General features: G+C 68.2%; 108 protein-coding genes and 1 other RNA gene (2 of these 109 cut by a window edge). 66 read left to right on the top strand and 43 right to left on the bottom strand.

Translation table 11 applies throughout. The features are described 5' to 3' along the window. Positions 1–64 carry the final stretch of a DUF4118 domain-containing protein gene (locus HNP48_RS26510; protein ID WP_184862821.1) on the top strand. The gene continues 2,657 nt to the left of window position 1, outside the view, so the window shows 64 of its 2,721 coding nt (coding positions 2,658–2,721); its start codon lies beyond the left edge, outside the window; it ends in the stop codon at positions 62–64. Further along, complete coding sequence (gene kdpE / locus HNP48_RS26505; protein WP_184862819.1) at positions 52–750, top strand: two-component system response regulator KdpE; 699 nt, start codon at positions 52–54, stop codon at positions 748–750. The genes HNP48_RS26510 and kdpE overlap by 13 nt, the downstream gene beginning before the upstream one ends. A gap of 38 nt (positions 751–788) precedes the next feature. Here the strand turns inward: kdpE and HNP48_RS26500 are convergent, their stop codons facing one another. Both HNP48_RS26500 and HNP48_RS26495 read right to left on the bottom strand, forming a co-directional pair. After that, a complete protein-coding gene (locus tag HNP48_RS26500) occupies positions 789–1,238 on the bottom strand; it encodes a type II 3-dehydroquinate dehydratase (protein ID WP_184862817.1) in 450 nt (149 codons plus the stop codon). A 19-nt stretch (positions 1,239–1,257) separates the two neighbouring features. Next, the gene (locus HNP48_RS26495) at positions 1,258–2,214 is read right to left on the bottom strand and encodes a TRAP transporter substrate-binding protein (RefSeq protein ID WP_184862886.1); all 957 of its coding nucleotides are present in this window, start codon (positions 2,212–2,214) and stop codon (positions 1,258–1,260) included. Between the two features lie 205 nt (positions 2,215–2,419). On the opposite strand from HNP48_RS26495, the gene HNP48_RS26490 reads away from it, so the two are divergent. After that, positions 2,420–3,202: an IclR family transcriptional regulator gene (locus tag HNP48_RS26490; protein WP_184862815.1), complete on the top strand. Its 783-nt coding sequence runs from the start codon at positions 2,420–2,422 to the stop codon at positions 3,200–3,202. On the opposite strand, the gene HNP48_RS26485 is transcribed toward HNP48_RS26490, so the two are convergent. The 19 genes from HNP48_RS26485 to HNP48_RS26395 form a co-directional block, all read right to left on the bottom strand. Further along, positions 3,199–3,777 carry a methylated-DNA--[protein]-cysteine S-methyltransferase gene (locus HNP48_RS26485; RefSeq protein ID WP_184862813.1) on the bottom strand — a complete coding sequence of 193 codons (579 nt, stop codon included), beginning with the start codon at positions 3,775–3,777 and terminating at the stop codon, positions 3,199–3,201. The genes HNP48_RS26490 and HNP48_RS26485 overlap by 4 nt on opposite strands. Then, entirely contained in the window at positions 3,767–4,672 is a 906-nt protein-coding gene (locus HNP48_RS26480; protein ID WP_184862811.1) for an SDR family oxidoreductase, read from the bottom strand. The genes HNP48_RS26485 and HNP48_RS26480 overlap by 11 nt, the downstream gene beginning before the upstream one ends. Beyond that, on the bottom strand, positions 4,669–5,613 hold the full coding sequence (locus HNP48_RS26475; RefSeq protein WP_184862809.1) for a glutathione S-transferase family protein: 945 nt from the start codon (positions 5,611–5,613) through the stop codon (positions 4,669–4,671). The genes HNP48_RS26480 and HNP48_RS26475 overlap by 4 nt, the downstream gene beginning before the upstream one ends. Before the next feature lie 34 nt (positions 5,614–5,647). After that, positions 5,648–7,333: an isovaleryl-CoA dehydrogenase gene (locus HNP48_RS26470; RefSeq protein ID WP_184862807.1), complete on the bottom strand. Its 1,686-nt coding sequence runs from the start codon at positions 7,331–7,333 to the stop codon at positions 5,648–5,650. Further along, complete coding sequence (locus tag HNP48_RS26465) at positions 7,330–7,791, bottom strand: GNAT family N-acetyltransferase (RefSeq protein WP_184862805.1); 462 nt, start codon at positions 7,789–7,791, stop codon at positions 7,330–7,332. The genes HNP48_RS26470 and HNP48_RS26465 overlap by 4 nt, the downstream gene beginning before the upstream one ends. A 16-nt stretch (positions 7,792–7,807) precedes the next feature. Next, entirely contained in the window at positions 7,808–8,824 is a 1,017-nt protein-coding gene (locus HNP48_RS26460) for an NADP-dependent oxidoreductase (protein ID WP_184862803.1), read from the bottom strand. 61 nt (positions 8,825–8,885) lie between these two features. Then, on the bottom strand, positions 8,886–9,314 hold the full coding sequence (locus HNP48_RS26455; protein WP_184862801.1) for a PaaI family thioesterase: 429 nt from the start codon (positions 9,312–9,314) through the stop codon (positions 8,886–8,888). Positions 9,315–9,416: 102 nt separating this feature from the next. Continuing rightward, entirely contained in the window at positions 9,417–10,211 is a 795-nt protein-coding gene (locus HNP48_RS26450; protein ID WP_184862799.1) for an SDR family oxidoreductase, read from the bottom strand. 124 nt (positions 10,212–10,335) lie between these two features. After that, positions 10,336–10,539 carry a hypothetical protein gene (locus HNP48_RS26445; protein ID WP_184862797.1) on the bottom strand — a complete coding sequence of 68 codons (204 nt, stop codon included), beginning with the start codon at positions 10,537–10,539 and terminating at the stop codon, positions 10,336–10,338. Further along, positions 10,539–12,401, bottom strand: a complete 1,863-nt coding sequence (locus HNP48_RS26440) for an acyl-CoA dehydrogenase (RefSeq protein ID WP_184862795.1) — start codon at positions 12,399–12,401, stop codon at positions 10,539–10,541. Before HNP48_RS26440 ends, HNP48_RS26445 begins: the two co-directional genes overlap by 1 nt. 97 nt (positions 12,402–12,498) lie before the next feature. Continuing rightward, positions 12,499–12,975: a hypothetical protein gene (locus HNP48_RS26435; RefSeq protein WP_184862793.1), complete on the bottom strand. Its 477-nt coding sequence runs from the start codon at positions 12,973–12,975 to the stop codon at positions 12,499–12,501. A 180-nt stretch (positions 12,976–13,155) separates the two neighbouring features. Then, entirely contained in the window at positions 13,156–14,331 is a 1,176-nt protein-coding gene (locus tag HNP48_RS26430; RefSeq protein ID WP_184862791.1) for an acetyl-CoA C-acyltransferase, read from the bottom strand. Between the two features lie 97 nt (positions 14,332–14,428). Continuing rightward, positions 14,429–16,528: a 3-hydroxyacyl-CoA dehydrogenase NAD-binding domain-containing protein gene (locus tag HNP48_RS26425; protein WP_184862789.1), complete on the bottom strand. Its 2,100-nt coding sequence runs from the start codon at positions 16,526–16,528 to the stop codon at positions 14,429–14,431. A gap of 186 nt (positions 16,529–16,714) precedes the next feature. Beyond that, positions 16,715–17,410, bottom strand: a complete 696-nt coding sequence (locus HNP48_RS26420) for an ABC transporter ATP-binding protein (protein ID WP_184862787.1) — start codon at positions 17,408–17,410, stop codon at positions 16,715–16,717. A 3-nt stretch (positions 17,411–17,413) separates the two neighbouring features. Further along, entirely contained in the window at positions 17,414–18,199 is a 786-nt protein-coding gene (locus HNP48_RS26415; protein ID WP_184862884.1) for an ABC transporter ATP-binding protein, read from the bottom strand. Positions 18,200–18,210: 11 nt separating this feature from the next. Continuing rightward, positions 18,211–19,533, bottom strand: a complete 1,323-nt coding sequence (locus HNP48_RS26410) for a branched-chain amino acid ABC transporter permease (protein ID WP_184862882.1) — start codon at positions 19,531–19,533, stop codon at positions 18,211–18,213. 40 nt (positions 19,534–19,573) lie between these two features. After that, positions 19,574–20,527, bottom strand: a complete 954-nt coding sequence (locus HNP48_RS26405; protein WP_184862785.1) for a branched-chain amino acid ABC transporter permease — start codon at positions 20,525–20,527, stop codon at positions 19,574–19,576. A 72-nt stretch (positions 20,528–20,599) separates the two neighbouring features. Then, on the bottom strand, positions 20,600–21,832 hold the full coding sequence (locus HNP48_RS26400; protein ID WP_184862783.1) for a branched-chain amino acid ABC transporter substrate-binding protein: 1,233 nt from the start codon (positions 21,830–21,832) through the stop codon (positions 20,600–20,602). 131 nt (positions 21,833–21,963) lie between these two features. Continuing rightward, the gene (locus tag HNP48_RS26395; RefSeq protein WP_184862781.1) at positions 21,964–23,607 is read right to left on the bottom strand and encodes a 3-(methylthio)propionyl-CoA ligase; all 1,644 of its coding nucleotides are present in this window, start codon (positions 23,605–23,607) and stop codon (positions 21,964–21,966) included. Between the two features lie 239 nt (positions 23,608–23,846). On the opposite strand from HNP48_RS26395, the gene HNP48_RS26390 reads away from it, so the two are divergent. Further along, positions 23,847–24,533: a Crp/Fnr family transcriptional regulator gene (locus tag HNP48_RS26390; RefSeq protein ID WP_184862778.1), complete on the top strand. Its 687-nt coding sequence runs from the start codon at positions 23,847–23,849 to the stop codon at positions 24,531–24,533. A gap of 34 nt (positions 24,534–24,567) precedes the next feature. Here the strand turns inward: HNP48_RS26390 and HNP48_RS26385 are convergent, their stop codons facing one another. Continuing rightward, positions 24,568–26,277 (bottom strand): carboxylesterase/lipase family protein, encoded by a 1,710-nt coding sequence (locus tag HNP48_RS26385; protein WP_184862776.1) that lies wholly within the window; start codon positions 26,275–26,277, stop codon positions 24,568–24,570. Between the two features lie 176 nt (positions 26,278–26,453). Here HNP48_RS26385 and HNP48_RS26380 point away from each other — a divergent pair, with 176 nt between their 5' ends. Further along, positions 26,454–27,488: an AraC family transcriptional regulator gene (locus HNP48_RS26380; RefSeq protein WP_184862774.1), complete on the top strand. Its 1,035-nt coding sequence runs from the start codon at positions 26,454–26,456 to the stop codon at positions 27,486–27,488. On the opposite strand, the gene HNP48_RS26375 is transcribed toward HNP48_RS26380, so the two are convergent. The 6 genes from HNP48_RS26375 to HNP48_RS26350 all read right to left on the bottom strand — a co-directional run bounded on the left by HNP48_RS26375 (position 27,485) and on the right by HNP48_RS26350 (position 33,004). After that, the gene (locus tag HNP48_RS26375) at positions 27,485–27,778 is read right to left on the bottom strand and encodes a hypothetical protein (protein ID WP_184862772.1); all 294 of its coding nucleotides are present in this window, start codon (positions 27,776–27,778) and stop codon (positions 27,485–27,487) included. The two genes, HNP48_RS26380 and HNP48_RS26375, sit on opposite strands and share 4 nt — an antisense overlap. 11 nt (positions 27,779–27,789) lie before the next feature. Next, on the bottom strand, positions 27,790–28,098 hold the full coding sequence (locus tag HNP48_RS26370) for a hypothetical protein (RefSeq protein ID WP_184862770.1): 309 nt from the start codon (positions 28,096–28,098) through the stop codon (positions 27,790–27,792). A gap of 99 nt (positions 28,099–28,197) precedes the next feature. Further along, positions 28,198–28,920: a GGDEF domain-containing protein gene (locus HNP48_RS26365; RefSeq protein ID WP_184862768.1), complete on the bottom strand. Its 723-nt coding sequence runs from the start codon at positions 28,918–28,920 to the stop codon at positions 28,198–28,200. Between the two features lie 9 nt (positions 28,921–28,929). After that, positions 28,930–29,319 carry a DUF1987 domain-containing protein gene (locus HNP48_RS26360; RefSeq protein WP_184862766.1) on the bottom strand — a complete coding sequence of 130 codons (390 nt, stop codon included), beginning with the start codon at positions 29,317–29,319 and terminating at the stop codon, positions 28,930–28,932. Between the two features lie 38 nt (positions 29,320–29,357). Beyond that, positions 29,358–30,590: a SpoIIE family protein phosphatase gene (locus HNP48_RS26355; protein WP_184862764.1), complete on the bottom strand. Its 1,233-nt coding sequence runs from the start codon at positions 30,588–30,590 to the stop codon at positions 29,358–29,360. Between the two features lie 92 nt (positions 30,591–30,682). Beyond that, a complete protein-coding gene (locus HNP48_RS26350) occupies positions 30,683–33,004 on the bottom strand; it encodes an EAL domain-containing protein (RefSeq protein ID WP_184862762.1) in 2,322 nt (773 codons plus the stop codon). 153 nt (positions 33,005–33,157) lie between these two features. On the opposite strand from HNP48_RS26350, the gene HNP48_RS26345 reads away from it, so the two are divergent. The 8 genes from HNP48_RS26345 (at position 33,158) to HNP48_RS26310 (ending at position 46,136) form a co-directional block, all read left to right on the top strand. After that, positions 33,158–35,284, top strand: a complete 2,127-nt coding sequence (locus tag HNP48_RS26345; RefSeq protein ID WP_184862759.1) for a TonB-dependent receptor — start codon at positions 33,158–33,160, stop codon at positions 35,282–35,284. Positions 35,285–35,507: 223 nt separating this feature from the next. Next, complete coding sequence (locus HNP48_RS26340) at positions 35,508–36,299, top strand: DUF3348 family protein (RefSeq protein WP_184862757.1); 792 nt, start codon at positions 35,508–35,510, stop codon at positions 36,297–36,299. Further along, positions 36,296–39,469, top strand: coding sequence for a DUF802 domain-containing protein (locus tag HNP48_RS26335; protein WP_184862755.1), 3,174 nt, complete (start codon positions 36,296–36,298; stop codon positions 39,467–39,469). The genes HNP48_RS26340 and HNP48_RS26335 overlap by 4 nt, the downstream gene beginning before the upstream one ends. Beyond that, positions 39,466–40,125, top strand: coding sequence for an OmpA family protein (locus tag HNP48_RS26330; protein WP_184862753.1), 660 nt, complete (start codon positions 39,466–39,468; stop codon positions 40,123–40,125). Before HNP48_RS26335 ends, HNP48_RS26330 begins: the two co-directional genes overlap by 4 nt. Further along, complete coding sequence (locus tag HNP48_RS26325; protein ID WP_184862751.1) at positions 40,122–40,730, top strand: DUF2894 domain-containing protein; 609 nt, start codon at positions 40,122–40,124, stop codon at positions 40,728–40,730. Before HNP48_RS26330 ends, HNP48_RS26325 begins: the two co-directional genes overlap by 4 nt. A 30-nt stretch (positions 40,731–40,760) precedes the next feature. After that, entirely contained in the window at positions 40,761–41,243 is a 483-nt protein-coding gene (locus HNP48_RS26320) for a DUF2127 domain-containing protein (RefSeq protein ID WP_184862749.1), read from the top strand. A 172-nt stretch (positions 41,244–41,415) separates the two neighbouring features. Continuing rightward, on the top strand, positions 41,416–44,574 hold the full coding sequence (locus tag HNP48_RS26315) for a PAS domain-containing methyl-accepting chemotaxis protein (RefSeq protein WP_311773862.1): 3,159 nt from the start codon (positions 41,416–41,418) through the stop codon (positions 44,572–44,574). Continuing rightward, entirely contained in the window at positions 44,574–46,136 is a 1,563-nt protein-coding gene (locus tag HNP48_RS26310) for a chemotaxis protein CheW (RefSeq protein WP_184862747.1), read from the top strand. The genes HNP48_RS26315 and HNP48_RS26310 overlap by 1 nt, the downstream gene beginning before the upstream one ends. A gap of 96 nt (positions 46,137–46,232) precedes the next feature. Here HNP48_RS26310 and ssrA read toward each other — a convergent pair. From ssrA to ompA, 4 genes are all read right to left on the bottom strand, one after another. Beyond that, positions 46,233–46,619: a transfer-messenger RNA gene (ssrA, locus tag HNP48_RS26305) on the bottom strand. A gap of 13 nt (positions 46,620–46,632) precedes the next feature. Then, positions 46,633–47,313, bottom strand: coding sequence for a phosphoglycolate phosphatase (gene gph / locus HNP48_RS26300; RefSeq protein WP_184862745.1), 681 nt, complete (start codon positions 47,311–47,313; stop codon positions 46,633–46,635). Positions 47,314–47,337: 24 nt separating this feature from the next. Then, positions 47,338–48,063 (bottom strand): bifunctional 2-polyprenyl-6-hydroxyphenol methylase/3-demethylubiquinol 3-O-methyltransferase UbiG, encoded by a 726-nt coding sequence (gene ubiG, locus HNP48_RS26295; RefSeq protein WP_184862743.1) that lies wholly within the window; start codon positions 48,061–48,063, stop codon positions 47,338–47,340. 203 nt (positions 48,064–48,266) lie between these two features. Next, on the bottom strand, positions 48,267–48,914 hold the full coding sequence (gene ompA, locus HNP48_RS35695) for an outer membrane protein OmpA (RefSeq protein WP_184862740.1): 648 nt from the start codon (positions 48,912–48,914) through the stop codon (positions 48,267–48,269). A 221-nt stretch (positions 48,915–49,135) separates the two neighbouring features. Between ompA and gyrA the strand changes: the two genes are divergently transcribed. From gyrA to mnhG, 16 genes are all read left to right on the top strand, one after another. Then, the gene (gene gyrA / locus HNP48_RS26285) at positions 49,136–51,802 is read left to right on the top strand and encodes a DNA gyrase subunit A (protein WP_184862738.1); all 2,667 of its coding nucleotides are present in this window, start codon (positions 49,136–49,138) and stop codon (positions 51,800–51,802) included. 136 nt (positions 51,803–51,938) lie between these two features. Next, positions 51,939–53,048: a 3-phosphoserine/phosphohydroxythreonine transaminase gene (gene serC, locus HNP48_RS26280; RefSeq protein ID WP_184862736.1), complete on the top strand. Its 1,110-nt coding sequence runs from the start codon at positions 51,939–51,941 to the stop codon at positions 53,046–53,048. A gap of 55 nt (positions 53,049–53,103) precedes the next feature. Continuing rightward, positions 53,104–54,201 carry a prephenate dehydratase gene (pheA, locus tag HNP48_RS26275; protein WP_184862734.1) on the top strand — a complete coding sequence of 366 codons (1,098 nt, stop codon included), beginning with the start codon at positions 53,104–53,106 and terminating at the stop codon, positions 54,199–54,201. Between the two features lie 72 nt (positions 54,202–54,273). After that, a complete protein-coding gene (locus HNP48_RS26270) occupies positions 54,274–55,158 on the top strand; it encodes a prephenate dehydrogenase/arogenate dehydrogenase family protein (RefSeq protein WP_184862732.1) in 885 nt (294 codons plus the stop codon). Then, positions 55,158–57,212 carry a bifunctional 3-phosphoshikimate 1-carboxyvinyltransferase/cytidylate kinase gene (locus HNP48_RS26265; protein ID WP_184862730.1) on the top strand — a complete coding sequence of 685 codons (2,055 nt, stop codon included), beginning with the start codon at positions 55,158–55,160 and terminating at the stop codon, positions 57,210–57,212. Before HNP48_RS26270 ends, HNP48_RS26265 begins: the two co-directional genes overlap by 1 nt. A gap of 171 nt (positions 57,213–57,383) precedes the next feature. Beyond that, on the top strand, positions 57,384–59,069 hold the full coding sequence (gene rpsA, locus HNP48_RS26260; protein WP_007852596.1) for a 30S ribosomal protein S1: 1,686 nt from the start codon (positions 57,384–57,386) through the stop codon (positions 59,067–59,069). A gap of 81 nt (positions 59,070–59,150) precedes the next feature. Further along, positions 59,151–59,504, top strand: coding sequence for an integration host factor subunit beta (locus tag HNP48_RS26255; protein ID WP_184862728.1), 354 nt, complete (start codon positions 59,151–59,153; stop codon positions 59,502–59,504). Between the two features lie 46 nt (positions 59,505–59,550). Beyond that, positions 59,551–59,874 carry a lipopolysaccharide assembly LapA domain-containing protein gene (locus tag HNP48_RS26250; protein WP_184862726.1) on the top strand — a complete coding sequence of 108 codons (324 nt, stop codon included), beginning with the start codon at positions 59,551–59,553 and terminating at the stop codon, positions 59,872–59,874. Beyond that, complete coding sequence (gene lapB / locus HNP48_RS26245) at positions 59,864–61,018, top strand: lipopolysaccharide assembly protein LapB (RefSeq protein ID WP_184862724.1); 1,155 nt, start codon at positions 59,864–59,866, stop codon at positions 61,016–61,018. Before HNP48_RS26250 ends, lapB begins: the two co-directional genes overlap by 11 nt. Before the next feature lie 297 nt (positions 61,019–61,315). Next, a complete protein-coding gene (locus HNP48_RS26240; RefSeq protein WP_184862722.1) occupies positions 61,316–61,750 on the top strand; it encodes a helix-hairpin-helix domain-containing protein in 435 nt (144 codons plus the stop codon). Between the two features lie 127 nt (positions 61,751–61,877). Then, positions 61,878–64,856 (top strand): monovalent cation/H+ antiporter subunit A, encoded by a 2,979-nt coding sequence (locus HNP48_RS26235; RefSeq protein WP_184862720.1) that lies wholly within the window; start codon positions 61,878–61,880, stop codon positions 64,854–64,856. Then, positions 64,856–65,221: a Na+/H+ antiporter subunit C gene (locus HNP48_RS26230; RefSeq protein WP_184862718.1), complete on the top strand. Its 366-nt coding sequence runs from the start codon at positions 64,856–64,858 to the stop codon at positions 65,219–65,221. Before HNP48_RS26235 ends, HNP48_RS26230 begins: the two co-directional genes overlap by 1 nt. Next, positions 65,218–66,939 (top strand): monovalent cation/H+ antiporter subunit D, encoded by a 1,722-nt coding sequence (locus HNP48_RS26225; RefSeq protein ID WP_260420392.1) that lies wholly within the window; start codon positions 65,218–65,220, stop codon positions 66,937–66,939. The genes HNP48_RS26230 and HNP48_RS26225 overlap by 4 nt, the downstream gene beginning before the upstream one ends. After that, complete coding sequence (locus tag HNP48_RS26220) at positions 66,939–67,433, top strand: Na+/H+ antiporter subunit E (protein WP_184862715.1); 495 nt, start codon at positions 66,939–66,941, stop codon at positions 67,431–67,433. Before HNP48_RS26225 ends, HNP48_RS26220 begins: the two co-directional genes overlap by 1 nt. After that, entirely contained in the window at positions 67,430–67,708 is a 279-nt protein-coding gene (locus HNP48_RS26215) for a K+/H+ antiporter subunit F (protein WP_184862713.1), read from the top strand. Before HNP48_RS26220 ends, HNP48_RS26215 begins: the two co-directional genes overlap by 4 nt. After that, a complete protein-coding gene (mnhG, locus tag HNP48_RS26210) occupies positions 67,705–68,085 on the top strand; it encodes a monovalent cation/H(+) antiporter subunit G (protein ID WP_184862711.1) in 381 nt (126 codons plus the stop codon). Before HNP48_RS26215 ends, mnhG begins: the two co-directional genes overlap by 4 nt. A 36-nt stretch (positions 68,086–68,121) precedes the next feature. Here the strand turns inward: mnhG and HNP48_RS26205 are convergent, their stop codons facing one another. Together HNP48_RS26205 and HNP48_RS26200 are read right to left on the bottom strand one after the other, a co-directional pair. After that, entirely contained in the window at positions 68,122–71,766 is a 3,645-nt protein-coding gene (locus tag HNP48_RS26205; protein ID WP_184862876.1) for a hydantoinase B/oxoprolinase family protein, read from the bottom strand. 55 nt (positions 71,767–71,821) lie between these two features. After that, the gene (locus HNP48_RS26200; RefSeq protein ID WP_184862709.1) at positions 71,822–72,352 is read right to left on the bottom strand and encodes a winged helix DNA-binding protein; all 531 of its coding nucleotides are present in this window, start codon (positions 72,350–72,352) and stop codon (positions 71,822–71,824) included. 184 nt (positions 72,353–72,536) lie between these two features. Here HNP48_RS26200 and HNP48_RS26195 point away from each other — a divergent pair, with 184 nt between their 5' ends. The 6 genes from HNP48_RS26195 (at position 72,537) to HNP48_RS26170 (ending at position 78,123) form a co-directional block, all read left to right on the top strand. Next, a complete protein-coding gene (locus HNP48_RS26195) occupies positions 72,537–73,547 on the top strand; it encodes a TRAP transporter substrate-binding protein (RefSeq protein WP_184862707.1) in 1,011 nt (336 codons plus the stop codon). A gap of 2 nt (positions 73,548–73,549) precedes the next feature. Then, positions 73,550–74,086, top strand: coding sequence for a TRAP transporter small permease (locus HNP48_RS26190; protein WP_184862706.1), 537 nt, complete (start codon positions 73,550–73,552; stop codon positions 74,084–74,086). Positions 74,087–74,147: 61 nt separating this feature from the next. Beyond that, a complete protein-coding gene (locus HNP48_RS26185) occupies positions 74,148–75,458 on the top strand; it encodes a TRAP transporter large permease (protein ID WP_184862704.1) in 1,311 nt (436 codons plus the stop codon). 127 nt (positions 75,459–75,585) lie between these two features. Beyond that, positions 75,586–75,975: a fluoride efflux transporter CrcB gene (gene crcB, locus HNP48_RS26180; RefSeq protein ID WP_184862702.1), complete on the top strand. Its 390-nt coding sequence runs from the start codon at positions 75,586–75,588 to the stop codon at positions 75,973–75,975. A 163-nt stretch (positions 75,976–76,138) separates the two neighbouring features. After that, positions 76,139–76,966 carry a flagellin gene (locus HNP48_RS26175; RefSeq protein ID WP_184862699.1) on the top strand — a complete coding sequence of 276 codons (828 nt, stop codon included), beginning with the start codon at positions 76,139–76,141 and terminating at the stop codon, positions 76,964–76,966. Positions 76,967–77,073: 107 nt separating this feature from the next. Continuing rightward, positions 77,074–78,123 (top strand): hypothetical protein, encoded by a 1,050-nt coding sequence (locus HNP48_RS26170; protein WP_184862696.1) that lies wholly within the window; start codon positions 77,074–77,076, stop codon positions 78,121–78,123. Here HNP48_RS26170 and HNP48_RS26165 read toward each other — a convergent pair. The 7 genes from HNP48_RS26165 to HNP48_RS26135 all read right to left on the bottom strand — a co-directional run bounded on the left by HNP48_RS26165 (position 78,104) and on the right by HNP48_RS26135 (position 84,631). Next, a complete protein-coding gene (locus HNP48_RS26165) occupies positions 78,104–80,203 on the bottom strand; it encodes a flagellar biosynthesis protein FlhA (RefSeq protein ID WP_184862695.1) in 2,100 nt (699 codons plus the stop codon). The two genes, HNP48_RS26170 and HNP48_RS26165, sit on opposite strands and share 20 nt — an antisense overlap. After that, entirely contained in the window at positions 80,200–81,339 is a 1,140-nt protein-coding gene (locus HNP48_RS26160; protein ID WP_184862693.1) for a flagellar biosynthesis protein FlhB, read from the bottom strand. Before HNP48_RS26160 ends, HNP48_RS26165 begins: the two co-directional genes overlap by 4 nt. Next, positions 81,339–82,115 carry a flagellar biosynthetic protein FliR gene (gene fliR, locus HNP48_RS26155; protein ID WP_184862691.1) on the bottom strand — a complete coding sequence of 259 codons (777 nt, stop codon included), beginning with the start codon at positions 82,113–82,115 and terminating at the stop codon, positions 81,339–81,341. The genes HNP48_RS26160 and fliR overlap by 1 nt, the downstream gene beginning before the upstream one ends. Positions 82,116–82,130: 15 nt before the next feature. Continuing rightward, complete coding sequence (fliQ, locus tag HNP48_RS26150) at positions 82,131–82,403, bottom strand: flagellar biosynthesis protein FliQ (RefSeq protein WP_311773861.1); 273 nt, start codon at positions 82,401–82,403, stop codon at positions 82,131–82,133. Between the two features lie 181 nt (positions 82,404–82,584). Continuing rightward, a complete protein-coding gene (fliP, locus tag HNP48_RS26145) occupies positions 82,585–83,346 on the bottom strand; it encodes a flagellar type III secretion system pore protein FliP (protein ID WP_184862689.1) in 762 nt (253 codons plus the stop codon). A 16-nt stretch (positions 83,347–83,362) separates the two neighbouring features. After that, a complete protein-coding gene (locus tag HNP48_RS26140) occupies positions 83,363–83,737 on the bottom strand; it encodes a FliM/FliN family flagellar motor switch protein (RefSeq protein WP_184862687.1) in 375 nt (124 codons plus the stop codon). Positions 83,738–83,755: 18 nt separating this feature from the next. Next, positions 83,756–84,631: a FliM/FliN family flagellar motor switch protein gene (locus tag HNP48_RS26135; RefSeq protein ID WP_184862685.1), complete on the bottom strand. Its 876-nt coding sequence runs from the start codon at positions 84,629–84,631 to the stop codon at positions 83,756–83,758. Positions 84,632–84,893: 262 nt separating this feature from the next. Between HNP48_RS26135 and HNP48_RS26130 the strand changes: the two genes are divergently transcribed. Beyond that, entirely contained in the window at positions 84,894–85,787 is an 894-nt protein-coding gene (locus tag HNP48_RS26130) for a helix-turn-helix domain-containing protein (protein ID WP_184862683.1), read from the top strand. A gap of 18 nt (positions 85,788–85,805) precedes the next feature. On the opposite strand, the gene HNP48_RS26125 is transcribed toward HNP48_RS26130, so the two are convergent. After that, positions 85,806–86,990 carry a hybrid sensor histidine kinase/response regulator gene (locus tag HNP48_RS26125; RefSeq protein WP_184862682.1) on the bottom strand — a complete coding sequence of 395 codons (1,185 nt, stop codon included), beginning with the start codon at positions 86,988–86,990 and terminating at the stop codon, positions 85,806–85,808. A gap of 354 nt (positions 86,991–87,344) precedes the next feature. Between HNP48_RS26125 and HNP48_RS26120 the strand changes: the two genes are divergently transcribed. The 17 genes from HNP48_RS26120 (at position 87,345) to flgJ (ending at position 100,736) form a co-directional block, all read left to right on the top strand. Next, a complete protein-coding gene (locus HNP48_RS26120; protein ID WP_184862680.1) occupies positions 87,345–87,689 on the top strand; it encodes a flagellar hook-basal body complex protein FliE in 345 nt (114 codons plus the stop codon). A 21-nt stretch (positions 87,690–87,710) separates the two neighbouring features. After that, a complete protein-coding gene (fliF, locus tag HNP48_RS26115; RefSeq protein ID WP_311773860.1) occupies positions 87,711–89,402 on the top strand; it encodes a flagellar basal-body MS-ring/collar protein FliF in 1,692 nt (563 codons plus the stop codon). Next, positions 89,386–90,417 carry a flagellar motor switch protein FliG gene (locus HNP48_RS26110; protein WP_184862678.1) on the top strand — a complete coding sequence of 344 codons (1,032 nt, stop codon included), beginning with the start codon at positions 89,386–89,388 and terminating at the stop codon, positions 90,415–90,417. The genes fliF and HNP48_RS26110 overlap by 17 nt, the downstream gene beginning before the upstream one ends. Next, entirely contained in the window at positions 90,414–91,106 is a 693-nt protein-coding gene (gene fliH / locus HNP48_RS26105) for a flagellar assembly protein FliH (RefSeq protein WP_184862676.1), read from the top strand. Before HNP48_RS26110 ends, fliH begins: the two co-directional genes overlap by 4 nt. Then, positions 91,103–92,413 carry a flagellar protein export ATPase FliI gene (gene fliI / locus HNP48_RS26100; RefSeq protein ID WP_184862674.1) on the top strand — a complete coding sequence of 437 codons (1,311 nt, stop codon included), beginning with the start codon at positions 91,103–91,105 and terminating at the stop codon, positions 92,411–92,413. The genes fliH and fliI overlap by 4 nt, the downstream gene beginning before the upstream one ends. Further along, positions 92,410–92,847 carry a flagellar FliJ family protein gene (locus tag HNP48_RS26095; RefSeq protein WP_184862672.1) on the top strand — a complete coding sequence of 146 codons (438 nt, stop codon included), beginning with the start codon at positions 92,410–92,412 and terminating at the stop codon, positions 92,845–92,847. Before fliI ends, HNP48_RS26095 begins: the two co-directional genes overlap by 4 nt. Positions 92,848–92,943: 96 nt before the next feature. Further along, positions 92,944–94,308 carry a flagellar filament capping protein FliD gene (gene fliD / locus HNP48_RS26090; protein ID WP_184862670.1) on the top strand — a complete coding sequence of 455 codons (1,365 nt, stop codon included), beginning with the start codon at positions 92,944–92,946 and terminating at the stop codon, positions 94,306–94,308. 18 nt (positions 94,309–94,326) lie between these two features. Then, positions 94,327–94,713, top strand: coding sequence for a flagellar export chaperone FliS (gene fliS, locus HNP48_RS26085; RefSeq protein WP_184862668.1), 387 nt, complete (start codon positions 94,327–94,329; stop codon positions 94,711–94,713). Then, positions 94,706–95,017: a hypothetical protein gene (locus HNP48_RS26080; RefSeq protein WP_184862666.1), complete on the top strand. Its 312-nt coding sequence runs from the start codon at positions 94,706–94,708 to the stop codon at positions 95,015–95,017. The genes fliS and HNP48_RS26080 overlap by 8 nt, the downstream gene beginning before the upstream one ends. Further along, on the top strand, positions 95,014–96,198 hold the full coding sequence (locus HNP48_RS26075; protein ID WP_184862664.1) for a flagellar hook-length control protein FliK: 1,185 nt from the start codon (positions 95,014–95,016) through the stop codon (positions 96,196–96,198). The genes HNP48_RS26080 and HNP48_RS26075 overlap by 4 nt, the downstream gene beginning before the upstream one ends. A 4-nt stretch (positions 96,199–96,202) precedes the next feature. Then, positions 96,203–96,670 (top strand): flagellar basal body-associated FliL family protein, encoded by a 468-nt coding sequence (locus HNP48_RS26070; protein ID WP_184862662.1) that lies wholly within the window; start codon positions 96,203–96,205, stop codon positions 96,668–96,670. A gap of 9 nt (positions 96,671–96,679) precedes the next feature. Beyond that, entirely contained in the window at positions 96,680–97,399 is a 720-nt protein-coding gene (gene fliA, locus HNP48_RS26065; RefSeq protein ID WP_184862660.1) for an RNA polymerase sigma factor FliA, read from the top strand. Positions 97,400–97,421: 22 nt separating this feature from the next. Next, the gene (gene motA / locus HNP48_RS26060; protein ID WP_184862658.1) at positions 97,422–98,324 is read left to right on the top strand and encodes a flagellar motor stator protein MotA; all 903 of its coding nucleotides are present in this window, start codon (positions 97,422–97,424) and stop codon (positions 98,322–98,324) included. Then, positions 98,314–99,303: a flagellar motor protein MotB gene (locus HNP48_RS35690; RefSeq protein WP_184862657.1), complete on the top strand. Its 990-nt coding sequence runs from the start codon at positions 98,314–98,316 to the stop codon at positions 99,301–99,303. Before motA ends, HNP48_RS35690 begins: the two co-directional genes overlap by 11 nt. 32 nt (positions 99,304–99,335) lie before the next feature. Then, on the top strand, positions 99,336–99,611 hold the full coding sequence (gene flgM / locus HNP48_RS26050) for a flagellar biosynthesis anti-sigma factor FlgM (protein WP_184862655.1): 276 nt from the start codon (positions 99,336–99,338) through the stop codon (positions 99,609–99,611). Continuing rightward, the gene (locus tag HNP48_RS26045) at positions 99,608–100,036 is read left to right on the top strand and encodes a flagellar protein FlgN (protein ID WP_184862653.1); all 429 of its coding nucleotides are present in this window, start codon (positions 99,608–99,610) and stop codon (positions 100,034–100,036) included. The genes flgM and HNP48_RS26045 overlap by 4 nt, the downstream gene beginning before the upstream one ends. Then, complete coding sequence (gene flgJ / locus HNP48_RS26040; protein ID WP_184862651.1) at positions 100,023–100,736, top strand: flagellar assembly peptidoglycan hydrolase FlgJ; 714 nt, start codon at positions 100,023–100,025, stop codon at positions 100,734–100,736. Before HNP48_RS26045 ends, flgJ begins: the two co-directional genes overlap by 14 nt. Here flgJ and flgA read toward each other — a convergent pair. Then, positions 100,721–101,482: a flagellar basal body P-ring formation chaperone FlgA gene (gene flgA / locus HNP48_RS26035; RefSeq protein ID WP_260420391.1), complete on the bottom strand. Its 762-nt coding sequence runs from the start codon at positions 101,480–101,482 to the stop codon at positions 100,721–100,723. The genes flgJ and flgA overlap by 16 nt on opposite strands. Positions 101,483–101,500: 18 nt before the next feature. Here flgA and flgB point away from each other — a divergent pair, with 18 nt between their 5' ends. The 13 genes in view from flgB to HNP48_RS25970 are tightly spaced (at most 53 nt apart) and all read left to right on the top strand, a layout consistent with a single transcriptional unit that may run on beyond the window. Further along, on the top strand, positions 101,501–101,863 hold the full coding sequence (gene flgB, locus HNP48_RS26030; protein ID WP_184862649.1) for a flagellar basal body rod protein FlgB: 363 nt from the start codon (positions 101,501–101,503) through the stop codon (positions 101,861–101,863). Positions 101,864–101,866: 3 nt separating this feature from the next. Continuing rightward, positions 101,867–102,286, top strand: a complete 420-nt coding sequence (gene flgC / locus HNP48_RS26025; protein WP_184862646.1) for a flagellar basal body rod protein FlgC — start codon at positions 101,867–101,869, stop codon at positions 102,284–102,286. 3 nt (positions 102,287–102,289) lie between these two features. Continuing rightward, on the top strand, positions 102,290–102,967 hold the full coding sequence (locus HNP48_RS26020; protein WP_184862644.1) for a flagellar hook capping FlgD N-terminal domain-containing protein: 678 nt from the start codon (positions 102,290–102,292) through the stop codon (positions 102,965–102,967). A gap of 16 nt (positions 102,968–102,983) precedes the next feature. Continuing rightward, positions 102,984–104,174 carry a flagellar hook protein FlgE gene (locus tag HNP48_RS26015; protein WP_184862642.1) on the top strand — a complete coding sequence of 397 codons (1,191 nt, stop codon included), beginning with the start codon at positions 102,984–102,986 and terminating at the stop codon, positions 104,172–104,174. A 12-nt stretch (positions 104,175–104,186) separates the two neighbouring features. After that, positions 104,187–104,912: a flagellar basal body rod protein FlgF gene (locus HNP48_RS26010; RefSeq protein WP_184862640.1), complete on the top strand. Its 726-nt coding sequence runs from the start codon at positions 104,187–104,189 to the stop codon at positions 104,910–104,912. 35 nt (positions 104,913–104,947) lie between these two features. Continuing rightward, positions 104,948–105,736, top strand: a complete 789-nt coding sequence (gene flgG / locus HNP48_RS26005) for a flagellar basal-body rod protein FlgG (RefSeq protein WP_184862638.1) — start codon at positions 104,948–104,950, stop codon at positions 105,734–105,736. Next, the gene (flgH, locus tag HNP48_RS26000) at positions 105,736–106,401 is read left to right on the top strand and encodes a flagellar basal body L-ring protein FlgH (RefSeq protein ID WP_221480354.1); all 666 of its coding nucleotides are present in this window, start codon (positions 105,736–105,738) and stop codon (positions 106,399–106,401) included. The genes flgG and flgH overlap by 1 nt, the downstream gene beginning before the upstream one ends. A gap of 23 nt (positions 106,402–106,424) precedes the next feature. Further along, a complete protein-coding gene (locus tag HNP48_RS25995) occupies positions 106,425–107,531 on the top strand; it encodes a flagellar basal body P-ring protein FlgI (RefSeq protein ID WP_184862866.1) in 1,107 nt (368 codons plus the stop codon). Position 107,532: 1 nt separating this feature from the next. Then, positions 107,533–107,916 carry a flagellar biosynthesis protein FlgJ gene (locus HNP48_RS25990; RefSeq protein WP_184862636.1) on the top strand — a complete coding sequence of 128 codons (384 nt, stop codon included), beginning with the start codon at positions 107,533–107,535 and terminating at the stop codon, positions 107,914–107,916. A 21-nt stretch (positions 107,917–107,937) separates the two neighbouring features. Continuing rightward, positions 107,938–109,329, top strand: coding sequence for a flagellar hook-associated protein FlgK (gene flgK / locus HNP48_RS25985; protein ID WP_184862634.1), 1,392 nt, complete (start codon positions 107,938–107,940; stop codon positions 109,327–109,329). A 19-nt stretch (positions 109,330–109,348) separates the two neighbouring features. Beyond that, positions 109,349–110,257, top strand: coding sequence for a flagellar hook-associated protein FlgL (gene flgL, locus HNP48_RS25980; protein WP_184862632.1), 909 nt, complete (start codon positions 109,349–109,351; stop codon positions 110,255–110,257). Then, positions 110,257–111,303 (top strand): hypothetical protein, encoded by a 1,047-nt coding sequence (locus HNP48_RS25975; RefSeq protein ID WP_184862630.1) that lies wholly within the window; start codon positions 110,257–110,259, stop codon positions 111,301–111,303. The genes flgL and HNP48_RS25975 overlap by 1 nt, the downstream gene beginning before the upstream one ends. A 53-nt stretch (positions 111,304–111,356) precedes the next feature. Beyond that, positions 111,357–112,173, top strand: the 5' portion of a protein-coding gene (locus tag HNP48_RS25970; RefSeq protein ID WP_184862628.1) for a TIGR00730 family Rossman fold protein. 47 nt of this gene lie beyond the right edge of the window; 817 of the gene's 864 nt are visible here — the first part of the coding sequence; its start codon is at positions 111,357–111,359; its stop codon lies beyond the right edge, outside the window.

The raw sequence follows: 112,173 nt of genomic DNA, 5'->3' as shown, positions 1-112,173 counted from the left end.
GCTGCGCCTGCCGCGCAGACCTTCTCCCCCTGCATTGAACGAGCCTCCCCCATGGCCAGCCTGAATCCCATCGCCGTCGTGATCGAAGACGAGCCCCAGATCCGCCGCTTCGTGCGCGGCGCGCTGGAGGCCGAGGGCTGGCAGGTGCACGAGGCGGAGACCTTGCAGCGCGGCCTGACGGAAGCCGGCACGCGCAAGCCCGACCTGCTGGTGCTGGACCTGGGCCTGCCCGACGGCGATGGCCTCAGCCTGATCCGCGACGTGCGCCAGTGGTCCAGCGTGGCCATCATCGTGCTGTCGGCGCGCATCGACGAGGCCGACAAGATCGCCGCGCTGGACGCGGGCGCCGACGACTACCTGACCAAGCCCTTCGGCGTGGGCGAGCTCATGGCGCGCGTGCGCGCCAACCTGCGCCGCCCGCGTGCCACGGGTGCCTCGCAGGAGGAGGACACCTCTTTCAGCTTCGGCGAAGTCAGCGTGGACCGCCAGGCCCGCCTCGTGCACCGCGCCGGGCAGGAGGTGCATCTCACGCCCATCGAGTACCGGCTGCTGTCGGTGCTCATCGCCAACGCCGGCCGCGTGCTCACCCACCGCCAGCTGCTGCGCGAGGTGTGGGGCCCCTCGCACAGCGAGCAGAACCACTACCTGCGCATCTACATGGGCCACCTGCGCCAGAAGCTGGAGACCGACCCGGCCCAGCCGCGCCATCTGCTGACGGAGACGGCCGTAGGCTATCGCCTCATGCCTTGACGGAAAGTGCCGCCGGAACGCGGTGAGGTGAGGAACAATCAGGCCGCCTGCGCGGCTTCGCGCAGGCTCTCGACCAGCGCGCGCAGCGCCGCCAGGTAGGAGTGCGGGCCGAAGCCCTGCACCGTCGCCTTGACGGCTGGCGAGATGATGGAATGCGCACGCCAGGCCTCGCGCGCGGCGATGTTGGACATGTGCACCTCGATCACCGGGAATGGCATGGCCTTGATCGCGTCGTGCAGCGGCACGCCGTGCTGCGTGAGGCCCGCGGGGTTCACCAGCGCGCCCTGCGCTGCATCGATGTTCGCGTGCAGGAAGTCGATCAGCGCGCCTTCGTGGTTGGACTGCACGATGTCGAGTTCGACACCGAGCTCGCCGGCCAGCTTCTGCAGCCGCTCGTTGATCTGCGCCAGCGTGGTCGTGCCGTAGATATGGGGTTCGCGGCGCCCGAACAGGTTCAGGTTGGGGCCGTGGAGGACAAGAATTTTCATGGGATGCAGGCCGGACGGCTCACTTGCGGATGCGGACGAGTTCGCTGTCGTAGAGCTTGACGATGGCCGGGTCATAGGTGGCGGCGAACTTGTCGATCACGGGCTTGGCGATCTGCTGCATGCGTGCCAGCTCGGCCGGCGCGATCTCGTTGTAGGCCATGCCCTTGGCCTGCAGGTCGCCCACGGCCTTTTGCGCCGCAGCGCGGCTGACCTGGCGCTGGTAGCCGCGCGTCTCGTCGGCGGCCTCGTGCATCATCTTCTGCTCGGCGGGCGACAGCTGGTCCCAGAACTTCTTGCTCACGAGCACGATGTTGGCGGCATACACATGGTTGGTGGCGCTCACGTGCTTCTGCACCTCGAACATCTTGTTCGACAGGATCACCGCATAGGGGTTCTCCTGGCCGTCCACGGCCTTGGACTCCAGCGCCCCATACAGCTCGGCGAACGGCATGGGCACGGGGTTGGCCTTGAAGGCCTTGAAGGTATCGAGGAACACCGGGTTGGGGATCACGCGCAGCTTGAGACCGTCGAAGTCGTCGGCCCGGGTGATGGCGCGCTTGCTGTTGGTCACATTGCGAAAGCCCAGATCCCAGTAGCCCAGGGCCACCAGGCCCTTCTCGGGCAGTTTGGCAATCAGCGCCTGGCCCAGCGGGCCGTCGAGCAGGGCATCGGCCTGCGCGAAGTTGGCCACGGCGAAGGGAAAGTCCACCAGGCCGAACTCCTTGACGATGCCCGCCAGCGAGGTGGTGGCCGGGGCCGACATCTGTTGCACCCCACCCTGCAGGGCCGACTGCTGCTGCAATTCGTTGCCCAGCTGCGAGGCCGGGAACTCCTGCACCTTGAGCTTGCCGCCGCTCTTGGCCGCCAGCAGCTCGCCGAAGCGCTTGACCCCGAAGCTCACCGGGTGGTCGGCATTGTTCAGGTGGCCGAAGCGGATCACGCGCTCCTGCTGGGCGGCGGCCGGCAGCGAAGCCATCAGCAAGGACAGGCCGGCGGCGGCCAGCAGGCAGGCAGTTTTTCTCACGGGTCTATCTCCATCAAAAGTCGGACCAGGGACATGCATCCGGAACACCGGTTGCGCCATGGGAAGGGATCGTATTAAAAAAGTGGAAACACTTTCCATAGTAGAAACCCTTTAACAGTTTTTGGTACATTGCCGGGAAAGACAGAAAGAACCCGCCATGAGCAGCATCCTCGAACGCAGCTTCAAAGTGCTGGAGCACCTGGCCCCGCACCCCGAGGGCAAGGCCTTGTCGAGCCTGGCGTCCGAGCTGGACATGCCGCTGAGCGCGACGCACCGCCTGCTGGCCGAGCTGGTGCGCTGCGGCTATGTGCGCCAGGACCACAGCCAGGGCAACTACATGCTCACCATCAAGCTGGTGTCGCTGGGCCTGTCGCACCTGAGCGCCACGGGCGTGGTGGACATTGCCCAGCCCCTGCTGGACCGGCTCGCCGTCGAGTCGGGTGAACTGGTGCGGCTGGCCGTGGTGGACGGGGACGAGCTGACCTTCGTGGCCAAGGCCCAGGGCGCCGTGCGCGGCCTGCGCTACGACCCGGACATGGGCCTCTCGGTCAACCTCTCATGCAGCTCGGCCGGCCATGCCTGGCTGTCCACCATGAGCGACGAGGAGGCCCTGGCCCTGGTGTCACGCCAGGGCTTCGGCCAGCCCGAGGACTACGGCCCGAACGCCCCCACCACGGTCAAGGAGCTGCTGGCCTACCTGCGCACGGCGCGCCAGCAGGGCTTCAGCACCATCGTGGAAGTGTTCGCTCCGGCCATGGCGGCCATGGCCGCGCCCATCCGCCGGGGCAACGGCACGGTGCTGGGGGTGGTGACGATCGCCGGCCCGCTGGTGCGCCTGACGCCCGAGCGCATGCAGGCGCTGGGCCCCGCCCTGCTCGACACCACGCACGACCTGGCAATGGCCAGCGGTGGATCGGCGCTGCTCAGGAAGCGCGGCTAGTCTCTGGGCGCAAACAGCGCCAGCGTGTCATGGGCGAACGCGCCCTCGATCTCGAGCATGCGCATCTTGGTGGCCGCGCCGCCGCCGGCCGAAAAGCCGCCCGTCTTGCCGCCTGCGGCCAGGATGCGGTGGCAAGGCACCACGGGCGCAAACGGGTTGTGGCCCAGTGCCTGGCCCACGGCGCGTGCAGCGCCGGGCTCGCCCAAGGCGGCGGCCATCTCGCCATAGGTCATGGTCTTGCCGGGCGGTATGCGCCGGGCCAGTTCGTAGACGCGGGCGTTGAAAGGCGGCACACCCTCGGTGGCCAGCGGCACATCGAGCAGGTCGTCGTGCGCGCCCGCGAGCAGGGCCACCACGCGGTCGGCCCAGGCGGCCACCTGGGGCGGCATGGGCGATTCGGGTGCCCCTGGAAACCGGCGCTGCATGCGCGCGCGGGTGTGCGCCTCGCCTTCGTCTTCGGGCAGTTGCACGCCCGTGAGCACGGGGCCGTCCCAGGCGATGCCGCAATGCCCCACCGCCGTGGCGAACAACGCAAAGCCCTGGGCGGCCGATGGCCCGCGCTTTTCAGTCTGCACGCAGCGCGGCCTTGAGCTGGGCGCCGATCTCGGGCTTGCCCGCAAACGGATCGGTGGGGTTGCGCATGAGCATGATGTCCTCCATGCGCGTCTGCACCGAGGCAATCGCCTTGGGGTGGCTGTAGATATAGAACTGACGCTCGGCGGCCGCGTCGAACACCTTCTGCGCCACCTCGGCCGCGGTCACCTTGCCGCTGCCCACGGCCTTGTCGGTCATGGCCTGGCCGATGAGCTGGCTGCGCGTGGGCTTGCCGGCCGAAAGTTCGCCCGGGCGGTTGCGGTGGCTCTGGTTGATGCCCGTGGGCACAAAGAAGGGACACAGCACGCTGGCGCTGACCTGGTCGGTCACCAGCGCCAGGTCCTGGTACAGGGTTTCGGACAGGCTCACCACCGCGTGCTTGCTCACGTTGTAGACGCCCATGTTGGGCGCATCGAGCAGGCCTGCCATGCTGGCCGTGTTGACGATGTGGCCGCGCCAGGCCGGGTCCTTCTTGGCGGCGGCCAGCATCATGGGCGTGAACAGGCGCACGCCGTGGATCACGCCCCAGAGGTTCACGCCCAACACCCACTCCCAGTCCTTGACGGTGTTCTCCCAGACCAGGCCGCCCGCGCCCACGCCGGCGTTGTTGAACACCAGGTGCGGTGCGCCAAAGCGCTGCTCCACGTCCGCGGCGAGCTGCTCCATCTGCGCGGCGTTCGACACGTCCACCTTGCGCGCCAGCACCTGTGCGCCCGCGGCCTGCGCCTCGGCGGCGGCCGCATCCAGTGCGTTCTGCTGCACATCGGCCAGCACGAGGTTCATGCCCAGCCGGGCGCCGATGCGCGCGCATTCGAGGCCGAAGCCCGAGCCCGCACCGGTGAGAACCGCCGTCTTGCCCTTGAAATCGTCGATCATTTGGTGGCCTCGGCCTTTCGCAGTATGTAGCCAATGCGGGGGAAGTGCACATGCACCGTGCCCGCACGCGGGTCGGTGCGGCGCAGGGTGTAGCGCGTGCGCGTGGCGGCGATGAGTTCGCCTTCCGTGGGTTCGGTGCCGAAGCTCTCGGCAGCAATGGTCACCTGGCTGCCCAGGGGAATGCCATGCTCGTCCTGGAACACGTCGTCGGCCAGAGGCAGCGGGTCCAGCCCCGCTGCCACGGTGATCGCATCTTCGGCGCCCAGCTTTTCCATGCGGCCATGGCCGAGCGCGGCCACGCGGTCCATCCACTCCAGCACGGCCGGCGTGGCGTTGAAGATGTCGGCCATCACGGGCACGCACTGGCGCGTGAACCACAGCGGGTGGTAGGCCGCAAAGTCGGCCAGGCAGGGCTCGGCGCCGAACAGAAAGTCATGCTCTTCGGCCATGTGCGCGATGCGGCGCAGGTAGGAGCGGTAGGCCGCCGCCGCGTCGGCCGGGCGCAGGCGCTGCATGCCGGCACTCATCTCGCGGCGGTCTTCGCCAAAGGCCTGGGCCGCTGCAGGCGGCAGGTGGGCGAACAGGGCCGATGCGCCCTTGGGCTGCAGGTTGTAGGCCATGGCGGCCCAGAACAGCGTGGTATCGGCCCACTGCGCGAACACGCGCGCCACGCCCTTCAAGTGCGGCGGGTAGAGCACGGGCTCGGGCTGCACATGCTCGAGCACATCGGCGATCAGGGCCGAGTCGCAGTAGATGTCGGCCCCCACCTGCAGGAACGGCGTCTTGCGGTAGCCGCCCGTGAGCGCCACCACATCGGGCTTGGGCGCGATGCTGGGGATGATCACGGACTTCCAGGCCAGTTGCTTGTACCCCAGGGCCAGCCGGATCTTTTCCGAGAACGGGGACGAGGGGTAATGGTGCAGGATCAGGGGGGTGGTCATCGGGGATCTCCGGTTTCTTGTGGGGTCGCGTGGCTCAGGCAGGCAGCGCGCGGTCCAGCAGCGCGTCGAAGTCCACACCGGCACCCAGCGTGCCGAAACTGTAGCCCCAGTCGCCGCCCAGGCGCGCATCGCAGAAGGCACCGAACACGCTGGCCGGCGCACTGCGGTAGAGCAGCGCGGCCTGCACGGCCAGGGCCACGTCCTGCGCCAGGCGCCGGGCCTCGGTCTCGGTGGTCATGGCGTCCACGCGCAGCGGCAGGGCGCTGGCCAGGCGGTCCAGCGCCGGGTGCGCGCCGCGTGCCGGGGCCAGTTCGTCGGCCAGGGCCGCCGCCGTGTCGGCGCGGCGCACGGCGCGCAGCAGGTCCAGCGCCATGATGTTGCCCGCGCCTTCCCAGATGGAGTTGAGCGGCATCTCACGGTAGATGCGGGCCATGGTGCCTTCTCCGCCTTCTTCCACATAGCCGTTACCGCCCAGGCATTCCATGGCCTCCTGCGCGAACACGCTGCCGCGCTTGCAGACCCAGAACTTGGCCACGGGCGTGAGCAGGCGCGCCATCACGGCCTCGTGCGGGCTGGCATCCTTCCTGTCGAAGGCGCTGGCCAAGCGAATCGCCAGGGCCGTGGCGGCCTCGCTCTCCAGCGCCAGGTCGGCCAGCACATTGCGCATCAGCGGCTGGTCGATGAGCTTCTTGCCAAAAGCCATGCGCTGGCGCGTGTGCTGCAGCGCCAGCGACAGCGCCTGGCGCATGAGGCCGCTGGTGCCCAGGGCGCAATCGAGCCGCGTCATGGTGCCCATCTCGAGGATCTGGGCCACACCGCGGCCCTCTTCGCCCACGCGCCAGGCCAGGGCGTCGGTGAATTCGACCTCGGAGCTCGCATTGGCATGGTTGCCCAGCTTGTCCTTGAGGCGCTGGATGCGAATCGCGTTCAGCGTACCGCCCTCGCCTTCTCCCGGCAGCACGCGCGGCAGGAAGAAACAGGTGAGCCCGCCGGGCGCCTGGGCCAGCACCAGGAAGGCATCGCACATGGGGGCTGAGAAGAACCACTTGTGGCCCGTAAGCCGGTAGCGCGCGCCCCAGGCATCGCTGCCGTCGGCGACCGCCTGGGTGGTGTTGGCGCGCACGTCGGAGCCGCCCTGCTTCTCGGTCATGCCCATGCCCATGGTGAGCGCCGACTTCTCGGAGAACAGCGCCAGGCGCGGGTCGTAGCGGGTGCTGGCCAGGCCCGCGCTCCAGTCGGTCCACAGCGCCGCATTGCCGCGCAGCGCCGGGGTCACGGCATAGCTCATGGAGACGGGGCACAGCACCGAGGGCTCGGTCTCGGTGAACAGCATGAAGCCGGCCGCCCGCTCCAGGTGCGCGTGCGCAGCACCGGCATCCGTGCGCGACCAGGGCGTGGCATGCAGGCCATGGCGCAGCGCGGCACCGATGAGCGCGTGGTAGCTCGGGTGGAACTCCACCGCATCGGTGCGGCGGCCCACGCGGTCGTGCGTGTGCAGCACCGGTTTGTGGATGTTGGCCAGGCGCGCGTGCTCCAGCATCTGTGCCGAGCCCATCTCGGCGCCCAGGGCCGTGAGGCCGCTTTTGTCCAGACCGGGTGCATGCAAGGCCACGGCATCCTGCAAGGGCCGGTTGCTGGAAAACAGGTTCAGATCCGCCAGTGGCGCGCTCTGGTTGAAGACCGTGTGGGTGGCTGAGACCGTCGAAGACAGAGAGGTCATGGGGAACTCCACAGCATTTCGATATGGGGGATGTCGTCCTCGAGGTACTCGTCCGACACCGCCACGAAACCCAGGCTGCCATAGAAGCGCTGCAGGTGCGCCTGGGCACTGATGCGCACACCGCGGCCCGGCCACACCTGGCGGCAGCGCGCCAGGCCCTCCTGCATCAAGAGGCGCCCCGTGCCGCCGCCGCGCGCCTCCTTGGCGGTGACCACGCGGCCGATGGAGGGCTCGGGGTAATTCACGCCCGGGTCCACCACGCGCAGGCAGGCCTGCAGCGCCCCGGCACCATCGTAGCCCAGCAGGTGCCAGGATTGCTTGTCGGCCCCGTCCGGGTCCTGGTAGGGCCCCTGCTCCAGGATGAAGACCTTGCAGCGCAAGGCCAGGGCGTCGTGCAGGGCGTGCACGCCAAGGTCATCGAAGCGGGCCCAGGTCCAGTGCAGGTTGGTCAACGCCATGTGCGCTTGCGCTCCTTCAGATCAGTTTCACGAGTTGCTTGCCAAAGTTGCGCCCCTTGAGCAGGCCCAGGAAGGCCTCGGGCGCGGCGGCGATGCCCTCTGCGATGGTCTCGCGCGGGCGCAGCTTGCCGGTGCCCACCAGGGTGCCCAGCTCCTTCAGGGCATCGGGCCAGACTTCCATGTGCTCGCTGACGATGAAGCCTTCGATCTTCATGCGGTTGATGAGCATCAGCGCGGGGTTGGCCATGGGCAGGGGCTGGCCATCGTAGCCGGCGATCATGCCGCACAGGGCCACACGGCTGAAGGCGTTCATGCGCAGCATCACGGCATCCATGATCCAGCCGCCCACGTTCTCGAAGTAGCCGTCGATGCCGTTCGGGCAGGCTTCCTTCAGGGCCTTGGACATGGCCTTCACGTCGCTGTGTTCCTTGTAGTCGATGCAGGCGTCAAAACCCAGTTCCTCGACCGCATAGCGGCACTTGTCGGCACCGCCGGCAATGCCCACGGCGCGGCAGCCGCGCGCCTTGGCCAGGGCCGCGAAGGCGCTGCCCACGGCACCCGTGGCGGCGCTCACCACCACGGTGTCGCCCTCCTTGGGGGCGATGATCTTGACCAGGCCGTACCAGGCCGTCACGCCGGGCATGCCCACGGCTCCCAGGTAGTGCGAGAGCGGCACATGGGTGGTGTCCACCTTGCGCAGCGCGCCGGGGGCGTTGGCATCGACCACGCTGTATTCCTGCCAGCCGCCCATGCCCACGACCTTGTCGCCCACGGCGTACTTGGGATTTTGGCTCTCGGCGACCTCGCCCACGGTGCCGCCGATCATGACCTCACCCAGGGCCTGCGATGCCGCGTAGCTCTTGCTCTCGTTCATGCGGCCGCGCATGTAGGGGTCCAGGCTCAGGTAGTGGTGGCGCACCAGCACCTGGCCGTCCTGCAGCGCAGGCGTGTCGCTGGCCACCAGCTTGAAGTTGCCGGCCACGGCCTCGCCCTGCGGGCGGTTGTCGAGCACGATCTGTTGGTTGCGGGCCATGGGGAACTCCTTGGAAAACAATGGGTGGTGGTGGAGAGGCGCACGGCCTCTCGGAAAAAACTCAGTCGCTGGAGATCGACTTCAGCGGCTGGCCGGTGGCCGGGTCCAGCGCGCGGCGCACGTACTTGAAGGTGCCCGTGGCATGGCTGCAAAGGCGGCCCTGGGCGTCATAGACCGAGGCCTCGGTGAAGGCCATGGAGGCCGTGCGGTGCAGCAGGCGGCCCTTGGCCACCAGCGGGCCGCGCGCGGCCTGCATGAAGCTGGTCTTCATCTCGATGGTGACCACGCCGTGGTCCGGCGTCTCGCTGCGCGCGGCCGTGGCCATGGTCACGTCCAGCAAGGTCATGGTGGCGCCGCCGTGCGTGACCTCGAAGGAGTTGAGGTGCTCGGGCGCCGCCTCGTAGTGCAGCTCCGACTCGCCCTGCGCCATGCGGTGCAGGGTGAAGCCCAGGTGGCTGACGAAAGGAATGGGAACACCGAAATTCAGCACAGGCAACTCCAGAATGCAAAGGGGAAAGCTGCAAGCATAGCCCCTGCCGCTCCCCCTGAATGGCAGGCCCGCGCGCCGTGGGCGCGCAGGCCTTGAGCGGCCTCAGCCGCCCGTGACGATGCTCACGCCGCCATCGACGGCCAGCCACTGGCCGGTGATGTGCTTGCCGGCATCCGACGCATACAGCGCGCACAGGCCCTTCAGGTCCTCGTCGTCGCCCAGGCGGCCCAATGGGGCATGGGCGGCCAGCGCTTCCTCGCCCATGGCCTTCAGGGTGCCCACCGTCATCTTGCTCGGGAAGAAGCCCGGGCAGATGGCGTTCACGCGGATGCCATATTGGCCCCATTCGGCGGCCAGCGCACGCGTGAAGTTGATCACCGCACCCTTGGAGGTGTTGTAAGCAATGGTGTTCATGCCCTTGGGGTTGCCGCCCAGGCCGGCGATGGACGCCACGTTGATGATGCTGCCGCTGCGCCGGCCGATCATGCTGTGCTTGGCGATGTGCTGCGACAGGATGAAGTAGCCGCGCACATTGAGGTTCATGACCTTGTCCCAGGCTTCCACGGGGTGGTCTTCGGCCGGGGCGCCCCAGGCGGCGCCCGCGTTGTTGAGCAGGATGTCCACATGGCCCAGGCGCGCCAGGGTCTCGTCGGCCAGGCGGCGGATATCGGCTTCGTTGGAGCAGTCGGCCGCGATCCACTGGGCGTCGATGCCGGCGGCCTTCAATTCAGCGGCGGCCTCTTCCAGGTCGGACGCCTTGCGCGAGCTCAGCAGCACCTTGGCGCCGGCTTCGCCCAGGGCCTGCGCCAGCTGCAGGCCCAGGCCGCGCGAGCCCCCGGTCACGAGGGCCGTCTTGCCGGTCAGATCGAACAGTTGTTGGATGGTGCGGGTGGTCATGTCGTCGTCTCCTTGGTTTGTCGTCGTTGGTGGTGCAAGACCTGCGGGCCCTGCACGCAGAAAGGGAAGGATGGCACAGGTATTGTGCGGCGCAACCAAGGTGCGCCATGTCGCCTGTGCGATTTCAGGGGGTCGTCTTCAGGCGCGAGCGCACGCCAATCAGCACCACGCCCACAGCCACCAGCACGCCCCCGGCGGCGCCCATCGCCCAGCCCAGCTCCTCGTCGGCACCTGCCGTGGCCAGGCCCAGCACCAGCGTGAGCAGGCCCCCGTAGACCAGCGCCCAGATGAGCTGGTGCATGCGCTCCAGGGTCTGCGCTGCGGGCATCAGAACGCCTCTTCGGGGAAGGTGGCGCAGGTCGGGTCGCGGCTGCTCACGACCTGCAGCCAGGCGCCGATCTTGGGCAGTTCGTAGTGGAAGAAGAAGCGCATGGCCCCCATTCTGCCCACGCTGGCCGTCTGGGCCTGCGCGGGATCGGCCTGCAGCGTGGCCAGGGCCACGTCCAGCCAGACCCAGGCCAGCACCGTGTGGCCGAAGGCCTGCATGTAGGGCACGGCATTGGCCAGTGCGTCGGTGGGCTGGCCGGTGGCCCAGGCGGCCTTGGTGGCGGCACCCACCTGCTGCAGCGCACTGCCCAGGGCGTTGGCGTGCGCTGCGAGTGCCGGCACCTGGATGGCCCGCTCGATGGTGCCGTTGATGCGTGCGGCCAGCAGTTGCAGGCCACGACCGTTTTCCATCAGCACCTTGCGGCCCAAGAGGTCCATCGCCTGGATGCCGTGCGTGCCCTCGTGGATCATGTTCAGGCGGTTGTCGCGCCAGTACTGCTCCACCGGGAAGTCGCGCGTGTAGCCGTAGCCGCCATGGATCTGGATGGCCAGGCTGTTGGCCTCCAGGCACCATTCGCTGGGCCAGCTCTTGGCGATGGGAGTGAGCACTTCCAGCAGCAGGCGGGCCTCGTCGGCCGCGGCGGAGTCACCGGTGGCCTGCTCGTCCACCAGGCGCGCGCAGAACAGGTTGAGTGCCAGTGCACCCTCGCCGTAGGACTTCTGCGCCAGCAACATGCGCTTGACATCGGCGTGCTCGATGATGCGCACCTGCGGCTGGGCCACGTCCTTGACCACCGCGGCGGCCGCAGCGTCCTTGTCCTTGGGGTTCTGCACCGGGCGGCCCTGGGGGCGGTTCTTGGCGTAGTCCAGGCTCGCGTAGTAGCCCGCCAGGCCCAGCATGGTGGCCGCCATGCCGATGCCGATGCGCGCCTCGTTCATCATGTGGAACATGCAGTGCAGGCCCTTGCCCGCCTGCCCCACGAGGTAGCCCACGGCGCCGGCCTCGCCATCGACCGGGTACTTGCCCTCACCGAAATTGAGCAGCGTGTTGGTCGTGCCGCGCCAGCCCAGCTTGTGGTTCAGGCCCGCCAGCGCCACGTCGTTGCGCACGCCGGTCAGGTTGCCTTCGGTGTCCACCAGCTTCTTGGGCACGATGAACAGCGAAATGCCGCGCGTGCCGGGCACCAGCTTGCCGTCGGGCCCGGGGATCTTGGCCAGCACCAGGTGGATGATGTTCTCGGTGAGCTCGTGCTCGCCGGCCGAAATCCACATCTTGTTGCCCTTGAGCCGGTAACGCGGGCCCAGCGGGTCGCTCTCGAAGCCTGCGCCATCGGGCACGGCGCGCGTGGCCACGTCGCTCAGGCTGGAGCCGGCCTGCGGCTCCGACAGGCACATGGTGCCCGAGAAGCGGCCCGAGAATTCATTGAGCGCAAACACCTTCTGCTGCGCCTCGGTGCCATGCACCATGAGCAGGTTGGCATTGCCCACCGTGAGCAGACCCGAGCCCATGCTGATGGACGCGAGGCCGAAGAAGCTGTTGGCCGCCGCTTCCACCGTGTAGGGCAGCTGCATGCCGCCGATGTCGTAGTCCTGCGCGGCGCTGAGCATGCCCGAGGCCGCATAGGCCTTCTGCGCATCGTAGGTGCACTGGGGCAGGATGACCTTCTCGCCGTCGAACTGCGGCTCCTGGGTATCCACGGTGCGGTTGAAGGGGGCGTACTTCTCGCGCGCAATGCGCTCGCAGGTGTCGAGCACCGCGTCGAAGGTGTCGCGCGAATGGTCGGCAAAGCGCTCGCGCCCGGGCAGCTTCTGGGCATCGAGCCACTGGTAGAGGAGGAATTCGACGGTGGGGCGGTAGCTCATGTGTGAAAACCCTGGAGAAATCGCGCACAAGGCGCCGGGGGGATGCACCACCGGACCGCACAGCCGCCGCACGGGGCGGCGGCCGCAGGCCTGGCGGCTACTTCTTCTGGTTCAGGACGACTTCGGAAAAGCACCAGTAGTCCATGTCGTCATCGGGCTTTTGCTGGCAGTTGTTCTCGCCGATCTGCAGCCGGCGCGCAGTGGCAGGCAGGCTGGGGAACTGGACCTTCAAGGTCTTGCGCTTGCCGGGCCGGATCTCGTCCATGCCGTTCTCGCACGACACCAGGCCCGTGCTGCCCTCCTGCTTCCATACCTTGCCGCTGTCCAGATCCTTGAGCATGAAAGCCTCGGGCTTGTGGCTGGGGTGGGCGCAGGCCTCGATGGTGTCGCGCTTGCTGCTGTTGCGCAGCACGATGGTCACCGTGGTGCGCTCGGGCGTGATGGCCACTTCCTGCAGGATGGTATCGGGATCGTCGGCCAGCGGCTGGTTGAGCCGGTAGCTCTGTGCATGGGCAACCGTGCCTGCCGTGGAAACGACCAGAACGGCCAGGGCTGCGCAAACCTTCGTGAACATGGGTGGATCTCTCTTGATGGAATGGTGATTGTTGTAGGCCCGGGGGCGGCGCGCAGCCATGGGCGCGCGCCGCGTGCAGGCCGGCTGTTGAAGAAACAGCCGGCTTGCATTGTCCCCAAACCCGGTGTGAGCAAACGTAAGCGCCGTAACGCCTGCGCGCCCACCCTCACCAGGCATCCATCAGAGCACTTCGAAAATGCCCGCTGCGCCCATGCCACCGCCGATGCACATGGTCACTGCCACGCGCTTGGCGCCGCGGCGCTTGCCTTCGATCAGGGCATGGCCCGTCAGGCGCTGGCCCGACACGCCGTAAGGGTGGCCCACGGCGATGGCGCCGCCATTGACGTTCAGGCGGTCGGCGGGAATGCCCAGCTTGTCGCGGCAGTAGATCACCTGCACGGCGAAGGCTTCGTTCAGCTCCCACAGGTCGATGTCGTTGACCGTGAGGCCCAGCTTCTTGAGCACCTTGGGCACGGCGAACACCGGGCCGATGCCCATCTCATCGGGCTCGCAGCCGGCCACGGCGAAGCCGAGGAAACGGCCCAGGGGTTTCAGGCCCTTCTTGCTCGCGTACTCTTCGCTCACCACCACGCAGGCGCCAGCGCCATCGGAGAACTGGCTGGCATTGCCGGCCGAGATCAGGCCGCCGGGCAGCGCCGAGCGCAGGCCGCTGATGGACTCGACCGTCGTGCCTTCGCGCGTGCCTTCGTCCTTGGACAGGGTGACCTGCTTGGTGATCAGGCCCAGGGTCTTGTCGGCCACGCCGGCCGTCACGGTGATGGGGGCGATCTCGGCGTCGAACAGGCCCGCGGCCTGGGCGGCGCAGGCCTTCTGCTGGCTGGCGGCGCCGTACTCGTCCATGGCTTCGCGGCCGATGTTGTAGCGCTTGGCCACCTGCTCGGCGGTCTGCAGCATGCTCCAGTAGATCTCGGGCTTGACCTTGTCCAGGGCCAGGTCGCGCAGCATGTGGATGTTCATTTCCTGCTGCACGCAGGAGATGCTTTCCACGCCGCCAGCCACGTACACGTCGGCTTCGCCGGCGATGATGCGCTGGGCCGCCATGGCGATGGTCTGCAGGCCCGAGGAGCAGAAACGGTTGACCGTGACGCCCGATGCCGTGATCGGCAGGCCGGCGGCCAGCGCGATCTGGCGCGCAATGTTGGCGCCGGTGGCGCCTTCGGGGTTGGCACAGCCCATGATGACGTCTTCGACGTCGGCACCGTCGATGCCGGCGCGCTCGATGGCGTGCTTGACGGCATGGCCGCCCAGCGTGGCGCCGTGGGTCATGTTGAGGGCACCCTTCCAGCTCTTGGCGAGCGGGGTACGGGCGGTGGATACGATCACTGCGGAGGTCATTGGGAAATCCTTTCAGGGGTGGAACGCACCGGTGGTGGCCGCCAGGGGCGTGCGCAAGGTCCGGTGCGGCTTCACTGCATCAATCTGTTCGGTTCGCTCAGGCGAATGCCTTGCCTTCGGCGGCCAGCTTGGCCAGCAGCGGCGCGGGCTTCCAGAACGCCGCATCGTCGTTGGGGTTCTTGGCAAAGCGGTCCATGGCCTGCACCACGTTGAACAGGCCCACTTCGCTGGCGTAGTGCATGGGGCCGCCGCGGTAGATCGGGAAGCCATAGCCCGTGAGGTAGACCATGTCGATGTCGCCAGACTTGCTGGCGATGCCGTCCTCCAGGATGTGCGCGCCTTCGTTGACCAGGGCGAACACCAGGCGCTGCACGATTTCCTCGTCGGAGATCTTGCGCGGCGTGATGCCCAGCTCCTTGCGGTGCTCTTCGATCATCTTGTTGACCAGCTCGCTCGGGATCGCGTCGCGCTTGCCGGCCTGGTAGTCGTACCAGCCCGCGCCGGTCTTCTGGCCGAAGCGGCCCAGCTCGCACAGCTTGTCGGCCGTGCGGCTGTACTTCATGTCGGCACGCTCGACGGCGCGGCGCTTGCGGATTGCCCAGCCGATGTCGTTGCCGGCCAGATCGCCCATGCGGAACGGACCCATGGCAAAGCCGAACTTCTCGACGGCCTTGTCCACCTGCTGGGGCGTGCAGCCCTCGTCGAGCAGGAAGCCGGCCTGGCGGCTGTACTGCTCGATCATGCGGTTGCCGATGAAGCCGTCGCACACACCAGAAACGACGGAGGTCTTCTTGATCTTCTTGCCGATGGCCATCACGGTGGCCAGCACGTCCTTGCTGGTCTTGGCGCCGCGCACCACTTCGAGCAGCTTCATCACGTTGGCGGGGCTGAAGAAGTGCATGCCCACGACGTCTTCGGGGCGCTTGGTGAACGCGGCGATCTTGTCCACGTCCAGCGTGGAGGTGTTGGAGGCCAGGATGGCGCCGGGCTTCATCACGGCATCGAGCTGCTTGAAAACGGACTCCTTGACGCCCAGCTCCTCGAACACGGCCTCGATCACGAGGTCAGCGTCCTTGAGGTCGGCGTAGTCGAGCGTGGTGCTCAGCAGGGCCATGCGCTGCGCGTACTTGTCTTCCTTGAGCTTGCCCTTCTTGACCTGGGCTTCGTAGTTCTTCTTGATCGTGGCGATGCCGCGGTCCAGGGCTTCCTGCTTGGTCTCCAGGATCTTCACGGGGATGCCCGCGTTCAGGAAGTTCATGGAGATGCCGCCGCCCATGGTGCCGGCGCCGATCACGGCCACCGACTTGATCTCGCGCTTGGGCGTGTCGGACGGCACGTCCGGGATCTTGGAGGCGGCACGCTCGGCCATGAACAGATGGCGCAGGGCGCGCGACTCGGGCGTCCACATCAGGTTGATGAAGACCTCGCGCTCGAACAGCATGCCGTCGGCGAACTTGCGCTTGGTGGCGGCTTCGACCGCGTCCACGCACTTGGCGGGTGCGGGGTAGTTCTTGGCCATGCCCTTGACCATGTTGCGCGCGAACTGGAAGTAGGCGTCGCCTTCGGGGTGCTTGCAGGGCAGGTTGCGCACCAGCGGCAGAGGGCGCACGTCGGCCACGCTCTGGGCAAAGGCCAGGGCGTCGGCGGCCAGGGCTTCGGCCGAAGCGGCCATCTTGTCAAACAGCTTCTGACCGGGCACGGCGCCGATCATCTCGCTCTTGACGGGCTCGCCGCTCACGATGAGGTTCAGGGCCGCTTCGACACCGATCACGCGCGGCAGGCGCTGCGTGCCGCCAGCGCCAGGGATCAGGCCCAGCTTGACTTCGGGCAGCGCAATCGAGCAGCCAGGCGCTGCGATGCGGTAGTGGCAGCCCAGGGCCAGCTCCAGCCCGCCGCCCATGGCGACGGTGTGCATGGCGGCCACGACGGGCTTGGCCGAATTCTCGATGGCGGCGATCACCGACAGCAGATTGGGCTCCTGCAGCGACTTGTCGGTGCCGAACTCCTTGATGTCGGCACCGCCGGAGAAGGCACCACCGGCGCCGGTGATGACGATGGAGCTGACCGCTGCATCGACATTGGCACGGCCAAGGCCGTCCACGATGCCCTGGCGGGTGGCCAGGCCCAGTCCGTTGACGGGAGGATTGGCCAGGGTGATCACGGCAACCGAGCCGTGGACTTTGTATTCAGCGGTCATGCTGTTGTTCCTTGGAGAGTGAAAAAGAACGATCGTGCGTTTTTATTGTAGAGACTTCGCGCGGCGTTGGCGTGTCAATTTGTCCCGATGGGGACATGGCCCTTGGCCGCCAAACCGCCTCTTCGAGCAAAAAAAGAGGCGCCATGAGCTATCAGGCGCCTCTCTGTCATGCGTTGGCCGGAGTCGTCAGACCTCCAGCCACTCCTTGCGGATGTAGTTGTCCGCCCGCAGGCTGTCGGGCGTGCCCTGGAAAACGATGGAGCCATGGCCCATCACCAGCGCCCGGTCCGAAATTTTCATCGCGATGGTCAGCTTCTGCTCGATCAGCAGCACCGAGATGCCGCGCGCCTTGATGGTCTGCAGGTACTGGCCCACCAGCTCGACGATCTTGGGCGCCAGGCCCTCGGTGGGCTCGTCGATGATGATCAGGTCCGGGTCGCCCATGAGCGTGCGGCACAGCGTGAGCATCTGCTGCTCACCGCCCGACATCACGCCCGCCTCGGTGTGCTGGCGCTCCTTGAGGCGCGGGAACATCTCGTACATGTCGTCAAACGACCAGCGGCTGCCCTTGCCGCTGCCCTTCTGGCCCAGCATCAGGTTCTGGTGCACGGTGAGGTTGGGGAACACGTCGCGGCTCTCGGGCACGTAGCCCAGGCCCAGGTGGGCGATCTCGTAGGCCTTCTTGCCGCCGAGGTCCTGGCCCTTGAAGTTCACCGTACCCTCCCAGTCCACCAGGCCCATGATGGCCTTGGCGGTGGTGGACCGGCCCGAGCCGTTGCGCCCCAGCAGCGCCACGATCTCGCCGGGTTGCACATCGAAGCTCACGCCATGCAGCACATGGCTCTTGCCGTAGTAGGCGTGGAGGTTGTCAATTTTCAGCATAAATCAGTGTCCCGCGCCCTGCTCTTCGGCCACCACGGAGCCCAGGTAGGCCTCCTGCACGCGCGCATTGGCGCGCACCTTGTCGGGCGTGTCGAAGGCGATCACCTCGCCATAGACCACCACGGCGATCTTGTCGGCCAGGCCGAACACCACGCCCATGTCGTGCTCCACGGTCAGCAGCGTGCGGCCTTCGGTCACCTCCTTGATGAGGTGGATGAAGCGCGTGGTCTCGCTCTTGCTCATGCCGGCCGTGGGCTCGTCGAGCAGGATCACGTTGGCACCGCCGGCAATGGTGATGCCGATCTCCAGCGCGCGCTGCTCGGCATAGGTCAGGTTCATGGCCAGCGTGTCGCGCTTCTTGTCGAGCTTGATCATCTCCATGAGTTCCTTGGCACGCTGGTTGGCGTCGTGCAGGTTCGACAGGAAACGCAGGAAGGTGTACTTGTAGCCCATGCTCCAGAGCACACCGCAGCGCAGGTTCTCGAACACGCTCAGCTTGGGGAAGATGTTCGTGATCTGGAAGCTGCGCGACAGCCCCATGCGGTTGATCTCGAAGGGGGCCAGGCCATTGATGCGCTGGCCATTGAGGATCACATCACCGCTGGTGGGCGCAAAGCGCCCGCTGATGAGGTTGAAGAGCGTGGACTTGCCGGCGCCGTTGGGGCCGATGATGGCCACGCGCTCGCCGGGCGCCACTGCGAGATTGGCCCCGCGGATGATCTCGGTCTTGCCGAAGCTCTTGCGCAGGTCGCGCAGTTCGAGCGCGAAGGAAGATGGATTAGCTGCCATGGTATTGCCGCTCACAGCGCCTCTCCCCGCTTGATTTCATGTTCGATCTCTTCCTGGATGCGCCCCCATTGGCGCAGGAACTGGCGGCGGCACAGCTCGAACAGTGCCAGCCCGGTGGCGAACACGAAGCCCGCCCCGAACCAGGCCGACAGGCCCTTGGCATTGATCATGGCCCCCATGAACTTGAGCTCCGACCCCAGGGCCGCATTGAGCTGCAGGTGGTAGGTCATCTCGACCATGCAGGCCGCACCCAGCACCGCCACCAGGCCCGTGCCCGCCAGGCCCAGGTAGGACACCCAGAGCTGGCGCAGCTTGCCGTACTTGGCCACGCGCAGGTTCATCATGATCAGGCTGGCGATGCCGCCGGGCGCATACATCACCATGAACAGGAACACCAGGCCCAGGTAGAGCAGCCAGGCCTTGGAGATCTCGGACAGCAGCACCGAGGCCAGCACCAGCAGCACGGCGCCGATGATGGGCCCGAAGAAGAAGGTGGCACCGCCCAGGAAGGTGAACAGCAGGTAGCTGCCCGAGCGCAGCACGTTCACGCTGTCGGCGCCGGTCACGATCTCGAAGTTGATGGTGGCCAGGCCGCCGCCGATACCGGCAAAGAAGCCCGCGATGATGAAGGCGAAGTAGCGCACGCGCTGCGTGTTGTAGCCGATGAACTCCACGCGCTCGGGGTTGTCGCGCACGGCATTCAGGATGCGCCCGAGCGGCGTGCCGGTGAAGGCGAACATGGCTGCCGTGCAGACGAAGCAGTACACCGCAATCAGGTAGTACACCTGCATGCCCGAGCCGAAGTTCAGCCCGAAGAAGGGCTTGCCGTAGACGCGGTCGGTGGTGATGCCGCCCTCGCCGCCGAAGAACTCGGGGAACATCAGCGCCATCGATGCCACGAGCTCGCCGATACCAAGCGTGATCATGGCGAAGGTGGTGCCCGACTTCTTGGTCGTCACGAAGCCGAGCAGGATCGCGAAGAACATGCCGGCCAGCCCACCCACCAGGGGAATGAGCACCAGCGGGATGGGCAGGCTGCCCTTGCCCGCCAGGTTCATGGCATGGATGGCGATGAACGAGCCCAGGCCCGTGTACACCGCATGCCCGAAGCTGAGCATGCCGCCCTGCCCCAAGAGGATGTTGTAGGACAGGCAGATGATGATCAGGTAGCCGATCTGCGAGAGCATGGTCAGCGCCAGGCTGCTGCGGAACACGTGCGGCGCCACGATCAGCAGCGCTGCGAACAGCGCCCAGACGACGAAGCGGCCCACGTTCCAGGGCTTGAAGCGGTAGTGCGCAGTGCCCTGCGGGGCTGCGTGCGGGTTGGCGTGCATGGCGGCGCCGGAGACGGTGGTGGTGGATGAGGTCATGGCATCAGTCCTCCCGCGTGCCCAGCAGGCCCTTGGGACGGAAGATCAGGATGAGCACCAGGAACAGGTACGGGAGGATGGGCGCCACCTGCGAGATGGTGAGCTTGAGCAAGGGGTAGCCGAAGGTCTGGTCGGTCACGGCCACGCCCAAGGGGCGCAGCACATGGATCATCGAGTAGTCGAGCGCCACCGCGAAGGTCTGGACGATGCCGATGAGCAGCGAGGCGAGGAAGGCACCCGCCAGCGAGCCCATGCCGCCGACCACCACCACCACGAAGATGATGGAGCCGACCGAGGCCGCCATGGCCGGTTCGGTCACGTAGGTGTTGCCGCCGATCACGCCGGCCAGACCGGCGAGCGCAGCACCGCCGCCAAACACCAGCATGAACACGCGTGGCACGTTGTGGCCCAGGGCCTCGACCATCTCGGGGTACTTGAGCGCCGCCTGGATCACCAGGCCGATGCGGGTGCGCGTGAGCAGCAGCCACACCGACAGCAGCATCAACAGGGCGATCAGCATCACGAAGGAACGCGACTTGGGGAACTGCGTGCCGTACAGGCTGAACAGGGGGCCTTGCAGCTGCTCGGGCAGGCCGTAGGGCACGGTGGCGCGGCCCCAGACCAGCTGCACGACTTCGAGGATCAGGTAGGACAGGCCGAAGGTCACGAGCAGCTCGGGCACGTGGCCGAACTTGTGCACGCGGCGCAGGCAGTAGCGCTCGAACGCGGCGCCCAGCGCGAACACGATGAGCGGCGCGATCACCAGCGCCGGCCAGAAGCCGATGACGCCGGAGATGCTGTAGGCGAAATACGCCCCCAGCATGTAGAAGCTGGTGTGCGCGAAATTGAGCACACCCATCATGCTGAAGATCAGCGTGAGTCCCGAGCTCAGCATGAACAGCAGCAGCCCGTAGCTCACGCCGTTGAGCAGGGAGATCACGAAAAACTCGAGATTCATCGCAATTTGTCAGGTCAAGGGTAAAAAAAAGGCCCGAGCCAGGTCGGGCCTAGAGAAGAGAGACCAAGGCCCTCAGGGGCGCTTCATCTGGCACGAGGTGGGCGTACTGGCCACGAAGGGCTCGTAGTACTTCACCGGCACGAAGGTGTAGCCCGTGCTTTCCGAATCGAGCGGGTACTTGCCGCCGGCCTTCTCCCACTTGGAGATGAACAGGCCCTGCTGCAGCTGGTGGTCGGTCTTGCGCATCTCGACCTCGCCATTGAAGCTCTTGAACTTCATGCCTTCCAGGGCCGCAGCCACCTTCACGGGGTCGGTGGACTTGGTCTTCACGAAGGCGTCGGTGAGCATCGAGAAGGCGTGGTAGACCGAGCCGGTGTACATGTCGTCGTTGAACTTCTTCTTGTAGTCCACCACGATCTTGTTGAGCTCGCCCGGCAGGTTGATGTGCGCGTAGGCCACCATGTACACGCGGCCTGCGGCGGCGGCGCCCATGGCTGTGGGGCTGCCCGTGACCGAGCCGTAGTAGGTGTAGAAGTTGACGTTGTTCAGGCCGGCATCGTTGGCGGCCTTGATGAGCAGCGCCAGGTCGGAGCCCCAGTTGCCGGTGATCACGCTGTCGGCGCCCGACTGCTTGATCTTGGCGATGTAGGGTGCGAAGTCGCGCACCTGGGCCAGGGGGTGCAGGTCGTCGCCGACGAACTGCACGTCAGGGCGCTTGCGGGCCATGATTTCCTTGGCGAACTTGGAGACCTGGTGGCCGTGCGAGTAGTTCTGGTTGATCAGGTAGACCTTCTTGACCTCGGGCAGGTCCTTCATGAAGGTGGTCAGCGCTTCCATCTTCATGGAGGTGTCGGCGTCCAGGCGGAAGTGCCAGTAGCTGCACTTGCTGTTGGTCAGGTCGGGGTCCACGGCGGCGTAGTTCAGGAACACGACTTCCTTGCCGGGGTTGCGCGCATTGTGCTTTTCCAGTGCATCCATGATGGCCAGTGCAGGGCCTGAGCCGTTGCCCTGCACCACGTAGCGCGCGCCTTGGTCCATGGCCGAGCGCAGGGCGCTGGTGGTTTCCTGCGGGCTGAGCTTGTTGTCGATGCCGATGATCTCGAACTTCACGCCGGCGGCGTTCTTCTTGTTGAACTCTTCGGAGATGAACTGGAAACTCTTGAGCTGGTTGGTTCCCACCGCCGCCATCAGGCCCGAAAGCGGGTCGAGCCAGGCGATCTTGACGGTCTCACCTTTTTGAGCGAACGCCGCGCCAGCGCTCGCCAACAGGACGGTGGCTGCTACAGCCTTCATAGCGAATTTCATGGTTTTGTCTCCTTGTAAATCGGTAAAACGCAGCGTACCGCGTTGCAACACGACGCCCCTCAGGGATTGCCCCTACCGGCGTCGCACACGTGACTGGCGCAGCGCTCCCCCGAGCGCCGCACCAATCTGGATCACAGGCCCGGGAGCTTGTAATCCTTGAGCTGCTCACGCAACTTCGTCTTGAGCATCTTGCCGGTGGCACCCAGCGGAATCGCCTCCACGAAGACCACGTCATCGGGGATCTGCCACTTGGCAATCTTGCCTTCGAAGAAGGCCAGCAATTCCTCGCGCGTGACCTCGGCGCCAGGGCGCCTGACCACGGCCACGATGGGGCGTTCGTCCCACTTGGGGTGCGGCATGCCCACGCACGCCGCCATGGCGATGGCCGGGTGGGCCATGGCGATGTTCTCGATGTCGATGGAGCTGATCCACTCGCCGCCGGACTTGATCACGTCCTTGCTGCGGTCGGTGATCTGCATGAAGCCATCGGCATCGATGGTCGCCACGTCGCCCGTGGGGAACCAGCCGCGGCCCTGCGCGTCCTTGACCAGCGGGTGGCCGCCCTCGCCCTTGAAGTAGCTGTCCACGATCCAGGGGCCCTTGACCAGCAGGTCGCCGTAGGTCTTGCCATCCCAGGGCAGCTCCTCGCCGTCGGCGCCGACGATCTTCATGTCCACGCCGTAGATCGCGCGGCCCTGCTTGAGCAGCACCTTCATCTGCTCTTCCTTGGGCAGCGCGAGGTGCTTGTTCTTCAGGGTGCACAGCGTGCCCAGCGGGCTCATCTCGGTCATGCCCCAGGCGTGCAGCACTTCCACGCCATAGTCTTCCTTGAAGGCATGGATCATGGCGGGCGGGCAGGCCGAGCCACCGATCACGGTGCGCTTGAGCGTCGAGAACTTCAGGCCCGCAGGCTTCATGTGGCCCAGCATCATCTGCCACACGGTGGGCACGCCGGCGGCGTAGCTGACCTTCTCGGCCTCGATCAGTTCGTAGATCGACTTGCCGTCCATGGCCGGGCCCGGGAAGACCAGCTTGCAGCCCGTGAGCGCGGCCGAGTACGGGATGCCCCAGGCGTTGACGTGGAACATGGGCACCACGGGCAGCACGGAGTCACGCGCCGACAGGCACATCACGTCGGGCAGCGCCGCGGCATAGGCGTGCAGCGTGGTCGAGCGGTGGCTGTACAGCGCGGCCTTGGGGTTGCCTGTGGTGCCGCTGGTGTAGCACATGCTCGACGCCGAGTTCTCGTCGAACTCGGGCCAGGCGTAGTCGGGCGAGTGCGCGCCGATCCAGTCCTCGTAGCTCGTGAGGCCGGGGATGCCGGAGTCTGCGGGCAGCCGGTCCGCATCGCACAGGGCCACCCATTTCTTCACCGTGGGGCACTTGGCGTGCACGGCCTGCACCAGGGGCAGGAAGGTCAGGTCAAAGCACAGCACCTGGTCTTCGGCATGGTTGGCGATCCAGGCGATCTGGTCGGGGTGCAGGCGCGGGTTGATGGTGTGCAGCACGCGGCCCGAGCCCGAGACGCCGAAATACATCTCCATGTGGCGGTAGCCGTTCCAGGCCAGCGTGGCCACGCGATCGCTGAACTGCAGGCCCATCCCGTCGAGTGCGTTGGCCAGGCGGCGCGCTCGCGCGGCCAGGTCCTTGTAGGTATAGCGGTGGATGTCGCCCTCGACGCGCCGCGACACGATCTCGGCGTCGCCATGGTGGCGGTCGGCGAACTCGATCAGCGACGAGATCAACAGGGGTTGGCTCTGCATCAGGCCCAGCATGTGTGCTCCTTGGATATTGTGGTGAATTGGGCAATCATCGTAACGCGCACCAGGCTGTCTCGGGGCCTTCGAAATGTCCATTGCGGATGGGGTCGAAGGCACCGCAATGGGGCATCTGGCGTGGCTGCTTGCGCTGCGCAGTGTGCAGCGCCGGGCCTGCCGCGCCAACACCTGTCGCCCACCCGACAAAGGCCAAGGGATTACCCTGAACGGCGCAGGCTGCAGCGACAATCCGCGGCATGCTCTGCACCGCCCCGCATGCCCTGCGCTTCATCACCGCCCAGCCCTGGTTCGCCGGGTTGCCGGCGGCCATGCAGGAGCGCGTGCGCGCCGCAGTGTTCGAGGAAAGCGGCGACAAGGGCGAGGTCATGAAGCCCGCGGGCAGCGCCGTGCAGGGCTGGCACGCCGTGCTCTCGGGCCTGGTGATGTTGCAGAGCCCGGCCAGCCGCGGCCGCTCCTCGGCCTTCATCGGCGTGCCCGATGGCGAATGGTTCGGCGAAGGTTCGGCCATGAAGCCCGAGCCGCGCAGGTACCACGTGGTCGCGCTGCGCCCTACCCGGCTGCTGTGCCTGCCGCTGCCGGTGTTCGAGGAACTGCGCGAGACCAGCCTGGCCTTCAACCAGTTCCTGGTGCTGCACCTGAACATGCGGCTCGGCCAGGCCATGACCATCATCGAGGCCGGGCGCACGCAGTCCACCGAGCACCGCGTGGCGCTGTACCTGAGCCGGCTGTTCTGGCGCAGCACGCGCCGGCTCAACCTCACGCAGGACGAGCTGGGCCAGCTCGTGGGCCTGTCGCGCCAGACGGTGAACCGCGTGCTGCGCACCCTCGAAGGCATGGGCATCGTGTCGCTGGATTTCGGCAAGGTGGCCATCGTGGACGACGATGCGCTGAACGCGTACCTTGCCGCCACCGCGGCTGCCTGACCGGACATATGAAGCAGCATCGGGCTCCGGGTCCTCACTGCACGCTCAGGCGCGTCGCCTTCAGGTCGGCGTCGAAGATGAACTTGCGCGGCCAGGGTTGCCATTCCTGGCCCAGGCCCGCGTGGTTGGGGTTGCCGGTGTGCACGAAGGCGCGCACGCTGTCCATCATCACGGTCGAGAGTGCCAGGCGCCCCGGCTGGTTGGCCGTGCTGTTGGCCGCCTTGGCCAGCAGCGAGGGGCCGAAGTTGCCGAACACGAAGGGCAGGTCGAAGCCATGGGCGGCGCCGTACACGTCGTTCCAGGGCGCGGGCTGCTGGGCCCAGTTGAACTGGTAGCTCCAGACATTGGACTGCTGCGTGCGCAGCGTGTTGAGCAGGTTGTCGCGGCTCGGCTCGATGAACACGCTGCCCAACAGCTTCATGCGCGCGTTGTAACCCATGCCGGGCGCCGTGACCGGCAGGTAGGACGGATCGATGATGTCCGCCACCGTGAGCGTGGTGGCCGCATCGGGGTTGAAGGCCTGTGTCATCGCAAAGCGCTCGGCATCGCTGATCTTCATGCCCGGCTTGCCGCCCAGCAGCGCCAGGAAGGGCGCGAACAGCTTGGCCTCGTCGGCCGTGTAGCCCGAGAGCACGGGCACCTTGTGGTAGCGGCCCGCGGCCATTTCGGCGATGGGATCGGCGGGCAGCACCACGTTGTCGGGGATGGGGCCGGAGCCCGTGAGGCCGGCACGCAGCACCGTCTGCAGCACCACGCGGCCGTCCTTGCCGCGCAGGTAGCTGGCGGTCTGCGCAGGCGTCCAGCCCGCGACGATGGCCGCTGCGCCCATGGTGTCGGAGGCCAGTCCATCGGCCTGCACCAGCGCGGCGAGCAGCGCCGCCGACTGGGCGGCGTACTTGGAGGCGGGGTTGAGCGTGGGAATGGAATTGGCGGGCAACTGCGTGGCCAGCGAGGTACCGCCACTGATCGGCAGCGCCTTGTGGAACAGCCCCGCCGCCCGCGGCGAGGTGAGCAAGGCCAGCACATTGCCAGCACCGGCCGACTGGCCCATGAGCGTGACATTGCCCGCATTGCCACCGAAGTTGGCGATGTTGCGCTGGATGAAGGACAGCGCCTGCACGTTGTCGAGCAGCGCGTAGTTGCCGGTGTAGGCCTGTGTGCCGGTGTGCAGCTGCGGCATCTGGAAGAAGCCCAGCACGTCGAGCCGGTAGTTGGCCGTGACCACCACGGCATTGGCCGAGCGCGCCAGCGCGGCGCCGTCGTAGACCGGATCGGCCGTGTAGCCCGAGATCGCGCTGCCGCCATGCAGGAACAGCAGCACCGGCAGATTGTCCTGGGTCGTCGCGGGGCGCCAGATGTTCAGCGTCAGGCAGTCTTCGCTGCCCACGGGCGTGCCCAGGGTCTGGCCGATGGTGTCGTCGAAGCGGTTGTTGACGCCGGGGCCGTACAGCCGGCCCATCTGCAGGCAGGCATTGCCAAAGCGTGTGGCATCGCGCTCGCCACCCCAGGCCACGGGCGCCACGGGGGGCTGCCAGCGCAGTTCCCCCACGGGAGGCCGGGCAAAGGGGATGCCTTTCCAGGCATAGGTGCCCGTGCTGGCGCTGGCATCCACGCCACGCACGGTGCCGTACGCGGTCTCGCGCACCTCGGGCGGGGTGCTGGAACCACCGCCGCAGCCGGCCAGCGCCAGCATGGAAAGAACGGCACCCAGGCATTGGGCACGCCAGCGCACATCGACGACCATGTCTTGTCTCCTTTGGGGTTATAGGGTCGGGCCTCTGTGTACAGTAGCGCTGCGCCAGGGAACGACCTCGACGCCGATTGTGGAAAGGGGCGGGCCTTTCGCTACTATCGCAACCTTGCCAAAACACTGACTTCAGACACCACCCCGCGTAAACCCTGAGCCCCAGACCCCGCGCTATGACTCCCCGCACAAGCTCCGCCGCCTGGGTGCGCGGCACCACCGACATGATGGCCGCAGAGGGCCTGCCCGTGGCCGAGCTGTGCCGCGAAGCCGGCATCGACCTGGCGGCGCTGCAGCAGCCCCATGCGCGCGTGGAGGTGGACCGGATCAGCCAGCTGTGGGAGCTGGCCGTGGCTCGCTCGGGCAAGACCGACCTGGGCCTGTGCCCGCAGCTCACCGCGCGCTATGGCAATGTGGACGTGGTGGGCTATGCGCTGGCCTCGGGGCCGAACCTGCTGGTGGGTTTTCAGCACCTCACGCGCCACATGGCCGTGATCTCCGACTGCACCGCCTTCGAACTCACGCACGAGGCGCGCGGCTACTGGTTTTCCATCGAGCACATTGGCGGCACGCGCCCGGTGCCACGCCAGCGCGTGGAATACGCACTGCTCACCCTGTTCACGCTGTGCGGCTGGCTCACGCGCCGCGAGCTCAAGCCCCTGGCCGTGGAGCTGAGCACGCCACCACCATCCCCCGGCAGCGAAGCACGCTATGAAAAGGCCTTTGGTGCGCTGCCCCGCTTCGCCCAACCGGCCAGCCGCATCCTGCTGGCCGATGCCGACATGCTAGTCGACATCCCCACGCACAACCCCAGCCTGTGGGCCATGCACGAGCAACTGGTGGAGACCGAGCTCGACCACCTGGGCCAGTCGCTCGCCAGCACGCGTGTGCGCGCCGAGGTGGCGCGCATCCTGCACAAGGGCGAGCCGCGCCGCGACGACATCGCCGCACGCCTGAACATGACCGACCGCACCCTGCAGCGCCGGCTGCAGGCCGAATCGGCCACCTACCAGCAACTGCTGGACGACACGCGCTGCGAGCTGGCGCGCAAGTACCTGGCCGACCCGCGCCGCAACCTCACCGAGGTGGCCGACCTGCTGGGCTTTGCCGACCAGAGCAACATGTTCCGCGCCTGCAAGCGCTGGTTCGGCATGCCCCCGGGGCAGTACCGGGCGCAACTGCAGCAAGCAGGCGGAGTGGCCTCCTCCTAGCCCTTGTGCCCGGGCACCATCTGGATGGTGGCCACCCCGTCCTGGCGGCGCGGCGCCAGCCAGTGCAGCCACAGCCCGCGCATCCAGGCGACGGAGAACACCACGGCCAGAGCCAGCACACCCCAGTGCCGGGTCTGCCAGGCCCCATAGAACCAGAACGGCTGCGCCATCAGCCCGGCGATGCAGGCCCAGCGGCGCACGGGCTCGTGCGCCGACTGCGAAAGCCAGGCCGCCACCGCATACAGCACCGCGATGGCGAGCTGGTCCAGAGAGCCCAGGGCGTTGCCCATGACCGGCCCCATCAGGTCAGGCGCACTTCGAAGTACGCGCCATCGACCTCGCCCAGGCCCTGGTAGCCGGCCTCGCGCGCGGCCTGCGCGGCCCGGGTCCACTGCCGGGCCATTGCCAGGTCCTCGGCGCTGGCATCGCTGCCATCGGACTCCTCGAACTGCATCACGGCACGTAGCGCCTCGGCCACCACCTCGGGGCCGCCCAGCTTGCGCTCCAGCGTACGGGTGTAGCGGGTTTCGGCCGCGCAGCGCTCCCGCAGGGGCAGTTCGGGATAATCGCGCAGGGCGACGGTGTAGGTCGTCGTTTCGATGGCTTCCATGCAGGGCTCCTGGTTGAAATACTGTAAAAATATACAGTATTTCAACCAGATCTGCACCACTGCCCTGGCGCGCTGTTGCGGCGGCGCCGCAAACCCCGCCTATGCCTCGACCAGGGCCGCGCGGGCCACCTGGTTGCGGCCCCTGCGCTTGGCCTGGTAGAGGGCTTCGTCCGCACTGCCGTAGGCGGCGTCGAAGCCGCTTCCCTGCGCCTGCCAGCTCACACCGAAGCTGGCGGTCACGCGGCTGCGGTCGGGCAAGGCAAAGTCGTGGGCCGCGATGGCCTTGCGCATCTGCTCGGCGGCCTGGGCCGCCACCTCCTGCGACACCCCGGGCAGCAGGGCCGTGAATTCTTCGCCACCGACGCGCCCGATCTGGGCCACGGCCGGCGCCACACCCTTGAGGCAATCCACCACACCGCAGATCACCGTGTCGCCGACCGGGTGGCCGAACGAGTCGTTGACGCGCTTGAAGTGGTCGATGTCGAGCACGATCAGCGCCAGGCTGCCGCTGGCCAGGTGGCGATTGGAGCGCTCGATGATGGCCGCCCGGTTCAGCACGCCCGTGAGCGGATCGTGCGTGGCGCGGTATTCCAGCTGGCCGGTGAGGTCCTGCAGCCGCTGGTTGAGCTGGTTCATCTCGAACTCGGCCCGGTCGCTGCGCCGCACCATGCGGCGCGTCTCGCGCAACAGGCGTTCGTAGGCGGTCAGCAACTCGCCCAGCGCATGGCGATGGGCGCCGCCGTCGCCCTCCTCGCCAAAGGCCGTTCGGGCCGCCAACAGGGCACGGCTCTCGGCATCAAACAGGTCAGGTGCTTCGGACATCGAGACCCATCATGCCGATTTCACCGCATGGCTGACGAACTGGAGGGCCGTGAAGTCGTCCTTGAGCTCCTGGCCGAATTCGAAGATGGTGTCGTCTTCCTCGTCGTGGTACCAGTTGAGCACCACCTCGTTGCCGGCTTCGGCCGCATCGCTGAGCAGGCCCACCAGGTTGAACAGCATCTTGGTGCTGGAGCTGTTGAAGTAGGCCAGCGCAATGCTGACGCTGATCTTCTTGTCGCTGCAGGCACCCAGGTAGGCCTCCAGCTGGCGCAGGATGTCGCCGTAGAACGCGGCCGCGTTCTCAGGGTAGGACTCGCCACGCAAGCTCAGCAGGTTCTCGTCGAACTTGAAGTCCACTTCCGGCGAGCTGGGTGTGGGGGGAATGTAGAGATGGTCCATCCGGGGTTTCACAGTGTGTAGCGGGTTCTGCCAGGCGCTCAGGCGCGAAAGCAGAAGAAAGTCAGGTCGTCGCGGCGCTGGTGCGTGCCCTGCCAGGCCTGCAGCGCCTGTTGCATGGCGGCATTCAATTGCGCAGGGTTCTGCCCGCGCTGGGCAACGATCACCTCCTGGATGCGGCGCTTGCCGAAGGTGATGGCCTTGGGGCCGCCCACCTGGTCGATCAGGCCATCGGTGGTCACGAACACCAGGCTGCCAGGTTCCAGGACCACCGTGCGCGTGGTCCAGCAGTGGTCGATGGGGCTGTCCACATAGCCCACGCCCTTGCGCTCGCCGGCCACCACCTGCACGGCCTCGGCGCCCGGGGGCAGCACGAAGAGCGAGAGGTTCGCACCGGCAAAGCGCAGCTCGCGCGTGGCGGGCGCATACCAGAAGCAGGCGGCATCCAGGCCGTCGTCGGAGCCCGGCGTATCGTCCTGGCCGTCCATCTGGCCCAGCATCTGCTTGATGCTGCGGTTCACGCTGCCCAGCAGCTGTGCCGGATCGCGCGGCCCATACTGCTCGATGGCCTTGCCCAGGGTGCTCGATGCGATCAGGGTCATGAAGGCCCCCGGCACGCCATGGCCCGTGCAGTCGGCCACGGTGGCAAACCAGCCATCGGGCATGGCGGTGAACTGGTAGAAGTCGCCGCCCACCACGTCGCGCGGTTCCCAGACCAGGTCGGCATCGGCCTGCGCCTGCACCAGGGCATCGCGCGAGGCGCGCAGCATGGAGCGCTGGATCACGCTCGCGTACTCGATGCTGTGCATCACCTGGCGGTTGCGCGCGGCCTGCAGTTCGGCCACCACGCGCATCAGCTGCAGGCCATGGCCCACGCCGACAAAGCTGCCTTCGCGCGCAACGATGAAGCCGTCCGACAGCGCCTTCTCGCCGTACTCCACGGTCTTGAAGGTCAGCTCCTCGATGCCCATTTCGGCATCAACGATCAGCGGTGCCTTGTCCATGAAGGCGATGCAGTTCTTGCGGCCGTAGATCTCCCAGCGGTAGGGCTTGCTCATCTCGGACATGAAGATGTCACGGTTGATCAGCCCGATGGGGCGCCCCTTCTCGACCACCGGCAGGCTCACCAGGTCCTTGTGCTCGGAGAAGATCTCCATGACCTTTTCATTGGTCTCCTCGACCGCCATCCAGGGCACTTCGACACACATGTCCCCGGCGCTGGGCTGGCGAAAACGCGGACGGCAGTCTTGCAGGTAGGCGGGGAGTTCGGGCATGGAGAAGGACCGGCGCGGCAGGAAATGTCACCAGAGCTTACAAGTCGCATATTGCGGTTGCGTGACAGAAGGCGCTGTCCGGGATGCCCTTGTCATTCACCGGGCGCCACGCCGGCCACCAGGCGCCCATGCCCGGCCTGCCATCGACCGGCCAGGGTGGGCGCCGCCTGCACTGCGGGGCGGGGATCGCGGCGCCCCAGCTGCTGCAGGTAATGCGGCAGGGGCAAGGGCTTGGCGATGCCAAAGCCCTGCACATAGTCCACGCCGTAGGCGGCCAGCAGCGCGCGCTGGGCCGGCGTCTCGACGAACTCGGCGATGGTCGCAAGCCCCATGGTCCGCGCCACGTCGCAGATGGCCAGCACCACGCGCTGGTCGACCCGCGAGGACATCACATCACGCACGAAGCTGCCATCGATCTTCACGAAATCGAGGGGCAGCGACTTGAGGTAGTCGAAGGTCGCCAGGCCCGTGCCGAAGTCATCGAGCGAGGTGCGCGCCCCCATGGCGCGCAGGCTGGCCAGCAGGTCCACGGCGCGGCTGCGCTGCACGATGCCGGCGGTTTCCGTGACCTCGAAGCAGAACATCGCGGGATCGAGCCCGCTCGTGGCCAGGCACTGGTCGATGTGGGTGAGCAGCCGCGGGTCGGACACCGACGAGCCCGACAGGTTGATCGCCACCTTGCCCAGATCCCGCCGGGTGATGCCATGGGCCACCAGGGCCGCAAACACCTGGGTGATGACCCACCGGTCCACCTGGGGCATGAGCCCATAGCGCTCGGCCAGCGGCAGGAACTCGCCGGGCAGATGGGGCGATCCATTGCCCGAGGCCCAGCGCAGCAGCACCTCCACGCCCAGGTCGCCATCGTGGTCGCCATGGGCCGAGCGGATGGGCTGGCAGGCCAGCCACAGGCCGCTGGCCTCGGGGCTGCCCGCCGGCAGGCGCAAGGCGTCCTTGAGCGCCTCGATCCGGGACAGCTGCGCCCGGCGCATGCGCATCAGGTGGCCAGGCGCCTGCTCCATGCCCTGCGCCTGCCGGTCCCCCTGGGCCGGGTCACCGTCCACCTCGCACAACAGCATCAGCGCCGCCAGCACGTCGTCGCCCAGGGCCTGCCCCTCGTCCAGCGGCAACAGCCCGAACGCCGCCTGGATGCGCACGCTGTGCTCGGAAAAGACATAGCGGCGCCCGTCCAGCGCGGTGCGCAGCTGCAGCAGCCGCGCATGCACGTCGCCCGCCGCCACCGGCACGGCCACCACGAAGAAGCCATCGCGCGGCCGGGCGTAGAGGCAGCCACGGCCCAGCTGGTTGCGCAGGTAGATGGAGACGTCCTGCTCGATCTCGCGCGTGGAGCCCAGGCCGATCAAGTCCACCACATGCTCCAGGTTGTGCAGGCGCATGCCGATCAGGTGCATGGGCCCCGTCCCCGCCGCCTGGAGGGACTTGAGCAGGCCACGCTCATTGAGGAACCCCGTCAGGCCATCGTTGCTGGCGGCCTCGTGCAGGCTGCGCTCCATCTGCCGGCGGTGCTCCATCGTGGCCGAGGCAAAAAAGCTCAGCGCCGCCAGGCAGACCATGAGCACCGCCTGGTCCAGCACCATCAGGTAGGGGCTGTGGCCTGCGGGCAAGGGGGGCGTGAAAGCCAGCAGGGTCAGCGCCGAGATGGCCGTGGCCAGGTGCACGAACAACGGGCTGCCCCGGTAGGCCGCCCATGCCACCAACAGGAACACGACATAGCGCACCGACGGACCGATGCCCGCCCCCACCACCGAAGAGCCCCACTGCGCCATGGCCATGACAAGCACCAGGCCGGCCAGGCAGAAGGTCTGCCAGCGCGCCCACAGCAGAGGGCCGGCCCGCCAGCCACCATCGAGGGCGTGGGCCGCCATCTCGGTGAGCCGCGTGAACAGGAGGATGCCGAACACCTCGGACATGCCCATGACACCCGCCACACGCAGGATGCCACCCGGCTGCTCGCCCGCCGCCAGCAGAAACTGCCAGCTGCCCAGCGCCGTGAGCACCGCCGCCCCTGGCAGCACGGTCAGGGCATGGAAGCGAACGGCCGTGGCGACCGGATTGCGCCCCGCCTCGTTGCGCCGGTCGCGCTGCACCAGCCACCACACCAGGGCCACCGCCGCCGCCAGGGCCGCCACGCCGATCAGCGACTGCAGCATGGGGATGCCATGCAGGGCATGCCACAAGGCCACAGCCGCCCCCAGGAACCCCAGCATGCGCAGCCCGTAGGCCAGCACCAGCCCCATGGCAATGCCATCGGCCGGCCAGATGAGGCTCATGTCCAGGCTGCCAAAGGCATAGGCCTGCGACGCCTGGGCCACCACCATCCACAGCAAGGCACCCACCAGACCACGCCGGTAGTCAAAGGGCAGCTGGCTGCTGGCGGGAACGGGTGTCGAGGGCATAGGGCTTGCAGGATAAGGCAACCCGCAAGTTGCCCGGCGGCGCGCGAAACAGGGAGGCCGCAGCGTCCCGAACCCCACCTTCGCATGTGAATGTGACAGGAATGCGGCATGCTGTGGTTTCCACACACGCCCTTGCAGCCCCCCCCTGCGACCATGCACCCTGCCCCACCCCGCCACGCGCCCGGCCGCCGAACCCGGGCCCTGCCCAGTTCACTCACAGCACTCGCGGCGCTGGCCGCCATGGCAGCGGCTGCGCCCACCCTGGCGCAGCCACGCGAGGGGGGTAGCCTGGCCCCGGTCGAAGTGCCAGGCCATGCCCAGGCCCAGCGCCGCTTCGACAGCGCGGCCAGCCACTCCAGCGTGCCGGTCGATGGCTTCACGGCCCCCACGCCGCTGGTGCACCTCTCGGAACTGCTCGCCGGCCAGGCCGGCGTGGTGGCGCTGGACCGGCAGAACTATGCGCAGGACCTGCAGATCGCCGTGCGCGGCTTCGGCGCGCGCTCCACCTTTGGCGTGCGCGGGGTGCGCATCCTGGTGGACGGCATTCCCGCCACCATGCCCGACGGTCAGGGCCAGGCGGCCACGGCCCAGTTGCAGTCGGCCGCGCAGGTGGAGGTGCTGCGCGGCCCACTGGCCCAGCTCTACGGCAATGCCGCGGGCGGCGTGCTGCAGGTGAGCACCCGCGAACCGCGCGCGGGCGGCGGTGCACAGGCCTCGGTGGCAGCAGGCTCCTTCGGCCAGCGGCTGGTGGGCGCCTCGTTCGACTTCGGCCAGCCCACCCTGTCGGGCCTGGTGGATGTGTCGCACTTCGAGACCGATGGCTGGCGCGCACACAGCGCCGCGCGGCGCACCCACCTCAACGGCAAGCTGGTGGCACGCCCGGATGCGGACACGAAGATCACCGCCCTGCTCAACCTCTACGACCAGCCCGATGCCCAGGACCCGCTGGGCCTCACGCGCGCGCAGTTCAACGCCAACCCGCGCCAGGCGCCCGACGTGGCCACGGCGTTCGGCACGCGCAAGTCGGTGGCGCAGAACCAATGGGGCCTGGTGTTGGAGCGGCAACTGGGCGCCGCCGACAGCGTGCGCGCCCGCGCCTACGGCGGCAAGCGCGCGCTCACCCAATCCCTGTCGTTCAGCGGCGCGGCCGAGAACAGCGCGGGCGGCGTGGTGGACCTGGACCGCGGCTACCACGGCCTGGGCCTGGCCTGGACGCACAGCGCGAAGATGCCCTCGGGCCTGCCGCTCACCTGGACCCTGGGCGTGGATGCCGACCGCCTCGCGGAACAGCGCCAGGGCTTCGTCAACCAGAACGGCGAGACCGGCGCCCTGCGCCGCAACGAGCGCGACCGCGCCGGCAACACCGACGTCTTCGCCCAGGTGGATGCATGGATCGCACCCACCTGGCGCGCTGTGGCCGGCCTGCGCGCCAGCCGCGTGGACATGCGCGTGAGCGACCACTTCATCACCCCCAGCAACCCCGACGACAGCGGCGCGCGCCGCTGGCGCCAGACCAGCCCGGTGCTGGGCGTGGTCTGGGCCGCCAGCGACCAACTCAACCTGTATGCCAACCTGGGCCGCGGGTTCGAGACCCCGACCCTGGCCGAGATGGCCTACAGCCAGGGCAACACCGGGCCCAACTTCGGCCTGGCCGCCTCGCGCAGCCGACAGATGGAGATCGGCGCGAAATGGCAAGGCGCGGCGCACCGCGTGGAGCTGGCCTGGTTCGATGCACGCAGCCGGGGCGAGATCGTGCCCGCCGCCACGGTCAACGGCCGCACCGTATTCCAGAACGCCGACAACGTGCGCCGCCGCGGGCTCGAACTGGCCTGGAGCGCGCAAACCGGCGCATGGACGCCGCGCGCGGCCTACACCTACCTGGATGCCTTCTTCGGCGATGCCTACACGGGCGCCGGGGGCTCCCGGGTGGGCGCCGGCAACCGCCTGCCCGGCACGGCACGCCATGTGGCGCAGCTGGCATTGGACTATGCGCCCACGGCCGCATGGCAAGTGGGCGCCACGCTCGATGTGTCCGGCAAGGTGTTCGCCAACGACGTGAACACCGAGGCCGCCGCCGGCTTTGCCGTGGTGGGCCTGCGCGCCGGCTACCGCTTCGGCCAGGCCACCGCAGGCCCGCGCTGGCAGGCCTGGGCCCGGCTCGACAACCTGCTGGACCGGCGCCATGCGGGTTCGCTGATCGTGAACGATGGCAACGGCCGATTTTTCGAGCCGGCGGCCGGCCGGCGCCTCATGCTCGGGCTGCGGGCGCAATTCCTGTAGCAAAAATATACGCCTTCTGACTGCTTTTGCAGCCTTTTCCCATATTTTCAGCCCTTTTTCATCCTTTTTCAGCGATCGCGCATCCATGAATCGGGTGTAACACCTGCAACGCCCGGCCGCCAGAGTCCGGGGAGCCGGGCGACATGGGCGAAAATACGCGGTTTTGCCCTCGGGGACCCGTTTCCCGGATGCCGGCCTCCCACCAGGGTTGCAGGCGAAGTGAATGGCTACCCCCGGGATGTATCTGCACCAACGACTCGATAGTTCACGCCTCGTCGTTCTGCTCGCGCAATGGACGCGGGCGGAGCGCGCTCCGGTGCGCCAGGACGTGGCAGAACAACTCGGCCAGTGGCTGAGCGTGGTGGATGCGGTCGAGCTCAACGGCTCGCTGCGTTCGATCGAGACCCATGTGTCCCAGCCCACCACGGGGGAAGGGGCCGCCATCGACACGCAAGCCCTGGAAGAGCTGCTGCACAAGGCCAAGGCCGACCTGACCCGGCTGGCGACCGCCCCTGCCCGCCCGGCCAGGCCGCTGCGCGAACGTGCCGACAACACCCCCGTCGAGCAGCCCGATCCGCAGGCCCAGGCCGATTTTGCGGCCCATGGCCCGCGCTATGCGGAGCAGCAAAAGCAGCTCGACGCCCGCCTGGGCGTCCTGCGCAGCCAGGTGCGCGCGGCCTTGCTCAAGGGGTCGGCGCCCCTGCAGCAACTGGCAGCGCTGGACGGGGTGATGGAGCAGATGCTGGGCGCGCGCGAGCAACGCCTGTGGGCGTCGCTGCCCGGCCACCTGGAGCGGCGCTTCGTGCAATTGCGCAAGGCGCACCAGGCACGGGTGCAGGCCTCGGGCCTGGCCGACGATCCGCTGCGCTGGCGCCAGCCCGGCGGCTGGCTGGCCGGCTTCGAGCAGGACCTGCAGGCCCTGCTGCTGGCCGAGATGCAGGTGCGCCTGCAACCGATCATGGGGCTGCTGGAGGCAGCCCGCAACGAGAACAGTAGAACAGGTAATCAGGAATGAACAAGAGTGTGATGGCCGGCGTGTTTGCAGCCGGCCTGGCAGTGGCGGGATGGGTCGCCTGGGGTTTCGTGGGCACCAGCCCGCTGGCGCTGGCCATGACGGCGGTGATCGCCGCGGTCTACCTGCTCGGCGCCTATGAGCTGATGCAGTTCCGCTCGGCCACCCGTTCGCTGGCGGCCGCACTGGCCGATACGCCGGCCGAGCCCCTGGCCGACCTCGCCCCCTGGCTGGAGCGCCTGCCGGCCGCGCTGCGCCACCCGGTGCGCCAGCGCATCGAGGGCGAGCGCGTGGCCCTGCCCGGCCCGGCCCTGGCCCCCTACCTGGTGGGCCTGCTGGTCATGCTGGGCATGCTGGGCACCTTCCTGGGCATGGTGGTCACCTTCCAGGGGGCTGTGTTCGCACTGGAAGGATCCACCAACCTGGAGGCCATCCGCTCGGCCCTCGCAGCCCCCATCAAGGGCCTGGGCCTGTCGTTCGGCACCTCGGTGGCCGGCGTGGCAACCTCGGCCGCACTGGGCCTGATGTCCGCCATGGGCCGGCGCGAACGCCTGCAGGTGGTGCGCCAGCTCGATGCCCGCGTGGCCTCGGCCTTCCGCAGCTTCTCGCCCGCCCACAAGCGCGACGCCATGTTCGGCGCCCTGCAGGCCCAGGCCCAGGCCATGCCGCTGATCGCCGAGCGCCTGCAGACCCTGATGGAAGGCCTGGAGCGCCGCCACGGCGAACTCAACGAGCGCTTGGCCAACCAGCAGCAGGGTTTTCACCGCGAAGCAGCCACGGCCTACACCGCCCTGGCCAGCACCGTGGGCGCCTCGCTGCAGGACAGCCTGGCCAGCAGCGCCCGCCAGGCGGGCGAGAGCATCCGCCCCGTGGTCGAGCAGGCCATGGCCACGCTCGCCCAGGAAGCCGAACGCTCGCACCAGCGCCTGCGTGACGCCACCGATGCGCAGATGCAGGCCCTGTCTGCCCAATGGGAAGGCACGGCCCGCCAGGTGGCCGCCACCTGGACGGATGCCCTGCAAGGCCACACCCAGGCCCAGGACCGCCTGGTGGCGCAGCTCGACGGCGCCCTGCAGACGGTGACCCAGGGCTTCGAGCAACGCACCGGCACCCTGCTGGGCGCACTCCAGGAGACGGTGGAGCAGTCGCACGCAGCCCAGGCCGCCGCCGACCAGCAGCGCCTTGCGGGCTGGAACCGATCCATGGAGCACACGGCCAGCGCACTCACCGCCGAATGGCAGCGTGCAGGCACCCAGGCCGCCGCACAGCAGCACGAGACAGGCCAGGCCCTGGCCGGCGCGGCGCGGCAGCTCGAACAGTCTCTGCAGACCGCCAGCCAGGCCTTCGATCAGCGCGCAAGCAGCCTGCTCGCTGCGCTGCAGGACACGATCACCCAATCCCATGCCGCCCAGGCAGCCGCGGACCAGCAGCGCGTGGAAGGCTGGAACCGCTCCATGGAGGGCATGGCCGGCACCCTCTCGGCCGAGTGGCAGCGCGCCGGCGCCCAGACTGCCGAGCAGCAGCGCACCGCGGGCCTGGCCCTGGAAGGAGCGGCGGCGCAGCTCGACCGCGCGCTGCAGGCCGCAACCCAGTCCTTCGAGCAGCGTGCCAGCGCATTGCTGGCCTCGCTGCAGGACACCGTGGCGCAGTCGCATGCGGCCCAGGCGGCCGCCGACCAGCAGCGCATGGAAGGCTGGAACCGCTCCATGGAGGGCATGGCCGGCACGCTCTCGGCCGAGTGGCAGCGCGCAAGCGCCCAGACCGCCGAGCAGCAGCGCGCCGTGGGCCAGGCCCTGGAGGGCGCCACAGCGCAGCTCGACCGTGCACTGCAGGCCGCCACCGACGCTTTCGAACAACGCGCCAAGGCCTTGATTGCCACGCTGCAGGACACGGCCACCCAGTCGCGGGCCGCCCAGGCGGCGGACGACCAGCAGCGCATCGAAGGCTGGAGCCGCTCCATGGAAGGCATGGCGGGCACGCTGTCGGCCGAATGGCAACGCGCGAGCACCCAGACCACCGAACAGCAACGCGCGGTGGGCCAGGCCCTGGAGGGTGCAGCCACCCAGCTCGACCGCGCACTGCAGGCCGCCACGCACTCCTTCGAGCAGCGTGCCAACGCCCTGCTGGCTTCGCTGCAGGACACCGTGGCCCAGTCGCACACCGCCCAGGTGCAGGCCGACCAGCAGCGCCTGGAGACCTGGAGCCGCTCCATGGAAGGCATGGCCAGCGCGGTCACGACCGAGCTGCAGCGCGCAGGGTCGCAGGCGGCCGAACAGCAACAGGGCCTGTACCGCACGCTGGAAGGCACGGCCGCCCAGCTCACCGAACGCATGTCGGGCCAAGTGGAGCAGACCCTGGGCAGCACGGCACGCCTGATGGAGCAGTCCGATGCACTGCTGCGCACGCGCGTGGAGGCCGAGGCCCGCTGGGAGCAATCGCAGGGTGAGCGCATGGACAGCCTGGCCAGCGTGTGGCGCAGCGAACTCGCGGCCCTGCGCGACGCCGAGGCCGCCCGCGGCCAGGCCGCGGTGGACCAGCTCGATGCGCTGCAGGCCGCCGTGGCAGAGCACCTGGCCACGCTGGGATCGGCACTCGAAGCCCCGCTCACGCGCCTGCTGCAGACCGCGTCCGACGTGCCCCAGGCCGCGGCCGAGGTCATCACCCAGCTGCGCCAGGAGATGACGCGCCTGGGCGAGCGCGACAACCTGGCGCTGGAAGAGCGCACCGCCATGATGGAACAGCTCTCCACGCTCCTGCACTCCGTCAACGACGCCGCCGCGCAGCAGCGTGCCGCCATCGAATCGCTGGTGGGATCGGCCGCCCAGGTGCTGGAGCAGGCCGGCCAGCAATTCGCCGATGCACTGGGCACCCAGGCCGGCAAGGTGGACGAGGTGGCCACGCACGTGGCCGCCAGCGCCGTGGAGCTGGCCAGCCTGGGCGAGTCGTTCAGCCATGGCGTGGGCCTGTTCACCGCCAGCAACGACAAGCTGGTGCAGGGCCTGCAGGGCATCGAGAGCGCCATTGGCCAGTCCCTGGGCCGCAGCGATGAACAGCTGGCCTACTACGTGGCCCAGGCACGCGAGGTGATCGACCTGAGCATCTCTTCGCAGCAGGGCATCGTCGAAGACCTGCGCCGCCTGCATGGCCAGGCTGCGCAAGGGGCGCCCGCGTGACCGGCTACGACGACACGCTGGACGACGCCACCGAGCAGACCGCCCCGGTCTGGGCCGTGTTCGGCGACCTGATGGCCGGCCTGCTGGGCGCCTTCGTGCTCATCCTCGTGGGGGTGCTGGTGCTGCAGATCGACCTGGCCAACAGCCTGCGCCAGGAAGTGGAGAAGCGCCAGGAGGCCGAGCAGCGCCGCATGTCCCTGGAGAAGGCGCTGGCCGGCCCGCTGGCCAGCGGCCGCGTGACGCTGAACAACGGCCGCATCGGCATCAGCGGCAGCGTGCTCTTCGCCACGGGATCGGCCGAACTGCGCCCCGAGGGCCGCCAGTTGCTGACCAGCCTGGTGCAGCCCCTGCGCGTGTACCTGCGCGAACGCGATGAGATGCTCATGGTGAGCGGCTTCACCGACAACATCCCGCTGCGCAGCGGCGGCGGCCAGCGCTTTGCCGACAACCTGGAGCTGTCGGCCCAGCGCGCGCTCACCGTCACACGCGCCCTGGCCGAAGAAGGCATGCCCTCGTCCCAGGTGTTTGCCGCGGCCTTCGGTGCCGAGCAGCCCGTGGCCGACAACGCCGACGAGAAAGGCCGCGCGCAGAACCGCCGCGTGGAGATGGCCCCGGTACCCCGGGCCACCCAACCCAGCCCCACCACACCCCAATGAACGACGCAAGCGCCTTGTTGGAACCGCTGCGGGCGCAGGGCGCCGAGCACCATGACCCTGCGCGCTTTCGCTACCTGGAGGCGTTGGCCCGGCGCCTGCCAGAGCAGCCGCCGGCCGTGCAGCAACTGCTGCTGCAGCGGCTGGAGGCCGCCGTGGCCGACTATGCCGCCCAGGCCACTGCTGCAGCGGCAGAACCTCCCACCGCCGCGGTGCCCAGGCCGGCCGACGCGCCTGGCTCGCCCCTGGCCCTGCTGAACCGCGAACTCGCCGCACGCGCCCAGGCCGACGCCGAGCAGGTGCGCGCCAGCGAAAGCGCCAGCATGTCGGAGATGAAGAGCGTGCGCCAGTTCAGCGAGGTCTGGTCGAAGATCTCCGCGGAACAGCAGGTCACCCTGGCCCTGAACAAGGCGCCCGAACACGCCGGCCCGCTCAACTCGCACAAGCTCATGCTGCGCTCGCTGGCGCTCATGCGCGGGCTCTCTCCCGACTACCTGCGGCGCTTTCTCTCGCAGATGGACTCGCTGCTCTGGCTGGAGCAGATGAACGCGCATCTGGCGCGCCCGGCACCCCGGGCGCCACGCCCCCAGCGCACTGCCCGCCGGTAGCGGCAGGCCATTGCGGCTACGATGCCCAGCATGGCTTCACGACCCATGCCGGACCACCGCAAGGCACTGCGCGCCATCGCCGCTTTCGAAGCCCTCAAGGGCCTTGCCGCGCTGGTGGCCAGCCTGGGTTTTCTCAGCCTGCTGCACCATGACCTGCACCACATCGTCGCCTCGCTGATCGGGCACATCGGCCTGGCACCCGGCGACCGCTACCCGGCCATGGTGCTCACCGACATCGACCAGTTGGTGCGCGCCGATCTCACCCCCCTGCTGCTGGCTGCGGCGGCCTATGTGCTGGTGCGCTTTGCCGAGGCCTACGGTCTGTGGAAGAACCTCTGGTGGGGCGAGTGGCTGGGCGCGCTCTCGGGCGGGCTGTACATCCCGTTCGAGTTGCGCCACATCGTGCACCACCCCAGTGGGACCGCGGTCGCCGTGGCGCTGGCCAACATCGCCATCGTGGCCTTTTTGGGCACGCAACTGCGCCAGCGCGGCAAGACCCGCGCACCGCCCTGAAAGAACCACGGAGGCGGCCGATCCGGCCCGATGCCCGATGCAAGGTGCTCCGCAGACCATGCCGACCCCAGGGGAAAGCGCCCGGTTGCCAATTAGTCTGGACAAATCCGGTCCGATACCAATAATCGAAGTCCGCACCAGTCTGCACCACACCTTCGGGAGGAGGCCGTCCATGCTGCTCGATATCACCAGTGATCGCTTGCTCAAAGTGCTGGAGGATGGCAAGCCGCTGCCAGGCGCCACGTGCAAAACCTTGCTGCGCCTGGTGTGTGCCCTCGGGCGCGACCGGGGGCTGGCCCTGCTGGACGCCGACGGCACCCTGGTCGACGCATCACCCGGCTTCTGGCAGTTGCTGGCCGAGCCGCCCCCGCCCAGCCTGGGGCTGCGCCTGCAGGAACTCTTTCCGGGCGCCGAGTGGCCCGCAGCAGAGGGCCGCGCCAGCCTGCAGACTCCCTCCCGGTCCGGCGAGATGCTGCACCTGGAGCGGCTGGCGCTGGGCGATGGCAGCCACCTTCTGCTGGTGGAGGCCAACGGCAGGCAGGATGGGCACCCGGACACCGACGCGGCCAAGCTCGCGGCCATCGACCGCACGCAGGCCGTGATCGAGTTCGACCCCGAAGGCAACATCCTCACCGCCAACGCCAACTTCTGCAACACCACCGGCTTCTCGTTCGAGCAGATCGTGGGCAAGCACCACCGCATGTTCTGCCTGCCCGACTTTGCCCAGAGCGAGGCCTATGAACGCTTCTGGCAGGACCTGGGCAAGGGCCTGCCGCAGGCGGGCCAGTTCCAGCGGGTGAAGGCCGATGGCAGCCCCCTGTGGCTGCAGGCCACCTACACCCCCATCGCGGATGCCCAGGGGCGCATCGCCAGGGTGGTCAAGTTTTGCAGCGACATCACGGCCGACAAGCGCCGGGCCCTGGACAACTCCGGGATGATCCGCGCCATAGACCACACCCAGGCCGTCATCGAGTTCGACATGGAGGGCCATATCCGCCACGCCAACACCCGCTTTCTGCAGACCATGGGGTATGGCCTGTCCGAGATACAGGGGCAGCACCACCGCATGTTCTGCCTGCCCGCCTACCGCGAGAGCGCGGAGTACGCCAGCTTCTGGGAGGCCCTGCGCAACGGCGAATCGCGCAGTGGCGAGTTCATGCGCGTGGACAGCAAGGGCCGACCCGTCTGGCTCCAGGCCACCTACACCCCGGTTCCGGACGAGAACGGCCAGCCCTACAAGGTGATCAAGTTTGCCAGCGACATCACGGCCGCCAAGCTCAAGTCCATCGAGGACGATGGCAAGGTCGCGGCCATCGAACGCTCGCAGGGCGTGATCGAGTTCGACCTGCAAGGCAACATCCTGCGCGCCAACCCCAACTTCCTGCAGCTGATGGACTATGCCCTGGACGAGATCCAGGGCCAGCACCACCGCATCTTCGTGCCACGCGACGAGGCCCAGAGCGCGGCCTACCGCGCCTTCTGGCTCAAGCTCGGGCGCGGCGAGTACGAAAGCGGCGAGTACCTGCGCCTGGCCAAGAATGGCCGCGCGGTGTGGATACAGGCCACCTACAACCCCATCCTGGGCGTGGACGGCCTGCCGGTGAAGGTCGTCAAGTACTGCAGCGACGTGACCGATGCCAAGGTCGCGAGCCTGGAGGTGCAGGCACGCATGAACGCGATCTCGGCCAGCAGCTGCGTGCTCGAAATGGACCGGGAGGGCACCATCCTGAACGTCAACCCGCTGATGGAACAGGCCAGCGGCTTCACGCGCAGCGAGATGGTGGGCAAGAAGGAGTCGATGTTCCAGATGCCCGAAGACCTCAACAGCGCCAAGAGCCACGAGGTCTGGAATGCCCTGCGCAGCGGCCGGGCGGTGCGTGAGGAGTTCCGGCGCATGGGGTCGGGCGGGCGCGAAATCTGGTTCTCCGCCAGCCTCAACCCGGTCATGGACCTCGATGGCGCCCTCTCCAAGGTGGTGATGCTGGGCCAGGACGTGACGGCCGACAAGCTGGAGCGGCTGGACGCCGACAGCAAGCTCAAGGCGGTCAGCCGCTCGCAGGCCGTGATCGAGTTCGACCTGGACGGCAAGGTGCTGGGCGCGAACGAGAACTTCCTGAAGCTCATGGACTACCACCTGGACGAAATCCGTGGCCGCCACCACCGCATGTTCGTGGCCCCCGAGCTGGCCAACAGCAGCGAGTACCAGAACTTCTGGGAGCGGCTCGCCCGGGGCGAGTATGAAGCGGGCGAGTACCGGCGCTACGGGCGCGGCGGCAAGGAGGTCTGGATACAGGCCACCTACAACCCGGTGTTCGACCCCAGCGGCAAGCCGGTCAAGATCGTCAAGTTCGCCTACGACGTCACCCACACCAAGCTCAGCAACGCCGAATACGCCGCCAAGATTGCCGCGCTCGACCTGAGCCAGGCGGTCATCGAGTTCGACCTCGACGGCAATGTGCTGCGCGCCAACCGCAATTTCCTCGCGGCCATGGGCTATACGCTGCGCGAGATCCAGGGCCACCACCACAGCATGTTCTGCACCGCGGACTACACCCAGAGCCCCGAGTACCGCGATTTCTGGCTCCGGCTCGGCGAAGGCCAGTTCATCTCCGGGCGCTTTCACCGCGTCGGCAAGTTCGGGCGCGACGTCTGGATCCAGGCCTCCTACAACCCCGTGCGGGACCTGCAGGGCCAGGTGGTCAAGGTGGTCAAGTTCGCCTACGACGTCACGGCCGAGGTCAAGCTCCAGCGCTTCCTGACCGACCAGACCGCCACGCTGTCCACCAGCGCCCAGCAGCTGGAGAGCAGCATCCACACCATCACCCGCAACACAGACCAGGCCACCACCTCGGTCCAGGACACCCGCAAGGCCGCGCAGGCCAGCAGCGATGCGGTCCAGCAGTCCATCGCGGCGATCGGGCAGATCCAGCAAAGCGCAGGCAAGGTGGCCGACATCGTGCGCGTGATCGGCGAAATCGCCAACCAGACCAACCTGCTGGCCTTCAACGCGGCCATCGAGGCCGCGCGCGCGGGCCAGTATGGCGTGGGCTTCTCGGTGGTGGCGGCCGAGGTGCGCAAGCTCGCGGAGCGCAGTGCCAATGCAGCCAAGGAAATCGGCGGTCTGATCGAGTTGTCCAACCAGCACATCGGCACCGGCGCGAACGTGAGCGAGCTTGCAGCCCAGTGTCTTGCGCGCATGGACCAGGGCATCGGCCAGACGGCCGAGCGGGTCGGCGAAATCGCCCAGGCCACGGGCCAGCAGCACGAGGTCGCGGGCGCCGTCTCGGCCTTCGTGCGCGATCTGCGCCAGAGCGCCGCCGGCATGGCCTGATGGGCACCGCCACCTCGCCCTACGGGGTCTTTCGCCTCGGAGCCATGCAGATGGCACTGCACCTCGACGCGTTGCGCGAGGTCGTGCCGCTGGGCCAGCCGATGGCAATTCCGTGCGGCAACCCCGCCATCCTGGGGGCGGTGGACCTGCGCGGGCTGCTGGTGCCGGTGCTGGACCTGCGCCGCCAGTTGAACCAGCCCGCTGGCGACGGTCCGGCCAACGTCGTCATACTGCGCCAGGGCGAGCACCTGCTGGGCCTGCTGGCGGACCAGGTGAGCGGCGTGTTCAGTTGCCCGGACCCACAGCAGCACGCCGTCGACGCGACCAGTGGCCACACAACCCTGCTCAAGGGCAGCTTCCCCCACCCCGAAAACGGCAGCCTCATCAGCGTGCTCGACCCCGCGCGCCTGGCTGCCCTCGCCGACCTGCCCCTGGCCCGCGCCCCCGAGACCGCGGGGGCCGACAGCGCCGACGCCGCCGGATCCGCCCAGACGACCTATGCGCTGCTGATCCAGAGCGCAGGCCTGCACATGGCCCTGTCATCGCGGGTGGTGCACAGTACCGTGCTCAACCCCGACGTGCGCCCCTCGGCACTGAGCGGCGGCTACTGCCACGGCGTCATCGACGTGGCCGGCACCCAGGTGGCCGCCATCGATCTCGCCGCCTTCTGCGGCATGGCCCGGGATGCGGCGCCCGGCACCAGGCGCCAGGCCTTCGTGGTCAACTACGCCAAGGGCCTGCTGGCCTTTCTGGTCGATGCCATCACCGATGTCGTGCCCGCCGACTCCTCGGCCGCGCTCCCCCTGCCGCGCACCGCACTGCCAAGGCCGGAGCTGTTCCTCGGCCTGCTGCCCGCCAGCGCCCTGCAGGACCGCGAAGTGCACGATCCCGACGCCTTCTACCTGCTGCTGGACGACGAGCGGCTTGTGGACCTGGCCGAGCTGGTCCGGTTCGCGGGCCTGCACACCGGCGCCAGCCACCCTGCAGCCCGGCACCGCGCCAGCGAGGCCGGCGCAGGCAGCAACACCCCTGGCGGCAGCGACGGCACACCAGAGAGTGCCCCCGCAGGCAAGCTGCTGTGCTTCGACCTGGGCGGAGCCCCTTCGGCCACCCCGATCGAGCAGGTCAGCGAGATCGTCCCCTGGTCCCGCGGTACGCCGTTGTTCGACAGCGCCGGCCCGGCACTGGGGCTCATGGTCCACCGCGGGCGCGCCATTCCCACCTACAGCCTGGCGGCCTTGCTCGAACGGCCCGCAGCGCCTGCCGCATCGGACGCCAGCGTGCTGGTGGTGGAGCACGGGCACGAGGCCGTCGGTTTCGCCGTGTCCCGGCTGACCGGGATTGACGAGCTCCACTGGATGCCGCGGCAGGACCGCGAGCGCTTCGCCCAACCCGGGCATGCAGGCGACAAACCGCTCTCGACCGAGAGCTGGCAGGCCCGCGCGCTGGTGGCGGACGCCCAGGGGGAGCGCATGCTCACGCTGCTGAACCTGCAGCAACTCGCCCAGAGCCTGCTGATCCCAGGCGGCCATGCCCCTTCTGCGGCAGGACCAGCGCCATAGCGACACCCGCCATGGCCGCAGGCATGGGGCTCAATCGCAAGATGCAAAGAAAAAGGGCGTTCGCTGGATGTCAGCGAACGCCCTTGGACGTTGTGGTGGTGGAGCTGGCGGGAATTGAACCCGCGTCCGCAAGCCTTCACCAGGCAGATCTACATGTTTAGCGGTCTGTTTTGGATCTCGCCGCCTGTGTCGCGCAGTCGCACGCTACACCGGCCGCCAGTACCCTTGAATCTCGCCCCAACCCAAGGTACCCGGATCGGAGCCAGCCCATGTAATTATCCTTGCAGCCGGGAGGCGCTGATTGCTCAGAACCCCCTTGCCCAGCCCATCGGCCAACTGTTGCAAGGCTCACTGGCAATTAAGCAGCGAGTGCGAAACGTTCGTCGTTTGCAGTTAGTTTGTTAAATCGAGATTTACGAGCGTGACTCAAGCTCGACATGCACCACACTAGCTCCGAACCCACGTCGAAACCAGGACAGCCCCAATACTGCCTATTTTAGGCCAGTGCCAGCAATTGCAAGAGCTCGGAGGGAGATTTAATTGCAGCATGCGCACCCCAGGCCTGCGGCGCCTGGGCAGCACCCAGGTAGCCGTAGGTGGCGGCCACGGTGCCCATGCCGGCCGCCAGGCCCGCCACGATGTCGCGCTCGTCGTCGCCCACGTAGATGCACTGGCTGGCATCGATCTTCAAGCGCGCGGCCGCCTCCAGCAGCGGCGCCGGGTGCGGCTTGGCATGCGGCGTGGTATCGCCGCTGACCACGGCGCCCGCCGTGGCGAACAGCGGCATGGCGCGCGTGAGCGGGTCGGTGAAGCGCATGGCCTTGTTGGTCACCACACCCCAGGCCAGGCCGCGGGCCTGCAAGGCCTCGACCAGGGCGGGCACGCCGTCGAACACCTCGGTCAAGACCGTCATGCGGGCCTCGTAGTTGGCAAAGAACTCCTCGCGCAGGGCGGCGAACTCGGCGTCTTCGGGCTTGAGGCCGAAGGCCTCGCCCAGCATGCCGCGCGCGCCGGCGCCGGCCATGGGGCGGTACCGGTCAAGAGGCAGCGATGGCATGCCGCGGTCGGTGCGCATCTTGTCGGCCGCGGCGGCCAGGTCGGGGGCACTGTCGATCAGGGTGCCGTCCAGGTCGAACAGCACGGCGCGGATGTTGTGGAATACGGGGTTCGGCGTCACGGACAAAGTCTCTCTCAGGGCGGATCAGGCAGGCTTGCGGGTGGCGAACATGTAGTTCACGCTGGTGTCGGCACTGAGCCAATAGCGCTTGCTCAGCGGGTTGTATTCCAGCCCGCGGGTCTGCTGCACATCGAGACCGGCAACGCGGCAGTGCGATGCCAGCTCGCTCGGGCGGATCATCTTGGCGTATTCGTGCGTGCCGCGCGGCAGTATGTTGAGCACGTACTCCGCGCCCACGATGGCCAGCATGAAGGCCTTGGCATTGCGGTGGATGGTGGAGAAGAATACCCAGCCGCCGGGCCTGACCAATGCAGAACAAGCCTTGACGACGGAGGCCGGGTCGGGTACATGCTCGAGCATCTCCATGCAGGTCACCACATCGAAGCTGGCGGGCTGCTCGGCAGCCAGTGCTTCGACACTGATCTCACGGTATTGCACCCCTTTGGTGCCGGCTTCCAGCGCGTGCAGTTGCGCCACACGCAAGGCCTTGGTAGCCAGGTCGATACCGGTCACGTCGGCCCCCTTGCGCGCCATGGAGTCGGCCAGGATGCCGCCGCCACAGCCCACGTCGAGCACGCGCTTGCCGCCCAGGCCCGCCTGGGCGTGGATCCAGTCCAGGCGCAGCGGGTTGATCTGGTGCAGGGGGCGGAACTCGCTGTCCGGATCCCACCAGCGGTGCGCCAGCGCAGAAAACTTGGCCAGCTCGGCCGGATCGGCATTGAGGGTGGGGGTGGTCGTGTCGTCGCTCATGGCCTGCATTGTCAACGATGGTGAGCGCGCCTGAAGGGACAAGCCCCCAGGGAGAGATGGCCCACCTTATATAGAGAGCGCAGCGGGCTGGAGCGCTGCACCAGGCACTTTGTACCAGTACAAAACACAGCCTGCCGGGATAGAAAGCACAGACGAAAAAAAGCCCCGTTGCCGGGGCTTTCTGGTGCGAACCAATCCGAAGATCAGTTGGCGCGGGTGCCAACCACTTCGATTTCCACGCGGCGGTTCTTGGCGCGGCCTTCAGCGGTCTTGTTGTCAGCCACTGGTTGCTTCTCGCCCTTGCCTTCGGTGTACACGCGGTTCTTTTCGATGCCCTTGGACACCAGGTAAGCCTTGACGGCTTCGGAACGGCGGACCGACAGCTTCTGGTTGTAAGCATCGGAACCCACGGAGTCGGTGTGACCCACGGCGATGATGACTTCCAGGTTGATGCCCTTGACCTTGGAGACCAGGTCGTCCAGCTTGGCCTTGCCTTCTGCCTTCAGCACCGACTTGTCGAAGTCGAAGAATGCGTCAGCAGCGTAGGTGACCTTGCTGGCCATGACTGGAGGAGGCGTCGTGGCTGGAGGGGGAGTCACAGCCGGAGGAGTCGTCGTACCGGGCGTCGCAGGAGCAACAGCGGCGGGAGCTGGAGCAGCGATGGCGCCGTCGCAGCCTGGGGCAGCGGTAGCAGGCGTCCAGTTGGCATTGCGCCAGCAGTATTCGTTCGTGCCGTTCTTCCAGACCAGTTGGCCAGAAGCATCTCTCCAGTTGTCAACGGTTTGTGCGCCAGCGGCGGTTGCGAGCGCTGCAGAGGCAAACAACATCGCCACTTTGTTCAGTTTCTTCATGGTTCTCCTCTTGGGGAAAAAGCCGCAGCCGCGCTGCGAATCAGGACGCCTGGGGTGACCATCACCCGAAACGTTCAATTGATTGTGCCATACGTAACAGGGCAAAAGCGGCCGCACCGCCTTGGGGCCCGTAGGACAAAACCGTAATTGCGGCGATATGTTGCGGGAGCGCTACACGCTTTCCCCTCTAAAATGATTCTCCTTCGCCGCATTGCCGCCCTATGACCCAGTTTGCCAAAGAAACCCTGCCCATCAGCCTCGAAGAGGAGATGCGGCGCAGTTACCTCGACTACGCGATGAGCGTGATCGTGGGCCGGGCCCTGCCCGACGCGCGCGATGGCCTGAAGCCCGTGCACCGGCGCGTGCTGTACGCCATGCACGAGCTGAACAACGACTGGAACCGGCCCTACAAGAAGTCCGCGCGTATCGTCGGCGACGTGATCGGCAAGTACCACCCGCACGGCGATTCGGCGGTGTACGACACCATCGTGCGCATGGCGCAGGACTTCTCGCTGCGCCACATGCTGGTCGATGGCCAGGGCAACTTCGGCTCGGTGGATGGTGACAACGCGGCCGCAATGCGGTACACGGAAATCCGCCTGGCAAAAATCGCCCACGAAATGCTGGGCGACATCGACAAGGAAACCGTCGACTTCGGCCCCAACTACGACGGCAGCGAGAAGGAACCGCTGGTTCTGCCGAGCAAGCTGCCCAACCTGCTGGTCAACGGCTCGGCCGGCATCGCGGTGGGCATGGCCACCAACATCCCGCCGCACAACCTCAACGAAGTGGTCGACGGCTGCCTGCACATGCTGCGCAACCCCGATGCCACGGTCGACGAGCTGATGGAGATCATCCCCGCGCCCGACTTCCCCACGGCCGGCATCATCTACGGCATCAACGGCGTGAAGGACGGCTACCGCACGGGCCGCGGCAAGGTCGTGATGCGCGCCAAGTGCCACTTCGAGGACATCGACCGCGGCCAGCGCCAGGCCATCATCGTCGACGAGCTGCCCTACCAGGTCAACAAGAAGACGCTGCAGGAGCGCATGGCCGAGCTGGTGCACGAAAAGAAGATCGAGGGCATCAGCCACATCCAGGACGAGTCCGACAAGTCGGGCATGCGCCTGGTGATCGAGCTCAAGCGCGGCGAAGTGCCCGAAGTCGTGCTCAACAACCTGTACAAGCAGACGCAGCTGCAGGACACCTTCGGCATGAACATGGTGGCGCTGATCGACGGCCAGCCCCGCCTGTGCAACCTGCGCGACCTGATCAGCGTCTTTTTGCAGCACCGCCGCGAGGTGGTGACCCGCCGCACGGTGTTCGAGCTGCGCAAGGCGCGCGACCGCGGCCACGTGCTCGAAGGCCTGGCCGTGGCCCTGGCCAACATCGACGACTTCATCGCCATCATCCGCAACGCCCCCACCCCGCCGGTGGCCAAGGCCGAGCTGATGGCCCGCCCCTGGGACAGCAAGCTGGTGCGCGAGATGCTCACCCGCACGCGCGAAGACGGCGGCATCGTGAATGCCGACGACTACCGCCCCGATGGCCTGGAGAAGGAGTTCGGAATGGGCCAGGACGGCCTGTACCGCCTGTCGGAAACGCAGGCCCAGGAGATCCTGCAGATGCGCCTGCAGCGCCTCACGGGCCTGGAGCAGGACAAGATCGTCGCCGAGTACAAGGAAGTCATGGCGGTCATCGAAGACCTGCTGGACATCCTGGCCAAGCCCGAGCGCGTCTCGGTCATCATTGGCGAGGAGCTCACCTCCATCAAGACCGAGTTCGGCCAGAGCAAGCTGGGCGCACGCCGCAGCATCGTCGAGTACAGCGCGCAGGACCTGTCCACCGAAGACCTGATCACCCCCACCGACATGGTGGTGACGCTCAGCCACACCGGCTACATCAAGAGCCAGCCCCTGTCCGAATACCGCTCGCAAAAGCGTGGCGGGCGCGGCAAGCAGGCCACGGCGACCAAGGAAGACGACTGGATCGACCAGCTCTTCATCGCCAACACGCACGACTACATCCTGTGCTTCTCCAACCGCGGGCGGCTCTACTGGCTCAAGGTCTGGGAAGTGCCTGCGGGCTCGCGCGGCTCGCGCGGCCGTCCCATCGTCAACATGTTCCCGCTGCAGGAAGGCGAGAAGATCAACGTGGTGCTGCCGCTCACGGGCGACATGCGCAGCTTCCCGGCCGACCGCTACGTCTTCATGGCCACCAGCATGGGCACCGTGAAGAAGACCGCGCTCGACGAGTTCAGCAACCCGCGCAAGGGCGGCATCATCGCGGTCAACCTCGATGACGGCGACTACCTGATCGGCGCGGCCCTGACCGATGGCGCGCACGATGTGATGCTGTTCAGCGACGGCGGCAAGGCCGTGCGCTTCGACGAGAACGACGTGCGCCCCCTGGGCCGCCAGGCCCGCGGCGTGCGCGGCATGACGCTGGAAGACGGCCAGAGCGTGATCGCCATGCTGGTGGCCGAAGACGAGACGCAGAGCGTGCTCACCGCCACCGAGAACGGCTACGGCAAGCGCACCAGCATCGTCGAGTACACGCGCCACGGCCGCGGCACCAAGGGCATGATCGCCATCCAGCAGAGCGAGCGCAACGGCAAGGTCGTGGCCGCCACGCTGGTGCATGCCGACGACGAGATCATGCTGATCACCGACAAGGGCGTGCTGGTGCGCACCCGCGTCTCCGAGATCCGCGAACTGGGCCGCGCCACGCAGGGCGTGACGCTGATCGCGCTGGACGAAGGCTCTCAGCTCAGCGGCCTGCAGCGCATCGTCGAGAACGATGCCAACGTGGCCGAGGGCGAAGGCGGCGCAGCGGATGCCGGCGGCAGCGAGGCCGCGCCGGGCACCGACGGCCCCTCCGAGTCCTGACGGGCTGCGCGGGCGCAGCGGCATGCCGGTCGCACCGGCTGCTGCCCGCCCCGCAGAAGGCATGCAGTGATGCGGGCCAGCGCGGCATGTGCCGCCGGCCCTCCAAGACAGTTCCCACCTTTTCGATTTGCCAGAGATGAACCGCCCTTACAACTTCTCCGCCGGCCCCGCCGCCATCCCCGCCGAAGTGCTGCAGCAAGCGGCCTCCGAAATGCTGGACTGGCACGGCAGCGGCATGGGCGTGATGGAGATGAGCCACCGCGGCAAGGAGTTTCTGTCCATCTACCAGCAGGCCGAGGCCGACCTGCGCACGCTGCTGGCCGTACCGGCGAACTTCAAGATCCTGTTCATGCAGGGCGGCGGCCTGGCCGAGAACGCCATCGTGCCGCTGAACCTCTCGCGCGCCGGCACCGTGGACTTCGTGGTCACCGGCAGCTGGAGCCAGAAGTCGCAGAAGGAGGCGCGCAAGTACGCCTCCGAGGTCAACATCGCCGCCAGCAGCCAGGACAGCGACTTCACCACCCTGCCCGCGCCCGCCACCTGGAACCTGAGCCGCGGCGCGAGCTACCTGCACATCTGCAGCAACGAGACCATCAACGGCACGGAATTCCACGAGCTGCCCGATCTGAAGGCGCTGGGCTCCGATGCCCCTCTGGTGATCGATTTCTCCTCGCACGTGGCCTCGCGCAGCGTGGACTGGTCGCGCGTAGGCCTGGCCTTCGGCGGCGCACAGAAGAACCTGGGCCCCGCCGGCCTGACCCTGGTGGTGGTGCGCGAAGACCTGCTGGGCCATGCCCTGCCCGCCTGCCCGAGCGCCTTCGACTACAAGACCGTGGCGGACAACGAGTCCATGTACAACACCCCGCCCACCTGGGGCATCTACGTGGCGGGCCTGACCTTCCAGTGGCTGCTGCGCCAGCGCGAGGGCGAGCTGAGCGGCGTGGCCGCCATGGAGCAGCGCAACATCGCCAAGGCCGAGCTGCTGTACAACGCCATCGACGCCTCGCAGCTGTACGTGAACAAGGTGGCGGCCAACGCCCGTTCGCGCATGAACATCCCCTTCTTCCTGCGCGACGAGTCGCGCAACGAAGCCTTCCTGGCCGGCGCCCGCGAGCGCGGCCTGCTGCAGCTCAAGGGCCACAAGTCCGTGGGCGGCATGCGTGCCAGCATCTACAACGCCATGCCATTGGCCGGTGTACAGGCGCTGGTGGACTACATGCGAGAATTTGAACAAAAGCGCGCCTGAGTCCCCACTTTCCAACCCCTTTCGCCGCACGCCCGCCAGAAAAGTTGCCCCTTTCATGACCGAACCGCAAGCCTCCCCTGATCTCGCCAGCCTGCGCGTGCAGATCGACTCCCTCGACCGGCAACTGCTCACGCTGCTCAACCAGCGGGCCCTGGTGGCCGAACAGGTCGGCGAGGTCAAGAAGCGCGAGGGCACGCCATTCTTCAGGCCCGACCGCGTGGCCCAGGTCATCGACAAGATCCAGACCGCCAACCCCGGCCCACTCAAGGGCCCACATGTGGCCGCCATCTGGCGCGAGATCATGTCGGCCTGCCTGGCGCTCGAATCGCCCCAGCGCGTGGCCGTGCTCGGCCCCGAAGGCACCTTCTGCGAGCAGGCGGCCATCGAGTTCTTCGGCGGCGCAGCCGACCTGATGTACTGCGCCAACTTCGACGAGGTGTTCCACGCCACGGCCGCGGGCAGCGCCCAGTACGGCGTGGTGGGCGTGGAGAACTCCACCGAGGGCGTGGTCACGCGCTCGCTCGACCTGTTCCTGCACACCCCCACCCATGTGGTGGGCGAGGTCAGCCTGCTGGTGCGCCACAACCTGCTGCGCACCAGCAATTCGCTGGACGGCATTGAGGCTGTGCTGGCCCACCCGCAGGCCCTGGCCCAGTGCCAGGCCTGGCTGTCCAAGCACCTGCCGCATGCCGAGCGCCGCCCGGTGTCGAGCAACGCCGAAGGCGCGCGCCTGGCCACCACCAATCCCGCCTGGGCGGCCCTGTCGAGCGAGCGCGCGGCCACCCAGTTCGGCCTGCACATCGTCGCGCACGCCATCCAGGACGACGCCTACAACCGCACGCGCTTTGCCATCATCTGCCTGCCACACACGCTGCAGACGCCGCCGCCCTCGGGCAAGGACTGCACCAGCCTCGTGGTCTCGGTGCCCAACCGGCCCGGCGCCGTGCACGACCTGCTGGTGCCGCTCAAGGCGCATGGCGTGTCCATGACGCGCTTCGAGTCGCGCCCTGCACGCACCGGCCAGTGGGAGTACTATTTCTACATCGACCTCGATGGCCACCCCGCACAGCCGCACGTGGCGCGCGCGCTCGAAGAGCTGCGCGGCCTGTGCGCCTTCTACAAGGTGCTGGGCACCTACCCGGTCGCGCCATGAGCCTGGATATGCCCATGCGCACACCTGAATGCCCGGCGATCACCTGCCATCGCCCCATGCCGGAATCGCACCATGTTTGAACAATTGGGACTCATCGGCTGCGGCCTCATGGGCGGCTCCTTCGCCCTGGCGATGAAGAAGGCCGGCCTGGTCAAGCGCGTGGTGGGCTACAGCAAGTCGCCCTCCACCACCGACCGCGCGCGCCAGCTCGGCGTGATCGACGTCGAGGCCCCCTCGGCCCTGCTGGCCGTGGCCGGAGCCGATATCGTGCTGGTGGCAGTGCCTGTGGCCGCCACCGAGGCCACGCTCAAGGCCATCCGCCACCTGGTCACGCCCAACATGCTGATCATGGACGTGGGCTCCACCAAGGCCGACGTGGTGCAGGCCGCGCGCCGCGCGCTGCGCGACCAGGTGGGCTCCTTCGTGCCCGCCCACCCCATCACGGGCCGCGAGGTCTCGGGCGTGGAGCACGCCGATGCCGAGCTCTACACCGGCCGCCAGGTCATCCTGACCCCCATGGACCGCACGCTGCCCGAGCAGTTCGCCAAGGCGGAAACCGTGTGGAATGCCCTGGGCTGCCGCGTCAGCAACATGTCTCCCGAATCGCACGACGCGGCCTTTGCCGCGGTGAGCCACCTGCCCCATCTGCTGGCCTTTGCCATGATGAACAGCATCACCGGGCAGGCAGAGGGTGACGACTTCCTCTCGCTGGCCGGCCCGGGCTTTCGCGACTTCACGCGCATTGCCGCCAGCGACCCCAAGGTCTGGCGCGACATCCTGCTGTCCAACCGCGAGGAGTTGCTGGCCCAGTCGCGCCTGTTCCAGCAGACGCTGCAGAACATCGAGCAGGCCATGCAAAAGGGCGACACCCAGGCCCTGGAAGACATGATCACCCTGGCCAGCGAGACCCGTGCGCACTGGCGCATGGGGGCGCAGCGCACGAGCAAGGGGCGTTGATGTTCAGCACCCCCCACCTCGACCTGCCGGCCCTCGATGCCGCAGGCGGCGAAGTCCACCTGCCCGGCTCCAAGAGCATCTCCAACCGCGTGCTGCTGCTGGCGGCACTGAGCGCAGGCACGACCACGGTGCACGACCTGCTGGCCTCCGACGACACGCGCGTCATGCTCGACGCCCTGCGCCAGATCGGCTGCACGGTGGACGAGGATGGCGGCACCACCGTGCGCATCACCGGCCTGGGTGGCGGCGCGCCGCGCTCGCCCGCCCAGCTCTTCATGGGCAATGCCGGCACGGCCATGCGCCCGCTCACGGCCGCGCTGTCGCTGCTGGGCGGTGAGTTCGAACTCTCGGGCGTGCCGCGCATGCACGAGCGCCCCATCGGCGACCTGGTGGACGCGCTGCGCCAGCTCGGCTGCCAGATCGACTACCTGGGCAACGACGGCTACCCGCCGTTGCGCATCGCGCACGGCCAGGGCGTGCCGCCCCTAGCGCTGGCCGAGCCCATCCGCGTGCGCGGCGACGTGTCGAGCCAGTTCCTCACGGCGCTGCTCATGGCGCTGCCACTGGCCGCGCGCACGCAGGCCATCGAGATCGAGGTGGTGGGCGAGCTGATCTCCAAGCCCTACATCGCCATCACCCTACAGTTGCTCTCGCGCTTCGGCATCACAGTCACGCACCAGGACTGGCAGCGCTTTACCATCCCCGCAGGCAGCCAGTACCGCTCGCCCGGCGAAATCCACGTCGAGGCCGACGCCTCCTCGGCCAGCTACTTCATCGCGCTGGGCGCGATCGCGGCCGGCCATGCAGGCGTGCCCGAAGGCATCCGCATCCACGGCGTGGGGCTCGATTCCATCCAGGGCGATATCCGCTTCGTCGAGGCCGCGCGCGCCATGGGCGCCCAGGTCACGGGCGGCGCCAACTGGCTGCACATCCGCCGCGGCGAACCCGGCCAGGGCTGGCCGCTCAAGGCCATCGCGCTCGATTGCAACCACATCCCCGACGCGGCCATGACCCTGGCCGTGATGGCGCTGTACGCCGAAGGCACGACCACGCTGACCAACATCGCGAGCTGGCGCGTGAAGGAAACCGACCGCATCGCCGCCATGGCCACCGAGCTGCGCAAGCTCGGCGCCACGGTGGAGGAAGGCGCCGACTTCATCCGCGTGACGCCGCCCGCGCAGTTGGCTGACTGGAAGGCCGCCAGCATCCACACCTACGACGACCACCGCGTGGCCATGTGCTTTTCGCTCGCGGCCTTCAACCCCGCCGGGCTGCCGGTGCGCATCGAAGACCCCAAGTGCGTGGCCAAGACCTTCCCGGACTATTTCGAGGCCCTGTTCTCGGTGGCCCATGCCGCCACCGAGCGCATCCCGGTGATCTGCATCGACGGCCCCACGGCCTCGGGCAAGGGCACCGTGGCCGCCGCCGTGGCCCAGCGCCTGGGCTACCGCTTTCTCGACTCGGGTGCCATGTACCGCATCACGGCGCTGGCCGCGCTGCGCGCAGGCCTGGCCATCGACGCCACCCATGAATCCCGCATTGCCGACATGGCCAAGACCCTGCCGGTGCACTTCGAGGGCGGGCGCGTGCTGCTGGGCCAGGACGATGTGACCGAAGCCATCCGCACCGAAGAGGCCGGCATGAACGCCTCGCGCGTCTCGGCCCTGCCCGCCGTGCGCGAGGCCCTGGTGGACCTGCAGCACAGTTTCCGGCGCCTGCCCGGCCTGGTGGCCGATGGGCGCGACATGGGCACGGTGATCTTCCCCGGGGCCCCTCTGAAGGTCTACCTGACGGCCAGCGCCGCATGCCGTGCGGAGCGCCGGTATAAGCAGTTGATTTCAAAGGGCTTTTCGGCTAACATAGCCGACCTTCGCGCAGACCTTGAGGCGCGCGATGCGCGGGACAGCTCCCGCAGCGTCGCCCCCTTGAAGCCCGCGCAGGATGCCCTGGTGCTGGACAACTCCGACTTGACGATCGATGAAGCCGTCGAGAAGGTGCTTGCCTGGTGGCAGGAGCGCCAGCCCTTTGCAGCCCCCGTGGCCGCACAAGGCTGACCGCCGGACCGCGAGGCCCGGCAAGGCCTCCCGCAGCCAATGCATGTCCATGCGCTGGCTGCGTGGAATATCGTCAACAACCTAACCGCGGCTTTGCCGCAAACCACCACCGGCAGCTATAAAAACGGGAGCAATGGTGCTCTCGGAATCCTGTCTGTGGCAAGGAAACACATGTCCGAATCTTTTGCCGCCCTTTTTGAAGAATCCCTGCAGCGTACCGAAATGCGCCCAGGCGAAGTGATCACCGCCGAAGTCGTGCGCGTGGAACACAACTTCGTCGTGGTCAACGCCGGCCTCAAGTCCGAAGCCTACGTGCCGCTGGAAGAGTTCAAAAACGACAAGGGCGAAGTCGAAGTCCAAGTGGGTGACTTCGTGTCGGTGGCCATTGGCTCCATCGAAAACGGCTACGGCGACACCATCCTGTCGCGCGACACCGCCAAGCGCCTGGCTTCGTGGATGAGCCTGGAAAAGGCCCTGGAATCCGGCGAGTTCGTCACCGGCACCACCAGCGGCAAGGTCAAGGGCGGCTTGACCGTGCTGGTCAACGGCATCCGCGCATTCCTGCCCGGTTCGCTGATCGACACGCGTCCGATCAAGGACCTGACGCCTTACGAAAACAAGACCCTGGAATTCAAGGTCATCAAGCTCGACCGCAAGCGCAACAACGTGGTGCTGAGCCGCCGCGCCGTGGTGGAAGCCTCCATGGGCGAAGAGCGCGCCAAGCTGATGGAAACCCTGAAGGAAGGTTCCATCGTGCAGGGCGTGGTCAAGAACATCACCGAATACGGTGCGTTCGTGGACCTGGGCGGCATCGACGGCCTGCTGCACATCACCGACATGGCATGGCGCCGCGTGCGTCACCCCTCCGAAGTGGTGACCGCTGGCCAGGAAATCACGGCCAAGATCCTGAAGTTCGACACCGAGAAGAACCGTGTCTCGCTGGGTCTGAAGCAGATGGGCGACGACCCATGGATGGGCGTGAACCGCCGCTACCCCCAAGGTACGCGCCTGTTCGGCAAGATCACGAACATTGCCGACTACGGCGCGTTCGTCGAACTCGAACCCGGCATCGAAGGCCTGGTGCACGTCTCCGAAATGGACTGGACCAACAAGAACATCGCTCCCGCCAAGCTGGTTTCGCTGGGCGACGAAGTCGAAGTCATGGTCCTGGAAATCGACGAAGACAAGCGCCGCATCAGCCTGGGCATGAAGCAGTGCAAGGCCAACCCATGGCAAGAATTCGCACAGGACACGAAGCGCGGCGACCGCGTCAAGGGTCCGATCAAGTCGATCACCGACTTCGGCGTGTTCGTGGGCCTGGCTGCCGGCATCGACGGCCTGGTGCACCTGTCCGACCTGTCGTGGAACGAACCCGGCGAAGCCGCTGTTCGCAACTACAAGAAGGGCCAGGAAGTGGAAGCCATCGTGCTGGCCGTGGACGTGGACCGCGAACGCATCTCGCTGGGCATCAAGCAGCTCGACGGCGACCCATTCACGACCTTCGTGACCGTGAACGACAAGGGCCAGACGGTGACCGGCAAGGTCAAGACCGTGGACGCCCGTGGCGCTGAAATCGACCTCGGCGAAGACATCGTGGGCTACCTGCGCGCTTCGGAAATCTCCCGCGACCGCGTGGAAGATGCCCGCAACGTGCTCAAGGAAGGCGACGAAGTCACGGCCGTGGTGGTGAACGTGGATCGCAAGACCCGCAACATCCAGCTGTCGATCAAGCAAAAGGACATGGCCGACGAGCAAGGCGCGATGGCCAGCCTGAGCCAGCAATCGAGCCGCGAAAGCGCCGGCACGACCAGCCTGGGCGCCCTGCTGCGCGCCAAGCTGGACAACTCCGACAAGTGAGTGACGGCTTGACCTTCTGAAGGTCAGTCATCAGCGGGCGCCTCGTGCGCCCGCTTCTCTTTATCCCCGACAATCGACGCCATGACCCGCTCCGACCTTGTAGAAGAACTGGCCGCCCGCTTTGGCCAGCTCACCCACCGCGATGCCGAATACGCCGTCAAGACCATTCTTGATGCGGTGGGCGACGCGCTGGTGCGTGGCCATCGCATCGAGATCCGGGGTTTCGGCAGTTTCTCGGTGAACCACCGCCCCCCCCGCATGGGCCGCAACCCGCGCAGCGGCGAGGCCGTGGCGATCCCGGAAAAGCGTGTGCCCCACTTCAAGCCGGGCAAGGCCCTGCGCGAGGCCGTGGACAAGCGCACGGCCGAGATGGAGGATGGCGACGGTACGCCCACCCCGGCAACCGCGGCCAAGGCCACGGGCACCGCGGGTTGATGCACCAGTCTGGCGCCGTAGAATCTCCCCACCACCGGGGAGCCCCATGAAATACCTCCTGTGGCTGCTCAAGGCAGCCATTTTTTTTACCCTCTTCGCGTTCGCGCTGAACAACCAGCAGGACGCCACCGTGCACTTCTTCTTCGGCACGCAGTGGCGCGCGCCGCTGGTGCTGGTCGTGCTCACGGCGTTCTCTGCCGGCCTCATCGTGGGCGTGCTGGGCATGGTGCCACGCTGGTGGAAGCACCGCAGCGTGGCGCGCCAGGCGCTGGCGCAGCAAAAGGCGGCGGCCGCACCCGCTGCCAAACCGGCCAGCACCACCGCCGTGGCCGAAACCCCTGCCGAGATGCCCCCCATCCATGGAATTTGACCTCAGCTGGATCCTGCTGGGCCTGCCACTGGCCTTCGTGCTCGGCTGGCTGGCCTCGCGCTTTGACATCCGCCAGTTGCGCGCCGAGAACCGCCGTGCGCCCAAGGCCTATTTCAAGGGCCTGAACTTCCTGCTCAACGAGCAGCAGGACCAGGCCATCGATGCCTTCATCGAGGCCGTGCAGAACGACCCCGACACCTCGGAGCTGCACTTCGCCCTCGGCAACCTGTTTCGCCGCCGCGGCGAGTACGACCGCGCCGTGCGCGTGCACGAGCACCTGCTCTCGCGCGGCGACCTCAGCCGCACCGACCGCGAACGGGCCCAGCACGCGCTGGCGCTCGACTTCCTCAAGGCCGGCCTGCTCGACCGGGCCGAAGACGCACTCAACCGCCTGGAGGGCACGCCCTTCGAGGCCCAGGCCCGGCTGGCGCTGCTGGCCATCTACGAACGCTCGCGCGACTGGCCCCATGCCACCACCATTGCGCGCAAGATGCACGAGGCCGACCAAGGCGATTTCAGCACCCGCCAGGCACACTACCTGTGCGAACAGGCGGCGGCCCTGGCCGGCCAGGCCGACCATGCCGGCGCCCTGGCGCTGCTGGAGCAGGCCGTGGCCGCAGCCCCCGGGGCTGCGCGCGCCCGCATCGACATGGCACGCCTGCAGCACCTGATGGGCCAGCCCGCAGCCGCGCTGGCCACGCTCAAGGCCCTGGGCGAACACAATCCCGCCGCCCTGCCCCTGGCCGCACCGCTGATGGTCGAGGCCGCAGCCGCCACGGGCCGCAGCGCGGAAGCCCAGGCCCTGCTGCAGGAACACTACGACGGCGGCCCCTCGCTGGACGTGCTGGAGAGCCTGGTCGCCATCGACACGGCCCAGGGTGCCGGCGAAGGCGCGCGCCAGCGCTATGTGGACCACCTGGACAAGGAAAAGTCCCTGGTGGCCGCCGCCAAGTGGCTGGCTGGCGAGAAGCTCGAACACGAGGACTTCCATCCCCAGGTGCAGCGCGCGCTGGACCATGCCGTCAAGCCCCTCACGCGCTACCGCTGCGCGGCCTGCGGCTTCGAGGCACGCCAGCATTTCTGGCAATGCCCGGGCTGCCAGACCTGGGACAGCTACCCGGCCCGCCGCGTTGAAGAGCTCTGAAGTGAAACCCCCCCTGAGTCGCTTCGCGCCTTCCCCCTCTCTCATATTGCTTCGCAATCTGGGAGGGGGACGCCCCCAGCGCAGCGGGGCGGCCCTTGCGCGGGGGCACTGGCTTGGGCCGCGCCAGTTTCATGCGTCGCGGGTGGCCCACACAGTGCTGTAGCACGGCAAGGCGAACCAACGACGTTAGACGGTTGAAGACGAATCCATATGGAGTGGGCCTGCGGTTCCCTTGGATATGATGGCCGGGCGGAAGTCCGCACACACCGACAAACAACACACCGAGGGAGTCGCACCATGATCAAGAAATTCCTGTTCATCATCGCCCTGCTTTTTGCCGGCGCATCGTTTGCCGCCGTGGACGTGAACAAGGCCACCGAAGCCGAACTCGACGGCATCAAGGGCATCGGTCCCAGCATGTCGCAGAAGATCCTGGCCGAGCGCAAGAATGCCGAGTTCAAGGACTGGGCGGATTTCATCAGCCGCGTGGGCGGTGTGGGCGAGAAGACCGCTGCCAAGTTCTCGGCCGAGGGCCTGACCGTCAATGGCAAGCGCTTCAGCGCCGCCGCGCAGGCCAAGGCCGACAAGAAGAAAAAAGAGGCCGAGGCCAAAGCCGACAAGTCCGCAGCCAAGGACAAGAAGGAATCCAAGGCCAAAAAGGACAAGGCGGCCGAGCCTGCAGCCGCAGCGGCCTCGGCACCCCAGCCCTCCGCCAGCACGGCCAAGAAGTAGGCCGGCACGGCGCCCCCCCAGAGCCCGCTTCGGCGGGTTTTTTCATGGCCGGGTCTGGTCCCTGCAGCCACCGGCTCTCCAGACGCTGCAAAGGGCCTTTGGGAGCACGCCCTAAAATCGTTCGGGCATGCCCCTGATCACCCTCATCCTCCTCCCCTTCATCGGCAGCCTCCTGGCGGCGGTCCTGCCCACCAACGCACGCAACACCGAGTCCACGCTGGCCGGGCTCATCGCCCTGTTCTGCACGGTGCAGGCCGCGCTGTACTTTCCCCAGATAGCCGGGGGCGAAGTGCTGCGCCAGGAGATCACCTGGCTGCCCGCGCTGGGCCTGAACCTGGTGCTGCGCCTCGATGGCTTTGCCTGGATGTTCTGCATGCTGGTGCTGGGCGTGGGCTCGCTGGTGGTGCTGTATGCGCGCTACTACATGTCGGCGGCCGACCCCGTGCCGCGCTTCTTCGCCTTCTTCCTGGCCTTCATGGGCGCCATGGTGGGCGTGGTGCTCTCGGGCAACATCATCCAGATCGCGCTGTTCTGGGAGCTAACCAGCCTGTTCTCCTTTTTGCTCATCGGCTACTGGCACCACCGCAAGGATGCGCGGCGCGGCGCACGCATGGCACTCACCGTCACGGGCACGGGCGGGCTGTGCATGCTGGCCGGCATGCTGGTGCTGGGCCACATCGTGGGCAGCTACGACCTGGACCATGTGCTCGCCGCAGGCACCCTAATCCAAGCGCATCCGCTGTACCTCACGGCGCTGGTGCTGGTGCTGCTGGGCGCCTTCACCAAGAGCGCGCAGTTCCCCTTCCAGTTCTGGCTGCCCAATGCCATGGCCGCGCCCACGCCGGTATCCGCCTACCTGCACTCGGCCACCATGGTCAAGGCCGGCGTCTTCCTGCTGGCGCGGCTGTGGCCGGCCCTCGCGGGCACGGAGCAGTGGTTCTGGCTGGTGGGTGGCGCGGGCCTGTGCACGCTGCTGGTCGGTGGCTATGCGGCCATGTTCCAGCACGACCTCAAGGGGCTGCTGGCCTACTCCACCATCTCGCACCTGGGCCTCATCACCTTGCTCCTGGGCCTGAACAGCCCGCTGGCGGCCGTGGCGGCGGTCTTCCACATCATGAACCACGCGACCTTCAAGGCCTCGCTGTTCATGGCCGCCGGCATCGTGGACCATGAAAGCGGCACGCGCGATATCCGCCGCCTCTCGGGCCTGTGGCGCATGATGCCCATTACCGGCACGCTGGCCATGGTGGCCAGCGCCGCCATGGCCGGCGTGCCACTGCTCAACGGCTTTCTGTCCAAGGAAATGTTCTTCGCCGAGACGGTGTTCGTGAACACCGTGCCCTGGCTCGAAGTGCTGCTGCCCGTGGCCGCCACGGTGGCCGGCATCTTCAGCGTGGCCTACTCGCTGCGCTTCATCGCGGACGTCTTCTTCGGCCCGCCCGCCACCGACCTGCCGCACACGCCGCACGAGCCCCCGCACTGGATGCGCGTGCCGGTCGAGTTGCTGGTGCTGGCCTGCCTGGTGGTGGGCATGCTGCCGGCCTGGTCCGTGGGCGCGGTGCTGCAGGCCGCCGCACGGCCCGTCGTCGGAGGCGAACTGCCCACCTACAGCCTGGCGGTCTGGCACGGTTTCAATACCCCCTTTGTGATGAGCCTGGTGGCCCTGGCGGGCGGCGTGGCGCTGTACCTGCTGCTGCGCTGGCTGCGCGCACGCGGCGCGCTCGACGCCCCCCCGCTCATGCACCACATCAGCGGCCAGCGCCTGTTCGACGGGACCCTGGCGCGCCTGTCGCTGGCCGGGCGCAACGGCCGGCGCCTGCTGGGCACCGGGCGGCTGCAGTGGCAGATGCTGTGGCTGGTGGTCGCGGCCCTGGTGGCCGGCACGCTGCCGCTGTGGGTGCGCGGGCTGCCCAGCGGCACGCGCGAGCAGCTGCCGCTGTCGCCCGCGTTCGCGCTGCTCTGGCTGCTGGGCGCGCTGTGCGCCGTGGCCGCCGCCTGGCAGGCCAAGTACCACCGGCTGGCCGCGCTCACCCTGCTGGGCGGCGCGGGGCTGTGCACCTGCCTGACCTTCCTGTGGTTCTCGGCACCCGACCTGGCACTCACACAGATCGTGGTGGAGGTGGTGACCACCATCCTCATCCTGCTGGGCCTGCGCTGGCTGCCGCGGCGCGACGAGAGCCTGCGCGTGCCCACGCTGTCGCAGGCGCGCCGCACGCAGCTGCGCCGCTACCGCGACATGGCCCTGGCCCTGCTCGCGGGCACCGGCATGGCGCTGCTGTCCTTCGCCATGATGAGCCGGCCCTTCCCCGAGAGCACCTCCACCTTCTTCCTGGAGCGCGCGCTCAGCGAGGGCGGCGGCACCAACGTGGTCAACGTGATGCTGGTGGACTTCCGCGGCTTCGACACCTTCGGCGAGATCGTGGTGCTGGGCATCGTGGCGCTCACGGTGTATGCGCTGCTGCGGCGCTTCCGCCCGGCGCGCGAGGTGATGGACCTGCCACCGCAGCAGCGCGCCGTGCCCGCCGACGTGGCCACCGACCTGGCCAACCCGCGCCAGACCGCAGACACCGCCGTGGGCTACCTCATGGTGCCCGCCGTGCTGGTGCGCCTGCTGCTGCCCTTTGCGACCATGGTGGCGGTCTACCTCTTCATGCGCGGGCACAACGAGCCCGGTGGCGGCTTCGTGGCCGGCCTGGTGTTCTCGGTGGCCCTGGTGCTGCAGTACATGGTGTCGGGCACCTCCTGGGTCGAAGCCCACCTGCCGCTGTACCCGCGCCGCTGGATCGGCACTGGCCTCTTGACCGCGCTGGCCACGGGCCTGGGCGCCCTGTTCTGGGGCTACCCCTTCCTCACCAGCCACACGGCCCACCTGCACCTGCCCGTGGTGGGCGAGATCCACGTGGCCAGCGCCCTGTTCTTCGACATCGGGGTGTTCACGCTGGTCGTGGGCTCCACCCTGCTGATCCTCACGGCCATCGCCCACCAGTCGGTGCGCAGCCACCGCTTCAACGCCCGCGCCGCCGAGGAGGCGCAGGAGGAGCAGGCCGTCGCCCTGGCCGCGCTGGCGGCAACCCCCATCCACAACAACACAGGAGGAATCCGCTGATGGAACTGATACTCGCCCTGGCCATCGGCATCCTCACCGGCTCCGGCGTGTGGCTGCTGCTGCGCCCCCGCACCTTCCAGGTCATCATGGGCCTGGCATTGCTGTCGTATGCCGTGAACCTGTTCATCTTCAGCATGGGCCGGCTGGGCCTGGCCATCGACAAGGAGCCCGTGCTGCAGCAAGGCCTGCCGCAGGACCTGCAGCACTATGCCGACCCCATGCCCCAGGCGCTCACGCTCACGGCCATCGTGATCGGCTTCGCCATGACGGCGCTGTTCCTCGTGGTGCTGCTGGCCTCGCGTGGCATGTCGGGCACCGACCATGTGGACGGCACCAAGGGCCAGGACGGGCAGGAGCTGCCATGACGGGCGATTTCACCGCGCGCGTGACGGCGCTGCTCATGCCCCACCTGATCCTGGCGCCCATCGCGCTGCCCATGCTCACGGCCGGGCTCATGCTGCTGCTGCGCGAAGAACGCCAGCGCACCAAGGTGGCCATGAACGTGGTCTCCACCTTCCTCGGCCTGGTGGTGGCCGTGCTGCTGCTGGTGCAGGCCAAGCAGCCCGGCGTGCAGACCAGCCTGGGGGTGTACCTGCCCGGCAACTGGCCCGCACCCTTCGGCATCGTGCTGGCGCTCGATCGCCTCTCGGCCATGATGCTGGTGCTGGCCAGCACAGTGGCCTTGGCCACGGTGCTGTTCTCCGCCGCGCGCTGGCACAAGGCGGGGGTGCATTTCCATCCGCTGTTCCAGTTCCAGCTCATGGGCCTGTCGGGTGCCTTCCTCACGGCCGACCTGTTCAACCTGTTCGTGTTCTTCGAGATCATGCTGGCGGCCTCCTACGGCCTGCTGCTGCATGGCTCGGGGCGCCCACGTGTGGCCGCGGGGCTGCACTACATCGCCATCAACCTGGCGGCCTCGTCGCTGTTCCTGATCGGCGTGTCCATGCTCTACGGCATCACCGGCACGCTGAACATGGCCGACCTGGCGCGCGGCATCGCGGGCATCGACCCGTCCGACCGCGGCCTGCTGCACGCGGGTGCGGGCATCCTCGCCGTGGCCTTCCTCATCAAGGCCGCCGTCTGGCCGCTCAACTTCTGGCTGGTGCCGGCCTACAGCGCGGCCACGGCGCCGGTGGGTGCGTTGTTCGCGCTCATGACCAAGGTGGGGGTCTACAGCATCCTCAGGCTGTGGACACTGATGTTCAGCAGCGGTGCGGGCGACTCGGCCCAGTTCGGCAGCCAGTGGATCGTGGGTGCGGGCCTGGTGACCATGTGCTTCGGCGCCCTGGGCATGCTGGGCTCCCAGCGCCTGGGGCACCTGGCGGGCTATGCCGCCATCCTGTCCTCGGGCACGCTGCTCGCGGCGCTGGGCTTCGGGCAGAACCTGCTCACGGCCGGCCTGCTGTACTACCTGCTGGGCTCCACCCTGGCCGTGAGCGCGATGTTCCTGCTGACCGACCTGATCGAGCGCTGGCGCAACGATGGCGCCAGCCTGGCGCCACACGAGCAGACCGACGACGCGCCCTTTCTCGCCGCCGACCTGGTGCACACCCAGGGCCTGAACCTGGACGAGAAGGAAGAGGTGCTGATCGGCCAGGTCATCCCGGCGGCCGTGGCCTTCCTGGGCCTGGCCTTCCTGGCCTGCACCCTGGTGATCGCCGGGCTGCCGCCGCTACCGGGCTTCGTGGGCAAGTTCGCGATGATCCACGCCCTGCTCAACCCGCTGGGCCTCGGGTCCTCGGGCGGCTTCGTACTGGGCTCTGGCGGCTGGGCACTGCTCGCGCTGATGGTGGGCACGGGCCTCTTGGCGCTGATTGCGCTCACGCGCGCCGGCATCCGCCACTTCTGGGCCTCGCACGACCGCGCCGCACCCAAGCTGCTGGTGCTCGAGGGCCTGCCCATTGCCCTGCTGCTCACGGGCTGCGCGCTGCTGGCCTGGCAGGCCGGTGCCGTGATGCGCTACACCCAGGCCACGGCCGATGCGCTGCACGCCCCCGGCACCTATGTGCAGGCCGTGATGTCGGCCAGACCCGTGCCCAACTCGCCCGGCACCGCACCGGGCGCCAACGGAAGGCCGCAGTGATGATCAAGCGCATCCTCCCCGCCCCCATGCTGTCGCTGGCGCTGCTCGCGCTGTGGCTGCTGCTCAACCGCTCGCTGAGCGCCGGCAACTTCGTGCTGGGTGGCGTTCTGGCGCTGGCCATACCGCTGCTCACGGCCGGCCTGCGCCCCCTGCCCGTGCGCATCCGTGCGCCGGGCGCAGTGCTGCGCCTGGCCCTCACGGTGATGGGCGACACCGTGCAGTCCAACATTGCGGTGGCGCGCCTGCTGCTGGCCCCGGGCCGCAGGCGCCACCCCTCGGGCTTCGTGCAGATCCCGCTGGAGCTGCGCGACGCCAACGCCCTGGCGGTACTGGCCATCATCGTGAGCATCGCCCCCGGCACGGCCTGGGCCGAGCTGTCGGTGGACCGCAGCATGCTGATGCTGCATGTGCTGGAAGTGGACGATGCCGACGCCATCGCCGCACAGATCAAGCGGCGCTACGAGCGCCCCCTGATGGAGATATTCGAATCATGACCCCCATCCTCTCCTGGGCGCTGCCTGCGGCCCTGTTCATGTTGGTACTGGCCATGGGCTGCGCACTGGCGCGCCTGCTCAAGGGTCCCTCGGCCCAGGACCGCGTGCTCGCATTGGACTGCATGTACCTCAACGGCATGCTGCTCATGCTGGTGCTGGGCCTGCTGTACGGCAGCAAGAACTACTTCGAGGCGGCGCTGCTGCTGGCGCTGTTCAGCTTCGTGGGCTCGGTGGCCATGGCCAAGTTCCTGCTGCGCGGCGAGGTGATCGAATGAACGGCGCCACCACCGCCCTGCCCCTGTGGCTGGAGATCGTGGTCGCCCTGCTGGTGCTGCTGGGCGCGGGCATGGCGCTCCTGGGCTCGCTCGGCCTGCTGCGCCTGCGCAGCTTCTTCGAGCGCCTGCACGCCCCATCCATCGCCGCGACCATGGGCTGCTGGTGCATCATGCATGCCACGGTGGTCTATTTCTCGGTGGTCGACGGCAGCCTGGCGCTGCATGCCCTGCTGATCGCGGGCTTCGTGGCCATCACGGTGCCCGTGACCTCGATCTTCCTCATGCGCGCGGCGCTGTTCCGCGCGCGCCAGGCAGGCCAGCCCGGCGTGCCGCCCAGCCTGAGCGGCCCCGCCCCCGAGGGCCGCAAGGACCTTTGATGCGGCCAGGCCCGCGCGGCGCGCGGGCCTGAACCCTCAGGCAACGGAGCCGAAGCCGCCGCCCCCGGGCGTGTGGATCTCGAACACATCGCCCGGCTGCATCTGCGCCTGGCCTATGTGGTCCAGTTGCTCCACGCGGCCATCGGCGCGCACCACCTTGTTGATGCCCACCGCACCGGGTGAGCCCCCTGCCATGCCGAAGGCACCATGGTGGCGGCCGTTGGAGAGGATGCTGGCCGTCATGGGCTCCAGGAAGCGCACGCGGCGCACACCGCCATCGCCGCCCGCCCAGCGCCCGGCCCCGCCCGAGCCCTTGCGGATTTCGTAGCCTTCGAGCCGCACCGGGAAGCGGAACTCCAGCACCTCGGGGTCCGTGAGGCGCGAGTTGGTCATGTGGCACTGCACCACGCCCGTGCCCGCAAAGCCATCCACCAGCGCGCCCGCAGCATCCCACACGCCGCCCGCACCGCTGCCGCCCGAGATGGTCTCGTAGTACTGGTAGCGCTCGCTGCCGAAAGTGAAGTTGTTCATGGTGCACTGCCCCGCCGCCATCAGGCCCAGCGCGCCGTAGATGGCGTTGGTGATGCAGGTCGAGGTCTCGACGTTGCCCGCCACCACCGAGGCCGGCGGGTTGGGGTTGAGCATGGAGCCCTGCGGGATGATGACCTTGAGCGGCTTCAGGCAGCCCGCGTTGAGCGGGATGTCGTCCTGCACCAGGGTGCGGAACACGTAGAGCACCGCTGCCATGCACACCGCCGTGGGGGCGTTGAAGTTGTGCGTCTGCTGCGCGCTGGTGCCGGTGAAGTCGATCTCGGCGCTGCGGTTCGCCGCGTCCACGCGCACGGCCACGCTGATCTGCGAGCCGTTGTCCAGCGGCAGGGTGAACTGCCCGTCCTTGAGGCGCGTGATCACGCGGCGCACCGACTCCTCGGCGTTGTCCTGCACGTGGCGCATGTAGGCCTGCACGACATCGAGGCCGAACTCGCCGACCATGCGGCGCAGCTCCTGCTGGCCCTTTTCGTTGGCGGCGATCTGCGCGCGCAGGTCGGCCATGTTCTGCTGGGGGTTGCGCGAGGGGTATTCGCCGCTCTCCAGCAGCGCGACCATTGCGGCCTCGCGCAGCACCCCGCGCTCGACCAGCTTCACGTTGTTGATCTGCACGCCCTCTTCCTCGATGCGCGTGGAGAACGGTGGCATGGAGCCCGGCGTGATGCCGCCCACATCCGCATGGTGGCCGCGGCTGCCCACGTAGAAGGTGGGCGCAGCCTCCTCGCCGATGTAGACCGGCGTGATCACCGTGATGTCGGGCAGGTGGGTGCCGCCGTGGTAGGGGTCATTGAGCACGAACACGTCGCCGGGCTGCATGCGGCCCGCGTTGTCCCGGATCACGGTCTTGATGCTCTCGCCCATGGAGCCCAGGTGCACCGGCATGTGAGGCGCGTTGGCAATCAGGTTGCCCTCGGCATCGAACAGCGCGCAGCTGAAATCGAGGCGCTCCTTGATGTTCACCGAGTAGGCCGTGTTCTGCAGCTGCAGGCCCATCTGCTCGGCGATGTTCATGAACAGGTTGTTGAACACTTCGAGCAGCACCGGGTCCACCGTGGTGCCCACAGCGTGCTGCACGGCACGTGCCACGCGGCGCTCCAGCAGCAGGTGGTCGAGCTCGGTGAGCTGCGCCTCCCAGCCGGGCTCGACGATGGTGGTGGCATTCTTCTCGGCGATGATGGCCGGGCCGGGGATCACATCGCCCGGGCGCAGATCCTCGCGCACCACCAGGGCAGCATCGTGCCAGGCCGGCACGCCGTCGGTGCCGCCGGTGTACATGCGCACCGTGCTGCGGCGCGGCACTTCGCGCGCGGCCTGCAGCGCATGGCGCGGCTCCAGGGCGGCATCGCCGGCAACCACGGCCTCGACCGAGACCGCCTCCACCACCAGGCCCTTGCCCTGCATCAGAAAGGCAAAGCGCTGGCGGTACGCGGATTCGAAGCCTGCGGTGATGGCCACCACATCGCCGAACGGGACGATGAGCGCAGAGTCGCTGCCCTCGTAGCGCACATGCACGCGCCGGTGCACCGTGGCGGTGCCATCTCCCGCCTGCTGCTCCAGTTCGGCGCGCGCCGCCGTGGCCAGGCGCTCCAGCACGGCCTCGATCTCGGCCAATGCCTCGGGGGCAAGCTTGCGCTCCACGGCCTGTTCGCGGATCACGTTCTGGTCCGCCAGGCCCATGCCGTAGGCGCTGAGCACGCCCGCCAGCGGGTGCACGAACACGCGCGTCATGCCCAGGGCGTCGGCCACCAGGCAGGCATGCTGGCCGCCCGCACCGCCAAAGCACTGCAGGGTGTAGCGCGTCACGTCGTAGCCGCGCGCCACCGAGATCTTCTTGATGGCATTGGCCATCTGCTGCACGGCGATCTGGATGAAGCCATGGGCCACATCCTCGCCCGCACGGCCGGTCTGCTCTGACAGCGCGGCGAACTTCTGCGCCACGGCCTCGCCGTCCAGCGCCTCGTTGGCCGCATGGCCGAACACGCGCGGAAAATGCGCGGGCTGGATCTTGCCCACCATCACGTTCGCATCGGTCACGGCCAGCGGGCCGCCGCGGCGGTAGCTGGCCGGGCCAGGGTTGGCACCCGCGCTCTCGGGCCCCACGCGAAAGCGTGCGCCGTCGAAGCCGAGGATGGAGCCCCCGCCCGCCGCCACGGTGTGGATGCTCATCATGGGCGCGCGCATGCGCACGCCGGCCACCTGGGTCTCGAACTCGCGCTCGAACTCGCCCGCATAGTGGCTCACATCGGTCGACGTGCCGCCCATGTCGAAGCCGATCACGCGCTGGTGCCCGGCCAGGCCCGCCGTGCGCGCCATGCCCACGATGCCGCCGGCCGGGCCGGACAGGATCGCGTCCTTGCCCTGGAAGGCATGGGCATCGGTCAGCCCGCCCGAGGACTGCATGAAGTACAGCGGCACACCGGGCATCTCGCCAGCCACCTGCTCCACGTAGCGGCGCAGGATGGGCGAGAGGTAGGCATCGACCACCGTGGTGTCGCCACGGCTCACCAGCTTCATCATGGGACTGGTGGCATGCGATGCGCTGACCTGGGTGAAGCCGGCCTCGCGCGCAATGCGGGCCGCCGCCTCCTCATGCGCGGTGTAGCGGTAGCCGTGCATGAAGACCACGGCCGCGCTGCGCAGGCCCGCGTCGTAGGCGGCCCACAGGCGTTCCTTGAGGTGCGCCTCGTCGAGCGCCTCGATCACCTCGCCGTGCGCGCCCACGCGCTCCTGCGCCTCGATCACGCGGCTGTACAGCAGCTCGGGCAGCACGATGTGGCGGTCGAACAGGCGCGGCCGGTTCTGGTAGGCGATGCGCAGCGCATCGCGAAAGCCCTTGGTGGTGATGAGCAGCGTGGGCTCGCCCTTGCGTTCGAGCAGCGCGTTGGTGGCCACCGTGGTGCCCATCTTCACGCATTCCACCAGCGCCGGCGTCACGGCCTCGCCGGGCGCCAGGCCCAGCAGGTGGCGGATGCCGGCCACGGCCGCATCCTTGTACTGCTCGGGGTTTTCGGACAAGAGCTTGTGCGTGACCAGCGTGCCATCGGGGCGCTTGCCCACCACGTCGGTGAAGGTGCCCCCCCGGTCGATCCAGAATTGCCAGCGTGCGGGATGGGTGGAGGCAGAGGAAGCCATCGTCATGGAATCGGTAGGTAAAAGAGAAGAGGCCAATGGAAGGGGCGGCAACCCGTCACAGGGAGGCGGCCGAGCGCGCCGCCTGGTCGTACATGCCCGAGAGCACACGCAGCAAACGGGCCAGCTCGCCGATGTCGCGGTTCAGGGCGTCGTCGGCGTGCAGGGCGTCGATCAGGCAGCGCTCGCGGATCTCGCGGTAGCGCTGCACGTAGGCACGGCCGGTGTCGGTGGCCGCATAGGTCACCTCCTTGCCATTCTTCTGGGAGGCCACCACGCCCAGGTTCTGCAACTTCTTCAGGGCGTAGTTCACGAGGTGGGTGTCCTCCACGTTCATGATGAAGCAGATGTCGGCCAGGCGCTTGTCGCGCGCCCGGTGCGTCACGTGGTGCAGCACCACCACATCCAGCGGGGTGAGGTCGCGCAGGCCCGCGGCCGCCATGCAGTGCACCACCCAGCGGTGGAAGGCATTGCCCGCGACGATGAGGCCGAACTCGAACTCGCTCATCTCGGCACTCTGGGCCGATACCAGGTGCGCTGAGGACACGATGGGCCCGGAATCGCGCTTGGCACTGGCCGCAGGTTTCATGGAAGATGCCCTTGCAAGAAGTCAGAACTGGCACGGGATGTGCATGCGGCAATTGTAGGCAAGTCACCGATGATTTGTTGGCAATTTGTCAACGTTCAGGCAAAACACCTATGCGGTAACGAGTTGTTTTCGATACAGTCGTCTGACTTCTCCACCCACGCCTTTTCCACCTGCGGAGCACTCCATGAAGCGTCGAATCTTCCCCGCCACGGCCATCGGCCTGGCCCTGGCCCTCGGTTTCAGCGCCACCTCCATGGCCCAGACCAAATGGGACCTGGCAGCCGCCTACCCGGTCAGCAACTTCCACACCGAGAACCTGGTGCAGTTCGCCAAGGACGTGGACACGGCCACCGCAGGCAAGCTCAAGATCACGGTGCATGCCAATGCCTCGCTCTTCAAGGCCAACGAGATCAAGCGCGCCGTGCAGGGCGGCCAGGCCCCTGCGGGCGAGATCCTGCTGGGCAACTTCGAGAACGAGAACCCGCTGTACGGCGTGGACGGCATCCCCTTCCTGGCCACCTCGTACGCCGATTCCAAGCGCCTGTACGACGCCCAGAAGGCCTCGCTGGACAAACTGCTGGGCACCCAGGGCATGAAGCTGCTGTATGCCGTGGCCTGGCCACCGCAGGGCATTTACGCCAAGAAGGAACTGGGCTCGGTGGCCGACCTGCGCGGCATCAAGTGGCGCGCCTACAGCCCCGCCACCGCCAAGATCGCCGAGCTGATCGGTGCCCAGCCCGTGACCATCCAGGCCGCCGAACTGTCGCAGGCCCTGGCCACCGGCGTGGTGGAAGCCACCATGACCTCGGGCTCCACCGGCTATGACAGCAAGATCTACGAGAGCATCAAGCTGTTCCACGACACCCAGGCCTGGCTGCCCAAGAACGCCGTCATCGTGAACAAGAAGGCCTTCGACGCGCTGGACAAGCCCAGCCAGGACGCCCTGCTCAAGGCATCGGCCGAAGCCGAGACGCGCGGCTGGAAGGTCAGCGCCGAAAAGACCGAGTGGTACAAGAAGGCCCTGGCCGAGAAGGGCATGAAGATCGTCACCCCTGCGCCCAAGCTCATGGCCGACATGCGCCAGGTCGGCGAAATCATGCTGGCCGACTGGCTCAAGAAGGCCGGTCCCGATGGCGAGGCCATCATCACGGCCTACCGCAAGAGCGCGCCGGCTGCCGCGCCAGCCAAGAAGTGACGATGCTGCGCCGCTGGCTCGACCGCATCTACCTGGGCGCCGGTGCCGTGGGCGCCGGCTTCATCGTGCTGATCTGCGTGCTCATGGTGGCGCAGAGCATCATGCGCGAGCTGGGCCTGCGCACCGGGGCCATCAACGACATCGTGGCCTGGTTCTGCGCGGCCGCCGCCTTCCTGGCCATGGCCCATGCCTTCAAGCACGGTGACTTCGTGCGCGTCACGCTGCTGCTGGAAAAGCTGCCGCCCCGGCGCTGCCGCCAGCTCGAGGTGGTGTCGCTGGCCATCGGCTCGGTGGCCGTGGGCTACCTCATGTGGGCCGCCTGCAGCTACACCTACGAAAGCTGGGAGTTCAACGACATCTCCCAGGGCCTGCTGCCCATGCCGCTGTGGATTCCGCAGCTGAGCTTTGCACTCGGCTCCATCCTGCTGTGGGTGGCCGTGGTCGACGAGTTCATCATCGTGCTACGCGGCGGCGTGCCGACCTTCGTGCGCGCGGTCGAAGAGCGCCACGCCAAGGGCGATTTCTCTTCTGACATCTGAACCCCGCCACCCATAACAACAACAGGCCGCCAGCCATGCTGCGGCCACAAGAAAGCACGACATGGATATTCTGATGGTGGGCGGCATCCTGCTGCTGCTGATGCTGGTGCTGCTGTCCGGCGGGGTCTGGATCGCCATGACCCTGGCCATCTGCGGCTGGGTGGGCCAGGCCTTCTTCACCTCCACGCAGCCGGCCAAGAACCTGTTCTCGGCCTTCTGGGAGAGCAATGCGAGCTGGGAGCTCGCGGCCCTCCCGCTGTTCATCTGGATGGGCGAGATCCTGTTCCGCACCAAGCTGTCCGAAGAGATGTTCGAGGGCCTGCGCCCCTGGCTGAACCGCGTGCCGGGCCGGCTGATGCACACCACCATCCTGGGCTGCGGCATCTTCGGCTCGGTCTCGGGCTCGTCGGCCGCCACCTGCGCCACCATCAGCAAGGTGGCCCTGCCCGAGCTCATGCGGCGCGGCTACGACGAAAAGCTGGCGCTGGGCTCGCTGGCCACGGCCGGCACCCTGGGCATCCTGATCCCGCCGTCCATCACCATGGTGGTGTACGCGGTTGCGGCCGATGCCTCCATCATCCGCATCTTCCTGGCAGGCTTTCTGCCCGGCATCCTGCTGATGCTGCTGTTCTCGGGCTACATCGGCTGGTGGAGCCTGCGCAACCCCGACAAGGTGCCCTCGGCCGACCCACCCTCCACGCTGCGCGAGAAGATCCGCAAGTCGGGCAACCTGATCCCAGTGGGCCTGCTCATCGTGTTCATCGTGGTGGTGCTGGTCACCGGCTATGCCACGGCCACCGAGTGCGCAGCCTTCGGCGTGCTGGGCTCGCTGGGTCTGGCGCTGTGGAGCCGCTCGCTGACCTGGCAGAACTTCAAGGACGGGCTGATGGGCACCACGCGCACCAGCTGCATGATCATGTTCATCCTGGCCGGCGCCGCCTTCCTCACCAAGACCATGGCCTTCACCGGCATCCCGCGCGAGCTGGCCGAATGGGTGAACGCCATGCACCTGTCGCCCTTCGCACTGATCAGCGTGCTGGTGGTGGTCTACCTGGTGCTGGGCACCGCCCTGGACGGCATCAGCATGATCGTGCTGACCAGCGCCGTGGTGCTACCCATGATCCAGCAGGCCGGGTTCGACCTGATCTGGTTCGGCATCTTCATCGTGCTCCTGGTCGAGATCGCCGAGGTCACGCCGCCCGTGGGTTTCAACCTCTTCGTGCTGCAGAACATGACCGGCAAGGACAGCAACACGATTGCCCGCGCCGCCATTCCCTTCTTCCTGTGCCTGGTGGTCTGCATCGCGATCATCACGGCGTTCCCGCAGATCGTGACCATCTTGCCGGACCTGGTCATGGGGGCGGAGAAGTAGGCGCCCACCGAGGCGCTGCGCGCCAAGGTGCGTCTGCCAGAGGCGGGCGCGCTGGGCTGTGCCGCGCCTGCATCCAACGCTTCGGCCACAATGGCGGCCACACATTTTTCCTGGGAGAGATCACACCATGCTTGCAGTCGTTGCCATCTGCATGGGCGCCAGCCTGGGTGCGCTGGCGCGTTGGCGGCTGGGCCTGTGGCTGTCCACGGCGGGCTCGGTACTGCCCTGGGGCACGCTTGCGGCCAATCTGATCGGCGGCTACCTCATCGGCGTGTGCGTGGCGGTGTTCCAGGCCCTGCCGCAGCTCGATCCGGCCTGGCGACTGGCGCTGGTCACGGGCTTCCTGGGCGGGCTCACCACGTTCTCGAGCTTTTCGGCCGAGGTGGTGGCCATGCTGGTGCAGCAGCGCTATGCCCTGGCGCTGGGCACGGCGGGGCTGCACGTGCTGGGCTCGCTGGCGCTGACCGTGCTCGGGCTGCAAAGCACCGCCTACCTGATCGGCAGGAGCGCCGGGTGAAGCAGGCGGCGAACCGGCCGTGGTGCCGTGCCTGCACTGCCGCAACCGCCTTCGGGCGGTTTTTTTTCGCCGGCCATTTAAGTTTTCGTGCGGGCGCTCCGCCTTGTGGAGGTACGGGCGACAAAACGCTGCCTGTAACCTACCAAACCAGGAGTTAACTGACATGCTTAGCCTGCACACGAATTCGGCTTCCCTCTCCGCCCAGGCAGTTTCGGGCTCGACCAACAAGGCCCTGTCCACCTCGATGACGCGCCTGTCCACCGGCTTCCGCGTGAACTCGGCCATGGACGACGCTGCCGGCCTGCAGATCGCCACCCGCCTGAACGCCCAGACCCGCGGCATGGCCGTGGCCCAGCGCAACACGCAAAACGGCATCTCCATGCTGCAGACCGCCGAAGGCGCGCTGGACGAAGTCAACAACATGATGCTGCGCATGAAGGACCTGGCCACGGAAGCGTCCAACGCCACCTCCAGCGCCGCCGACAAGACCGCCATGGACGCCGAATTCGACGCCCTGGCCGCTGAAATCGACAGCATCATGACCAACACCAAGTTCGGTGGCCAGGCCCTGCTGACCGGCGGTACCTTCGCTGCTGCGGCGACCTTCCAGATCGGTGCTTCGGGCGCGGAAACCTACGCCTTCGATGCCAGCGCCTCGATGACCGCCCTGGCCACGGCCATCACCGCCCTCAAGGGTGGCGACATCACCGCCGCCGGCAACGGCGTCATCGCCCTGGCAGACACCGCCTCGGCCGCCGTGGGCACGCTGCGTTCGGCCATGGGTGCCGCCGCCAACCGCCTGGACCATGTGTACAACAACCTGTCCAACATGACCCAGAACACCGAAGCCGCCAAGGGCCGCATCCTGGATGTGGACTACGCATCGGAATCGGCCAACATGACCACCAAGCAGATGCTGATGCAAGCCAGCACCAGCATGCTCAAGCAGTCCAACAGCATGTCGCAGCTGGCCCTGTCGCTGCTGCAATAAGGCGCTCTTGCAGCACCCGGGCGGGCCTTCGGGCCGGCCCGCACCAGCCAACCGCATGCGGTTGGCTTTTTTTTGGCAATCACCACCCCTGACGACGGGAGCATGGCATGGCTTTGGAGCGACTGGGCAGCAGCCCCGCACCAGCGGGTGCCCCGGGGCGGGCGCTGGCAGCGCGCCCTGGCGCCGCCTTTCCGGCCACGGCCACCACCGCCCTCTCGCGGCTCGACCCGGTGGAGCCCCTGCTGCGCCTGCGCGTCACGGCCGCTTTCGATGGCGGCCTGCTGGCCCGCGGGCCCGAGGGGCAGCCCGTCCAGATCCCGGCCTCGGCCCTCGCGGGCCAGCGCTGGGAGCCCGGGCAGCTGCTGCTGGTGCGTGTGGTGGCCACCACGCCGCAACTGGAGCTGGCCGTGCTCGGCCCTGCCGAGGAGGGCATGGCCCCGTCCGTGGCAACGGCCCGCGGCGGCAGTGATGCCGGGGCCCGGTCGCAGACCCCGACACCCGCCCTGCTCCCCGACCAGGCTGGCATCCACCGCCTGCTGCTGGCGCCGCTGCAGGTGCCGGTGCTGGCCGCGCAGTGGCGCAACCTGGTGCTGGCGCACTGGCGGCAGGCCAGCCTTGCACAAACGCCCTCAGCGGCACTGCTGCCGCAGCGAACCGATGCCATGGCCCTGGCCGGTGAGCCCCCCTACCACCAAGCCACCCAGGCCCAGCAGGCCCTGCAGGGCCTGCTGGTGTTCCACGCCCTGCTGTGGCCCGGGGTGTGGCTCACGTTCTGGCCCGCCCCGGCGCGCGCGCGACCCTCTGGTCCGCGCAGGAACCCGGCCCAGCGGCTGTGCCTGGAACTCGACCTGCCCGGCCTGGGCCCGGTGCGCGTGGACCTGGAGCTGCTGGGCACCGCCGTGGCTGCGGTGCTGAGCGCCAGCGCGGCCGATGCCGTGTCGCTGCTGCAAAGCCGCGCCACGCTGGCGGCCGCCTCGCTGGGCCGCTCCCACCTGCGCCTGCTGCACTGGCAGGTGCTGCACCAGCAGCCGCTCGCGGCCATGGCGCCGCTGCCGGCATCGGCACCGCAATGGGGCCCGGCAGACCTGGCTTTGCCGCCCGGCCTGTTCCGGGCCGCGGCCGAGGTGCTGAACGCGCTCAGCCCACCGTTCCGATGATGCTGATGTCGCGGTTCTCGGGGATCTCGTTGTACGACAGCACGGCCAGCCCCGGCGCGAACAGCCTTGCATAGCGCGCCAGTAGTGGCCGCACCTGGGGCATGACGAGCAGCAGCGGCGGCGTGGTCTGCTGCTTCATCTGGTCGCGCGCCAGCGGCATGTGGGCTTGCAGTTGCGACAGCAGGTTCGGGTCGATGGCGTAGTTGTCTAGCGCCACCTTGGCACCGCCCTGGCGCGCCTGGTTGAGCGCGCCCAGCAGCATGTTCTCGAGCTCGCTCGTGAGGTTGAAGACCTTGAGCTCGGGGCGCGGCCCGTTCAGGCCTTCGACGATCTGGCGGCGCAAGGTACAGCGCACCTCAGCGGCCATGAGGATGGGGTCCTTGGTGGTGTCCACGGTGTCGAGCAAGGTGGTGGCGATGGGCACGATGTCCTTGAGCGAGACGTTCTCGGTCAGCAGCACGCGCAGCACCTTGAGCAGTTGGGCATGCGTCATGGCCTTGGTCAGCGCCTCGGCCAGCCGGGGCGCCAGCGCCGTGAGGCGCTCCATGAGCTCCACCACGTCCTCGTGGCCGAACAGTTCGGGCAGGTTCTCGCGCACCACCTTGCCCAGGTGGGTGGCGACGACGCTGGGGATATCCACCACCTGGTAGCCCAGGCCCAGGGCATGGGCTTTGTCGTCGGGCCTGATCCAGACCACGGGCATGCCGTAGGCCGGGTCCACGCCGGGTTCGCCATCGACCTCGCCGTAGAGCTGGGGCGAGGGTATGGCCATGAGCCGGTCGGCCGGCACCTCGGCGCGGGCCACGGGCGTGCCGCGCAGCTGGATCACGTACTGCGAGGGCTTGATGCTGAGGTCATCGCGCACGGCCACAGCAGGCAGCAGCAGGCCCAGGGCCTCGCTCTGCGTCTGGCGCACGCCCTTGACGCGCTTGAGCAGGGGCGCCCCCTGGGCCTTGTCGATCAGGCCCACGAGGCGGTAGCCCAGGGCCACGGCCAGCGGCTCCACCACAGGCAGGCTGCGCCAGTCGATCTCGGCCGGAGGCTCAGCCGTGGCCAGGGTCGCGCTCAGGGCCTGGGCGTCGGTGGCCGGCAGGGGCCGCGGCGCGCGCCGGGACTGGCGCCAGCCCACGAAGGCCAGCACCGCCGCGAACCCCAGGAAGCTGAACCAGGGCATGCCCGGGATCAGGCCCAGCGCCGCCATGATCACGGCCGCGCTGTACAGCGCCTGGGGTGAAGCCAGCAACTGGCCGCTGACCTGGCTCTCGAAGTCGCCCGAGTCGCTCACGCGCGTGACGATGATGGCTGCCGCCGCCGACAGCAACAGCGCCGGGATCTGCGCCACCAGGCCGTCGCCGATGGTCAGCAGCGCATACTGGCGGAAGGCATCGCCGAACGACAGGTCGTGCATCAGCGCGCCGATGGCCACGCCCCCGATCATGTTGATGAACAGGATCAGGATGCCCGCGATGGCGTCGCCGCGCACGAACTTGGAGGCACCGTCCATGGCGCCGTAGAAGTCGGCCTCCATGCCGACCTCGCGCCGGCGCGCCTGGGCCTTTTCCTGGTTGATGAGGCCGGCGTTCAGGTCGGCGTCGATGGCCATCTGCTTGCCTGGCAGCGCATCGAGCGTGAAGCGCGCCGAGACCTCGGAGATGCGCTCCGAGCCCTTGGTCACGACCACGAAGTTGATGATCATCAGGATGACGAACACCACCAGGCCGACCACGAAGTTGCCGCCGATCACCACATTGCCGAAGGCCTCGATCACCTGGCCCGCCGCGTGCGTGCCCTCATGGCCGTGCAACAGCACCACGCGCGTGGACGCAACGTTGAGCGCCAGGCGCATCAGCGTGGTGCCCAGGATGATGGTCGGGAAGGTGGAGAACTCCAGCGGCCGGCTGACCGAGACGCTGATCAGTATCACCACGATGGCCAGCACGATGTTGAACGTGAACAGCACGTCCAGCAGCGCCGGCGGCAGCGGCAGGATGATCATGGCCAGCAGGGCCAGCAGCATCAGGGGCGAGGCAAAGCTGTAGCGGCGCAGCAGGTCGCGCAGTGCAGGCGGCAGGAAGTTCATGGCGAAGCGGGAGTCGACAGATGGGTGGGCACGGCCACGTCGGTGGGCGGGCGGGGCTCATGGGGGCGCTGGCCGGCCTTGAAGGCCTTGAGCTGCAGCACATAGTTCAGCACCAGGGCCACGGCCGTGTACAGCGGGATCGGGATCTGCTGGTGCACCTGGCTGGTGTGGTAGACGGCGCGCGCCAGCGGCGGCATGCTCACCACCTCCACACGGTGCTCGCGCGCCACCGCGCGGATGAACAGCGCCATCTCGTCCACCCCCTTGGCGACCACGAAGGGCGCCTGGGCGCGGCGCTCGTCGTACTTCAAGGCCACGGCATAGTGCTCGGGGTTGACGATCACCACATCGGCCGTGGGCACGGCCGAGCGCACGCTGCGCCGCGACAGCTGGCGCTGCAGCTGGCGGATGCGCTGCTTGACCTCGGGGCGGCCTTCGTTGCTCTTGTGCTCTTCCTTCTGGTCCTGCTTGCTCATGCGCTGGCCACGCAGAAAGAAGAACACCTGCACGGGCAGGTCGATCAGGCCGAACAGCACGAACACCAGGGCCATGGCGAACACGCCGGAGAGCGCCATGTTCCAGCCCTGCGCGAGGGCATCGCCCAGGGCCATGCCCTGCAGGCGCAGGTAGTCGGCCGCGGTGCGGGTGCACAGGTACCAGAGCACGGCCGACAGCAAGGCGGCCTTGAGCACCGACGCCACCACCCCGGCCAGGTGCTTGCCACCGAACAAGCGCCCCAGGTTGGCCAGCGGATTGAGGCGGCTGAACTTGGGCAGCAGGTTCTCCGACGAGAACACCCAGCCCCCCGGGACCAGGGAGGCCAGCAGCAGCAACAGCGGCATGAGTGCGAACGGCGCCACGAGCTTGAGCACCAGCAGCGCTGCCGCCAGAAAGAGCATGGACCAGGCGTTGTCCAGCGCGCCGTCGCCCTCCAGGTGGGCCAGGCTGTAGTGGAAGATCTGGCGAAAGTCCTGCAGGTAGCCCGGCATCAGCCAGACCAGCAGGTACAGGCTGGCCACGATGCCCACGGCGGTCACCAGGTCCTTGGAGCGGGCGGCCTGGCCCTGCTCGCGGGCCTTCCTGAGCTTCTGCGCCGAAGGCTTTTCGGTCTTGTCGCCGCTGGAGGACTCTGCCATCAGCGGCGCTCCAGCATGCTCAGGCGCAGCATCTCGAGGACCTGGGTGGTCATGCGCAGGTAGTGCTCGGGCAGGTAGCGCACCAGCAGGGCCAGCATGACCAGGCCGAACAAGGTCACCACGGAGAACCCGAGGGCGAACAGGTTCAGGGTCGGCGCCACGCGCGCGAGAAAGCCGAAACCCAGCTGCACCACGAAGGTCGCCAGCACCACCGGCAGGGCCAGCAGCAAGGCCGCCGAGAACACCCAGGCCACGTTGAACGCCACCGTGCGCAGGGCCGGCACATGGATGCCTCCGCCCACGGGCCACTGCTGGAAGCTCGCGCCCATCACCTGCGTGACGAGCAGGTGGCCGTCCATGGAAAAGAACACCAGCATGCCGAGCACCGACAGCAGGCTGGACACCACGTCCGAGGAAATGCCCGACAGCGGGTCGTTCATGGTGGCCATCGACAAGCCCATCTGGCTCGACACCAGGTAGCCCAGCACCATGATCACCGAGGTGGTGAAGTGCAGCGCCAGCCCCAGCAGGCCGCCGATGGCCGCCTGCTCGATGGTGGCCACCACCGCGTGCAGCGACAGCGGATCGATCTCCACCACCGGCCGCGCCACGGGCATCAGCACCACGGCCAGCACCAGGGACAGCAGCAGCCGCAGCGTCACGGGCACGCTGCCATCGCCCAGGATGGGCGCGGCACTGAGCAGCGCCATGGCGCGGCAGAACGGCCACCACAGGGCCAGCAGCTGGGCCAGCAGGCCGGGAAAGACAGCGTCCATGGCAGACCCGCGCGGCTAGCCCACCAGCGTGGCGGCGCGCTGAAAGATCTCCACGCAGAAATCCATCAGCAGCCCCGCCATCCAGCGGCCGCCGACAATCACCGCCAGCAGCGTGACCAAGAGGCGCGGCAGAAAGCTCAGCGTCTGCTCGTTGATCTGCGTGGCCGCCTGGAAGATCCCCACGATCAGCCCCACGATCAGCCCCGGCACGACCAGCACCGCCACCAGCAGCATCACCAGGTGCAGGCTCTCGCTGACCAGATCGACCGCAATTTCAGGCGTCAGCATGGCCACTCCCCGGATTTTTCCTCGGCGCATGGCAGCGCCCCACGGATGATGAAACCGGCGCGGCCCCGGCCAGCGCCCCCGTGCAAGGGCCGCCAAGCCGCGGATGCGGCGCTTCGCTTGCGTGCACTGGGGCCGCCCCCCCTCTGGGGGGATGGCGCGAAGCGACTCAGGGGGAAGTCCATCAATACGCCCGCACACTGGTGATCAAGGTGTTCACGGTCAGCGTCCAGCCGTCCACCAGCACGAACAGCAGCAGCTTGAGCGGCAGCGAGATCACGAGCGGCGACAGCATCATCATGCCCATGGCCATGAGCACCGAGGCCACGACGAGGTCGACCACCATGAACGGGATGAACAGCATGCAGCCCACCTGGAAGGCGGTCTTGAGCTCGCTGAGCACGAAGGCCGCGAGCTTCACGGTGAAGGCATGCTGCGCGGGCTCGGCCACCGGCGCCTCACCGGCCAGGCCCGAGATCTGCTGCAGCGCGCTCTTGCTGGTCTGCGCGAGCATGAAGCGCGAAAGCGGCTCCTCGGCGCGCTTCAGCGCGAGCTCCAGGCCGATCTTGTCCTGGTCATAGGGCACGAAGGCATGGGTCCAGATGTTCTCGCCCACGGGCCGCATCACGAGCAGGGTCAGGATCAGCGCCACGCCCGTCACGATGCGGTTGGGCAGGCCCTGCTGCAGCCCCAGGGCCTGGCGCAGCAGCGACAGGATGATCACGAAGCGCACGAAGCTGGTCATCATCAGCATCAGCACGGGCAGCAGCCCGAGCAGCGTCATGATGACCAGGACCTGCGTCTTCACGGTGAACTCGGTCTGGGCCCCCTTGGCCCCCACGCTGATCAGCGGCACCGTGTTGGCGGCCCAGGCCGTATCCGCCCCGCCCAGCGCCAGGGCGAGCAGCACCACAGCGGCCCATCCGGCCGTTCGTCGCAAGGTCATGGCAAGGTGCTCCGGCTCAGTTCGGAGCGTCGATCGACAGCAGGTCCAGATCGGCCAGCTCGATCACGCGCAGGCCGTAGTTCTCGCCGGCGACCACCACCTCGGCACGGCCGATGGGCGTGCCGTTGACCTTGATCACGAGCGGCGTGCCCGCCACGGCATCGAGCTCCACCACACTGTCGTGCTGCAGGGCCATGACCTGGTCGAGCGTGATGTCGGCCGAGCCCACCTCCAGCGTCAGCGTGACCGGGATCTTGCGCAGCATCTGCGCGAAATCGCGGCGCGGGCGCGGCGCGGCCACGGGGGCCTCGGCCAGCGGCAGGTCCTCGTCCGCGAGGTGGGGAGGAAGCTCGTCCAGCAGGGTGTCGAATCCGGGATTGTCTTGGCTCATGGGAGTAGCTCGCCAGCGTCAGGCTGCGTCGTTGAATGCGGTGAGCCACAGCCCACCCTTGTGCTCTGCCACCGTGGCAGTGAACAGGCGCGAATCCTTGATCAGGACATCGGCCGTCTGGAAACTGACCGGAATCACATCGCCCGGGCGCAGGTCCATCACCTCGCCCAGCGTCATGCGCCGGCGCAGCAGGCGCGCCGACAGGCGCAGGGGAATGCGCCCCGCCAGCGGGCGGGCTTCGGCATGCAGGCGCTCGCGCCGGGCCTGGGAACGGCCGGTGGTCAGCTGGGCCAGCAGGCGCTCCATCCAGGCGTCGTCCAGACCGATCTGCACTTCGGAGCGCAGACCCCAGCCGGGCTCTTCCACGGTCAGCACGAGCGACCAGGCCCCCACGGCGTCGCGCGATTGCGCCAGCCATTGCACCGCAGCGTCGCCTTCGCCGTCTGGCTGCGGGCCCATGGCCAGCGCCGCCAGGCCAGCCTGCACACGCTGCGCCAGGGCCGCCACGAGGTCTTCGCCGAGCCGGCGCGCCAGCCGGTCCTCGGTGGCCGTGAAGGGAATGGCCGCCGGATCCAGCACCGCGCCGCTGCCCACGCCATAGCGGCAGTGCAGCAGGCGCAACAGCAGCTCGCGCTCCACCGCGACCCCCATGCGCCCCTGCGCCAGGCCATACACCTGCCAGCGTGGTGACGGGCTGGCAGGGCGGTGCGCCATGCGCGCCTCGGCCACGGCCAGGCGCGTACCGTAGCGCCGGTTCATGCCCTGGCGCAGCAGGTCCGACAGGTCGGCGCCGAACTTGCGTGCAAACGGCGCCAGCAGGTGCACCGGCCGTCCCAGGGTGCGTGCGTCCAGGACGGGATGGAGCGCAGCCGAGTACTGCGCGGATTGCGTCATATCAAGCCAAACCGATGAGAGTTGAACAATGCTGCGTGTAGGACAACGATTACGGCCTTGACCCGGCCAGTTGGGCTATATTGGTCTGCATCCAGAACAGCAGCAGGTCGGACGGAGCATGGCCCCTTCCGACCTGTTTGCGCATTTGAGTGCAATTTACGCAACATTTTACAGGCAGAAACAAAATTGTCCAGTTTTGGGATCGCTTCTTAAGAAGTCGTTACTTTTTGTCGCCAATTTGCTGCACCCAAGACAAAACACCATGATCGAGCCCAAGCATTCCGATCCGCACGACCCCGCCGCCGGCGACTTTGCCGGCGAGGAGCAGCAACCCACCAGCGTCATCTCGCGCCGCCTGCACGCCTTCTTCAGTGCGCAGGGCTGGCCTCGGCACAAGCACTCCTCCCAGTTGGCCGTCATCCTGGGCCTGTCGCGTTCGGGCGCGTTCCGCAAGTTCCAGGACGGCTCCTTCTCCAGCGCCGACCTGCTGGCGCTGGCCCAGTACTTCCAGGTGGATGTCAGCACCCCGCTGAGCAACCAGCCCAGCCAGGCGCCGCGCGAATCCGCGGATGCCGTGACCGCCCAGATGCAGATGGGCGGGCGCAGCCTGGCCTGCATGGCCACCCTGGGCACCGAACTCGGCCCCCATGAGCATTGCGAGCTGGTGGCCACACGCGACGGCAGCGAATGGCGCGTGCAAGCCTATGCCGAAGCCCCGGCCACGGCACCGCGGCACCGGGTGCTTCACCTGTCCATCACCCCCTTGCAACGCCCGCTGCCGCGCATCGCCATCCTGGAGGACTCCGCCGACCTGGCCGCCAACCTGAAGGAGGCCTTCACGCGCTCGGGCTACCATGCCAGCACCTTCGCCTCGGCCGCGGACCTGTCCTACGAAGCGGCCGTTGCACCGTTCGACGCCTATGTCGTGGACTGGTGGCTGGGCGGCCAGACCGCCGCCGATGCGCTGCGCGCCATCCGCCGCGCCCAGCCTACAGCCCCCCTGATCCTGACCACCGGCGCGATCGCCTCGGGCAATGCGGCCGAGGAAGAGATTGCGCGCATGGCGCTGACCCTGCGCATCCAGGTGATCGAAAAACCCTTTCGCCTGGCCCTGCTGATCTCCCAGGTCAAGCAGCTTCTGGGCGAAAGCAGCTGAGCGGCCGGACGGCCCGGCTCAGGCGAAGTGCTGCATGGCGGAGCGCAGGCGCGCCACCGAAATCGGCTTCTCGAACTTCGCGGCCAGCAGCAGGTCCCCTTCGGCATCGCTCTCGTGGTAGGCCGACAGCGCCACGATGGGCGTTTCGGCGTTCAGCCCCCCGGGCTGGCGCGCCGCACGGGCCACGTCATAGCCGCTGCCATCGTGCAGGCACAGGTCCAGCACCAGGCCGTCGTACCGGGTGGTCTGCAGCATCTGCAAGGCACGGGCCACGCTCGCAGCCCCCTCCGCCTGGGCCCCCAGGGCCTGCAGCATGGCCAGCAGGCCCTGGCGCACATCGTCGTTGTCGTCGACCACCAGCACGCGCTGGCGCCGTGACGTCGGCACGGCCGCCCGGACCTCCTGGGTGCGCTCGACCTCCACCGGAATCTGCACGATGAAGGCCGTGCCCTCGCCCACCCGGCTCACCACCCGGGCCGTGCCCTGCAGCAGGTCGGACATGAGCTTGACCACCGCCAGGCCCAGGCCCGCGCCCTGCTGCGTCTTGCTGCCACGCACGAAGGGCGCCCATACATCGACCGCAGCATCGAAGCCCGGCCCGCGGTCCATCACGGCGATGGTGACCTGGGCGGGCGCCTCCTGCACCTGCACCGAGCACAGCACCTCGCCCGGGTTGGCGTACTTCACGCTGTTGGAAATCAGGTTGGTGATGATCTGGCGCAGCCGCGCGGGATCGGTGATGACCCGCGGACAGGGCTCGGGGTCCACACACACCTCGAGCCGCACCCCGCGCTCGCGCGCCGCCTCCTCGTATTCGGCAACGATGATGCGCATCATCAGGTCAGGCTGGAACAGCATGGGCGAGACCTTCAGCCGCCCGCCACTCAGGCGCGCGAACTCCACCGTGTCGTTCATCTGCGCCTCCAGCTGCTGGGCGCTGCGGCGCAGGCGGCGAAACGCCTGGTCGTCCGAAGGCAGGTGCCCGCTGAGCTCGATGAGTTCGACCGAACTGATCAGCGTCTGCAACGGGGTCAGCATCTCGTGGGCCATCATGCCCAGGAACTCATTGCGCTCGGCCAGCGTCTGCTGCGCCTGCTCCAGCGCCAGGCGCGCCCTGCGCAGGCCCAGGTAGACGGAAATCCCCCAGCCGCCAGCCACCAGGACCAGCCCCCCCACCACCGCCAGCTCGAATCCGTACTGCATCGCTGCGTCACCGCTCCAGGCGGCCCTCACCCTTGCACCCCTGCGGGGCGAGAAGCCATGTGCAACAGATACACATGCTACTGAGAAATCAACAATTCATCCAACTCGCCCCCATTTTCCTATGGAAAACCCTTAAAAGCGACCCTGTGAAGCCACTATTCCTCCAAAACACCACTCCAAGATAGAGCAAAGAGCGCAACAAAGCGACAAAAAACTGCTCATCTGGCTTTTTTGATGATTTTTACGCATCATTTGTAAAATCTCACTTACAATGAAGAACAAATTGCAACCATTGCCCTGGTGACATCCACCCGCGGGCCCGGTTGCACGGCGATTTTTCAAGGATGCATTCCCATGAGCCAAGCCACCGCTGCCCTGATCCAGGCCGACCTGCGCCAGATCCAGGAACAACTGAGCGCGCTGAGCGCCCCGACCCCGGTCCTGGAAGCCACGGGCGACGCTGGCGGCGCCCCCGGGGCCGGCGGCTTTGCGGACCGCATGATGGCGGCGGTGCACTCCGTCAACCAGCAGGACCACGACGCGGGGGTGAAGATGGCCGAGGTGGACAGCGGCGCCAGCGACGACCTCGTGGGCGCCATGCTCGCCAGCCAGGAAGCCAGCCTGTCGTTCTCCATGCTGATGCAGGTGCGCAACAAGGTCATGGGCGCCATGGAAGACCTGGTCAAGCTGCCGCTGTAAGAGCACACCGGAGCCTTTCGCGTGAATGCCACCACCCTGAAATCCGGCTGGGAGCGCCTGCGCGCGGGCAGCCTGCCCCGCCTTGCGCCGGCCTTCGTGAAAAGCCTCGCCCCCCTCGTCCTGCTGGCCGCGGGCCTCACGGCCGTGGTGCTGATGTTCCTGTGGAACGCCGAGGCCGGGTACAAGCCGGTGTTCGGTGCGCGCGAAAAGGTGGCTGCGGCCGACATGATGTCGGTGCTCGAAGCCGAGCAGATCCCCTACCGCATCCATCCCGAGAGCGGCCAGGTGCTGGTGCCCGAGAAGTCGCTGGGCAAGGTGCGCATGCTGCTGGCCGCCAAGGGCGTGACCGCCAAGCTGCCCGCCGGCCTGGAGCTGATGGACCGCAACGACCCGCTGGGCGTGAGCCAGTTCGTGCAGGACGTGCGCTTTCGCCGCGGCCTGGAGGGCGAGCTGGCACAGAGCATCGGCGCACTCGATGCCGTGGAGTCGGCCCGCGTGCACCTGTCCATCGCCAAGTCGACCTCGTTCGTCATCAGCGACGGCACGCAAAGCTCGGCCTCGGTGATGCTCACGCTCAAACCCGGCCGCCGCCTCGGTCCGGAGCAGATCGCCGCCGTCGTCAACCTCGTGGCGGGCAGCGTGGCCAGCCTCTCGCCCCAGCGCGTGCAGCTGGTGGACCAGAGCGGCAACCTGCTCTCGGCCCATGTGGACCTGAGCCAGGGCCTGGACGCACTGAACGGCGGCGAGGCCGCAACGCGCCACCGCGATGCCACGCTGCGCAGCATCCGCGAGCTGCTTGCGCCCGTGCTCGGCGAAGACAACTTCAAGGCCAGCGTCACCGCCGAGGTGGACGAGGACCGCATCGAGGAAACGCAGGAAAAATTCGGCACCGACCCGCGCGTGACCGCCGAGGCGGTGCGCGACGAGCAGGACCGCGCCCTGGCCGCCATCGGCGTGCCCGGCTCGCTGAGCAACCGCCCCGTCAACTCCGACCCGGCCGCGGCCCCGCCCGCCGACCCGAACGCCGCCGCCAATGCCAACACGGCGCGCAAGAACGCCACCACGCGCCAGTACGCCTACGACCGCAGCATCAAGCAGATCAAGCGCAGCCGCAGCCGCCTGAGCAAGCTGCACGTGTCGGTGGTGCTCAACACCGCCGTGGCCCCCAAGGGCGCCACCGCCGGCTGGAGCGCACCCGAGCTGGCCCACATCGAGAAGATCCTGCACAACGGCCTGGGCATCAATGCCGAGCGCGGCGACCAGCTCATCGTCTCGGCCCTGGCCTTCCGCGCCCCGCCGGCACCGCAGCCCTGGTGGCAGCAGCGCGACACCGTCGTCGACTGGGGCATGCCGCTGGTCTACCTGCTGGCAGCGGTACTGGCGTTTTTCTTCGTCGTGCGGCCTCTGGTGCGCAGCACCCAGCAGCGCCTGGCCGCCCCGGCGCCGCTGGCCCTGGGCCAGGCGCCTGCCCTGACGCCCGTGGTGCCGCTCGACGAGAACAGCAGTGCGCCTGCCGCCGCCGCCAGCCCTGCCGCGGTGGCCGGCCCTGGCGCCATGCCCGTGGTGCCCCTGCTCGAAGACTACGACCTGCCGCCCCCTGGCTCGCCCGTGGATGTGATGGTGAGCCACCTGCGCGTGCTGGCCGAGAAGGAGCCCGAGCGCGTGGCCGAAGTCGTGAAACAGTGGATTCAAAAACATGGCCACCCGAATTGACCCCCCGATCGCTGCCCAGGGCGACGCCACCAGCGGCCCGCTGGAGCAGGCCGCCATCGTGCTGCTGTGCATGGGCGAGGAGCCTGCCGCCGCCGTGCTGCGCTGCCTCTCGCGCGAGGAACTGCTCGAGGTCACGCAGGTCATGTCGCGCCTGAGCGGCATCAAGGTCGAGACCGTGCGCAGCTCCATGCAGCGCTTCTTCGACGACTACCGCGAGCAAAGCGGGGTGCACGGCGCCTCGCGCTCCTACCTCAAGCGCTCGCTGGACCTGGCGCTCGGCGCCGACATCGCGGGCAACGTGCTCAACAGCATCTACGGCGACGCCATCCGTCCCAAGATGGCGCGCCTGCAATGGGCCTCGCCCAAGTGGCTGGCCGAGCGCATCGGCCAGGAGCACGTGCGCATGCAGGCGGTGTTCCTGGCGTTCCTGCCGCCCCCCCAGGCCAGCGCCGTGATCGAGGCCCTGCCCGAAGCCAGCCGCGACCACGTGCTGCTGAACATGGCGCGGCTGCAGGAGATCGAGAGCGAATGGCTGATCGAGCTCGAAGAGATCGTCGGGCGCTGCCTGGACGACCTGGGCACGCAGAGCGCCACCGTCGAGGGCTCGCGCCAGGTCGCGGAGATCATCAACCGGCTCTCGGGCGACAAGCGCAGCATGATCGAGCTGCTGCGCGCGCACGACCCCGAGGTGGTGTCGGCCATCGAGGTGCGCATGTACGACTTCTTCATGCTCTCGAACCAGACCGAGGCCGTGCTGATCCGCCTGCTCGACGACATCCCGCTCGAGCAATGGGCCATCGCGCTCAAGGGTGCCGAGCCCTCGGTGCGCGATGCCATCCTGCGCGCCATGCCGCGCCGCCAGGCCCAGAGCTTCGAGGACCTGCTGCGCCGCGCCGGCCCCATGCCGCTGAGCCGCGTGGAGCAGACGCGCCGCGAGATCATGGCCCAGGTCAAGGCCCTGGCCGATGCGGGCGAGATCCAGATCCAGCTGTTCGCGGAAGCCACCGTCGAATGAAGCAGCACCTGCGACTGCACCGCTTTCCGCCCCTGGCGCAGCTGCGCGACCGCCCTCCGGCGGTCGCGGGCGACGACGCGTCCCTGGTGGCCGACGGCTTCCAGGAAGGCATGGCCAAGGGCTATGAGGAGGGCCTGCAGTCGGGCTGGCACAGCGGCCACCAGGAAGGCCTGGCGGCCGGCCTGGAAGAAGGCCGCAGCCAGGGCACGGCCCAGGGCCGCGAGGAAGCCAGCGCCCGGCTCGCGCAGATCGGCGCGCCCCTGCAGGCCGCGCTCGAACAGTTGCAGCAGCTGCAGGCCGACTACCAGGCTGCCATGCGCAAGGAGGTGGTGGACCTGGTGGCCAAGGTGGCACGCCAGGTGATCCGCTGCGAGCTCGCCCTGCAACCCCAGCAGCTGCTGGCCATGGTCGACGAGACCCTGGCCACCCTGCCGCGCGTGAGTGACGAAGAGGTGCAGGTGCACCTGAACCCCGAGGAATGCCAGCGCCTGCACGAACTGCAGCCCGAGGGCGCGCGGCGCTGGAAGCTGCGCCCCGACCCGCGCCTCGAACCCGGCGAATGCCATGTGCATGCCGGCAACCACGAGGCCGACGCCGGCTGCCGCCAGCGCCAGGCCGCCGTGATGGAACAGGTGTCCGCGCAGTTGCTCGACACACCAGCGCCCGCCATAGCCGAGGCCACGCCATGATCGCCGCCGCGCTGCGCAAGCTGGAACTGGGCGCCGTGCCCGTGGCCACGCCCACGGGACGGCTCGTGGGGGCATCGGGGCTGCTGCTGGAGAGCGCAGGCTGCGCGCTGCACACGGGCCAGCGCTGCCACATCGAGACTGCGGCAGGCGGCTGGATCGACGCGCAGGTCGTGGGCTTTCGCGAGGACCTGTCCTACCTCATGCCCTTCAAGAAGACCGAGGGCCTGGCCACGGGCGCCCGCGTGCTGCCGGCCCCCGACCGCTCGGACCTGATGATCGGGCCGAGCTGGCTCGGGCGCATCGTCGACGGCCTGGGCGAACCGATCGACGGCCTGGGCCGCCTGGGCGGCGAGCATGTCCTGCCCACCCATCCCCCGCACGTGAATCCGCTGCGCAAGCGGCCCGTGGACCAGCCGCTGGACGTGGGCGTGCGCGCCATCAATGGCCTGCTCACGCTGGGCCGCGGCCAGCGCGTGGGCCTGATGGCCGGCAGCGGCGTGGGCAAGAGCGTGCTGCTGGGCCTGATCACGCGCCAGACCGTGGCCGACGTGGTCGTCGTGGGCCTGATCGGCGAGCGCGGCCGCGAGGTGCGCGAGTTCATCGAGCGCTCGCTGGGCCCCGCCGGCCTGGCCCGTGCCGTGGTGGTCGTGGCACCGGCCGACGAATCCCCGCTGATGCGCCTCAAGGCCACCGAGCTGTGCCATTCGGTCGCCGCCCACTACCGCGACCAGGGCCAGCATGTGCTGCTGCTCGTGGACTCGCTCACGCGCTATGCCATGGCCCGGCGCGAGGTCGCGCTGTCGCTGGGCGAGCCCCCGGCCACGCGCGGCTACCCGCCCTCGGTCTTCAGCCTGCTGCCGCAGCTCGTGGAGAGTGCGGGCAACGGCGAGAACCCCCGGGGCAGCATGAGCGCCATCTACACCGTGCTGGCTGAAGGCGACGACCAGCAGGACCCCGTGGTGGACACGGCACGCGCCATCCTGGACGGCCATATCGTGCTCTCACGCGCTCTGGCCGAGCGCGGCCACTACCCGGCCATCGACATCACGGCCTCCATCAGCCGCTGCATGGCCCTGGTCAGCACGCCAGAGCAGCAGCGCGCCGCGCGCCAGTTCAAGGAGCTGCTGTCGCGCTACGCCCAGGTGCGCGACATGCTGCCGCTGGGCGCCTATGTGCCGGGCGCCGACCCGGTGACCGACCGCGCCGTGGCGCTGTACCCGCGCATCGAGGCCTTTCTGCACCAGGGCACGGCCGAGGCCGCCCCCCTGCAGGACACCCTGGCCCGGCTCGAGGAGGTGATGGCATGACGGCGACCGAGCAGAGCATCGCCAGCCTGGCCCGCCTGGCCGAGCTGCGCCAGCGCGAGGTGGAGCGCCAGCAGGCCGAGGTGGCCGGCAAGCAGCGCGTGCGCGAGCGCTACCAGCGCAACCTGGACCGCCTGGACACGCTGACCCGCAATGTGGGGGCCAGCGGCGCCGGCCTGGCGGTGGCGGCCCTCAACAGCGGCAACTACAAGCACAGCGTGATGCAACTGGCGCACACGCACCGCAACGACCTGGCCCTGCACGACGCCGACCTGGCGGTGGCGCGCCAGGCCTTGGCCAGCGCCTCGCGCCAGCACGAATCGGTGAACCAGTTGCTCGAACGCCAGCGCCGGGACCTGCAGCGGGTCCGGGACGTCGAGGAACAGAAACGCCAGGACGAGATGGCCACCCTGATGTGGCAGCGGAGGCCCGCATGAGCCCCTCCCTCTGCCGCACCGATTTCATAAAGCGCGACTTTGTGTCGCCTTCTGCCTCAGACCGCCCTTTTTCACCCGTTTTGAGAGGAATCTGACATGGCAGACATCACCCCCAGCACGATGGCGACCCAGCTGGCCACCTCGTACACCGCGCGCGCCCAGAGCCTGCTGACATCGCAGACCAAGGCCGCCCAGGCCACCGGCACGGCCCTGACCCGGCTGCAGTCGGCGCTGAGCGCCTTCAGCTCGGCCCTCGGCGGCCTGGCCGGCAGCACCGGCAAGAGCCTGGTGCAGCGCACCACCACGCTGAGCAGCACCGGCTTCGCCAGTGCCACGGCCAGCGCCTCGGCCCCGGCCGGCAACTATTCGGTGTTCGTGCAGCAGGTGGCCGCGCCGCACCAGGTCGCGTTCGAGGACCTGCCCGCCGTACCGGTCTCGCTGGGCGGCCCCCTGGTCGTGAAGCTGCAGGACGGCACGGATTTCACCGTGGCCCTGACCCAGGCCGACACCGACAACGATGGCACCATCTCGCAGACCGAAATCGCCCGTGCCATCAACCAGGCAAACGACAACCAGGGCAAGGTGACGGCCGCCACGGCGACCGTGGACGGCAAGACCCAGCTCGTGCTGTCGTCCGGCAAGACCGGCGAGGCGGGCCGCATCACGCTGGACACCAGCGGGCTGCCTGCCAGCCCCCTCAAGACGGCCCTGTCCACCGCCAAGGAACTCTCGCCCGCCCGCGATGCAGTGGTCTACCTGTTCGGCGACGCCACCACCGGCACCCGGCTGCAGCAGGCATCCAACACGGTGACGGCCATCGACGGCGTCACGCTGACACTGACCAAGGCCATGCAGCCCGCCGACAGCCCGCTGGTCGTAACGGTGGGCAACGACGACAGCGGCACCACAGCCAATGTGCAGAAGTTCGTCGATGCCTACAACGCGCTCGAAAAGACCCTGGACGAACTCATGGCCCTGGGCGCGGACGGCAGCACCCGGGCAGCCTTCGCGTCCGATGCCGGCCTGCGCGCGCTGCGCGACCGCATGGGTTCGGTGCTGCGCCAGAGCCATGGCGGCATGAGCCTGTCCCAGTTCGGCATCAGCACGGACCGCAGCGGCACCATGACGCTGGACAGCGCCAAGCTGCAAAAGACGCTGGCCGCCCATCCCGAAGGCCTGGACAAGCTGTTGGGCAACACCAGCCTGAGCGGCTCCAGCGGTGTGCTGGGCGCCCTGAACGACGCCGTCAAGGGCTGGACCGACACCAGCAAGGGCCATATCCAGCAGCGCAAGGCCTCGCTCGATACCCAGCAACGGGGCCTCACGGCGCGCCAGACCCGCCTGGATAACCAGTACGACATGGCCTACAAGCGCTACCTCGCGCAATTCACCCAACTGCAGAACCTGCAGTCGCTCATGGGCGACAACAGCAGCCTGCTCAGCAACCTCGGGGCGGCCTGACCGCGCCCCCACCCCTCCATGGACTACGACGCCTACCGCAGCTACCACGCCGTCAACCTGAACGCGCAAACCGCCAACGCTTCGCCCGTGCAGCTGGTCATGATCCTCATGGACGGCCTGCTCGAAGAGCTGGCGCGCGCCCGGGGCCACATCGAAGGGCGGCGCTACGAGCTCAAGGCGCGCAGCCTGGACAAGTGCGTGGACATCCTCAACGGCCTGTCCAGCGCGCTGGACTTCGACAGCGGCGGCGAGGTTGTGGCCAACCTGGGCCGCCTCTACGAATACTGCGCCTGGCGCCTGCACAAGGCAGGCCTCGAGCTGCAGGCCGAGATGGTCGACGAAGTGGTGGGCCTGCTCACCACCATCCGCAATGGCTGGCAGAACGTGCAGGCCGCCCATGGCTGATCCCCGGCACATGCTCGCGCTGGCCCGGCGCCTGCGCGAAGGCAGCCTGGCGCGCGACTGGGACGCGCTGGCCCACACCAGCCGCGAGCTCGCGGCCCTGCTCGCCCCGCTGGCTGCAGACCAGGTGCGCGCGCCCGCCGAACGCCTGGCCCTGCGCGAGCTGCAGCAGGCCCACCAGCAGGCCCACGCCCTGTGCAACACCGCCGCCGAACAGCTGCAGCGCGCCCTGGAGGAACTGCGTGCCCACAAGGACGGCTGGATGGCCTATGCCGCCCACGGCGAGATGAACGAGTCCACGACATGAGCCTTTCCCTCACCCAGGCCCTGCCCGGCACCCTGCCGCTGCCTTCCGGCGCCGCCACCCAGGCCCTGCTGCCCGCCGCACCGGGAACACCGGCCCCTGGCATGCCCGCCGACACAGGGTTCGTCCTGGCATTGCAGCAGACCGCCCAACCCGCCCTGTGGGCCACCCTGCCGCTGCAGGCCGGCAGCGCGCCCGCCGTACCAGTGCCCCCGCTGGCCCTGCCCGTCCCTGTGGCCGAACTCCCCGCAGGCGACAGCCTGGCCGAGGCGCCCGATGAGCAACTGCCATCCGCAGACCTGCCGGCGGCCGCGCTGTTCGCCCCCATCGCCAGCACCCCGGCCTTCCAGCCGCATGGCCTGGCCTTGCTCAGTGCCGCGACCTCCCCGGACGTCGCCGCGACCACGTCCTCGGCCTCCGCGGCGCCCCTCTCTCCGCCCTCCGCGCCCGCCACGGCCCTGGCGCTCCCGGTCACGGCTCTTGCCACGGCACAGGACACGCTGCCCACCTTTTCCGCCGCCCTGCTGCAGGCATCTGCGGCACCGCAGGCGCCGTCGCCACAGCCCGCCGCAGCCCCGCAGGCCGCAACAGCGCAGGTGCCAGCCAACACGGCCAGCCCGATGGAGGCCGTGGCGGCACCGCTGGAGAAGGCACTGACCGCCGCCACCGCGGCCTCGCGCGAGGCCCCCACGGCGGCATGGGCGCCCGCGCCGGCCGACGGACTGGCCGCGCCCCTGCCGTCCACGCCCGCCGCGGCGCCGAGCGCACGCGCCGAAGGCTCCACGGCCACCGACCTGGTCGAGGCCCTGGGAGAACGCATCCACTGGCAGATCCGGCGCGGCACCGAGCACGCCCAGATCCGGCTCGACCCGCCCATGCAGGGCCAGCTCGAGATCAGCGTGCGCCGCGATGGCGCCGGCCTGCAGATCCACCTGAGCGCCACGCACAGCGACGTGGTGCGCCAGCTGCAGGCCATCAGCGACAGCCTGCGCGGCGACCTGGCCACACGCCAGACCGGCGACGTCACGGTCACGATCGCCCAGCACGCACCGCGCGAGCACGACGGCCGCGGCCGCCAGGCCCGCGACGACGCCCCCGATGCCCAGGGCCCGGGCCAGGCCCTGGCCGAAGCCGAGCGCGGCCAGGTGCCACAGGCGTTTGAACCCATGACCTTCCCGGGCTGATCCCATGACCAAGACACGGCAACTCATTGTTTTCTCTCTGCTGGCGCTGGCCATGGCCGGCCTGGGCGGAGGCGGCGCCTGGTGGTGGCTCAAGGGCCGCGCCCCCGCTGGCGACACCGCACAGGCGCCCGCCAAGCCGGTCTACGACAAGCAGGAATACAAGTACATCAGCCTGGACAAGGTGATCGTGATGCTGCGCGGCCAGGCGGGGGAACCGATGGCGCACTACCTCGCGGTGGACCTGGTGTTCAAGGCCCCCGCGGAGAAGGAGCGCATCGTGAAGGAGCACCTGCCGCTGCTGCGCAGCGTGGCGGTCTCGGCGCTGTCGACCTACCCGCTCGAGAAGGCCTCCAAGATGACCATCGCGGAGCTGGCGGCAGACATCAATGCGGCCTACCAGGCGAGCTACGAGCGCGACCGCAAGGAACAGCCCTTCGTCGAAGCCCTGATCGGCAAGCTGATCATCGAATAAGCCCGCCCCATGGACATGTACACGGGTTATGCCGAAGTTCACGGCGCCGCTGCCACCTGCAGCGCCGCCGATGAGCAGCGCCATCTGCTGGCCTACGTCCCGCTGGTCAAGCGGATCGTGCGCCAGCTGACGTCGCAGATCGGCGCGGCCGTGGACCGCGAGGACATGGAACAGATCGGCCTTCTGGGCCTGCTCGACGCGTTGCGCCGCTATGGCGGAGCGCCTGACGGGAAGTTCGGCTCCTATGCCTCGATCCGCATCCGCGGCTCCATCCTCGACGAGCTGCGCCGCCAGGACTGGCGCCCGCGCTCCGTGCGCCAGGACAGCCACCGCATGCGCGATGCCGTGCGCGCCCTCACGCGCCGCCTGGGCCGTGCGCCCAGCGACAGCGACATCATGGCCGCGCTGAACATCTCGGCCGCCGAGCTGCAGGAGTACCGCCTGGCGGAAAACGCCGAGATGCTCGTGAGCTTCGACGAGATCCTGCAGGAACTCACCCACATGCCTTCGGCCAGCCTGAGCCCCGAAGAGGCCCTGATGGACCGCCGCAGCCTGGAGCAGGCCCTGGGCACGCTCGATGAACGCGAGCAGCGCGTGGTCCAGCTGTACTACGAGTTCGATCTCAGCCTCAAGGAAATCGCCGCCGTGCTCGAACTCACCGACGCACGCGTGTGCCAGATCAACAAGGGCGCCCTGCGGAAGATGAAAGCCTTCCTGCAGGACGCCTGACCCCACCGAGAAGACCCATCCCATGCAAGCCCTTGTCGGCATCATCATCGTTCTAGGCTGCGTGTTCGGCGGCTTCATGCTGCACGGCGGCAGCTTCAAGGTCATCTGGCAGCCGGTGGAGCTGCTGATCATCCTGGGGGCAGGCCTGGGGGCCATCGTGCTGGGCAACCCCAAGCATGTGCTCTCGGAAATGGTGCTGCAGCTCAAGAAGGTGGTGGGCCGCAAGAAGCCCGGCGAGGAGTTCCAGCGCCAGCTGCTGCTGCTGATGTACGAGCTGCTGCAGACCGCTGCCGGAGGCCTCAAGGCCCTGGACGCCCACGTCGAGGCGCCCCACGAGAGCGAGCTGTTCCAGCGCTACCCCCTGATCCTCGAAGAGCCCAAGCTGCTGCACTTCATCGTCGACAACTTCCGCCTGATGGCCATGGGCAAGATCAACGCCCACGAGCTGGAGGGTGTGCTGGAGCAGGAGCTGGAGGCGATCTACGAGGAGCTGTCGCAGCCCGCCAAATCGCTGGGCAAGATCGCCGAAGCCATGCCGGGCTTCGGCATCCTGGCCGCGGTGCTGGGCATCGTGATGGCGATGAGCTCGGTCGCCGACGGCGCCGGCACGGCCGAGATCGCGGTGATGGTGGCCGCGGCCATGGTCGGCACCTTCATCGGCATCTTCTTTTGCTATGCGCTGTTCGACCCACTGGCGAACATGATGAAGCAGATCGTGCACGAGGAGCTGGCCGCGCTGGAATCGGTCAAGGTGGTGCTCGTGACCCATGTCTCGGGCAAGCCGCCGCTGCTGGCCATCGACGCCGGCCGCCGCCTCGTACAGCTGAACATCAAGCCCAGCTTCGCACTGCTCGAAAGCTGGATCGACAACATGCAGAACGCGGACGCCGCCGACCGCACGCCCGGAGAACGCCGTGCAAGCTGATGGCAACGCCAGCAAGGCCGGCAAGGGCGACGGCCACCACCCGACCGTCGTCAAGCGCGTCTCGCGCAAGGCGCACGACGAGGCCCACGGGGGCGCCTGGAAGGTGGCCTTCGCCGACTTCTGCCTGGCCCTGCTGTGCCTGTTCCTGGTGCTGTGGCTGCTGGCCTCGCGCAACGCCGAGCGCAGCGAGGAGATCCTGCGCACCACGGGCGGCAAGATGTTCGACGAAGGCGCGGGCCACAAGATCCACACCTTCACCACGGCCCAGGGCAGCCTGATCCCGCGCGAGCCCGTGCCTGCACAGGGCGTGGTACGCCAGCCCCGCCAGGCCTTCACCAACGGCGGCCAGGGCCTGCAGCCCGGCGCGGCCCCGGTGCGCTACGACACGGCGGCCGACCTGCGGCAGCTGGCGGCCATCCTCATGCGCATGAGCGAGGACGCCGGCCTGGCCAACAACCTGCAGGCCATCATCACGCCCTTCGGCCTGCGCGTGATGCTGCACGACACCGACAAGCAGGGCATGTTCGAGCGCGGCAGCGTGGTCCCCACCGAGCGCTTTCGCCGCCTGCTGCGCAAGATGGGCCCGGTGTTCGCGCAGATGGAAAACCAGATCATCGTCGTGGGCCACACCGACTCCCTGCCCTACGCCGATGGCGACATGGGCCCGGTCTCGAACTGGACGCTGTCCAACAACCGCGCCATCGCAGCGCGCTACCACCTGCTGGCCGGCGGCATGCCCGCCGGCACCACGCTGCAGACCGTGGGCATGGCCGACCGCGCGCCCTTCGACACCAAGGACCCCAAGGCCGACACCAACCGCCGCATCGAGCTGCTGGTCCTCACGACCGAGCATGCACGCCACATGGCGGCCATGTTCGGAGCCCCCGAAACGGTGACGCCCCTGCTGCCCGGCGTGGACTCCACCGTGCCGAACCGCGAGTCCCTGACGGCGCTGCGCGAAACCCTGACCGCCCGCTGAACGCCATGGAAACCAGAATCCGAGGCCCCCGCATGAAAATCACCTCCACCGGCATCACCGCACTGCCCGCCGCCGCGCCCGTGGCAGACACCAGCGCCGCGGCCCCCGCGCAGGCCGCCGCTTCGCCCGATGAACCCACGCGTGCCTCGGGCGTGCTCGAGGCGGCCCAGTCCGCCCTGCGCGCCCTGCCCGAGATCGATGAGGCCAAGGTCGCCGCCGTGCGCGATGCGCTGGCACGCGGCGAGATCCGCTTTGACGCGGGCAAGCTCGCGGGGCTGATCACGCGCTACCACGGAGGGCGCGAATGAGCCGGCCCGGCCTTCTGCCGCAGTTCGTGGCCGACATGGACGCCGACCTGCAGCGCTACCGCAGCCTCCAGGCGCTGCTGCAGGAGCAGTTCACGGCCGCGCTGCGGCACGACAGTGCCGGCCTGCTGGAGTTGAACGAGCGCATCCTGGCCCTGGTGGCCGAGCTGGACCAGCGCCGCGAGCGCCGCAGTGCGCTGCTCGTGCAGTTGCTGTCGCCGCAGAGCCCGGCCACGCTGGACGCGCTGATCGAGCGCCTGCCGCCCGCCACGCGCGGCGTGGTCCGCACACGCAGCCAGGCACTGGAGCAGCTGGTGCGCGACTGCAAGGAGCGCAACAGCCGCAACGGCCGCCTGATGACCGACCAGCAGGCCATCCTGCAGCGCGTGCTGCGCGGCAAGGAAGAAGACACCTATGCTCAGGCCTGACACCACGCTGGCGCGCATCGCCATGCCTGCCGTGGCGCAGCCGCTCCTGCCCGCGCAAGGCCAGGGCCAGGGTGGCCCCTTCGCGGCCGTGTTCCGCCAGGCCCATGCCGAGGTACAGCGGGTGATCGAGCAGGGCTGGCCCGGTGACGCCCTGCCCGCCATGCGCCCCGAAGCCTGGGTGCACCGCGCGCAGGCCTCGGCACCAGCGGTGGCGGGCAGCGCCCCGCCGTCCCTGGGCGCACAGCAGCAGGAGTTCCTGGCCAGCATCGCCCCCTGGGCCCGACAGGCAGCCCAGACCCTGGGGGTTTCTGCCGATCTGGTGTCGGCCCATGCGGCGCTGGAATCGGGCTGGGGCCAGCAGCCGCTGCGCGATGCCGCAGGCCAGAACACCCACAACCTGTTCGGCCTCAAGGCCCAGGGCGGCTGGCAGGGCGCACGCGCCGAGGCGCTGACCACCGAGTACGAGGACGGCACGGCGCTCAAGAAGACCGAGGCCTTCCGCAGCTATCCCGACTACGCCAGCGCCTTTGGCGACTATGCGCGCCTGCTGCAAGGCAGCCCGCGCTACCGCGCCGCGCTCAACACCGGTGCCGACGCCCAGGCCTTCGCCCAGGGCCTGGCGCGCGGCGGCTACGCCACCGACCCGGGCTACGCGGCCAAGCTCGTGCGCCTGGCCGAACAGATTCAGTCGCGGGACTGATCGCCCATGGACTGCTGCCCCATGCTCTCCGGCTCCACCACCCCTGCCTCGATGACGCGCGCGCGGATCACCTTGCCCGTGCCGGTGTTGCGCACGCGCACGACCTGGTCGCGCCGGCCCGGCTCCAGCGCCTCGCCGGGCACCTGGACTTCGATGAGGCCGTTGCGCGCAACGATGCTCACGCTGTCGCCGCGCTTGAGCAGCAAGGGCTGGACCAGCCAGCGCGGCGACACCACCTGGCCGCTGCGCAGTGCACGCGTGCTGGCCTGGCCGACGGCCGCATCGATCGACGGCAAGGCATCGGCCATGTCAACCAGGGTGCGCCGCTCCTGCGCCAGATCGGCCTCGGCCATGGCCCGGTTGGCCTGCACCGGTGCCGCCGCCACGACCACGAGCGCGGACACATCGGCCCGCACGATCCATTCGCGCTGCCAGCCCGCACTGCCCGGGCAGGTGGCGGCAAAGCGCATGCGGCTCAGGTACCGCGTTTCCACGGCCTCCACGGCCACCGCCTGGGCGCACGCCGCAGCCGGCGCGGTGCCGCCGCGTTCGACCAGGCTGAGCTCGAACTGGGGAGCCACCAGCCCCTTGACCGTGGCCTGCTCGGCCAGCCACTGGCGTGCCGCGGCCTCCACGCGCTGCGCCGGTGCCGACAGGGGCGCGGCAGACAGGGCCAAAGGCCCCCACAGCAGCCCCGCACATGCGGCCCCGGCCCACCAGCGGCCATGAACGTTCTTGATGGACATCAGAAGAAGAGGATCAACATGGGAATTCACTTTGACAAGGCCTTGGGCGTGCACGCCGATGCCCTGCGGTTGCGGGCGGATCGTACCAAAATCATCGCCTCGAACCTGGCCAACGAGAGCACGCCGGGCTACCAGGCGCGCGACATCGACTTCGCTGCATCCCTGGGCCAGCGCCAGGCCGGCGAAGGGCCCCTCGCGCTCGACACGGGCGATGGCGATCTGCTCTACCGCGTGCCCAACCACCCCTCGCAGGACGGCAACACCGTCGAGCTCGGTGTGGAGCAGTCGCTGTTCTCGCAGAACGCATCCGACTTCCAGACCAGCCTGACCTTCACCAACATGAAGCTCAAGGGCCTGGCCAAGGCCATCGCGGGGCAGTAAGCCATGGCCTTTCGCAGCATCGCCCAGATCGCCGGCTCGGCCATGACGGCCCAGACCGTGCGCATGAACACCATCTCCAGCAACCTCGCCAACGCCCAGTCGGCCGCGGGCACCGAGGCCGGCGTCTACCGCGCGCGCAAGCCCGTGTTCTCAGCCATCGCCCAGCCCGGCGCGGACGGCCAGGTGGCCGGCGCCCGCGTGCAGGTGCTCGACGTGATCGAGAGCACCGAACCCGCGCGCAAGGTCTATGAGCCCGGCAACCCGCTGGCCAACGCCTCCGGCGAGGTGTTCTATTCGAACGTCAACTCCGTGGCCGAGATGACCGACATGCTGTCGGCATCGCGCGCCTTCGAAACCAATGTGGAGGTACTGGGCCGCGTCAAGGCCATGCAGAACTCCCTGCTGCGCCTGGGTGAGGGCTGATCCATGGAAACCAATTCGACATCTTCCGCAACCCAGGGCAGTGGCGCGACCGGCAGCAATGCCATCTCCAGCGCGCTGGGCGGTGGCGGCTCGGTCTCCGACCTGTTCGTCAAGCTGCTGGTGGCCCAGATCCGCAACCAGAACCCGCTGGAGCCCACCGACCCGAGCGAATTCGTGGGCCAGCTGACCCAGCTGAGCCAGATGGAGGCGCTGCAGAAACTCACCGAGCAGGGCACGACCGCTGCCAGCCTCATGGCCAGCACGCAGATGCTGACCCTGGGCTCGCAGGTCGGCTCCTCGGTGACCGTGCAGACCGACACCCTGGCCGTGAATGGCCAGCCCATTGCGCTCGGCTTCCACCTGAACAGCAACAGCGCGCAGACCACGCTGGTGCTCACCGGCAGCGATGGTGCCAGGCACCGCGTGGAGCTGGGCACGCACAACACGGGCGACGTGAAGTACACGCTCGACCCCACCGCACTCGGCCTGGCACCCGGCAAGTACGGCGTGCAGGTGGAGACCAGCACCCAGGAAGCCCCTGCCATCGAGGTCACCGGCGAGCTCACCAACGTGCGCCTGACCGGCAGTGGCAGCGCCCTGCTGACCGTTGCCGGCGCCGACCAGGTCCAGCCGGGCCTCATCACCGCGTTCAACGGCAAACCCGCCACCGCCACCCCCTGAACCCCAAGGAATCGCCATGAGCTTCGAAATCGCCCTGTCCGGTATCAACGCCATCAACACCTCGCTGGACACCATCAGCAACAACATCGCCAACTCCGGCACCTTCGGCTTCAAGGCCAGCCGCGCCAACTTCTCCTCGATGTACGCGGGCACCCAGCCCATCGGCGCCCAGGTCGGCTCGCTCACGCAGAGCATCGACGTGGGCGGCGGCGTGCTGACCACGGGCCGCGCCATGGACGCCAGCATCCAGGGCCGGGGCTTCTTCGTGACCAAGGACAGCGCGGGCGCCCTGCTGTACACCCGCGTGGGCATCTTCTCCACCGACAAGAACGGCGCCCTGGTGGACGCCTCGGGCCGCAAGGTCCAGGGCTACCCCATGGTGCCGGGCACGACCACCCTGGGTGCCTTTGGCGATATCACCGTGCCCACGGGCCAGGTGCCGGCACAGGCCAGCACGCAGATCAAGTACGTGGGCAACCTCTCGTCCGACTGGACCGTGCCCGCCGTGGCGCCCTTCGCCCCGGCCGACCCACTCTCCTACAACAGCTCCATGGTCTCCGTGGTGTACGACTCGCTGGGCGCCCAGCACACGGTCACGCAATACTTCGTCAAGTCGGCCACGCCGGGCCAGATCGATGTGCACTACACGGTGGACGGTGGTGCCCCCGCAGCGCTGCCCAACCTGACCTTCGGCCCCGACGGCCAGCTCACCAGCCCGGCGTCGGCCACCGTGCCGGTGATCACCCTGATGCCCGCGGCGCAGGACCTGAACATCACCATCAACTACGCCGGCACCACCCAGTACGCGGGCGACACGACAACCACGGTGAACTCCACCGACGGCTATGCCTCGGGCACGCTGACGGGGGTGGAGCTGGCCAAGGACGGCTCCGTCGTGGCCCAGTACAGCAACGGCCAGAAGCAGAGCGTGGGCAAGATCGCGCTGGCCACCTTCCCCAACGAAAGCGCGCTCACGGCCGTGAGCGACACCAGTTGGACCACCTCGGTGGGCTCGGGCAACGCGCTGTATTTCACGCCCGGCACGGGCATGACCGGTGACCTCACCGTGGGCGCCATTGAGCAGTCCAACGTGGACATGACCTCGGAGCTGGTGAGCCTGATGTCCTCGCAGCGCAACTACCAGGCCAACACCAAGGTCATCTCGACCGAGAACGAGATGATGCAATCGCTGATGCAGGCCATCTGAGGCTGACGCGCCATGGACGCCCTGATCTACTCCGCCATGAGCGGCGCCGAGCGCACGCTGCACGCGCAGCAGGTGCGCGCGAACAACCTCGCCAACGCCGCAACCAACGGCTTTCGCGCCGACCTGGAACTGGCGCGCAGCCAGTCCGTGCAGGGCTATGGCTACAGCGCACGCCACCTGGCCGAGCTGCAGGCGAACGCCGTGTCCACGCGCTCGGGCACCCTCACCGCCACCGGGCGCGACCTCGATGCCGCGGTCTCGGGCGATGGCTTCTTCGCCGTGGCTTTGGGCGATGGCGAGGGCTATACGCGCAACGGCGCCTTCGTGGTGGACGCCAACGGTGCCCTCATGCTCAACGGCCGCCCCGTGCTCGGCGACGGCGGCCCCATCGTGCTGCCGGCCCATGTGCGCGTGGCGATCTCGGAGAACGGCACGGTGTCGGTGCAGCCCGAGGGCGAGGCCGACCTGCAGCCCGTGGACCGGCTCAAACTGGTCAAGCCCGAGGCCGCCACCCTGGCCAAGAACACCGCCGGCTTCGTGGTCAGCCGCGATGGCCAGCCGCTGCCGGCCGACGACACGGTGCGCGTGCGCGGCGCCCACCTCGAAGGCAGCAACGTCTCGGCCGTCGAGGAGATGGTCGCCTCCATGGGCCTGAGCCGCGACTTCGAGGTCCACATGCGCCTGTTCAAGGTGGCCGACGACATGGCCGCCAACGGCAACCGCCTGCTGCGCGAATAACCCCTTCACACACCCTTTTTAGACTAGGAGCCCCCATGAATCCCGCCCTGTGGGTCAGCAAGACCGGCGTCCAGGCCCAGGACGCCAAACTCCAGGCCATCGCCAACAACCTCGCCAACGTCAACACCGTGGGCTTCAAGCGCGACCGCGTGGTCTTCGAAGACCTGTTCTACCAGGTCGAGAAGCAGCCGGGCGCGCAGATCGACGAGAACCGCAACTCCGCGGCCGGCGTCCAGTTGGGCAGCGGCACGCGCCTGGTGGGCACGCAGAAGGTGTTCACCACCGGCAACCTGCAGACCACGGGCCAGTCGCTCGACGTGGCCATCGTCGGCAACGGCTTTCTGCAGGTCGAGCTGCCCAATGGCGAAGCGGCCTACACGCGCGCTGGCCAGCTCTCGGTGAATGCCGATGGCCGCCTGGTGAACGCCCAGGGTCTGGCGCTGCGCCCCGAGATCACGGTGCCCGCCAACGCCAGCGGCCTGACCATCCTCGAAAACGGCACCGTGCAGGTGTCGGTGAACGGCAGCACCACGCCGACCGCGCTGGGCCAGCTCACGCTGGCCAACTTCGTCAACCCGGTGGGCCTGCTCGCACTGGGCGACAACCTGTACCAGGAAACCGTGGCCAGCGGTGCACCGAACGAAGGCTCGCCCGGCGAGGAAGGCCGCGGCAAGCTCAAGCAGGGCGCGCTCGAAGGCTCGAACGTGCAGGTGGTCGAGGAGATGGTCGACATGATCGCGACCCAGCGCACCTACGAGATGAACACCAAGGTGCTCTCGGCGGCCAACGAGATGATGCAGAACCTCGCCCAGGCAGCGCGCTGATGGCTGCCCATGCATCCATGGGCCTGCTCGCCCTGCTGGCCAGCCTGCTGCTGGCCGGCTGCGAGACGTTGGCCACCGGGCCCAAGGTGGAGCTGGAAGAGCCGCTGGTCACCATGCCCGTGGTGCGGCGCGGCCAGTCGGGCGGGGTGTTCTCGCCCGAGCACAGCTCCACACTCACGGCCGACAGCCGCGCCATTCGCGCCGGCGACGTGCTCACCGTGGTGCTGCAGGAAACCACCCAGGCCAACCGGCGCTCGGGCACCACGCAGGGCAAGAACAGCAGCGCCGCCATCGCCTCGCCCGTGCTGCTGAACCAGACGATCAAGGGCCAGATCGGCACCGATGCCCAGCGCTCGTTCGACGCCAGCAACACGGCCACGCAGCAGAACACGCTGCAGGGCGCGATCACCGTGGTGGTGCACGAGGTCCTGCCCAACGGCCTGCTGCACATCCGCGGCGAGAAGAGCCTCACGCTGAACAACGGCGAGGAGTTCGTGCGCGTGAGCGGCTATGCGCGCGTGGCCGACATCGACACCGACAACCGCCTGTCTTCGCAACGCATCGCGAACTCGCGCATCACCTATTCGGGCCGCGGCGCCCTGGGCGACACCCAGCAGCCCGGCTGGCTCACGCGCTTCTTCAACAGCCCGCTGATGCCCTTCTGACCCCACCGCCCACCATGACGACGATGCTCCGCCCCCTCCTCCTGCTCTCCACCCTGCTCCTGGGCCTGGCGCCCCAGGCGGCACTGCCGGCCCAGAACCTGCGCAACCTCGTGCAGATCGAGGGCGTGCGCGAGAACCAGCTGATCGGCTACGGCATCGTCGTCGGGCTCGCGGGCTCGGGCGACAGCACCCAGGTGCGCTCGGCGGGCCAGTCGGTGACCAATATGCTCAAGCAGTTCGACGTGAAGCTGCCCGAGGGCAGCAACGCCGCCAAGACCAAGAACGTCGCCACCGTGATGGTCAGCGCCGTCTTTCCGCCCGGCTACCGCAAGGGCCAGACCATCGACGTGAACGTGTCCTCGCTGGGCGATGCCAAAAGCCTGCGTGGCGGCGTGCTGCTGCTGGCGCCGCTGCGTGCGGCCAACGGCGACACCTATGCGCTGGCCCAGGGCAATGTGGTCGTCGGCGGCCTCAGCGCCCAGGGGGCCAGCGGCTCCAGCGTCACGGTGAACACCCCCACGGCCGGCCGCATCCCCAACGGCGCCACCATCGAGCGCGAGATCGAGACCGACTTCGACACCCGCCCCACCGTGCGCCTGAGCCTGCGCCGCCCCAATTTCCAGACCGCGACCAACATCGTGGACACCATCAACCGGCGCTTTGGCAGCATTGCCACCACCACCGACGCCACCAGCATCGAGGTGCAGGCCCCCGCCAACCCGACCCAGCGCGTGGCCTTCGTGGCGCGCCTGCAGGCGCTGAACATCGACGTGGGCGACGAGGTGCCCAAGGTGATCTTCAACTCCAAGACCGGCACCGTGGTCATCTCCCAGGGTGTCACGGTGCGCCCGGCGGCCGTCTCGCACGGCAGCCTCAAGGTGGTGATCAGCGAGTCGTCCCAGGTCAGCCAGCCCAATTCGCTGGGCCGTGGCGAGACCATGGTCACGCCGCAGTCGCGTGTGCAGGTGGAGCAGGGCAACAGCCGCATGTTCCGCTGGCCGCCCAGCGCCAAGCTGCAGACCATCATCGACACCATCAACAGCACCGGCGCAACGCCGGACGACATCATGGCCATCCTGCAGGCGCTGGACCAGGCCGGTGCGATCAACGGCGAACTGATCGTCATCTGACATGGAGCACCGCATCCACGCCCCCTCTTCACTTCTGCCGGGGCAGGCCCATGGCGACACCATCGCACCCGCCGCGGACGCGCAGTACCGCGCCCGGGCCGAGCAGGCTGCCGTGCGCTTCGAAGGCCTGTTCATCTCGCAGATGCTGCAACAGATGCGCAAGAGCGCCAGCGAGATCGCGGGCGAAGACGGCCTGTTCCAGCAGCGGCGCAACGACATGCTCGACTACGCCGACACCCTGGTGGCTGACCAGCTCGCCAGCCAGCGCGCCTTCGGCATCGCCAACACGCTGCTGCTGCAGTTGCTGCCCGCTGCGGGGCCCGTCGCGTCCGCCACGCCAGCGGCGCTTAATGTTTCGCACCCGCCGGTCGCCCTCAAGCCCTAAGACTCTCCAGGGATTGTTTTCATGAGCATGCTCACCAACGCGCTGTCGGGCGCACTTGCCGCGCGCACCGCGCTCACGGTCACCAGCCAGAACGTGGCCAATGTCATGACGGTGGGCTACACCCGCCAGGGCGTGGTGCTGACCGCGGCCCAGCCTTCGCGCTCGGGCCCGTTCGCGGCCGGCGATGGCGTGAACACGCCCGCGCTGATCCGCTTCAGCGACGACTACAAGAGCCTGCAGATGTGGCAGGCCGCCTCCAACCAGGGCCAGCACGCCTCCACCCAGCCCTACCTGACCCAGCTCGAGCAGGTGATGGGCGATGACAGCGCCAGCATCAACGCCGCGCTGGACGGCTTCTACAGCGCCCTCAATGCCGCCAGCGTGGAGCCCACCTCGAGCCCCCTGCGCCAGCAGGTTCTCAGCGCGGCCGATGCCCTGGCCAAGCGCTTCAACAACCTCAACCAGGTGCTGGCAGGCCAGCGCAGCGCCGTGAACCAGCAGCGCACGGCCACGGTTACCCAGGTGAATGCGCTGAGCGCCGACATCGCCGCGCTGAACCAGAAGATCGCGGCCGCCTCGGCCACCGGAGCCAGCCCCTCGGGCCTGATGGACGAGCGCGACAACAAGATCGACGCCCTGTCCGCCCTGGTGGGCCTGCAGGTGGTGAACCAGCCCGACGGCACGCGCGACCTGGCGCTGCGCAGCGGCCAGCCACTGGTGGCCGGTGCCATCGCGGGCACGCTGGAGGTCGAGACCGACGCCAGCGGCACGCAAAGCCTCAAGGTGGGCTTCGCCAAGGAGACCTTCCGCGTGCGCAACGACAACCTGGGCGGAGAGCTCGGCGGCCTGAACGATTTCGAGGGCCAGGCGCTGGCGCCTATGCGCACCGCCATCTCCGACCTGGCACGCGAGGTGGCGACCCAGTACAACGCCGTGTTCCAAAGCGGCTATGCGATGAACAGCACGGCGGCCACGCCCGTCAACGGCAAGGCCTTGTTCGTGTACGACGCATCGAGCTCCAACGCCATGCTCACGCTCAACCCGGCGATCACGCCGCAGGACCTGGGCTTTTCGTCCAACCCGGGCCTGCAGGGCAACAGCGACAAGCTGATCGAGGCCATCAACCTCAAGAACCAGCCGGCCACCATCACCTCCCTGGGCACCGTGCTGCTCGGCGATGTCTACACCCAGCTGGTGAGCCGCCTGGGCACGAGCAGCCAGCAGAACAGCACCGCCCTGTCGGTGGCCGAGACGGTGCGCGTCTATGCCGAGAGCAACTGGAAATCCACCAGCGGCGTCAACGAGGACGAGGAAGCCATCAACCTCGTGCAGTACCAGCAGATGTACCAGGCCAACATGAAGGTCATCGCCGTGTCCAACGAGCTGTTCGACAGCACGCTGGCCATGCTCTGAGACACTCCCAGGAACCGGCATGCGCATTTCCAGCACCCAGTACCACGCCACGATGAACCAGGCCTTGCAGAACGCCAATGCGCGCCTGGAACATGTGATGAAGCAGATGGCCTCGGGCCAGCGCTACCTGCTGCCCTCGGACAACCCCGTGGCAAACGTGCGCCTGTCGCGCATGGTGCGCGAGGAGGCCACGCTCACCCAGTACCGCGACAACATCGCGGCGCTCAAGACGCGCCTCACCCAGAACGAGACCACGCTCGGCAGCACCGTCAAGGACATGCTGGACGCGCGCGACCTCATGGTCTGGGCCGCCGACGGCGCCAATGCCTCGGAGGACCTGCAGGCCATGTCGAGCTCGCTGGCCGCACTGCGCGACAGCCTGTTCTACACCGCCAACACCAAGGACCAGGAAGGCCGCTCGCTGTTCTCGGGCACGCTCACGAATGCGCCGACGATCACCGACAACGGCGCCGGTGCCTCGCCGCGCTACCAGTTCACGGGCAACACGGCCCGGCAGGCGGTGGTGGTGGGCGAAGGCATCACCCAGGCGGCCAACGTGAGCCTGGACGAGATGGACGACCTGCTCAACCAACTGGACACCGCCGCCAACACCCTGAGCGTGCCGGGTGTGAGCGCCAACAACCCCGCCACGCGCGCGGTCGTGGCGGCCACCCTGCAAAGCCTGGACGACACGCTGAGCAGCGTCAACGGCAAGATCGCCGGCCTGGGCGGTGCGCAGAACATCCTGGACACGCTGGACAGCAACCATGGCAGCGTCAGCGTGGCCAACCAGCAGTCCATGATCACGCTGGGCCAGCTCGACTACGGCGAGGCCGCGACGCGCCTGAGCGCCTACAGCACAGCGCTGCAGGCCACGCAGAAGTCCTACAGCAAGGTCAGCGGACTGTCCCTTTTCGACCTGATCTGATGCAGCTCCCAGCGCTTTCCGGCCCCGACCACAGCACGGCCCTGTCCGCCCGAGTCGGTGCAGCTGGCCCGGCCCAGCGCCCCGAGTCGATGGCGGCCGTTGCGGCCGCACCCGCACCGGCCACGCTGCCGGCCAGCCATTTCACCTTGCCGCGCTCCGGAGCGGGCGTGGTCCCGCCACAGTTCAACCAGAACGTGGCAAACGCCCAGCAGGCGCTGTCGTTCCTTGACGAGCTGTCGGGCCAGCTGCAGCAGCTCAAGGGGCAGATCAGCCGCCAGCTCACGGGCAGCGCGCCCACCACCAGCGCCCTCGACGGTGCACACAGGCGCCTGGCGCAGCTGTGGGCGGCGCGCCCCGAGCGCAGCGGCTACCGCCTGGACAGCCAGCTCGCCTACAGCCCCGAGGCGCCGGCCCGGCAGCGCTTTCGCCTGCGCGGGCTGGACTCCCGGACCCTGGCAGCGGCCAGCGCCGAGACCGTGGCGTTCTCCCTCACCGGCACACAGCGCCAGGCCATGGGCGTGCGCCTGGACCCGGACCTGCCCCCCGAGGCCCAGGCCCGGCGCCTGGACCAGGCACTGGCCCCGGCCGGCATCCGCGCGCATGCCAGCAGGCAGGGCGACGTCGAGTTCAGCGTGGCCGAAACCGAATGGCCGCGCGTGCGCGACCAGCTCAGCGTCAAGGGCGAAGGCAAGCGCTTTCCGACCGGCCAGTTCGTGCGCGCCCGCACCGAGCCCGAAACCCCGCTGCTGGCCCCCGAACACTGGCAGCTCGACACGCCCGAAGGCCTGCGCCAGGCCCTGCCCCAGATCCTGCGCGCCGAGCAGCAGGGCCAGCACAGCCGCAGCGTGATCGAGCGCAGCCTGGCCGCAGCGGGCCAGGCGCTCGACCGGTCTGCCGCAGCGCAGGGGGCACCGGCCGCACAGCGCTTTGCCGACAGCTTCACCGAGCAGACGGCAGAGGCCAACTACCCGCTGCTGGCCACGCTCTCGCCCAGCCTGCTGGGCCTGCCGCGCCCGCGCATCGACCGGCTGCTGGCACTGGGCTGACGCAGGCAGCCCGGCAGGTGCCGCGGCCCGGAATCCGCGCCACAATGGGGCCTATGGACGCAAACACCCAACTCAACGAGAGCCGCCTGGCCGATGCCTGGGCAGAGCTGCAAAACCACGCCGCCAACGGCAACCCCCTGCACGCCGACGCCTACCGCCTGGCGTTCGCCGACCCCGAGTTCCTGTTCCGCCGCGAGACGCGTGGCATCCGCTTCCAGCTGGAGATGCTCAAGCCCGACCTCGGCCAGGCCGCGCAGGGCATCGAGAGCACCGTGGTGGTCTATGGCAGCGCACGCTTCGTCGCCCCCGACGAGGCGGCCGAACTCCTGGCCGCGGCCGAGGCTGCGGGCGACGAGGCCGCCATTGCCAAGGCCCGGCTGGCGGTGCGCAATGCGCGCTACTACGACCTGGCGCGCCAATTCGCCCGCCTGGTGGCCGAGCACAGCGAGCGCAATGCGCCGGCCGACCGCATCTACGTGTGCACCGGCGGCGGCCCCGGCATCATGGAGGCCGCCAACCGCGGTGCCCACGATGTGGGTGCGCTCAACGTGGGCCTGAACATCGCCCTGCCGCACGAGCAGAGCGGCAACCGCTTCATCTCGCCCTCGCTGTGCTACAAGTTCCACTACTTCGCACTGCGCAAGATGCATTTCATGATGCGCGCCAAGGCGCTGGTGGCCTTCCCGGGCGGCTTCGGCACGCTGGACGAGCTGTTCGAGGTGCTGACCCTGGTGCAAACCGGCAAGGCCAAGCCCGTGCCCATCGTGCTCTTCGGCACCGACTACTGGAAGCGCCTCGTCAACTTCGATGTACTGGTCGAAGAAGGCACGATCTCGCCGCAGGACTTGAAGCTCTTCCACTACACCGATG

The sequence above is a fragment of the Acidovorax soli genome, from assembly GCF_014207955.1.
In the GTDB taxonomy this organism is placed as follows: Bacteria; Pseudomonadota; Gammaproteobacteria; order Burkholderiales; family Burkholderiaceae_C; genus Acidovorax; species Acidovorax soli_A.
Note: the sequence above shows the minus strand (reverse complement) of the source record. Positions and strands in the feature narration are given on the sequence as shown.

Bases quoted from the DNA above. Each gene is read 5' to 3' on its own strand.
- HNP48_RS26255 (WP_184862728.1), top strand. From the start codon at position 59,151: ATGACCCGCTCCGACCTTGTAGAAGAACTGGCCGCCCGCTTTGGCCAG.
- HNP48_RS26250 (WP_184862726.1), top strand. From the start codon at position 59,551: ATGAAATACCTCCTGTGGCTGCTCAAGGCAGCCATTTTTTTTACCCTC.
- HNP48_RS26395 (WP_184862781.1), bottom strand. From the start codon at position 23,607: ATGCTGGGCCTGATGCAGAGCCAACCCCTGTTGATCTCGTCGCTGATC.
- flgB (WP_184862649.1), top strand. From the start codon at position 101,501: ATGGGAATTCACTTTGACAAGGCCTTGGGCGTGCACGCCGATGCCCTG.
- HNP48_RS26400 (WP_184862783.1), bottom strand. From the start codon at position 21,832: ATGAAATTCGCTATGAAGGCTGTAGCAGCCACCGTCCTGTTGGCGAGC.
- kdpE (WP_184862819.1), top strand. From the start codon at position 52: ATGGCCAGCCTGAATCCCATCGCCGTCGTGATCGAAGACGAGCCCCAG.
- lapB (WP_184862724.1), top strand. From the start codon at position 59,864: ATGGAATTTGACCTCAGCTGGATCCTGCTGGGCCTGCCACTGGCCTTC.
- HNP48_RS26020 (WP_184862644.1), top strand. From the start codon at position 102,290: ATGGAAACCAATTCGACATCTTCCGCAACCCAGGGCAGTGGCGCGACC.
- HNP48_RS26445 (WP_184862797.1), bottom strand. From the start codon at position 10,539: ATGCCCGCAGCGCAGACCCTGGAGCGCATGCACCAGCTCATCTGGGCG.
- HNP48_RS26415 (WP_184862884.1), bottom strand. From the start codon at position 18,199: ATGGCAGCTAATCCATCTTCCTTCGCGCTCGAACTGCGCGACCTGCGC.
- rpsA (WP_007852596.1), top strand. From the start codon at position 57,384: ATGTCCGAATCTTTTGCCGCCCTTTTTGAAGAATCCCTGCAGCGTACC.
- HNP48_RS26215 (WP_184862713.1), top strand. From the start codon at position 67,430: ATGACCCCCATCCTCTCCTGGGCGCTGCCTGCGGCCCTGTTCATGTTG.
- fliH (WP_184862676.1), top strand. From the start codon at position 90,414: ATGAAGCAGCACCTGCGACTGCACCGCTTTCCGCCCCTGGCGCAGCTG.
- HNP48_RS26110 (WP_184862678.1), top strand. From the start codon at position 89,386: ATGGCCACCCGAATTGACCCCCCGATCGCTGCCCAGGGCGACGCCACC.
- HNP48_RS26410 (WP_184862882.1), bottom strand. From the start codon at position 19,533: ATGCACGCCAACCCGCACGCAGCCCCGCAGGGCACTGCGCACTACCGC.
- flgA (WP_260420391.1), bottom strand. From the start codon at position 101,482: ATGTCCATCAAGAACGTTCATGGCCGCTGGTGGGCCGGGGCCGCATGT.
- HNP48_RS26380 (WP_184862774.1), top strand. From the start codon at position 26,454: ATGACTCCCCGCACAAGCTCCGCCGCCTGGGTGCGCGGCACCACCGAC.
- fliR (WP_184862691.1), bottom strand. From the start codon at position 82,115: ATGGACGCTGTCTTTCCCGGCCTGCTGGCCCAGCTGCTGGCCCTGTGG.
- fliS (WP_184862668.1), top strand. From the start codon at position 94,327: ATGGACTACGACGCCTACCGCAGCTACCACGCCGTCAACCTGAACGCG.
- fliI (WP_184862674.1), top strand. From the start codon at position 91,103: ATGATCGCCGCCGCGCTGCGCAAGCTGGAACTGGGCGCCGTGCCCGTG.
- motA (WP_184862658.1), top strand. From the start codon at position 97,422: ATGCAAGCCCTTGTCGGCATCATCATCGTTCTAGGCTGCGTGTTCGGC.
- HNP48_RS26205 (WP_184862876.1), bottom strand. From the start codon at position 71,766: ATGGCTTCCTCTGCCTCCACCCATCCCGCACGCTGGCAATTCTGGATC.
- HNP48_RS26320 (WP_184862749.1), top strand. From the start codon at position 40,761: ATGGCTTCACGACCCATGCCGGACCACCGCAAGGCACTGCGCGCCATC.
- HNP48_RS25975 (WP_184862630.1), top strand. From the start codon at position 110,257: ATGCAGCTCCCAGCGCTTTCCGGCCCCGACCACAGCACGGCCCTGTCC.
- HNP48_RS26070 (WP_184862662.1), top strand. From the start codon at position 96,203: ATGACCAAGACACGGCAACTCATTGTTTTCTCTCTGCTGGCGCTGGCC.
- HNP48_RS26420 (WP_184862787.1), bottom strand. From the start codon at position 17,410: ATGCTGAAAATTGACAACCTCCACGCCTACTACGGCAAGAGCCATGTG.
- HNP48_RS26315 (WP_311773862.1), top strand. From the start codon at position 41,416: ATGCTGCTCGATATCACCAGTGATCGCTTGCTCAAAGTGCTGGAGGAT.
- HNP48_RS26080 (WP_184862666.1), top strand. From the start codon at position 94,706: ATGGCTGATCCCCGGCACATGCTCGCGCTGGCCCGGCGCCTGCGCGAA.
- HNP48_RS26225 (WP_260420392.1), top strand. From the start codon at position 65,218: ATGACGGGCGATTTCACCGCGCGCGTGACGGCGCTGCTCATGCCCCAC.
- HNP48_RS26135 (WP_184862685.1), bottom strand. From the start codon at position 84,631: ATGACGCAATCCGCGCAGTACTCGGCTGCGCTCCATCCCGTCCTGGAC.
- HNP48_RS26490 (WP_184862815.1), top strand. From the start codon at position 2,420: ATGAGCAGCATCCTCGAACGCAGCTTCAAAGTGCTGGAGCACCTGGCC.
- HNP48_RS26325 (WP_184862751.1), top strand. From the start codon at position 40,122: ATGAACGACGCAAGCGCCTTGTTGGAACCGCTGCGGGCGCAGGGCGCC.
- fliQ (WP_311773861.1), bottom strand. From the start codon at position 82,403: ATGCTGACGCCTGAAATTGCGGTCGATCTGGTCAGCGAGAGCCTGCAC.
- HNP48_RS26075 (WP_184862664.1), top strand. From the start codon at position 95,014: ATGAGCCTTTCCCTCACCCAGGCCCTGCCCGGCACCCTGCCGCTGCCT.
- HNP48_RS26405 (WP_184862785.1), bottom strand. From the start codon at position 20,527: ATGAATCTCGAGTTTTTCGTGATCTCCCTGCTCAACGGCGTGAGCTAC.
- HNP48_RS26425 (WP_184862789.1), bottom strand. From the start codon at position 16,528: ATGACCGCTGAATACAAAGTCCACGGCTCGGTTGCCGTGATCACCCTG.
- HNP48_RS26480 (WP_184862811.1), bottom strand. From the start codon at position 4,672: ATGATCGACGATTTCAAGGGCAAGACGGCGGTTCTCACCGGTGCGGGC.
- fliP (WP_184862689.1), bottom strand. From the start codon at position 83,346: ATGACCTTGCGACGAACGGCCGGATGGGCCGCTGTGGTGCTGCTCGCC.
- HNP48_RS26095 (WP_184862672.1), top strand. From the start codon at position 92,410: ATGACGGCGACCGAGCAGAGCATCGCCAGCCTGGCCCGCCTGGCCGAG.
- HNP48_RS26495 (WP_184862886.1), bottom strand. From the start codon at position 2,214: ATGGCTTCGCTGCCGGCCGCCGCCCAGCAGGAGCGCGTGATCCGCTTC.
- HNP48_RS26365 (WP_184862768.1), bottom strand. From the start codon at position 28,920: ATGTCCGAAGCACCTGACCTGTTTGATGCCGAGAGCCGTGCCCTGTTG.
- HNP48_RS26010 (WP_184862640.1), top strand. From the start codon at position 104,187: ATGGACGCCCTGATCTACTCCGCCATGAGCGGCGCCGAGCGCACGCTG.
- HNP48_RS26345 (WP_184862759.1), top strand. From the start codon at position 33,158: ATGCACCCTGCCCCACCCCGCCACGCGCCCGGCCGCCGAACCCGGGCC.
- HNP48_RS26200 (WP_184862709.1), bottom strand. From the start codon at position 72,352: ATGAAACCTGCGGCCAGTGCCAAGCGCGATTCCGGGCCCATCGTGTCC.
- serC (WP_184862736.1), top strand. From the start codon at position 51,939: ATGAACCGCCCTTACAACTTCTCCGCCGGCCCCGCCGCCATCCCCGCC.
- HNP48_RS26045 (WP_184862653.1), top strand. From the start codon at position 99,608: ATGAGCCGGCCCGGCCTTCTGCCGCAGTTCGTGGCCGACATGGACGCC.
- HNP48_RS26165 (WP_184862695.1), bottom strand. From the start codon at position 80,203: ATGAACTTCCTGCCGCCTGCACTGCGCGACCTGCTGCGCCGCTACAGC.
- ompA (WP_184862740.1), bottom strand. From the start codon at position 48,914: ATGAAGAAACTGAACAAAGTGGCGATGTTGTTTGCCTCTGCAGCGCTC.
- HNP48_RS26430 (WP_184862791.1), bottom strand. From the start codon at position 14,331: ATGACCTCCGCAGTGATCGTATCCACCGCCCGTACCCCGCTCGCCAAG.
- HNP48_RS26335 (WP_184862755.1), top strand. From the start codon at position 36,296: ATGAACAAGAGTGTGATGGCCGGCGTGTTTGCAGCCGGCCTGGCAGTG.
- fliA (WP_184862660.1), top strand. From the start codon at position 96,680: ATGGACATGTACACGGGTTATGCCGAAGTTCACGGCGCCGCTGCCACC.
- HNP48_RS26240 (WP_184862722.1), top strand. From the start codon at position 61,316: ATGATCAAGAAATTCCTGTTCATCATCGCCCTGCTTTTTGCCGGCGCA.
- HNP48_RS25995 (WP_184862866.1), top strand. From the start codon at position 106,425: ATGCTCCGCCCCCTCCTCCTGCTCTCCACCCTGCTCCTGGGCCTGGCG.
- HNP48_RS26190 (WP_184862706.1), top strand. From the start codon at position 73,550: ATGCTGCGCCGCTGGCTCGACCGCATCTACCTGGGCGCCGGTGCCGTG.
- HNP48_RS26385 (WP_184862776.1), bottom strand. From the start codon at position 26,277: ATGGTCGTCGATGTGCGCTGGCGTGCCCAATGCCTGGGTGCCGTTCTT.
- ubiG (WP_184862743.1), bottom strand. From the start codon at position 48,063: ATGAGCGACGACACGACCACCCCCACCCTCAATGCCGATCCGGCCGAG.
- mnhG (WP_184862711.1), top strand. From the start codon at position 67,705: ATGAACGGCGCCACCACCGCCCTGCCCCTGTGGCTGGAGATCGTGGTC.
- HNP48_RS26120 (WP_184862680.1), top strand. From the start codon at position 87,345: ATGAGCCAAGCCACCGCTGCCCTGATCCAGGCCGACCTGCGCCAGATC.
- HNP48_RS26235 (WP_184862720.1), top strand. From the start codon at position 61,878: ATGCCCCTGATCACCCTCATCCTCCTCCCCTTCATCGGCAGCCTCCTG.
- HNP48_RS26125 (WP_184862682.1), bottom strand. From the start codon at position 86,990: ATGCAGTACGGATTCGAGCTGGCGGTGGTGGGGGGGCTGGTCCTGGTG.
- HNP48_RS26360 (WP_184862766.1), bottom strand. From the start codon at position 29,319: ATGGACCATCTCTACATTCCCCCCACACCCAGCTCGCCGGAAGTGGAC.
- HNP48_RS26270 (WP_184862732.1), top strand. From the start codon at position 54,274: ATGTTTGAACAATTGGGACTCATCGGCTGCGGCCTCATGGGCGGCTCC.
- HNP48_RS26450 (WP_184862799.1), bottom strand. From the start codon at position 10,211: ATGACCACCCGCACCATCCAACAACTGTTCGATCTGACCGGCAAGACG.
- fliD (WP_184862670.1), top strand. From the start codon at position 92,944: ATGGCAGACATCACCCCCAGCACGATGGCGACCCAGCTGGCCACCTCG.
- flgL (WP_184862632.1), top strand. From the start codon at position 109,349: ATGCGCATTTCCAGCACCCAGTACCACGCCACGATGAACCAGGCCTTG.
- HNP48_RS25990 (WP_184862636.1), top strand. From the start codon at position 107,533: ATGGAGCACCGCATCCACGCCCCCTCTTCACTTCTGCCGGGGCAGGCC.
- HNP48_RS26465 (WP_184862805.1), bottom strand. From the start codon at position 7,791: ATGGCGTTGACCAACCTGCACTGGACCTGGGCCCGCTTCGATGACCTT.
- HNP48_RS26390 (WP_184862778.1), top strand. From the start codon at position 23,847: ATGCTCTGCACCGCCCCGCATGCCCTGCGCTTCATCACCGCCCAGCCC.
- HNP48_RS26310 (WP_184862747.1), top strand. From the start codon at position 44,574: ATGGGCACCGCCACCTCGCCCTACGGGGTCTTTCGCCTCGGAGCCATG.
- HNP48_RS26265 (WP_184862730.1), top strand. From the start codon at position 55,158: ATGTTCAGCACCCCCCACCTCGACCTGCCGGCCCTCGATGCCGCAGGC.
- HNP48_RS26130 (WP_184862683.1), top strand. From the start codon at position 84,894: ATGATCGAGCCCAAGCATTCCGATCCGCACGACCCCGCCGCCGGCGAC.
- pheA (WP_184862734.1), top strand. From the start codon at position 53,104: ATGACCGAACCGCAAGCCTCCCCTGATCTCGCCAGCCTGCGCGTGCAG.
- HNP48_RS26015 (WP_184862642.1), top strand. From the start codon at position 102,984: ATGAGCTTCGAAATCGCCCTGTCCGGTATCAACGCCATCAACACCTCG.
- crcB (WP_184862702.1), top strand. From the start codon at position 75,586: ATGCTTGCAGTCGTTGCCATCTGCATGGGCGCCAGCCTGGGTGCGCTG.
- HNP48_RS26440 (WP_184862795.1), bottom strand. From the start codon at position 12,401: ATGAGCTACCGCCCCACCGTCGAATTCCTCCTCTACCAGTGGCTCGAT.
- HNP48_RS26475 (WP_184862809.1), bottom strand. From the start codon at position 5,613: ATGACCACCCCCCTGATCCTGCACCATTACCCCTCGTCCCCGTTCTCG.
- HNP48_RS26340 (WP_184862757.1), top strand. From the start codon at position 35,508: ATGGCTACCCCCGGGATGTATCTGCACCAACGACTCGATAGTTCACGC.
- HNP48_RS26195 (WP_184862707.1), top strand. From the start codon at position 72,537: ATGAAGCGTCGAATCTTCCCCGCCACGGCCATCGGCCTGGCCCTGGCC.
- flgJ (WP_184862651.1), top strand. From the start codon at position 100,023: ATGCTCAGGCCTGACACCACGCTGGCGCGCATCGCCATGCCTGCCGTG.
- HNP48_RS26355 (WP_184862764.1), bottom strand. From the start codon at position 30,590: ATGCCCGAACTCCCCGCCTACCTGCAAGACTGCCGTCCGCGTTTTCGC.
- HNP48_RS26230 (WP_184862718.1), top strand. From the start codon at position 64,856: ATGGAACTGATACTCGCCCTGGCCATCGGCATCCTCACCGGCTCCGGC.
- flgG (WP_184862638.1), top strand. From the start codon at position 104,948: ATGAATCCCGCCCTGTGGGTCAGCAAGACCGGCGTCCAGGCCCAGGAC.
- HNP48_RS26350 (WP_184862762.1), bottom strand. From the start codon at position 33,004: ATGCCCTCGACACCCGTTCCCGCCAGCAGCCAGCTGCCCTTTGACTAC.
- HNP48_RS26185 (WP_184862704.1), top strand. From the start codon at position 74,148: ATGGATATTCTGATGGTGGGCGGCATCCTGCTGCTGCTGATGCTGGTG.
- flgH (WP_221480354.1), top strand. From the start codon at position 105,736: ATGGCTGCCCATGCATCCATGGGCCTGCTCGCCCTGCTGGCCAGCCTG.
- HNP48_RS26435 (WP_184862793.1), bottom strand. From the start codon at position 12,975: ATGTTCACGAAGGTTTGCGCAGCCCTGGCCGTTCTGGTCGTTTCCACG.
- HNP48_RS26370 (WP_184862770.1), bottom strand. From the start codon at position 28,098: ATGGAAGCCATCGAAACGACGACCTACACCGTCGCCCTGCGCGATTAT.
- HNP48_RS26375 (WP_184862772.1), bottom strand. From the start codon at position 27,778: ATGGGCAACGCCCTGGGCTCTCTGGACCAGCTCGCCATCGCGGTGCTG.
- HNP48_RS26470 (WP_184862807.1), bottom strand. From the start codon at position 7,333: ATGACCTCTCTGTCTTCGACGGTCTCAGCCACCCACACGGTCTTCAAC.
- flgK (WP_184862634.1), top strand. From the start codon at position 107,938: ATGAGCATGCTCACCAACGCGCTGTCGGGCGCACTTGCCGCGCGCACC.
- HNP48_RS26140 (WP_184862687.1), bottom strand. From the start codon at position 83,737: ATGAGCCAAGACAATCCCGGATTCGACACCCTGCTGGACGAGCTTCCT.
- HNP48_RS26160 (WP_184862693.1), bottom strand. From the start codon at position 81,339: ATGGCAGAGTCCTCCAGCGGCGACAAGACCGAAAAGCCTTCGGCGCAG.
- flgM (WP_184862655.1), top strand. From the start codon at position 99,336: ATGAAAATCACCTCCACCGGCATCACCGCACTGCCCGCCGCCGCGCCC.
- flgC (WP_184862646.1), top strand. From the start codon at position 101,867: ATGGCCTTTCGCAGCATCGCCCAGATCGCCGGCTCGGCCATGACGGCC.
- HNP48_RS26220 (WP_184862715.1), top strand. From the start codon at position 66,939: ATGATCAAGCGCATCCTCCCCGCCCCCATGCTGTCGCTGGCGCTGCTC.
- HNP48_RS26500 (WP_184862817.1), bottom strand. From the start codon at position 1,238: ATGAAAATTCTTGTCCTCCACGGCCCCAACCTGAACCTGTTCGGGCGC.
- gyrA (WP_184862738.1), top strand. From the start codon at position 49,136: ATGACCCAGTTTGCCAAAGAAACCCTGCCCATCAGCCTCGAAGAGGAG.
- HNP48_RS26460 (WP_184862803.1), bottom strand. From the start codon at position 8,824: ATGGCCCGCAACCAACAGATCGTGCTCGACAACCGCCCGCAGGGCGAG.
- HNP48_RS26175 (WP_184862699.1), top strand. From the start codon at position 76,139: ATGCTTAGCCTGCACACGAATTCGGCTTCCCTCTCCGCCCAGGCAGTT.
- HNP48_RS26170 (WP_184862696.1), top strand. From the start codon at position 77,074: ATGGCTTTGGAGCGACTGGGCAGCAGCCCCGCACCAGCGGGTGCCCCG.